Below are 112,489 nucleotides of genomic sequence, written 5' to 3' on the forward strand. Positions count from 1 at the left end.
CCCCGCTGGGCGGCGCGCCCCCAGTGAGCGCGCCGGCCGCGGCGCCCGCGCCGGCTCCCGCGCCCGCCACCACGGCGGCGGCCCAGGCGGTCAACGCCGATGCCGCCAACATCGTGTACGAGCGCTCGCGCCTGAACACCGACCTGACCTTCGAGAACTTCGTGACCGGCAAGGCGAACCAGCTGGCGCGCGCCGCCGCGCTGCAGGTCGCCGAGAATCCGGGCACCTCGTACAACCCGCTGTTCCTGTACGGCGGCGTGGGCCTGGGCAAGACCCACCTGATCCACGCCATCGGCAACGCGATGGTGGCGGCGGGCACCGGCGTGCGCGTGCGCTACGTGCATGCCGACCAGTACGTGTCCGACGTGGTCAAGGCCTACCAGCGCAAGGCGTTCGACGACTTCAAGCGCTACTACCATTCGCTGGACCTGCTGCTGATCGACGATATCCAGTTCTTCTCCGGCAAGAACCGCACGCAGGAAGAGTTCTTCTACGCGTTCGAGGCCATGGTGGCCCAGCGCAAGCAGATCATCATCACCAGCGATACGTATCCGAAGGAACTGTCGGGCATCGACAGCCGCCTGATCTCGCGCTTCGACTCGGGCCTGACGGTGGCCATCGAGCCGCCGGAACTGGAGATGCGCGTGGCGATCCTGCTGCGCAAGGCCGAATCCGAAGGCGTGCCCATGCCCGAGGAAGTGGCCTTCTTCATCGCCAAGCATCTGCGCAGCAACGTGCGCGAACTGGAAGGCGCGCTGCGCAAGGTCCTGGCCTACGCGCGCTTCCACGGCCGCGACGTCTTGACCGTGGACGTCTGCAAGGAGGCGCTGAAAGACCTGCTGTCAGTGTCCAACGGCCAGATCACCGTGGAAAACATCCAGAAGACGGTGGCGGACTTCTACAAGATCAAAGTGGCCGACATGTATTCGAAACGCCGGCCCGCCAATATCGCCTTGCCGCGCCAGGTCGCCATGTACCTGGCCAAGGAGCTGACCCAGAAAAGCCTGCCGGAAATCGGCGATCTGTTCGGTGGCCGTGATCACACCACCGTACTGCACGCGGTGCGCAAGATTTCCGACGCCCGCGCCAAGCAGGCGGAGCTCAACCATACCCTGCACGTGTTGGAACAAACTCTAAAAGGATGAACATGCAACTCGTACAAACCACACGCGATGCATTGCTGAAACCGCTGTCGACTGTGGCGGGCATCGTCGAAAGACGCCATACCCTGCCCATTCTGGCGAACATCCTGATGCGCAAGGAAGGCAACAAGGTCGCCTTCATTGCGACCGACCTGGAAGTACAGATCACCACGCACGCCGATTTCGGCGTGGGCCAGGAAAACGAGTCCACCACGGTCGCGGCGCGCAAGCTGCTGGACATCCTCAAGGCGCTGCCGGACACGGGCGACGTGCGCCTGGCGCTGGCCAGCAACAAGCTGTCGGTGCAGTCGGCCAAGAGCCGCTTCGCGCTGCAGACGCTGGCCGCCAGCGAATTCCCCACCGTGGCCCAGCCCGAGCAGTGGGACGTGTCGCTGACCATGCCGCAGCGCACGCTGCGCCACCTGTTCAACATGGTGCACTTCGCCATGGCGCAGCAGGACATCCGCTACTACCTGAACGGCATGCTGCTGGTGTTCGAGCCGGGCCGCGTGCGCGCCGTCGCCACCGACGGCCACCGCCTGGCGCACTGCTCCACCGAAGCCGACGGCATCAGCGAGCGCCACGAAGTGATCGTGCCGCGCAAGACCGTGCTGGAAATGCAGCGCCTGCTGGAAGACTCCGACGAGCCCGTCTCCATCGACGTGGCGCCGGGCCAGATCCGCTTCCGCTTCGGCGACGTGGAGCTGGTGTCCAAGCTGGTCGAAGGCAAGTTCCCCGACTTCACGCGCGTGATCCCCACCAACTACACGCGCCACTTCCTGGTCGGCCGTGAAGCGCTCCAGGGCAGCCTGCAGCGCGCCGCCATCCTGACCACCGACAAGTTCAAGGGCGTGCGCCTGCAACTGGCGCAGAACCAGATGAAGATCTCCTCGTCCAACGCCGAGCAGGAAGAGGCGCAGGAAGAGATCGACATCGACTACGGCCATGAAGCGCTGGACGTGGGTTTCAACGTCGGCTACCTGCTCGACGTGCTGTCGAACGTCAAGGTCGACAGCGTCCAGTGGTCGGTCATGCCCGACGCCAACGCGTCGGCGCTCATCACCTTGCCCGAAGACGACCAGTTCAAGTACGTCGTCATGCCCATGCGGATTTGATCCGCGCCCTATCGTGGGTTTGTGCCGCTGCGGGCCGGATGGCCCGCGGGCGGTCCGGCCGCCAGGCCGTTCTTTAAAGCGTTATCGATACACACATGTCAGATCAGCAGAACACCACTCCCGAGAACAGCGGCTACGGCGCTGACTCGATCAAGATGCTCAAAGGGCTGGAGGCCGTGCGCAAGCGCCCCGGCATGTACATCGGCGACACGTCCGACGGCACCGGCTTGCACCACATGGTGTTCGAAGTCGTCGACAACGCCATCGACGAAGCCCTGGCCGGCTATTGCGACGACATCGTCGTCACGATCCACACCGACAACTCCATCTCCGTGACCGACAACGGCCGCGGCATCCCGACGGCCATCCACAAGGACGACGAATTCCACCGCAGCGCGGCGGAAATCGTCATGACCGAGCTGCACGCCGGCGGCAAGTTCGACCAGAACTCGTACAAGGTCTCGGGCGGCCTGCACGGCGTGGGCGTGTCCTGCGTCAACGCGCTGTCCGAATGGCTGCGCCTGACCATCCGCCGCGACGGCCAGGTGCACCAGATGGAATTCCGCCAGGGCGAGCGCGTCGCGCCGCTGGCGGTGACGGGCACGACCGACAAGCGCGGCACCGAAGTGCGCTTCCTGGCCGACCCCATCATCTTCACCAACATCGAGTATCACTACGAGATCCTCTCCAAGCGCCTGCGCGAGCTGTCGTTCCTGAACAATGGCGTGAAGATCCGCCTGATCGACCAGCGCCAGGGCAAGGAAGAGAACTTCGCGTTCTCGGGCGGCGTGAAGGGCTTCGTCGAATACATCAACCGCAGCAAGACCGTGCTGCACCCCAACGTGTTCTCGGTTTCCACCGAGTCCTCGGCGGGCGGCGTGGCGGTCGGCGTGGAAGTGGCGATGCAGTGGAACGACAGCTACAGCGAAAGCGTGCTGTGCTTCACCAACAACATCCCGCAGCGCGACGGCGGCTCGCACCTGACCGGGCTGCGCGCGGCGATGACCCGCATCATCAACAAGTACATCACCGACAACGAACTGGCCAAGAAGGCCAAGGTCGAGACCTCCGGCGACGACATGCGCGAAGGCCTGGCCTGCGTGCTGTCGGTGAAGGTGCCCGAGCCCAAGTTCAGCAGCCAGACCAAGGACAAGCTGGTGTCCAGCGAAGTGCGTCCGGCCGTCGAAGAAGCCGTGGCCCGCACGCTGGAAACCTGGCTGCTGGAGCATCCCAACGACGCCAAGGCGCTGTGCGCCAAGATCGTCGAGGCCGCCCGCGCCCGCGAAGCCGCGCGCAAGGCGCGCGAAATGACCCGCAGGAAGAGCGTGCTGGAAGGCGCCGGCCTGCCCGGCAAGCTGGCCGACTGCCAGGAAAAGGATCCCGCGCTGTGCGAGCTGTACATCGTCGAGGGCGACTCCGCAGGCGGCTCGGCCAAGCAGGGCCGCGATCGCAAGTTCCAGGCCATCCTGCCGCTGCGCGGCAAGGTGCTGAACGTGGAAAAGGCCCGCTTCGACCGCCTCATCGCCAGCGAGCAGATCGCCACCCTGATCACCGCGCTGGGCACCAGCATCGGCCCGGACTTCAACATCGACAAGCTGCGCTACCACCGCCTCATCATCATGACCGACGCGGACGTCGACGGCGCGCACATCCGCACCCTGCTGCTGACGCTGCTGTACCGCCAGATGCCCGAGCTGGTGCAGCGCGGCTACGTCTACATCGCCCAGCCGCCGCTGTACAAGGTCAAGGTCGGCCGCGAAGAGCGCTATCTGAAGGACGACCAGGAAGAAGCGCAGTTCATGCTGTCGCTGGCCCTGAAGGACGCCGAAATCATCTCGGGCGGCGAGATCATCCGCGGCGAAGAGCTGAATGAACTGGCGCGCCAGTACGTCGCCGCCGACGGCGTGATCGCGCGCCTGTCGCGCGTGTTCGACACGGCCGCGCTGTCGGCCATGGCCGAAGGCGTGGAAATCAACCTGGAGACGGCCGAGTCCACCGCCGAATCCGCCCGCCGCCTGACCGAAGCCATGCGCGATCCGGTCAGCGGCAACGGCGTCGAAGTCGTGCCCCAGTTCGACGAGGCGACCGAACGCCACCGCCTGTCGGTGCAGCGCATGCATCACGGCAACGTGCGCGTCAGCATCATCGACGCCGACTTCGTCAACGGCACGGACTACGCCATCCTGTCCAAGGCCGCCAAGAGCTTCTCCGGCAAGGTCGGCCCGCGCTCGCTGGTCGCCCGCGGCGAAGGCGACAAGCGCAAGGAACAGCCCGTGTCCGACTTCCGCGAAGCCATGCAGTGGCTGCGCAGCGAAGCCGAACGCGGCATCTCCAAGCAGCGCTACAAGGGCCTGGGCGAAATGAACCCGGACCAGCTGTGGGAAACCACCATGGACCCGAAGGTGCGCCGCCTGCTGCGCGTGCAGATCGAGGACGCCATCGCGGCCGACGAAGTCTTCACCACGCTGATGGGCGACGATGTGGAACCGCGCCGGAACTTCATCGAAACGCATGCGCTGTCGGCGGCGAATATCGACGCCTGATCGCGAACGCCAAGCCATGTAAGGCCAGTCCCGAAAGGGCTGGCCTTTTTCTTTGCCGCCGCCTTTACCGCCCCGCCCGCGCCTTCAAATCCCCCATCTCCTGCTGCATCACCTCGCGCGCATAGCGCGAGAACACGCTGACCAGGCGCGTGCGGGTGTGGTACGGCGGGTAGAGCAGCGCGACCGTGACCGGCACGGCGGGGCTGAACGGGCGCACCTCGACGTTGGCGGTCGCCAGTTCTTCGCGCGCGGCCAGCGGGTTGATGAGGGCCACGCCCAGGCCGGCGCCGACCAGGGCGCAGATGGAGGAACCCAGGCCGGCCTCGGCCACGGTCTGGCGTTCGATGCGGGCGGCCTTGAAGACCTCGTCGATCATGGCGCGCAGCGGCGTGCCGCTGGTGAAGGCCACGAACGGCTCGCCGGCGAAGTCGGCGGGTTTGAGTTTCTTCAGCCTGGCCAGGCGGTGGCCCTTGGGCACCACGGCCACGCAGCTCATCGTCAGCACCGGCTCGACCTGGATGCCGGGCGAGTCGCCCGACAGCATCGCCAGGCCGGTGTCGCAAAAGCCCGAACTGATCCAGTTGTGCACCGTGCTGGCGTTGCCGGAATGGATCGACACCATGACGTCGGGGTACTCGGTCTTGAAGCCGGCGACGATGCGCGCCAGCAGGCCGCCGGCCAGCCGCGGCATGGCGGCCACGCTCAGGCGGCTGGCGCTGAACGAGCGGATGCTGGCCGCCGCCGACTCCAGGCCGGCCAGGCCGATGAAGGTTTTCTCGACTTCCTGGAAGAAGCGCGAGCCGTCCTGCGTGGGGGTCAGGCGGCTGCCGTTGCGGTCGAACAAGGGAAACTGGGTAATGGCTTCCAATTGCGCGATTAAGCGGCTAACGTGCGGCTGCGAGGTATGCACGCGCCGCGCCGCGGCGGTCATCGAACCGGTCATCATGACGGCCCGGAACGCCTCGATGTGCCGCAGGCTCATGCGTGGAATGGCCATATCAAATCCGTATGGAGGAATACTCGATTGGAACTGGATAAAACCATACCGCTAGTTGATACTTTTCGCCAATATGCGCCGCGCATCCGGCGCCAAAGGAAGCCGATGAAAGCATTCGCCGCAATCTCCGCCGCAGCGGTCCTGCTGGGCAGCGCCGCAACCGTGCACGCCGAAGGCGCCAGCCGCCTGGACAAGATCCGCGAAAGCGGCGTCATCACGCTGGGCCATCCCGAGACCTCGGTGCCGTTCGCCTATCTCGACGGCGACCAGAAGCCGATCGGCTACACGGTGGAGATCTGCCAGGAAGTCGCGCAGTACATCAAGGCCGCGCTCAAGCTGCCCAAGCTGGAGGTGCGCTACAACCCGACCACCTCGGCCACGCGCATCCCGCTGCTGGCCAACGGCACCATAGACCTGGAATGCGGCAACACCACCAACAACCTCGCGCGCCACAAGCTGGTGTCGTTCGCGCCCACGACCTTCGTGGCGCAGGTGGTGCTGGTGGCGCGCAAGGACGGCGGCGTCGATCCCAATAACCTGGCGTCCTTCCGCGGCAAATCCATCGCCGCGCAGGCGGGCGGCCAGACCTTCAAGCTGATCTCGCAGCTCAACGCCAAGCACGAACTGGGCATCACCATGACGCCCACCAAGGACACGGCCGAAACCATACTGATGGTGGAATCGGGCCGCGCCGCCGGCTCGGCCAACGACGACGGCATCGCCTATGGCGCGGTGGCCTCCTCGAAGAATCCCGACGCCTTCGTCATCGGCACCAAGGGCCTGGAGCTGGCGCCCTACGGCATCATGCAGCCCAAGGACGATCCGGCCTTCAAGCACGTGGTGGACGACGCCGTGCGCGACCTGATCAAGTCCGGCAAGGTCGCCGCGCTCTACGACAAATACTTCAATTCGCCCATCCCGCCCAGGCAGATCAACCTGAAGTACCCGATGAGCGACGCGCTCAAGCGCGCGCTGGCCAATCCCACCGATTCGGGCGATCCCAAGGCCTACGAGTAAAGCCCTCGGGCCGCGGGCATGAAATACGACTGGAGCTGGGACGTCTTCCTGGATACGGCGCCTGACGGCGTGCATACCTTCCTGGAGACGCTACTGATGGGCGTGGGCTGGACGCTGGCGCTGGCCCTGATCGCCTGGGTGTTCGCATTGCTGCTGGGCTCTTGCCTGGGGGTGATGCGGACCCAGCGGTCGCGCCCGATGAACGCGCTGGGCGCGGCCTACGTGGAGCTGTTTCGCAACGTGCCGCTGCTGGTGCAGATGTTCCTGTGGTACTTCGTGCTGCCCGAGCTGCTGCCGCTGGACTGGGGCCTGGCGATGAAGCGCATGCCGCAACCCTGGGGCCAGTTCGTGCCGGCCACGCTGTGCCTGGCCTGCTATGGCGCGGCGCGCGTGGCCGAGCAGCTGCGCGCGGGCATCCAGTCGCTGCCGCGCGGCCAGCTGCAGGCGGCCACCGCGCTGGGCCTGACCGAGGCGCAGGCCTACCGCTACGTGATCCTGCCCGAGGCCTTTCGCATCGTGCTGCCGCCGCTGACGTCCGAGTTCATGGGCATCATCAAGTATTCGTCGGTGGCGCTGACCATCGGCCTGCTGGAGCTGACCGGCCAGGCGCGCACGATGGCGGAGTTCAGCTTCCATATCTTCGAAGCCTTTTCCGCGGCCACGGTCATCTACCTGCTCATCAATGGCATCGTGGTCCTGGGCATGCGCTGGCTGGAACGCCGCACGTCGGTGCCCGGCCTGATCGGCGCCGCGGGCAAGGGACGCTAGCGCCATGGGCCAGTTCGACTTCGGCGTCATCGGCAACGCGCTGCCGTACCTGTTCCGCACCGGCATGGTCTTTACGCTGACGCTGACCGCGCTGGCGGCGGTGATGGGGCTGGCGCTGGGCACGGTGCTGGCCATGATGCGGCTGTCGCGCTTGCGGATACTGTCGGTGCCTGCCGGCATCTACGTGAACGTGATGCGCTCGGTCCCGCTGCTGCTGGTGATCTTCTGGTTCTACTTCCTGATGCCGTACATGGCCGCCTGGGCGGTGGGATCGTCCACGCCGCTGCGGGTCGGCGCGTTCAATTCGGCGGTGATCACGTTCACCCTGTTCGAGGCGGCGTACTTCTGCGAAATCATGCGCGCCGGCATCCAGTCGATCGCGCGCGGGCAGGTGTCGGCCAGCCTGGCGCTGGGGCTCACGCCGTGGCAGGGCATGCGCTACGTGGTGCTGCCGCAGGCGCTGCGCAACATGCTGCCGGCGCTGCTGACGCGCGTCATCATCCTGTTCCAGGACACCTCGCTGGTGTATGTGCTGTCGCTGACCGACTTCCTGGGCGCGGCCACCAAGATCGGCCAGCGCGACGGCCGCCTGGTGGAGCTGTATCTGTTCGTGGCGGTGGTGTACTTCATCATCTGCTTCACGGCGTCCCGTCTGGTCAAGCGGCTGGAACGGCGCACGCGCGTGCTGCGCTAGGCGGCCGCGGTCTTTCCTCTTTATCCACAGGTCCGACGATGATAGAGATCAAGCAGGTCAGCAAGTGGTACGGCGACTTCCAGGTGCTGGACGGCTGCTCCACCACGGTGGGCCGCGGCGAGGTCGTGGTGGTCTGCGGGCCGTCCGGCTCCGGCAAGTCCACGCTGCTCAAGACCGTCAACGCGCTCGAGCCCTTCCAGCAGGGCGAGGTGGTGGTCAACGGGATCTCGGTGGGCGATCCGCGCACCGACCTGCCCAGGCTGCGCGCGGTGGCCGGCATGGTGTTCCAGCATTTCGAGCTGTTCCCGCATCTGTCGGTGACCGAGAACCTGTGCCTGGGCCAGGTCAAGGTGCTCAAGCGCGGCAAGGAAGAGGCGCGCCGGCGCGCGCTGGCGCTGCTGGAGCGCGTGGGCCTGTCGGCCCACCAGGACAAGCATCCCGGCGAACTGTCGGGCGGCCAGCAGCAGCGCGTGGCGATCGCGCGCGCGCTGTCCATGGACCCGGCCGTGATGCTGTTCGACGAACCGACCTCGGCGCTGGACCCGGAGATGGTCAACGAGGTGCTGGACGTGATGACCGACCTGGCCGCCGACGGCATGACGATGATGGTGGTGACCCATGAAATGGGATTCGCGCGCCGTGTCGCCGACCGCGTCATCTTCATGGACTGCGGCCGCATCGTGGAGGACTGCGACAAGGAGCAGTTCTTCGGCAATGTCGAGCAGCGCAACCCGCGCACTCGCCAGTTTCTTTCCAAAATCCTGCAGCACTGAGCATCATGACTTCGCCCGATTCCGCCCCTGCCGTCGACTTGCGCAGCGACACCGTCACCCGTCCCACCGAGGCCATGTACGAGCGCATGCGTAGCGCGCCGATCGGCGACGACGGACTGGACGGCGACCCCAGCGTGCGCGAGCTGGAGGCGCACGTGGCGCAACGCCTGGGCAAGCAGGCCGGGCTGTTCGTGCCCAGCTGCACCATGGCGAACCTGCTGGCGGTGCTGGCGCAGGCCCAGCGCAACGAACAGGTGGCGCTGGAGGCCACGGCCCACATGTATACCTCGGAGCGCGGCGCCGCCACGTTCACGGGGCTTTTCTACCTGGGCGTGGCCGGCGCCGGCGGCGCGATGGACCTGGGCGCGCTGCAAGAGGCGCTGCAGGGCGGCGGACACCGGCTGAAGACGGCGCTGGTGGCGATGGAGACCTCGCACAATAACGCCGGCGGCGCGGTGCTGCCGCTGGACCATATGCAGGCCGTGCACGGCATGGCGCAGGCGGCCGGCGCCGCCGTGCACCTGGACGGCGCGCGCCTGTTCAACGCCGCCTCGGCGCTGGGCGTGGACCCCGGCGAGATCGCGCGCCACGCGGACACGGTGTCGCTGTGCCTGTCCAAGGGCCTGAGCGCGCCGGTGGGCGCTGTGCTGGCCGGCGCGCGGCCCGTCATGGAACGCGCGCGCGGCTTGCGGCGCATGCTGGGCGGCACCCAGCGCCAGGCCGGCATCATGGCGGCCGCCGGTCTGGAGGCGGTGCGCACGATGGGCGGTCGCCTGGCCGAGGACCACGCGCGCGCGCGCCGGCTGAGCGACGGGGTCAACCGGCTGGCGCCGGCGCTGTCGGCCAGCGTGCCGCAGACCAACATCGTGCAGGTCGAGACCGCCGCCAGCGGCATGGACAACGCGCAATGGACCGCCGCGCTGGCGGCGGCCGGTCTGCTGGTGCGCCCCTGGGGCCGCACGCGGCTGCGCTGCGTGACCCACCGCCACATCGGCGACGCCGACATCGACGCGGCGGTCGGGGCCTTTGCGGCCGTGCTGAAAGCGCACCGCCGATAACGCGCCGATCTGCTCCGTTCCGCGGCGCGCGCCGGTGCGATAATGCCGCATGTCCACGACCCACCTTTCCCGGAAAGACTATCTCTGTGCCTTGGCGGTCGTGCTCATATGGGGCTCGAACTTCGTCGTCATGAAGGTCGGCATGAAGGGCCTGTCGCCCATGATGCTGGGCGCGCTGCGCTTCGCCCTGGCGGCGTTTCCGCTGATTCTGTTCGTGCGCCCGCCGCGCCTGCCCTGGCGCTGGGTCGCGGCCTACGGGCTGGTGCAGGGCCTGGGCCAGTTCGGCCTGCTCTTTACCGCGCTGCAGTCCGGCATGCCCGCCGGCATGGCCTCGCTGGTCATCCAGACCCAGGCGTTTTTCACCTTGCTGCTGGCCGCGCCGTTGCTGCATGAACGCGCGCAGCGCCACCATTGGCTGGGCTTGTGCGTGGCCGCGGCCGGGCTGGCCATCATCGCCGGCGGCCGGGGCGCGGGGCCGGGCCAGATGACCATGACGGGCTTCGTGCTGACGCTGGGCGCCGCGTTCATGTGGGCCGTGTCCAACATCATCGTGCGCCTGGCCAGTCGCCGCTCGCCCGGCTACGATCCGTTCGCCTTCATCGCCTGGAGCAGCGCCGCGCCGGTGCTGCCTTTCCTGCTGCTGGCCGTGCTGATCGACGGCTGGGAACCGGCGCTGGCCATGGTGGCCGGCATGGGCTGGAGCGAGGCGCTGTCGGTGCTGTACCTGGCGGGGCTGGCGACCTTGCTGGCCTATACCCTGTGGACGCAGCTGCTGACGCGCCATGCCGCGGCCAAGGTCGCGCCGTTCTCGCTGCTGGTGCCGGTGGTGGGGCTTTGGGCGGCCTCGATGGCCTTCGACGAAAGCCTGCTGCCGCTGCAATGGCTGGGCGCGGCCTGCGTGCTGGCCGGACTGGTGCTCAACCAATTGGGCGGGCGCTGGTTGCGTACCCGCTGAGCCTTACGGCGCAATCGTCCGCCGTTTCTCCCCCTATCGGATTACTGCCTGCCGGTGCGCGCCATGGGCGGTTCTACAGCTGTTCAAAGCGGATGTAACGCTTGTCGGTGTACTCCTGGCGCGTGGTCAGTTCCTTCACGGCGGCGCCGGGCGGGCCGCGCCGCAGCCATTCCAGCATGTGGTCGACCTGGTCGGGCGTGCCTTGCACCACGGCCTCCACCGTGCCGTCCGGCAGGTTCTGGACCCAGCCGGTCGCGCCCAGCAGATGGGCGCGGCGCACCGTGGCGTGGCGGTAGCCCACGCCCTGCACGGTGCCGCTGATCGTGACGTGCACGGTTTCGATGTGAGGGGGGGAATGAGGGTCTTGCATGCGGTTTCCTTCGGATGATGCGCCGCCGTAGGCGGTATTGGCTACAGCGGATGGTCTATAGGCCCGATGGCCTTCGAAGCGATACGTTAGAGCTCATGTCAAAACGTGCCAACGGGAACACCCGCTACCAGAGCTTGGAGAAGCCATTATGGAAGAGACCAGTTTGTTGTCGGAAGTAGAGACAGCGCGCTACAGGGAACAAGGGTATCTGGCCCTGAAGGACATGTGCCCGCAGGATGAAGTGGGCTACATCCGCCGTACCCTGATGGATCTGTTCGCCAACAAGACCGGCTACAACGAGGGTGCGCAATACGACTTCGTGAGCCGCGACGATCCGTCCAAGCCCGCCAAGTTTCCCAGTCTGCACGATCCGCGCCATTATGCCCCGGGCCTGCTCAAGACCGTCTACCACGAGCGCACGCTGGAACTGGCCCGCCAGCTGCTGGGCGAGGACGCCGCGCTCTACGGCGAGCACGCCCTGCTCAAGCCCGGCCCCGACGGTCCCGAGACGCCCTGGCACCAGGACGAGGCCTTCCGTTCGCCGGATTTCGTCTACAACGAACTCAGCATCTGGCTGGCGCTGCAGCCGGCCACGGTCGAGAACGGCTGCATGCAGTTCATTCCCGGCTCGAACAAATGGGAGGTGCTGGAGCACCGTTCGCCGGGCGGCGACAAGAGCCTGCATCCGCTGGAGTGCTGCGGCGATTTCGCGCGCGAGCTGGCCGTGCCGGAGCCGCTGGAGCCGGGCGGGATCACCGTGCACGACGCCCGCACCCTGCATTTCACGGGGCCCAACACTTCGTCCGCGCCGCGCCTGGCTTACATCCTGATCTACAACACGCCGCCGGTCTACAAGCCGGGCCGCCGCGAGTTTCCGTGGCTGGAGGGCCGCTGGACCGACAGCCAGACGCGCAAGAAGCAATGGCACAAGCGCGGCGGGCTGGCCGTGGACGTGATGCGCCGCCTGCCGGCGGCGCGCCTGACCAGCCCGCGCTGGGTGGCCTGGGCCACGATACGCGCGGTCTCCAAGGTCTGGCCGCGATAGGGGACGCAGGGGCCGCGCAGGCCCTTGCGATTTTGGGGGGCGACCGGGGCCGGCAAGCGACGCTTGCCGGCCCCGGCGCGTATACTGGGCAGCGCCGCGGGGTTCGTGAGCCCCGCGGGACCGCCCAGGGCGCCAGCAGCCGCTGGTCCCGGGGACCAGAAAATCAATAACGAGTCCGGCCCGCGCCCCTCATCACTCCATAGACACCCATGACCGCTAACCTTTCTACGATCACCTGCATCGAAGATCTGCGCGTCGTCGCGCAGAAACGCGTGCCGCGCATGTTTTACGACTACGCGGATTCCGGCGCCTGGACCGAAGGCACTTACCGCGCCAACGAAAGCGACTTCCAGAAGATCAAGCTGCGCCAGCGCGTGGCGGTGAACATGGAAGGCCGGTCGCTGCGCACCACGCTGGCGGGCCAGGACGCGATCATGCCGCTGGCCATCGCGCCCACCGGCCTGACCGGCATGCAGCACGCCGACGGGGAGATCCTGGCGGCCAAGGCGGCGGCGGATTTCGGCGTGCCTTTCACGCTCTCGACCATGAGCATCTGCTCGCTGGAAGACGTGGCGGCGGCCACCGGCAAGCCGTTCTGGTTCCAGCTCTACGTGATGCGCGACCGCGAATTCGTCGGCAACCTGATCGACCGGGCCAAGGCGGCCGGCTGCTCGGCGCTGGTGCTGACGCTGGACCTGCAGATCCTGGGCCAGCGCCACAAGGACATCAAGAACGGCCTGTCCACGCCGCCCAAGCCCACCCTGCGCAACCTCATCAACCTGGCGACCAAGCCGCGCTGGTGCCTGGGCATGCTGGGCACCAAGCGCCGCACCTTCGGCAATATCGTCGGCCACGCCAAGGGCGTGAGCGACCTGTCCTCGCTGTCGTCGTGGACGGCCGAACAGTTCGACCCGCGCCTGAGCTGGGACGACGTCGAATGGATCAAGCAGCGCTGGGGCGGCAAGCTCATCATCAAGGGCATCCTGGACGTCGAGGACGCGCAGCTGGCCGCCAACAGCGGCGCCGACGCGCTGATCGTCAGCAACCATGGCGGACGCCAGCTCGACGGCGCCATGTCGTCCATCGCCGCCCTGCCCTCGATCGCCGATGCCGTAGGCTCGAAGATCGAGGTGTGGATGGACGGCGGCATCCGTTCGGGCCAGGACATCCTCAAGGCGGTGGCGCTGGGCGCGCGCGGCGCCATGATCGGCCGCGCCTTCCTGTACGGCCTGGGCGCCTACGGCCAGGCGGGCGTGACCCGCGCGCTGGAGATCCTGTACAAGGAAATGGACACCACCATGGCGCTCTGCGGCCGCCGCTCCATCGTGCCGGGCGACCGCAGCATCCTGCTGCCGGGCACCTATCCGACCTGAGCTGTCCGCCGCAGGAACGAGAACATGCCGGACGCCTGTGCGTCCGGCTTTTTTTTCGCAAGATCTGCAAACGCCGCTCTTTTCGCAAAATCTGCAAACGCCGCTCCACTACATTGCACTCCAAGGAGCTCGCATGAAGCCTGGAACCCTAACCCACTACGCCCGGCGCCTGGATCCGGTCCTGCGCTGGCTGGCAAGCCATCCCGACGCCGATCCGGACCTGCACCGGCTGGCCGACCTGGCCTGCCTGTCGCCGTACCACTTCCATCGCGTCTATCGCGCGATGATGGGGGAAACGGTGAACGCCACGGTGCAGCGCATCCGCATGCACCGCGCGGCGGCCGCGCTGGCGGGGTCCCAGGTTTCCTTGCGCGAGGTGGCGCAGCGCGCCGGCTACGAGTCGGACGCCGCGTTCAACCGGGCCTTCGGCGCGGTCTTCGGCATGGCGCCGGGACGCTATCGCGCCGCCCGCTCCCGTCCCTTCGACCCTCAGGAGCTAGGCATGTATCCCATCACCATCGAGAACTTTCCCGGCGTGATTCTGGCGGCCCTGCCGCACCGCGGCAGCTACCAGGACATCGGCCCCGTGTTCGACCGCGCCTTCATGCTGGCCGCCAGCCGCGGCCTGGCCGCGCGCGACGCCTGCGGCTACGGCGTGTATTTCGACGACCCCGAACAGGTGCCGGCGCGCGAGCTGCGTTCGCTGGCCGGCGTGCCCATCGCGGCCGACGTCGCGCCGGGCGAGGGTTTCGAGCGCTTCGAGATCCCGGCGGGCCGCTGCGCTGTGCTGGCGCACACCGGCCCCTACAACGAGATGGACAAAGCCTATAACTGGCTGTTCTCGCAATGGCTGCCGGGCAGCGGCATGGTGCCGGCCGACTTCCCCATGTTCGAGCAGTACATGAACGATCCGCGCAGCACGCCGCCGTCGCAGCTGCTGACCCGCATCCACCTGCCGCTGAAGTAGGCGGCGGGCCGCTTCAGCCGAGCACGCCTGCAAGGTACTGGCGCAGCCAGGCGTGCGCGGGATCGTCCTGGTAGCGCTCGTGCCAGTAGAGCGATACCGCGATGGGCGGCAGCGTCAGCGGGACCTTCTGCGTCACGATGCGCGCGCTGCCGGACATGGCGCGCGCGATGCTGACCGGCATGGTCGCGATCAGGTCGGAGCCCTCGACGATGAACGGGCACACCAGGTAGCTCGACAGGGTCGCCACGATCTTGCGGCTGCGGTTGTGCCCCATCAGGATGCGGTCGATCGCGGTGCTGAAATAGCGCGTGTGCGCGGCCAGGTCCAGATGCCCGTAGCTCAGGTAGGCGTCCAGGTTCCAGCGCTTGCGCAGGCAGGGATGGCCTTCGCGCACGATGCACACCGCCGGCTCCTGGTACAGGAAGCGCGTGCGCAGGTCGGGCGCCGGATCGGGGAAGTAGCCCGCGATCAGTTCCACGTGGTTGGTGTCCAGCATGCTCAGGCCGTGCTGCGGCCGGGCCGGCACGATCTGCAGCTGGAAGTGCGGCGCGTCCACCGCCAGCCGGGGTATCAACTTGGGCAGCAAGGTGTACTGCACGTAATCGGTGGCGTAGAACGACAGCGTGCGCGACGAGTGCGCGGGGTCGAACGCCTCGCGCGTGCGCGTGGCGCGATGCCAGCCTTCCAGCAGCGGCTTGAAGTTCTGGTGCAGTTCATGCGCCCGCGGCGTGGGCTGCCAGGCGCCGCCTTCGCGCACCAGCAGCGGGTCGCCGAACAGTTGGCGCAGCCGGTTCAGGGCCGCGCTCATGGCCGGCTGGCTGATGTCGAGCTGCTCGGCCGCGCGCGACACGTTGCGGCAGGCCATCAGCGCATCGAAATGCAAAAGCAGGTTCAGGTCCGGATTCTTCACGCTGCGGCCTCATAAATGGCGTTTATACAAATATAAACCTGCAGGACTGCTGTCATCGAATCGGCGGGCCTAGCATGACCCCGTTGTTGCAGCGAACGAGTACGCGCCGGACGCGCATGATCCGGCCACCAGGAAGTTCTATCAACAAGGGGAAAGCTAGCCATGAAGAAAGGGCTGTTACGCAATTGCTGTCGCATTGCCGCGGGCGCCGTGCTGGCCGCGGCGGCCGGTTCGGCCAGCGCCGCCTGGCCGGACAAGGTGATCCGCATCGTGGTGCCGTTCGCCGCGGGCGGCTCCACCGACCTGATCGCGCGCAAGATCGCCGAAGGGCTGGGCCAGCGCCTGTCCGCCAACGTCATCGTCGAGAACCGGCCGGGCGCCGGCGGCACCGTGGGCACGGAATACGTGGCGCGCCAGCCGGCCGACGGCTACACCATCCTGATGGGATCGGTCAGCACGCACGGCAGCGCGCCCTGCGTCTATTCCAAGCTGCCCTACGACGCCGTCAAGGACTTCACGCCGCTGGCCGTGGTGGCCACGATTCCCAACGTGATGTCGGTGAACCAGTCGGTGCCGGCCGGCAACCTGAAGGAGTTCGTGGCGCTGCTGAAGCAGGCGCCCGAGAAGTATTCCTTCGCCTCCAACGGCCAGGGCACGTCCAACCACCTGGCCGCCGAGCTGTTCAAGACCACCGCCGGCGTGTCCATCGTGCACGTGCCCTACCGCGGGTCCGGGCCGGCGCTGATCGACCTGGTCGGCGGACAGGTCAACATGATGATGGACGTGGTGATGACGTCCTACCCGTACATCAAGGACGGCAAGATCAAGGCGCTGGCGGTGACCTCGCCGCAGCGCTCGCCCATGCTGCCCGACGTGCCGACGGTCGCGGAATCCGGCTATCCCGGCTACGAGGCCATGGTGTGGTTCGGCATGCTGGCGCCGGCCAACATGCCGGAACCGTTGCGGCAGAAACTCACCGACGGCCTGGTGCAGACCCTGCATGCGCCGGCGATGAAAGCCTATCTGGAACAGCAGGGCGCGCAGGTGTCCGACGTGGCCGGGCCGGCGTTCGGCGCCATGATCAAGGACGAAATCAGCAAGTGGTGCAAGGTGGTGAAGCAGGCCGGCATCCGCCTGGACTGATTCCTAACCCCCGCGTTTCGCCGGGTCCCGGCCCGCAAGACTCAATCTGGAAGAGAACATGTATCGCATAGGGATAGACGTCGGAGGCACGTTCACCGACTTCACGATGATCGACGAGGACGCCGGCACGGTGCACTTCCACAAGGTGCCTTCCACGCCGCACGATCCCTCCGAGGCCATCGCCGCCGGCATCGGCCAGATGCTGGAGCAGCGCGGCGTCTCGCCGGCGCAGGTGTCGCACGTGGGCCACGGCACGACCGTGGCCACCAACCTCATCATCGAACGCAAGGGCGCGCGAGTCGGGCTGATCACCACGCACGGCTTTCGCGACGTGCTGGAGATCGGCCGCCAGACGCGCCCGCACCTGTACGACTACAGCGTGGGCAAGCCGCCGGTGGCGGTGCCGCGCGAATTCCGCATCGAAGTCGCCGAGCGCGTCAATGCGGCGGGCGAGGTGCTGACGCCGCTGGACGAAGCCGCGGTGCGCGCGGCCGCCGAGCGCTACGCGCAGGCCGGCATCGAGGCGGTGACCATCTGCTTCCTGCACGCCTACCGCAATCCCGCGCACGAGCGCCGCGCCGCGCAGATCGTGGCCGAGGTCATGCCGCAGGCCTACATCAGCCTGTCTTCCGACGTGCTGCCCGAATTCCGCGAGTACGAGCGCCTGTCGACCACCGTGCTGAACGCCGCGGTGGGGCCGAAGATGGCGCGCTACCTGGAACGCTTCCTGCAGCGGGTGCGCGAGCTGGACATCCGCCACGAACCGCACACCATCCACTCCAACGGCGGCCTGATGTCCATCGCCACGGTGCGCCAGTATCCGGTGCGCACCTGCCTGTCCGGCCCGGCCGCGGGCGTGGTGGGCGCGGCGGCGGTGGGCCGCGCCATCGGCAGCCCGGACCTGGTGACTTTCGACGTGGGCGGCACCAGCACCGACGTGTCGCTGGTATGCGATGGCCGTCCGCTGTTCACTTCGCACCGCCAGGTGGCCGGCTATCCGGTCAAGACGCCCATGGTCGACATCCACGTGATCGGCGCCGGCGGCGGCAGCATCGCCTGGCTGGACGACGCGGGCGCGCTGAAGGTCGGCCCGCACAGCGCCGGCGCGGTGCCGGGGCCGGTGGGCTACGGCCGCGGCGGCCAGGAGCCGACCATCACCGACGCCGAGATCGCGCTGCAGCGCCTGAATCCGGTGGCGCTGCTGAACGGCCGCATGCCGGTGCACGCGCAGGCCGCGCGCCAGGTGATCGAGCAGCGCGTGGCCGAGCCGCTGGGGCTGGGCATGGAGGCGGCGGCCGAAGGCATTCTGCGCATCGCGGCGGCCAACATGAGCCGGGCCATCCGCGCGGTGTCGACCGAGCGCGGCTACGACCTGTCGCGTTTCGCCCTGTACGCCTACGGCGGCGCGGGTCCCTTGCATGCGGCCGAGGTGGCCGAGGAATGCGGCATTCCGACGGTGATCGTGCCGCAGGAGCCCGGCACCATGTGCGCGCGCGGTATTCTGCTCAGCGACATCTCCTTCGACTTCGTGCGCAGCGAAATCTCGCTGGCCAGCCCCGACAACTGGAGCGCGATCTCGGCCATCTTCGAGGAGCTGCGCGCGCAGGCCCGGGACTGGCTGGCCGAAGAGCGCGTGGACCCGGCCTTGCGCGCCTGCCACAGCGCCATCGACGCGCGCTACGAGGGCCAGAACTTCGAGGTGCAGGTCGGCCTGGACGATACCGGTCCCGGCGGCTATGCCGAGTTCGCGCGCCGCTTCGCCGAGGCGCACGAGCGCGAATACGGCTACACGGTGGACGACCGCAAGGTGCAGATCATCAATTGCCGCATGCAGGCCGTGGGCCAGGTGGTCAAGGCGCCGCTGGCGCCGCGCCACGTGGGCGGCGCGCTCGACGACGCCCTGCTGGGCAGGCGCCAGGCCTATTTCGGCGCCGGCCACGGCTGGGTGGACACGCCGGTCTACGACCGCGACCGCGTGCCCACCGGCGCACGCTTCACCGGCCCCGCGCTGCTCGAGGAAATGAGCTCCACCACCGTGGTCGGCGTGGGCCACCAGGCCAGCGTCGACGAATACGGCAACCTGATCATCCGCCTGCAAGGAGGCACGCATGAGCAAGACCGATAAGGCCGGCGCCGCCGCGCTGGCGGACCCCATCGGCATGGAGGTGTTCTGCAACCGCCTGCTGTCCATCACCGAGGACATGAACAACACGCTGGTGCGCGCCTCGTTCTCGACCAACATCAAGGAGCGCAAGGACTGCTCCGTGGCGCTGTTCGACGCGCGCGGCCGGCTGGTGGCGCAGGGCACGCAGATTCCGCTGCACCTGGGTTCGCTGGACGGCGCGATGGGCGCGATTCTGCGCAGCTATCCGCTGGACCGGATCCGCGAAGGCGACGTCTTCATCTGCAACGATCCCTATCTGGCCGACGGCAGCCACCTGCCGGACATCAACGTCGTCACCCCGGTCTTCTGGGACGGCGCGCTGCGCTTCTTCGCGGCCAATATCGCGCACCATTCCGACGTGGGCGGCGCGGTGCCGGGATCGATCGCGGGCGGCCTGAAATCCATCTTCGAGGAAGGCATACGCATTCCCGCCTGCCGCATCGCCAGGCATGGCGAAACCGACGAGGACATGCTGCGCCTGATCTGCGCCAACACCCGCGACCCGGAGGAACGGGTGCTGGACCTGCGGGTGCAGATGGCCACCAACCGGCGCGGCGCGGCCGCCGTGCAGGGCCTGATCCGGCAGATGGGGCTGGACGCGGTGCTGCGTTCGGTGGACGACGTGATCGCCTATACGCGGCGCAGGCTGCTCAACCGCATCGCCGAACTGCGCCAGGGCAGCTACACCTTCCGCAGCGACCTGGACGACGATGGCATGGGCGGCGATCCCGTGCCCATCCAGGTGACGCTGACCGTCGGCCCGGACAACCTGCATTTCGATTTCGAGGGCTCCGGCGGGCAGGCGCGCGGCGCGATGAACCTGCCGTTCAACGCCCTGCGCGCCTGCGTGTACTACGCCGTCAAGGCGCTGCTGGACCCCGAACTGGCGCCCAACGCCGGCCTGTTCGATCCGATCACGCTGTCCGCCCCGGTGGGCACCATCACCAATCCCGAGCATCCGGCCGCCGTGGGCGCGCGCTCCATCACGGCGCAGAAGGTGGCGGGCGCGATCTTCGGCGCGTTCCGCGGCCTGCTGCCGCCGGACAAGATCATGGCGTCCAGCAACGACTGCTGCCCGGCGATCGTGTTCTCTGGCCGCTGGCGCGAGCGCGCCGGGCATTTCGTGTACCTGGAAACGCTGGGCGGCGGCGCCGGCGCGCGCCTGGACGCCGACGGCATGGACGCGGTGCACGTGCACATGACCAATACCTCCAACCTGCCGGTGGAAGCGCTGGAAAACGAGTATCCGCTGCTGATGGACGAGTACGCGCTGATCCCGGACTCGGGCGGCGCGGGCCGCACCCGCGGCGGCCTGGCCATCGCCAAGCAGATCCGCGCGGCCGGCCCGGGCATCGTGTTCTCGGCGCGCTCGGACAGCCACACCGTGGGCGTGGCGGCCGGCGTGGACGGCGGCGGCGACGGACGCCGTGCGCGCCTGATCCGCAATTTCGGCACGCCGCAGGAAGAAATGCTGTTTTCCAAGACCGCCAACATCGCGCTGGCGCCGGGCGAAAGCGTGCGCATCGAAACCCCCGGCGGCGGCGGCTACGGCCCGCCTTCGGAGCGGCCGCTGGCGCGCATCGAACGGGACCTGGCCGACGGCAAGGTCAGCGCCCAGGCCGCGCGCGCCGCCTACGGCGAGCGCGCGGCGTTCACGCCACGTTGAGCGTCATGGAGTATTTCATCCTGTCGTGGGGGAAGGTGGTGATGGTGGCCAGCAGCAGCACGCCGCCCTCGCCATAGTAGCGGCGCGTGATGACGAAGCCCGCCGTTTTCGGTTCGACCCGCAGCTGCCGCGCCATCGGCGCGCCGATGGGGGTGGCCGAGAACTCCTGGTTGACTTCGGTGATGCGCTCGCCGAAGTGGTCTTCGATCAGGCGCAGCAGCGAGATGCGCGACTTGACCTCGACCTGGACGCCCGAATGGGCCGGGTCGGCATAGATCAGCGTGCAGGCCGCGGGCGTGTCCTGGTCGTCCAGGGTCTTGATGGAGTTGATATGCAGCCAGGACAAGCCGGCTTCGCAGCCCAGCGTTTCGGCCAGCCGCTTGCCGAGCTTGACGGTGCGCACGTCGCGCACCAGCAGCGCGGCGTTGCGCGCGTACTGCAGCAGGTCGGGAAACTGCGAAATGCGCTGCGTGAAACGGGTGCTGGCGCGCGCGGTCTCGACCCGCGTGCCCACGCCGGGGCGGCGCGACACCATGCCGGCCACGGTCAGCATGCGCACGGCTTCGCGCACGGTATGGCGGCTGGCGTCGAACATTTCGCACAGCTCGTGTTCGGTGGGCAGCAGCGTCATGACGGGGTAGCGGCCGGTGCGGATGTCGTGCGAGAGCGTGCGGAAAATGCTCTTGTAGCGGGGGCCGTCGGACTCGCCGCCCGGCGCCGGAGATTCCGGTTTGCCGTGTGCTTGCCGCGCCCCGCCGGGGCCGGCCGCGCGCTCGGAGGATCGGGTCATGGGAAGGCTCCTGCAATCGTTATATGGGGTTTATACGGACAATAACCCATTGACAATGGCGTCTTGCGAGATCCATCATTTGTCCGGATGTTCATGTCCGGACAAATTGTACGCCGCTCCGGCCGGCATTCGGCGGTTCTTGCAGTTTTCTTCCAAATATTCGGGGGTTTTCATGGGCAAGGTACTTGCAGTGCTCGCGGCGGCGGCGATGGCCGCCGGACTCGGCGCCAACGCGCAGGCGCAGAAACTGGTGGTGGCCGGATACGGCGGCTCGTTCGAAGACATCATGCGCAAGGAGATCTTCCCGCCTTTCGCCAAGCAGCACGGCGTCGAGCTGAACTACGTGGCCGGCAACTCCACCAACACGGTGGCGCGCCTGCAGGCGCAGAAGAGCAACCAGCAGGTCGACGTGGCCATCATCGACGACGGCCCCATGTACCAGGCCATCGCGCTGGGCTTCTGCGCGCCCATCAAGGGCCTGCCCGCCGACGACCTGTACGGAACGGCCCGCTACAAGGACGACAAGGCGGTGGCCATCGGCATCGTGGCCACCGGCATCATGTACAACAAGAAGGCCTTCGAGGAAAAGAAATGGGCGCCGCCCGAGTCCTGGAAGGACCTGAAGGACCCCAAGTACAAAAAGCAGCTGGTGATCCCGCCGCTGAACAACACCTACGGCCTGCACGCGCTGGTGGAGTACGCGCGCGAAGGCGGCGGCGGCGAGAAGAAAATCGATCCGGGCTTCGCCACCTTCAAGAACGAGGTCGGCCCCAACGTGCTGGTCTATGAGCCCTCGCCCGGCAAGATGACGGAACTGTTTTCCAGCGGCCAGGCGGTGATCTCGGTCTGGGGCAGCGGCCGCGTCAAGGCGTTCGCCGATACCGGCTTCCCGGTGGGCTTCGTGTATCCCAAGGAAGGCGCCTACGCGCTGCTGTCGTCGGTCTGCCCGGTGGCCAAGCCCGACGCCAATCCGCTGGCCCAGACCTTCGTGCAATACCTGGTCTCGCCCGAGGTGCAGGAGAAGCTGGCCTCGGCCTACGGCTACGGCCCGGTCAACAAGAAGGCCAAGGTCACCGACGATCCCCGCGTGCCGCTGCCCATCGGCAAGCGCGCCGACGACCTGATCGTGATCGACTGGGACACCGTCAACCAGAACCGCGACGACTGGAACAAGCGCTGGACGCGGGAAATCGAGCGCTGAGACCGCGCAGCCCACGGGAGCATCCATGACTTATCTCGTTTTGAACGGCCTGAGCAAGCGCTATGGCGACACGGTGGCGGTGCAGGACCTGAGCCTGTCCGTGAACCGCGGCGAGTTCATATCGCTGCTGGGGCCGTCCGGCTGCGGCAAGACCACCACGCTGCAGATGATCGCGGGCTTCGTCGAGCCCACCGGCGGCAGCATCGTGCTCGACGGCAGGGACGTCAGCAAGGTGCCGGCCAACAAGCGCGGGCTGGGCATGGTGTTCCAGAACTACGCCCTGTTTCCGCACATGACGGCGGCCGAGAACGTGTCTTTCGGACTGGAGATGCAGCGGGTCCGCAAGGACGAGCGCGAGGCGCGCGTGGCCGAAGCGCTCAAGCTGGTGGGCCTGTCGCACCTGGCCGACCGTCATCCGGCGCGCATGTCGGGCGGGCAGCAGCAGCGCGTGGCGCTGGCGCGCGCGCTGGTCATCCGGCCCAGCGTGCTGCTGCTCGACGAGCCGCTGTCCAACCTGGACGCCAAGCTGCGCGAGGAAATGCAGCTTGAACTGCGCAGCATCCAGCGCACGGTGGGCACCACCACCATCCTGGTGACGCACGACCAGTCCGAGGCGCTGGCGCTGTCGGACCGGGTCGTGGTGATGAACCAGGGGCGCGTGGAACAGGTGGCCGAGCCGTTCCAGGCGTACGAAGGCCCGGCCAGCCAGTTCGTGGGCGGCTTCCTGGGCAAGGCGAACGTGTTCACGCCGCAGGCCGAAGACTATGGCGGCGAGACGCGCGCGCGCATCGGCGAGGCGCACCTGAGCATGGAAGGCGCGCCGGTGCCGCGCGGCGCCGTGATCGTGCGCCCCGAGAAAATCCTGTTTTCCGAGCCCGCCGCCTGTGCGCTGCCCGGGCGCATGAAGGCCCGCGTATTCCAGGGCAACCACTGGCTGTGCCAGGTCGAGACCTCGGTGGGCGACGTGCTGGTGATACGCCAGAACGACGGCGTGCCGGTGCCGGCCGAAGGCGAGGCCGTGCACCTGCGCTGGCGCGCGCAGGACATGTGCGCGGTGGACGCGGCGCCGCAAGGCCGGCCGTCATGAGCGCGCGCGCCAATCCCTGGCTGCTGAGCACGCCGGCGCTTGCGCTGTACGCCACCTTTCTGGTGGTGCCGATGGCGCTGGTGATCCTGATCAGCTTCTTCGACTTCCAGTTCTACGGCGGCATGCAGGCCGCGTTCACCTGGAAAAACTACGCCGAGATATTTTCCGACGGCTATTACTACGAGATCTACGCCCGCACCTTCGGCGTGGCCGCCGCGGTCACGCTGGCCTGTCTGGTGCTGGGTACGGCCGAGGCCTACGTGCTGTCGCGCATGGCCAATCCGTGGAAGGGCCTGTTCCTGATGGTGGTGCTGGGGCCGCTGCTGATATCGGTGGTGGTGCGCACGCTGGGCTGGGCGCTGCTGTTCGGCTCCACCGGCCTGATCAACCAGGCGCTGATGGGCATAGGGCTGATCTCCACGCCGATAGACCTGATGTACAGCAACCTGGGCGTGGCCATCGCGCTGACCCACGTGCTGGTGCCCTTCATGGTGATCTCGGTGTGGGCCTCGCTGCAGCGGATCAATCCGTCGACCGAAGCCGCGGCGCTGTCGCTGGGCGCGACGCAGTTCACCGTGATCTGGCGCGTGGTGATTCCGCAGGTCATGCCGGGCATTTTGTCGGGCGCGATCATGGTGTTCGCGATGGCGGCCAGCTCCTTCGCCACGCCGGCCATCATCGGCGGACGGCGCCTGAAGAACGTGGCCACGGCCGCCTACGACGAGTTCCTGAACACCTTGAACTGGCCGCTGGGCGCGGCGCTGGCGGTGGTGCTGCTGCTGGCCACCGTGGTGGTGCTGCTGTCGGCCAACCGCATCATCGAGCGCAAGTACGGCGCGGTCTTCAACCAGGCGGGAGGCTGAGATGCCATTCAAGAACGGTCCCATCGGCCTGCTGTTCCATACGCTCTTCATTCTTTTCATCCTGGCGCCCATCGTCATGGTGTGCGCGGTGGCGTTCACGTCCGAAGGCTTCATCTCCCTGCCTTCGGGCGGGCTGTCGCTGCGCTGGTTCCGCGCCATCCTGGACAACCCGCGCTTCGTCGACGCCTTCTGGTTCAGCCTGGGCCTGGGCGCGCTGTCGGCCAGCCTGGCCATCGTGCTGGCCGTGCCCAGCGCGCTGGCGCTGGCGCGCAACCGCTTTCGCGGACGCGAAGCGCTGGTGGCGTTTTTCCTGTCGCCGCTGATGATTCCGCACGTGGTGCTGGGCCTGGCCTTCCTGAAGTTCTTCACCACGGTGGACCTGGCGGGCACGTATTTCGGCCTGGTGGTGGCGCACGTGATTCTGATCATGCCTTATGCGCTGCGCCTGGTGCTGGCCTCGGCCACCGGCATAGACCCGGCGCTGGAGCGCGCGGCGCAATCGCTGGGCGCGTCCAACTGGACGGCGTTCCGGCGGGTGGTGCTGCCGCTGCTGCTGCCGGGCGTGGTCAGCGGCTGGGTGATCGCCTTCATCACCAGCTTCGACGAACTGACGATGTCCATCTTCATCGCCTCGCCGTCGACCACCACGCTGCCCGTGCGCATCTTCCTGCACATCGAAGACACGATCGACCCGCTGGTGACCGCGGTGTCGGCCGTGCTGATCTACGTGACCATCATCGCCATATTCATCCTGGACCGCGCGGTGGGCCTGGAGAAGCTGTTTGTAGGAAAGGGACGCTAATGACGGAAGAAACGGAACTGGCGCCGCGTGCGCCCGCGCATCGCGGGATCTACGACGCGGCGGTGATAGGCGGAGGACTGGTCGGTTCGGCCATCGCCTACGGCCTGCGGCGCGAACTGGACCACGTGGCCGTGCTGGACGAGGGCGACGTCGCCTACCGGGCCTCGCGCGGCAACTTCGGGCTGGTCTGGGTGCAGAGCAAGGGCATGGGCCTGCCGCGCTACGGCGTGTGGACCATGACCTCGGCCATGGGCTGGCCGCGGCTGGCGGCGCAGCTGCTGGAGGAAACCGGCGTGGACGTGCACCTGGAGCAGCGCGGCGGCCTGCATGCGCTGTTGAGCGAAGAGGAGCTGGAGGCCCGCGTCAAGTTCATGCAGACCCTGCTGGCGCAGCCCGGCATGGCGAGCTACGACTGGAAGCTGCTGGACCGCGCCGAGCTCGCGGACCTGGTGCCGGGCATCGGCCCGGAAGTGCGCGGCGCGACCTGGACGCCGGTCGACGGCATCGCCAACCCGCTCAAGCTGCTGCGCGCGCTGCACATGAGTTTTGCACAGCGGGTTGTGGACTACCTGCCGCGCCGTCCGGCGCAGCGCATCCGCCAGCGCGACGGCGTGTTCGAGATCGACACGCCGGCCGGCGCCGTGCGCGCGCGCAAGCTGGTGCTGGCCTCGGGCCTGTCCAACAAGGCGCTGGGCGCGCAACTGGGCCTGGACGTGCCGGTGCGCCCGCAGCGCGGCCAGATCGTGGTGCTGGAGCGCACGCGCCGCATGCTGGAGACGCCGCTGTCCACTCTGCGCCAGACCGACGAAGGCACCTGGCTGATCGGCGATTCGCAGGAAGAGGCGGGTTACGCCGACAACCAGGTGGGCCTGCCCATCCTGGGCACGCTGGCCGACCGCGCCGTGCGCACCCTGCCGGCGCTGCGCGACGTGCGCGTGGTGCGCAGCTGGGCGGCGCTGCGCGTGATGTCCAAGGACGGTTTCCCGATCTATCAGCAATCCGAAACGTGCCCGGGGGCGTTCGTCGCCACCTGCCACAGCGGCGTGACGCTGGCGGCCGCGCACGCGCTCAATCTGGCGCCCATGATCGCCGCCGGCTCGATGGCCGACGACATGGCGCCGTTCTCGACCCGGAGGTTCCATGTTCAAGAGGCTTGACGAGGCGCAGCGCCAGGCGCAGGACGCGCCGGTGCGTGTAACGGTCAACGGCGCCGAGCTGCGCTGCCGCCAGGGCGACAGCGTCGCCGCGGCGTTGTTCGCCGGCGGCGTGCAGGCCTGTCGCGACACGGCCGTCAACGAAGTGCCGCGCGGTCCCTATTGCATGATGGGCGTGTGCTACGACTGCCTGGTCACCATCGACGGCCAGGCCAACCAGCAGGGCTGCATGACGGCCGTGCGCGAAGGCATGAAAATCGAGCGCCAGCTGGGCGCGCGCAAGGTGCAGGCATGATCGATACGACGCAATGCGATTTGCTGGTGGTGGGCGCGGGGCCGGCCGGACTGGCGGCGGCCACGCTGGCCGCGAAGCTGGGCGTGGACACGGTGCTGCTGGACGAACAGCCGGCGCCGGGCGGGCAGATCTACCGCGCCATCACCACCACTCCGGTGACCGACCGCGGCATCCTGGGCGAGGACTACTGGCATGGCGCCTCGCTGGTGACGCCCTTCCAGCAGTCGGGCGCGCGCTACGTGCCGGGCGCCACCGTGTGGGCCGTGGCCGAGCACACCGCGCCGCAGCCCGAGAAAGGTTTCGAGGTGGCGTATTCGGTGGCGGGCGAGGCGCGCATCGTGCACGCGCGCCGGCTGCTGCTGGCCACCGGCGCGCAGGAGCGCCCTTTCCCCATTCCGGGCTGGACGCTGCCGGGCGTGATCACCGCCGGCGCGGCGCAGATCCTGCTGAAGTCCGCGGGCGTGGTGCCGGCCGACCGCACGGTGCTGGCCGGCTGCGGCCCGCTGCTGTACCTGGTGGCCTGGCAGTACCTGAACGCGGGCGTGAAGATCGACGCGCTGCTGGAGACCACGCCGCCGGGACGCATGGGCCAGGCGCTGCCGAAAGTCTGGGGCTTTCTGCGTTCGCCCTACCTGGGCAAGGGCCTGAAGCTGCTGCGCGCGGTCAAGGCGGCGGTGCCCATCGTCCGCGGCGTGACGGCGCTGGAGGCGCTGGGCGAGGGCAAGCTGCAAAGCGTGCGCTATACGGCCGGCGGCGTCACCAAGACCTTGCCCGCCGAGCAGCTGATGCTGCACCAGGGTGTGGTGCCCAACGTGAACCTGTCGCGCGCCGTGGGCGCGGAGCATCGCTGGAACGAGGCGCTGGACTGCTGGGAGCCCAAGGTCGACGAATGGGGCCTGACCTCGGTGGACGGCATCGGCATGGCCGGCGACGGCGCGGGTATCGCGGGCGCGCTGGCGGCCGAACACCGCGGCCGGCTGGCGGCCTTGCAGGCCGCCCACCTGCTGGGCCGCATCGACGCCGCCCGGCGCGACGGCGAAGCCGCGGCGCCACGCGCGGCCCTGGCCCGCGCGGTCCGCGGCCGCGAGTTCTTCGACGCGCTGTACAAGGCGCCCGAGGCCTTCCGGCGGCCCACCGGCGACACCATCGTGTGTCGCTGCGAGGAAGTCACCGCCGCCCAGGTGCGCGAGACCGTCAAGCTGGGATGTTCCGGACCGAACCAGATGAAGGCCTTTCTGCGCTGCGGCATGGGGCCGTGCCAGGGCCGCTTCTGCGGCCTGACGGTGTCCGAGATCATCGCCGAGGAGCGCGGCGTGCCGACGCCGGAAGTGGGCTATTACCGGCTGCGCTTCCCGACCAAGCCGCTGACGCTGGGAGAACTGGCGTCGCTGCCGCAGACGGACGAATCCCGGCAGGCCGTCGTCCGTTTAAAAAAGTAAACCGCTGCGCGCACTTGAATAGGAAACGGACATGACCGGCGCCACGCCGTCTGCGGAAGTCATCATCATCGGCGGCGGGCTGCACGGCAGCTCGGCGGCGCTGCATCTGGCGCGCGCGGGCGTGCGGGCCCTGGTGATCGAAAAGAACTATGCGGGCCGGCATGCCTCGGGCGTGAACGCCGGCGGCGTGCGCACCTTGTCGCGCCATCTGGCCGAGGTGCCGCTGGCGCTGGCCTCGCGCGAGCTCTGGTATCGCATCGGCGAACTGGTGGACGACGATTGCGGCTTCGAGCAGCACGGCCAGGTGCGCGTGGCCGAGAACGCCGAGGACGCCGCGCTGCTGCGCGCCCGGCTACAGACCATGACCGGGCACGGCTACACCCACGAACAGTGGATAAGTCCCGAAGCCCTGCGCGAGCTGATTCCGGCGCTGGCGCCCACGGTGCAGGGCGGGCTGATCGCGCGCGAGGACGCCGCCGCCGATCCGTACCGCACCACGCTGGCCTTCCGCATGAAGGCGGCCAGCCTGGGGGCGCGCTACCTGGAGGGCGTGCGCGTGCTCCGGGTGACGCGCGAGGCCGGCCAGTGGCGCGTGGACACGGATGCCAGCGTCTACACCGCGCCGAAGGTGCTGAACTGCGCCGGCGCCTGGGCCGACCGCATCGCCGAGCAATGGGGAGAACCGGTGCCGCTGACCGCGATCAGCCCCATGATGCTGGTGACGCTGCGCATGGACCATTTCCTGGACCCCGTGGTGCTGGGCACGGGCCGCGCCTTGTCGTTCAAGCAGCGCGCCAATGGCACGGTGCTGATCGGCGGCGGGCGGCGCGCCTGGGTGGACCGCGACGCGGAATGGACCGAACTGGATTTCCGCTCGCTGGCCGAGGGCGCGCGCACGGTCTGCGACCTGTTCCCGCACATGCGCGACGCGGTCGTGAACCGCGGCTGGGCCGGCATCGAGGCCGCCATGCCCGACGAGATCCCCGTGATCGGCCGCAGCAGCCGCCACGAGACCGCTTTCCACGCCTTCGGCTTTTCGGCCCACGGCTTCGAGCTGGGGCCCATCGTGGGCCGTATCATGGCCGACCTGATCACCACCGGCGCGACCGACATGCCGATCGCGCCGTTCAGTATCGAACGCTTTACCAACCCCGCATCGGGGGACCATTCATCCGCAAAGGAGCAAGCAGAATGACCGATATCGTGCGCAAGGATTCCAACCAGCGCCTGAGCCGCATCGTGATCCACGGCGAGACGGTGTACCTGGCGGGCGTGACCTCGTCGGCGGCCGGCGGCATCGCCGAGCAGACGCGCGACGTGCTGGCCAAGATAGACGGCTATCTGGCGCAGGCCGGCACGGACAAGTCGCGCCTGCTGTCCGTGCAGATCTGGCTGAAGGACATCGACCGCGATTTCGCCGGCATGAACGCGGTGTGGGCCGAATGGGCGCCGTCGCAGGCGATGCCGGCCCGCGCCACCTGCGAGGCCAAGCTGGCCGCGCCGGAGCTGCTGGTGGAGATCATCGTGACGGCGGCGCGGCGTCCGGGCTTCGTCAGCGGTCCGGTGTCTGAAAGCTGACCTGGGCGGGGCGGCCGGGCAGGTTGAGCGTGGCGGTGGCCGGCGGCGTGGTCGCGATGACCTCGCCGGCGCGCATCACCATCAGGCGGGTGGCGCGCAGGCGCAGCGCTTCGACGGGATCGCGCGCCTGTAGCAGCACCAGGTCGGCGCGCTTGCCGACCGCCAGCCCGGTGTCGTCCAGCCCCAGGATGGCGGCGGGCGTGCTCGTCACGGCCTGGAAACAGGCGCGCATCGCGTCCTGGCCCGTCATCTGGGCCACGTGCAGGCCCATGTGGGCGACCTCCAGCATGTCGCCCGAACCCAGGCTGTACCAGGGGTCCATCACGCAGTCGTGGCCGAAGGCCACCGGCACGCCGGCGGCCAGCAGTTCTGGCACGCGGGTCATGCCGCGGCGCTTCGGATAGGTGTCGTGGCGGCCCTGCAACGTGATGTTGATCAGCGGATTGGCGATCGCCGCCACGCCGGCTTCGCGCATCAGCGGGATCAGCTTGGAGACGTAATAGTTGTCCATGGAATGCATGGACGTCAGATGCGAACCCGTGACGCGGCCTTGCAGGCCGAGGCGCTGCGTGTGATAGGCCAGGGTTTCGATGTGGCGCGACAGGGGGTCGTCGCTTTCGTCGCAATGCATGTCCACGCGCAGGCCGCGTTCGGCGGCCAGTTCGCACAGGATGCGCACCGATTCGGCGCCGTCCTGCATGGTGCGTTCGAAATGGGGAATGCCGCCCACCACGTCCACGCCCATGTCCAGCGCCCGCTTCAGGTTGTCGAGCGCGCCGGGGGCGCGCAGCACGCCGTCCTGCGGGAACGCCACCAGCTGCAGGTCCAGGTAGGGCTTGACCCGTTCGCGCACGTGCAGCAGCGCCTCGACGGCCAGCAGGCGCGGGTCGCACACGTCCACGTGCGAACGGATGGCCAGCAGGCCGCGGGCCACGGCCCAATCGCAGTACGCCAGCGCGCGCTCCACCAGCGCTTCCTGCGTCAGCAGCGGTTTGAGTTCGCCCCACAGCGCGATGCCTTCGAGCAGCGTGCCCGACTGGTTCACGCGCGGCAGGCCGAATGACAGCGTGGAGTCCATATGGAAGTGCGCGTCCACGAAGGGCGACGTCACCAGCTGCCCCGCGGCGTCCACCGTGCGGGCCGCTGCGGCCTTCAGCGCCGGTTCCAGCGCCGCGATGCGGCCATCGGCGATGCCGATGTCGATGTCCCGGCGGCCGTCGGGCAGCGTGCAGTTCTTGATGATCAGGTCGAGCATGAGGTTCCTTGCTGAAGATTTCAGTCGGTCGCCGTGGCGCTGCCCCCGGGGGAAGCGCGTAGCGCTCGGGGGCTTATCTTTCGCCTTTTCGATAGGGCTTCATCAGCGCTTGCGGGTAGGCGGCGCGGCGCGCCATCACCACCAAGGCGAGTATGGAAAGAATATAGGGCAGCATCAGGTAGACCTGATACGGCAGTTCCGGCAGCCCGGGCAAAGCCGCGCCGCCCTGCTGCATGCGCAGCTGCAGCGCGTCGAAGAAGGCGAAGATCAGCGCGCCCAGCAGCGCCTTGCCGGGACGCCACGAGGCGAACACCACCAGCGCCACGCAGACCCAGCCGCGGCCGTTGACCATGTTGAAGAAGAAGGCGTTGAAGGCGGCCAGCGTCAGGAAGCTGCCGGCCACGCCCATCAGCGCGGAGCCGGCCACGATGGCGCCCATGCGCAGGTGCGTCACCGACAGGCCCTGGCCTTCGGCGGCGGCCGGGTTCTCGCCCACCATGCGGATCGCCAGGCCGACCGGGCTGCGGTTCAGCACCCAGGCCAGCAGCGGCACGGCGGCCAGCGCGATCAGCGTCATGGGCGTCTGCCCTGCCAGCACCGGCCCGATCAGCGGGATGCCGTCGAGGAACTTCATTTCCGCGAACGGGGTGATGGTGGGCGGCGTGTTCACGCTGGGAAAGGTGACGCGGTAGGCGAAGTAGCTGAGGCTGGTGGCCAGCAGCGTCACGCCCAGGCCCGAGACGTGCTGCGACAGCCCCAGCGGCACGGTCAGCACCGCGTGCAGCAGGCCGAACGCGGCGCCGGCCAGCCCCGCGGCCAGCACCCCCACGTAGAGCGGCGCGCCCAGGTACACGGCCAGCCAGCCGGTGAAGGCCCCGGCCACCATGATGCCTTCGATGCCCAGGTTCAGCACGCCGGCGCGTTCGCACAGCAGCACGCCCAGCGTGCCCAGTATCAGCGGCGTGGCCAGGCGCAGCACGGCGACCCAGAAGGCCGCGGAACTCATCAGATCCATCCATTCCATGATGCGTTTCTCAGGCGGGGTTGCGGCGCAGGCGGTACTGCGCGAACAGGGTCGCGACCAGCATGGCCAGCAGCGACGTGGCGACGATGACGTCGGCGATGTAGTTGGGCACGGCGATGGCGCGGCTCATGCTGTCGGCGCCCACCAGCATGCCGGCCACGAACAGACTGGCCAGGATCACGCCCAGCGGGTGCAGCCCCGCCAGCATGGCGACCACCACGCCGGTGTAGCCGTAGCCCGGCGACATGTCCAGCGTGACGTAGCCGGTGCGGCCCGCCACCTCGATGGCGCCAGCCAGGCCGGCCAGCGCGCCGGACAGCATGGCGGTGCCGAGCATGACGCGGTTGACCGGCAGGCCCAGAAAGCGCGAGGCGTGGGCGTTGGCGCCCACCGCGCGCATCTGGAAGCCGAACACGGTGTAGCGGTTCAGGAGCCACAGCCCGAGCGCCAGCCCGGCGGCCCACAGCAGGCCGGTGTGGGCGCGCGTGCGCTCGATCAGCTTGCCCAGCTCCAGATCGCCGTTGAGCGCCACGGATTGCGGCCAGCCCATGGCCATGGGGTCTTTCATGGGGCCGTCCAGCATCATGGACACGAACAGCAGCACGATGAAATTGCCCAGCAGGGTCGTGACCACTTCGTCCACGCCCAGCCGGGTCTTGAGCAGCGCCGGTATCAGCAGCAGCAAGGCGCCGGCCAGCGCGGCGGCCAGCATCATGCCGCCGAACAGCACGGGCGCCGGCAGGTCGAAGCCGGTGCCGTCATGCAGCCCGCCGACGGCGACCGCGGCCAGCGCGCCCAGGTACAGCTGGCCTTCGGCGCCGATGTTGTAGAAGCGGGCGCGAAAGGCCACGGCGCAGGCCAGGCCGGTCAGCATCAGCGGCGTGGCGCGCGTGAGCGTTTCCGACAGCGCGAAGCGCGAGCCGAAGGCGCCGTCGAACAGCAGCGCGTAGGTGCGGCCCACGGGCGCGCCGGCCCAGGCCACCAGCACCGTACAGACGGCCAGCGTAAAGAGGATGGCCGCGACGGGGGCCAGCGCCAGCGCCAGGCGGCTGGGCTCGGGGCGGCGTTCCAGGATCAGTTTCATGCGAAAGATGCTCAGTAGTAAGGACGCCGGCGCCGTCAGGCGCGGGTGCCCGTCATGGCCAGGCCCACCGTGGCGGGCGTCCATTCGGCCACCGGCTTGACGGCGACCAGCTTGCCGCCGCACAGCACCGCGATGCGGTCGGCCAGCGCGAAGATCTCTTCCAGGTCCTCGGACACCAGCAGCACGCCCGCGCCGCGCTTGCGGGCCGCCAGCAGCTGCTCGCGCACATAGGCCACGGCGCCGATGTCCAGGCCCCAGGTGGGCTGGTCGGCGACGATGAAGCGCGGCTCGCGCGCCAGGGTGCGGCCCAGGATCAGCTTCTGCATATTGCCGCCGGACAGGCTGCGCGTGCGCACGTCCAGCGAGGCCGCGCGCACGTCGAACTGCCGGGCCAGCGAGGCGGCATAGGCCTTGCCCGCGCGCGCGCGGATCAGGCCGTAGCGCGCGAAGCGCCTGTCCTTCAGGTCTTCGACGATGGCGTTTTCCCACAAGGGGCTGTCGCCTATCATGCCCTCGCCGTGGCGGTCTTCCGGGATGCGGCCGACGCGCGCGGCGGTCCAGCCGGCCGGTGTGGTGGGCGCGGCGGCATGTTCGGGGCCCAGGCGTATCGCGCCATCGGAAGGCTGGCGCAGCCCGGTCAGCACCGACACCAGCGCCTGCTGGCCGTTGCCGGCCACGCCGGCGATGGCCACGATCTCGTGCCGGTGCACCACCAGGTCCAGGCTGTCCAGGCGCAGCGCGCCGTCGCGGCCGTCGCGCACGCTGACCTGCGACAGCGTGACGACGGGGGCGGCCTGCTCGGCGGGCGCCACGGCCTCGGCGTGCGGCATGACGACCTTGCGGCCCACCATCAGCTCGGCCAGCTCGGCGGGGCTGGTGCCGGCGGTATCGCGTTCGGCCACCAGCCTGCCCTGGCGCAGCACGGCCACGCGGCGCGACACCGCCATGACCTCTTCCAGCTTGTGCGAGATGAAGATCACCGCCAGGCCTTCGTCGACGAAGCCGCGCAAGGTGGCGAACAGGTCCTGCACCTCCTGCGGCGTGAGCACGGCCGTGGGTTCGTCCAGGATCAGCACGCGCGCGCCGCGGTACAGCGCCTTGAGGATCTCGACCCGCTGCTNCAAGGTGGCGAACAGGTCCTGCACCTCCTGCGGCGTGAGCACGGCCGTGGGTTCGTCCAGGATCAGCACGCGCGCGCCGCGGTACAGCGCCTTGAGGATCTCGACCCGCTGCTTCTCGCCCACCGACAGCGCGCCGACGCGCGCATCGGGGTCCACGCCCAGGCCGAAGCGCCGGCCCAGCTCCAGCAGGCGCTTGCGCGCCTTGCCGCGGCCCGAGGCCAGCTTCCACAGCGACTCGGTGCCGACCATGATGTTGTCCAGCACGGTCAGGTTGTCGGCCAGCGTGAAGTGCTGGTGCACCATGCCCACGCCGGCCGCGAGCGCGGCGTCGGGGCGGCCGGCCGGCAGCGGCTGGCCGAAGACTTCGATGCTGCCGGCGTCGGCGACGTAATGGCCGAACAGAATGGACACCAGCGTCGACTTGCCGGCGCCGTTCTCGCCCAGCAGGGCCAGCACTTCGCCCTGGGCCAGCGTGAGCGATACGTCGTCGTTGGCCGTCAGGCTGCCGAAGCGTTTGGTGATCCCCGTCAGGCGCAGGGCGAGAGGCGCAGGTTTCATCGTGCCGAGGACTTGGGTTCTTTGTCGTTGACCTTGACGCTGAAGCTGCCGTCCAGGATGGCCTGCTGCCTGGCCTGCACGCGCGCGATCAGCTCGGCCGGGATCTTGCTTTCGAAGGTGCCCAGCGGCGCCAGCGACGAACCCTTGTGCTTCATCAGCGAATACTGGCCGTAGTCCTCGGCCTTGAAGGCGCCGGCCTTGACCTGCTTGAGCGCGGCGTCGATGGTGGGCTCCATGCTCCACAGGGCCGAGGCCACCACGGTCTCGGGGTATTGCGGCTGCGTGTCGATCACGTTGCCGATGGCCAGCTTGCCGCGTTCTTTGGCGGCGTCGGACACGCCGAAGCGCTCGGCATACAGCACGTCCGTGCCCTTGTCGATCATGGCGAAGGCGGCTTCCTTGGCCTTCGGAGGATCGAACCAGGAGCCGATGAAGGTCACGGTGAACTCGGCCTGCGGGTTCACTTCCTTGGCGCCCTCGATGAAGGCCTGCATCAGGCGGTTGACCTCGGGGATGGGATAGCCGCCCACCAGGCCGATCTTGCCGGTCTTGCTCATGCCGGCGGCGATCATGCCGGTCAGGTAGGCGGGTTCCTGGATGTAGTTGTCGAAGACCGAGAAGTTGGGCTGCTGCGGCTTGCCCGAGGAGCCCATCAGGAAGGCGGTCTGCGGATAGTCCTTGGCCACCTTGCGGGCGGCGGCCTCGACCGCGAAGGCCTCGCCCACCACCAGCTGGTTGCCCTGCTCGGCGTACTGACGCATCACGCGCTCGTAGTCGGCGTTGGTGACGTTTTCCGAGAAGGTGTAGTCGATCTCGCCGCGGTCGCGGGCGGCCGTCAGCGCCTTGTGGATGCGCGAAACCCATTGCTGCTCGACCGGCACCGTGTAGATGGCGGCGACCTTGGTCTTGGCGGGCGCCTGGGCTTGGGCGGCGCCGCCCAGCAGCAGCGCGCCGGCGGCGGCGGCGGCCAGCTTGAGCAGGCCGCGGCGGGCGACGCCGCCGGACAGGGAAAACAGGGCTTTCATGCAGGAAACTCCTAGGCGGGGAGAAGGCCAGACGCGATCGCGCGCGAAACGGCGGCCGCCGGCGGGCATGCCGGTGCGAGCGGTCGGAATCGAGGGCGTGGGATCGGTCATGGGGTGGGAGCGCGGGCCGGCGCGTCATTGCGCGGCCAGTCCGGGCGAAGCAAGTTGTATGCCATGCGGCGTCCCCGCGGCAAGTCGGGGAAACCTGATGGCCGGGCAGGATTATAGGCACCCTGGCGGGGATAGGCGGCACCGGCGTGGTGCGCGTTGTCCCACGGGGTGGACGGCATCTGTCTGGGACAGGCCGTTGCGCCGCCGGGGGGCAGTCGCGGATCGGCCCGCGCGCCTAAAATCGGGGCAATGAGCCGCGCGCAGCGCGGCGAGCAGGAACCACCCCATGCAAGATATCCAACTATTGCTCGAACAGTACGGCGGCTGGCTGGTGTTCGCCAACGTGCTGGTCGAGCAGGCCGGCCTGCCGGTGCCCGCCTATCCCATGCTGATCGCCGCCGGCGCCCTGGGCGGGGCGGGCGGCTGGGCCGTGCCCTGGCTGGCCGCCACCTTCGCCTGCCTGCTGGCCGACAGCCTCTGGTATCTGGCCGGCCGGCGCTACGGCTCGCGCCTGCTGGGCGTGATCTGCAAGATGTCGCTGTCGCAGGACTCCTGCATCCGCCAGACCCAGCGCCTGTACCTGCGCATCGGCGTGCGCGCGCTGCTGGTGTGCAAGTTCCTGCCGGGCGCGGGGGCGCTGTCGACGGTTATGGCCGGCCTGACGGGCACGGACTACCGGCGCTTCCTGGCCTACGACCTGGCGGGCTCGCTGATCTGGGTCGGCTCGGCCCTGCTGCTGGGCGGCCTGTTCCACGGCATCGTCAACGACGTGCTGGAAATCCTCGGCACCTATGGCGCGATGGGCCTGGGCGTGCTGGCGGCGGTGCTGGCGCTGTACATCCTGGCGCGCTTTCTGCGGCGCAAGATCCTGCTGCGCAGCCTGCGCGTGATTCCGCGCCTTTCGGTGGACGAACTGGTGCAGCGGCTGGAGGCCGGCCGCAGCACGATGCTGATCGACGTGCGCTCCGAGTCGTTGCCCGAAGACCAGCGCATCCCGGGCGCGATCGCCGTGGACCTGAAGGCGCCGCTGCCGCAGCTTTCCGCCGAGGCGCTGGATTCCGACATCGTGGTCTATTGCGCCTGCCCCAACGAAGTCTCGGCCGCGCTGCTGGCCTCGCGGCTGCGCGCGGCCGGCTATCCCAAGACCTGGGCTTTGCGCGGCGGCTACGAGGCCTGGGCCGAGCGCCACCGTCCCGCGCCGCCGCAAGGCGCATAATTCCGCCATCGGCCCGCCGCGCAGGCGGGCTCACTGACAGGAGACGGATATGCGCTTGTTGTTCTTGGGCGCCGGCGGCACCGGCGGGTATTTCGGAGGGCGCGCGGCCCAGGCGGGCGCGGACGTGACGTTCCTGGTGCGCGAGCCGCGCGCGGCCAGGCTGCGCGAACAAGGCCTGCGCATCCAGAGCCCGCTGGGCGACGCCACGCTGCATCCCAAGCTGGCGACCCGCGACACCCTCGAAGGCGCCTATGACGTGGTGGTGCTGAGCTGCAAGGCCTATGACCTGGCCAGCGCCATCGAGGCCATCCGCCCGGCGGTCGGGCCGGACACGGCGGTGCTGCCCATCATGAACGGCGTGCTGCAGTACGAGGTGCTGGACCAGGCGTTCGAACCGCACCGCGTGCTGGGCGGGCTGTGCCAGATCAACGCCACGCTGGGCCCGGAAGGCGAGGTGGTGCACCTGGGCAAGCATGCCGCCATCGTCTTCGGCGAACGCGCCGGTCCGGCCCGCAGCGCGCGCTGCGAGGCGCTGGAGCAGGCGTTGGCCGGCGGCGAATACACCAGCCGCCTGAGCACCGCGATCTACCAGGACATCTGGGAAAAATACGTGTTCCTGACCACGCTGGCGGCCGCCACCTGCATGATGCGCGGCTCGGTCGGGCAGATCGCCTCCACCGACGACGGCGTCGACATCCTGACCACGCTGCTGCAGGAGTCGCAGGCCGTGGCCGCCGCTTCCGGCCACGCCGTGCGGCCCGAGGCCGACGCCTCGGCGCGCAAGATCCTGACCGACCCGGCCCAGGCCATGACGGCCTCGATGTTCCGCGACCTGCGCCAGGGCCTGCCGGTCGAGGCCGACCACATCGTGGGCGACATGGTGCGCCGCGCCCGCACGCTGGGCGTGGACGCGACCTACCTGCGCGCCGCCTACACCCACCTGCAGGTCTACCAGGCGCAGCGCGCCGCCGGCTGACCGGCCGCGCCGCCGGCGGCCCCTGTTCAAGCGGGGCCGCGCGGCGCACACTGGCAGACGTGGCGCCAGCGCGATCTGCGCGCAATTGGTGCATATTCTGCAAAAAACTCTTTTCCCTTTCGGGGTTTTTCGACGGAATCCGAACGAATAGTATGGCTTTGCCTGAGCCGGACGCGCAGCGCCGCATGGGGCGGCGCCGACCGGCTCCCCTACCAAGGAGCAAGACCATGAAAGTCGCATTGATCGGAATTACCGGCCGCGTGGGTTCGCGCGTGGCCGATGAATTGCTCAAGCGCGGCCATCAGGTCACGGGCATCGCCCGCAACCTGTCCGACGTGAACCCCCAGCCCGGCCTGACCATCAAGCAGGGCGACGCCACCGATCCGGAGGCGCTGACCTCCATCCTGGCCGGCCACGACGCCGTGATCAGCGCCTCGCGCTTCGTGTCCTCGGACGCCAAGCCGCTGCTGCACGCGGTGAAGGACGCCGGCGTGCCGCGACTGCTGGTGGTGGGCGGCGCGGGCAGCCTGCAGGTCGCGCCCGGCAAGATGCTGATCGACACGCCCGAATTCCCGGACGCCTACCGCCCCGAAGCGCGCGCCGGCGTGGTGTTCCTGGACGTGCTGCGCCAGGAAAAAGTGCTGAACTGGACCTTCCTGTCGCCGTCGGCCCTGTTCGAGCCGGGCGAGCGCACCGGCAAGTTCCGGCTGGGCGACGACGCGCTGCTGGCCGACGACGAGGGCAAGAGCTGGATCTCGATGGAAGACTACGCCATCGCGCTGGTCGACGAGCTGGAGACGCCCAAGCATTCGCGCCGCCGCTACACCGTCGGTTACTGAGCCGGCGGCCTTCGCGGCCGATGGGGGCAAGGCGCCGGTATTCGCAGTTTTGTTTGTAAACTGGCGAACCGCGCCTGCCGGCGTCACGACCTGGGTTGCCCCGTATGCGTATGAAGTTGAAATCGTTGGTCTTTTGCGTGCTGGCCGCCGCCGTCCTGGCGGGGGCGCCGGCGGGCGCGGCCGGCCCGCAGTCCAACAAGGACATCGTGGTGGGATTTTTCCGCATGATGTTCCAGGACCGCAATTTCGACGAGGCCGTGCGCCAGTACATCGGCCCGGGGTACCGCCAGCACAACCCGTACATGCGCGACGGCGTCGAGCCCGTGGTGGATTTCTTCCCGGCCTATTTCGAGCAGCACCCGCAATCCGTGGTCGAGATCAAGCGCGTCATCGCCGAGGGCGACCTGGTGATGATCCACAACTGGTGGCGCGATTCTCCCGAAGACCGCGGCCAGGCCGTGGTGGATATTTTCCGCGTGGAAAACGGCAAGATCGTCGAGCACTGGGACGTGAGCCAGGAGATCCCCGAGAATCCGGCCAACAAGAACGGCATGTTCTGAAATGACGCCGCGCAGCATCTATCTCGCCGGTTTCGACGTCTTCCTGCCCGACGCCCGCGCGCATGGCGAGCGTCTGAAGGCGCTGTGCGCGGCCCACGGCTTCGAGGGGCTGTTCCCGTTGGACAACCAGGCGCCCGCGGACCTTTCCGGCCAGGCGCTGGCGCAATGGATCTACCGTGAAAACGTGGCGCTGATCCGCCGCGCCGACCTGGTGATGGCGAACCTGAATCCGTTTCGCGGCGCCGAGCCCGATTCCGGCACGGCCTTCGAGGTCGGCTACGCCATCGCCCTCGGCAAGCCGGTATGGGGCTATACCGGGCAGGCCGGATCGCTGATCGAGCAGGTGGCCGTCGGCGCGGCGGCCGACTACGGCGCCTCGCGCATGGTCGACGCGCAGGGCTATACGGTCGAGGACTTCGGCCTGAGCCTGAACCTGATGCTGGCCTGCAGCGCCCGCATCGTCCACGGCGACGCCGCCGACTGCCTGGCGCGCATGGCCGCGGCCGCCTAGCGGCGCGCGGTTTTCCTGGCAGCCGCCGTCTTGCGCGGCGCGCGCGCCGGCGTGCCCAGGTAGCCCATCACCGCATCGACCACCGCCTGTTCCAGCTGCTGCGGCGAGAAGCCGGCCGGCGGTTCCAGCGCGGCCGCGTGCACCAGCGATTCCATGATGCGCAGCACCACGTAGGTGGCCAGGTCGCGGTCCTGCTGCGCGATTTCGCTGCGATGGAATTCCAGCAGATGGCGCATGCGGCGATGGATGTCCTGGTCGGCGCGGCTGTGTTCGTGCGGCTGGTCGAACAGCGGGAATTCCCTTTCCAGCACGCGGTGCAGCGCCGGTTCGAGCAGGTGCGCGTGCAGCATCGCCTGCACGATGGCCGCGACGCGCTCGCGCAGCGTGGCGGCGGGATTGCTGTCCAGGACCTGGTCGATCACGTCCAGCATCTGGTTGTCGTGGCGGTCGTGCAGCGCCGCGATCAGCGCGTTCTTGTTGGGAAAGTACTGGTACAGCGAGCCGACGCTGACGCCGGCGGTCTGGGCGATCAGGTTGGTGTTGGTGCCGGCATAGCCATGCGTGGCCAGAACGCGAGCCGTCGCTTGCAGAATCGTGTCCACGGTGTGCTGCGACCGGAGTTGGCGCGGCGATTTCCGGGGCTGGGGGATGGCGGTCATGGGTGCGGAGAAAGGCGAGTATCAAACATGAGCAATCGCTCATGGAATTTCCGGCGGGCGACTCGATGGCGCCGCCCGCATGGGCGGATTATGCCATCGCCGGCCCGCCCGCCGTGTACCCGCCTCCCCGGGGATCAGACCGTGGCGGCCATCTCCAGCACTTCGTCGTCGATGGCTTGCGCCTGGCCGTCGCGCTGCTGCTGCAGGTGGTCGGCCAGTTCGGCGATGGTCAGCGCGACCAGGCCGTGCTGGGCGGCATAGCGCTCCAGCGCCGCGCCGCGCATCATGGTGCCGTCCGCGTTCATCAGCTCGCACAGCACGCCGGCCGGGCGCAGGCCCGCCAGCACCGCCAGGTCCACCGAGCCTTCGGTGTGGCCGCGGCGGGTCAGCACGCCGCCCGGCTGGGCGCGCAGCGGAAACACGTGGCCCGGGCTGACGATGTCCTCGCTTTGCGCCGCCGGCGAGATGGCCGCGCGGATGGTGGTGACGCGGTCCACGGCCGACACGCCGGTGGAGACGCCTTCGCGCGCCTCGATCGACACGGTGAAGGCGGTGGCGTAGCGGCTCTGGTTGCGCTGGACCATGGGCGGCAGGCCCAGTCGGTCCAGGGTTTCGCCGGGCAGGCACAGGCACACGATGCCGCTGCCGTCGCGGATCAGCTGGGCCATGACCGGCACGGTGAGCTTGTCGGCGGCGACGATCAGGTCGGCCTCGTTCTCGCGGTCGAAGTCGTCCATGAGAATGACCGGACGGCCCAGGCGCAGATGATGCAGGGCGCGCTGCAGGCGGGCGGCGAAAGGCTGCGAAGCCAGGCTGGGGAGGGGGGACTGCTGGGCAGGAATGACGTTGGACATTGGAAACGCTCTCGCAAGTTGAAAAGGGGCGAAAAACGTTCCAGGGCTGCTCTAGACAGCCGGACGCAATACCGTCGTCCGGGCGCGGGCGCGCCGGGATGGGCGGAGTTGTGCCGGCACATCTTCTCTCATCCGGACTGTGACCGTCGGCCCTGGCATCTCACCAGATCTGCTGACCCCGCCGTCCGTGTCGGACGCCGGGCGCTCGCGGGCTCGCCACATTGCATGGCATACCGCCGGTGGGGAATTTCACCCCGCCCTGAAGACGTACTGCATGTCGTGTTAACGACCTGGCCGATTGTACGCCTGTCCGGGGCCGGGCGTCATGAGGGGGACGGATCGGTGTTCAGGTTGCGGCGGCGTCGGCCTGCGGCTTGGCGGCTTTCTTCTTCTTTTTCTCGGGCAGGGCCAGCATCGTGCCGCGGCACGGCGGCGTGCCGCAAAGGCAGCGGTAGCCTTCCTTGAGCTTCTTGGTGATGCGGCCGTCGAGCACCAGGCCGTAGTCGTAGGACAGTTCGGTGCCGCGCGGGATGTCGCGCAGCGCCACGATATAGACGCGCTTGCCGTGCTTGCCTTCCTGGGCTTCGCAGTTGGGCTCGCAGGAATGGTTGATCCAGCGGGCGTCGTTGCCTTCGTCGCCGCCGTCGATCACGCGGCCGGAACTGAGCGCGAAGAAAAACGTGTGGAAGGGATCGTCCGGATTGGTCGGATGGCGGCGGTCCGCCTCTTTGGCGCTGATGCGCTTGCCGCCGTACTCGATGATGCGCGTGCCCGCGGGGATCTTGCGCGCGGCGAAGACGCCGTTGCCGTGCAGCTTGGAGCGGCGCACGACATGCCAGGGCTTGATCGGGGTGTCTTCGGTGGTCATGGAGCGGCGGAAGTGGCGGTGAGACGAAACAGGATTATATAGACGCCCATGCGCCGCGAGGACGGGCGTATAGTGGGCGCCGCTCCCTTTCCGACCGAACACGCACCATCATGATCGTTCGTCCGCGTCCTTCCGCGCTGGCCCTGTTCTTCGTCCTGCGCGGCTCCATCGTTCCGCGCATCTTCAGCCGCATCCTGGTCATCACGCTGCTTTCGTGCCTGGTGGTGTGGATGTACCACCAGCGCTGGTTTTCGCCGGCGCATCTGTCGGCGGTGCCGTTTTCGCTGTTCGGCCTGGCCCTGTCCGTCTTCATGGGCTTTCGCAACAACGTCTGCTACGACCGCTGGTGGGAAGCCCGCAAGCAGTGGGGCGAGCTGATCGTGCAGGCGCGCAGCCTGGCGCGCGAAAGCGCGGTGCTGCTGGCGGCCAGCACCGCCAATCCGGTGCAGGAGCGCATCGTGCGGCGGGTCGTCGGCTTCGGCTATGCGCTGGCCGCGCGCCTGCGCGAGGAGGACATGGCCGCCGCCGCTCGCCCCTGGGTGCCGCAGGACGAGGCCGAGGCCCTGGCGGCGTGCCGCAACGTGCCGGACGCGCTGCTGCTGGCCATCAACCGCGACCTGGCCGGCTGCCTGCGGCGCGGCGAGCTGAGCGACATCGTGTACCAGGGGCTGACCGGGCGCGTGGCCGCCTGCGCCGCAATCCAGGCGTCCTGCGAGCGCATCAAGTTCACACCCTCGCCCTACGCCTATTCCCTGCTGCTGCACCGGACCGCCTGGCTGTTCTGCCTGCTGCTGCCGTTCGGGCTGGTGGGTGCGCTGGAATTCCTGACGCCGGTGGCGGTCTCCATCGTCGCCTACACCTTCTTCGGCCTGGACGCGCTGGGCGACGAACTGGAAGACCCCTTCGGCAAGGACGAGAACGACCTGCCGCTGTCGGCGCTGGCGCGCACGATAGAGATCGACCTGCTCGAAGGCCTGGGCGTGCGGCCCCTGCCCGAGGCGCCGCGGCCGGTGGACTTCGTGCTGCACTAGGCCCCGGTTCAGTTCGCCAGCCCGGTCAGCGGCAGCTGGGTCTCCTTGAGCCGGCGCAGCACGAAACACGATTTGCTGTGCCGGATGCCCGGAATCCGGTAGAGCTGTTCGCGCAGCAGGCGCTCGTAGTCGCGCGTGTCGCGCACGGCGATGCGGATGTAGTAGTCGTAGTCGCCCGAGACCAGAAAGGCCTCCAGCACCTCGGGGATCTGCGCCAGCGCCCGGCCGAACTCGTACAGGGTCTCCTCGCTGTGGCTCTCCAGCGTGACGTGGACGATCACCGTGTCCATGAAGCCCAGGCTGGCCGGGTCGATGTCGACGGTGTAGCCGCGGATCACGCCGGCGCTTTCCATGCGCTTGATGCGGTTCCAGCAGGGCGTGGACGACAGTCCCACGGCCGCGCCGATGTCGTTCAGGCTGGCGCGCGCATTCTCCTGCAGCACCTTGAGAATGGCGAGGTCAAACTTGTCCAGGTTCATTTTCTTTGATTCCTCCAAATCAAAGATAAATTTACTGCGTCTACCGGTTATTGGTGGAAAAGAAGATAAATATTCTTCGGATCTACGAATAAGATAGATACCATGAACGATCGCCTGCACCCCACCGCCGCCGCCGCGCTTGCCGCCTCTGATCGCCCCGCTGACAACGGGGCGAAAATTCTGCTCGATACCCTGATCGCCCACGGCGTGGATACGGTGTTCGGCTATCCCGGGGGCGCCGTGCTGCCCCTGTACGACGCGCTCTACGCCGAGCCGCGCCTCAAGCACGTGCTGGTGCGCCACGAGCAGGCGGCCGTGCACGCCGCCGAGGGCTACGCCCGCAGCACCGGCCGCACCGGCGTGGTCTTCGTCACTTCGGGCCCGGGCATGGCCAACACCACCTCGGGGCTGCTGGACGCCATGTGCGACTCGATCCCGGTGCTGTGCATCAGCGGCCAGGTGGCCACGGCCGCCATCGGCACCGACGCCTTCCAGGAGTGCGACGCCATCGGCATCTCGCGCTCGGTGACCAAGTGGAACACCCAGATCCGCGCGGTGGACGACGTCGCCGGCGTGGTGGGGCGCGCCTTCGAGCTGACGCGCCAGGGCCGTCCCGGCCCGGTGCTGGTGGACTTCCCCAAGGACGTGCAGCTGGCCGTGCCGCGCGACGCCGACGACGGCATCCCGGCCGCGCCCACGCAGCAGAAGCTGGCCGCGCTGCGCGCGCGGCGCCAGGCCGGCAAGCTCGCGCCCAAACTGCCGCAATCGGCCGTGCGCCGCGCCGCCGCGCTCATCGCGCAGGCCAGACGGCCCATCTTCTACGGCGGCGGCGGACTGGTGAACGCCGGCCCCGAAGCCTGCGCCGCCTTCGCCGACCTGGTGCGCCATACCGGCGCGCCCTGCACGCTGACGCTGATGGGCCTGGGCGCCTTCCCCGCGTCCAGCCCGCAATTCGTGGGCATGCTGGGCATGCACGGTACGGTCGAGGCCAACCTGGCCATGCACCACGCCGACCTGGTGGTCTGTATCGGCGCGCGCTTCGATGACCGCATCACCGGCAAGCTGTCGGAATTCTGTCCCTACGCCCGCAAGATCCATATCGACATCGATCCCGCCTCGATCAACAAGGTGGTGCGCGTGGACGTCGCGCTGGTGGGCGACTGCCTGCCGCTGGTGAGCGCGCTGCGCGCCGAGCTGGGCGATGCGCCGCTGCCTGCCGCGCGGCTGGCGCCCTGGTGGGACCGCATCGCGGGCTGGCGCGCCCAGGACTGCCTGGGCTATACGCCGGCCGCCGACGCCATCCTGCCGCAGCACCTGATGTCGCGCCTGAACGCGGCGCTGGCCGGCCGCGACGCCATCGTCTCCACCGACGTGGGCCAGCACCAGATGTGGGCGGCGCAATACCTGCGCTTCGACGCGCCCAACCGCTGGCTGACCTCGGGCGGGGCCGGCACCATGGGCTACGGCGTGCCCGCCGCGATCGGCGCGCAGGTCGGCCATCCCGACAAGACGGTGGTCTGCGTCAGCGGCGACGCTTCGGTGCTGATGAACATCCAGGAGCTGTCCACCGCCATGCAGCACCGGACGCCGGTCAAGGTCGTGCTGTGCAACAACGGCTACATGGGCATGGTGCGCCAGTGGCAGGAACTGATCCACGGCGGGCGCTACAGCCACAGCTACAACGCGTCGCTGCCCGATTTCGTGGCCCTGGCGCGCGCCTTCGGCTGGGGCGCGGCCCGCGTCGACGATCCGGCGCAGCTGGACGCGGCGCTGGCCGAATGCCTGGCGCACGACGGCCCGTACTTCCTGGACGTGGCGGTCGCGGCGCAGGAGAACTGCTTCCCGATGATGCCGGCCGGCCACGGCCATCAGCGGATGATGCTGGCCGAAGGCGTGTGGTACCAGGACGAGTCGTAACCGGCCCGGCCGTCCCGTCAGAACTGGATCGACAAGCCCCCGTCCACCACCAGCACGTGGCCGTTGACGTATGACGCCGCCGGCGAGGCCAGGAACACGGCCGCGCCGGCGATCTCTTCCGGTTCGCCCCAGCGGCCCGTCGGATTGCGCGCGGCGACGCGCGGGCCGACGTCGGGGTCGGCGATCATTTCCGCATTGGTCTCGGTGGCGAAGGTGCCTGGCGCGATCGCGTTGCTGGTGATGCCGCGCCCGCCGAATTCGGCCGCCAGCGCGCGCACCATGCCGGTCAGGCCCTGCTTGGCCGCCGGATAGACGGCATCGCCCGAGCGGGCCAGCTCGCCCACCACGGAGGTGATGGCGATCAGGCGTCCGCTGCCCTGGCGCGCCATGCGTTCGGCGGCGAGCTTGGCCAGCAGGATGCCGGCCACCAGGTCGGTGTCGATCAGCGCGCGGATCTCGGCCACGCTGGTGTCGGCCAGCGTCTTGCGGTTGCGCGCCCCGACGTTGTTCACCAGGATGTCCAGCCGGCCATGTTCGCGGTCGATGCGTTCGAAGGCCTGCGCCATGGCGTCATCGTCGCTCACGTCGAACGGCAGCGCATGCGCGTCCAGGCCGGCGGCGGCCAGTTCGCCCGCGGCGGCTGCGGCGGCCTGCGCGTTGCGGCCGTTGATCAGCACGCGCGCGCCGCAGCCGGCCAGCGCCCGCGCGATACAGAAGCCCAGCCCGCGGGCCGAGCCGGTCACCAGGGCCACCTGGCCCGTGAGATCGAAGTTGCGCAGATACGGTAGTGTGGTCATCGGTCCTGCTCCGCTGATAGGCAAAACGCCGGCGGCCGCAATGGCCGCCGGCGTCTAGGCCAGGTCATACGATACGCCGGCGCGCCTGCGCGCCGGCGCGGGACGTCCATCAGGCGGCCGTCTTTTTCGCGGCCTTCTTGGCCGCCGTCTTCTTCACCGCGGCCTTCTTGGCGGGGGCTTTCTTGGCCGCGGTCTTGGCGGCCGTCTTGCTGGCCGTCTTGGCCGGGGCGCGGCCGGGCTTCTCGGGACGCGGCTCGAACTCGAAGCCGATCTTGCCGTCCGGCTGGCGCACCAGGAACGCCTTGAACTTGCGGTTGGTGCGGCTGGAGACGAAGCCGTCGAGCAGGTCGGTGCGGCCGTCGGTCAGCAGCTTCTCCATCTGCGCGCGCGAGATTTCCTGCTGCAGGATGACCTTGCCGGAGCGGAAATCGCAGGTCTTGGCGGGGCCCACGGATTTCTCGCAGACGTAGCTCATGCCGTGCTCGAACACGCGCGCATGGCACTTGGGGCAGGCGCCCACCGGCGTGTGGCCGGAGAAGTCCACCGCTTCGTTGTCGTCCTCGTCGTTCTGGCCGAAGTCGAATTCCAGCTTGTACTCGTCGCTGATGCGCAGGATGGCGGCGAACGGCCGGCCCATCTTGCTGATGAAGCCCTGCAGCGGCCCGATCTCGCGCTTGGCCAGCAGCTCTTCGACTTCCGGCAGTTCGAAGGTGCGCCCGCCGGGATGCTTGCCGATGGAGAAGTCGCAGTTGGTGCAGGCGTAGCGGCGGTAGTTTTCCTTCACGACGCCGCCGCACTTGGGGCAGGGCGTCTGCAGCGTGGCGTAGTCGCCGGGCACCGTGTCGCGCTCGTATTCCTTGGCGCGCTTGACGATGACCTGCGTCATCTGGGCGATCTCGCGCATGAAGGCGGCGCGGTCCAGGCCGCCCTGCTCGATCTGCTTGAGCTTGTGCTCCCATTCGCCGGTCAGTTCGGGCGAGGTGAGTTCGGAGACGTCCAGGCCCGAGAGCAGCGTCATCAGCTGGCGCGCCTTGGCGGTGGGCACCAGGTCGCGGCCCTCGCGGCGCAGATAGGCTTCGTTGAGCAGGCCTTCGATGATGGCCGCGCGCGTGGCCGGCGTGCCCAGGCCGCGCTCGGACATGGCTTCGCGCAGTTCTTCGTCATCGACCAGCTTGCCGGCGCCTTCCATGGCCGACAGCAGCGTGGCTTCGTTGAAGCGCGCCGGCGGCTTGGTCGACAGGCCCACGGCTTCCACGTCCTCGGTGCGCACGGTTTCGCCGTCGGCCACCGGCACCAGGTTGGCGTCCTCGCCCTGCGCTTCCTTGCCGTAGACGGTCAGCCAGCCCGGGTTGACCAGCACCTTGCCGTCGGTGCGGAAGCGGTGCCCCTGCACTTCGGTCATGCGCGTGGTGACGCGGTATTCCGCGGCGGGGAAGAACACCGCCAGGAAGCGCTTGAGCACCAAGTCGTACAGCTTGCCCTCGGCCTCGCTGAGGTCGTGCGGGATCTGCAGCGTGGGAATGATGGCGAAGTGGTCCGACACCTTCTTGTTGTCGAAGATGCGGCGGTTCGGCTTGACCCATTGCTGGCCGACCACCGTCTCGGCGTGGCGCGACAGGCTGCCGACCGCGTTGGAGCCGCCCTTGGCCAGCGCGCGCATGGTTTCCTGCACCGTGCCGATGTAGTCCTCGGGCAGGTAGCGCGAATCGGTACGCGGGTAGGTCAGGGCCTTGTGGCGTTCGTACAGGGTCTGGGCCAGCGCCAGCGTGGTCTTGGCCGAAAAGCCGAAGCGGCCGTTGGCCTCGCGCTGCAGCGACGTCAGGTCGTACAGGGCCGGCGACATCTGGGTCGACGGCTTGGATTCCTCGGTGACGCTGCCGGGCTGGTCGCGGCAGGCGGCCACCACGCTTTGCGCGGCGGCCTGCGACCACAGGCGCGATTCGCGCTTTTCCGGGTCGCGCTCGTCTTTCTTGAAGTCGGGGTCGATCCAGCGGCCTTCGTACAGGCCGGCGGCCGCCACGAACTGCGCGCGCACTTCCCAGTAGTCGCGCGGCACGAAGCGGCGGATGCGTTCCTCGCGCTCGGCCACGATGGCCAGCGTGGGCGTCTGGACCCGCCCGACCGGCGTCTTGAAGAAGCCGCCGTCCTTGCTGTTGAAGGCGGTCATGGCGCGCGTGCCGTTGATGCCGACCAGCCAGTCGGCCTCGGCGCGCGAGCGGGCGGCCGCTTCCAGCGGCTTGAGCTGCACGTCGTCGCGCAGGTTGGCGAAGGCTTCGCGGATGGCGGCCTGGGTCATCGACTGCAGCCAGAGGCGCTGGATCGGCTTTTTCACGCCCGCGTACTGAATGATGTAGCGGAAGATCAGCTCGCCCTCGCGCCCGGCGTCACAGGCGTTGATGATGGCGTCCACGTCCTTGCGCTTGGCCAGGCGGACCAGCAGTTTCAGGCGTTCCGCTGATTTCTTGTCGGTGGGCCCCAGTTCGAATTCAGGCGGGATCACGGGCAGGTGCGTGAAGCTCCACTTCCCCTTGACCGGATCGTTGGGCGCGACCAAGCTGAGCAAATGGCCTATGCTCGAAGCGAGGACGTAACGTTCGCTTTCAAAATAGTCGCCCTCGCGCGCAAAGCCTCCCAAGGCGCGTGATATATCGAGGGCTACCGAGGGCTTCTCGGCAATAATCAGCGTTTTATTCATGTGTATCCAGTGGCGGCAGTCCCGCCTTAGTAGCGCGGATAATAAGATCGGAGATTCGCCAGATGCAAGTCGGCACTGAAAGACAAGCGGGATCCGAACTACACGCATGGCGCCAATTTCTGGCGCGCAGCACCCTCTGGCTGGGCGTTTTACTGCTGGGCAGCGCCGCAGTTTGCTGGGTCGCCGCCAACTGGCAGGACATGACCAAAATACAGCGCTTCGCCGGCGTGCAGGCGCTGCTGGCGGCCTGCGCGCTGGCCGCCGCTTGGGCCGGGCTGCGCCTGCGCGCCAGCCCCGGCGTGCGCCGCAGCATACCCGGCGCGCTGCTGGCGCTGGCCGGCATTCTGCTGGGCGCCCTGCTCGCCCTGCTGGGTCAAACTTACCAGACCGGGGCCGACACCTGGGAACTGTTCGCCTGGTGGGCGGCGCTGCTGCTGCCGTGGGCGCTGGCGGCGGCCAGCCAGGCGGTCTGGCTGCTATGGGTGCTGGTGCTGAACATTGCCACCGCGCTATGGCTGGGCGAGCGCGCCTTCGAGTGGTGGATGGTGTTCGGCGGCCCCGGCGCCGCCAGCCTCATCATCGCGGGCCTGAACCTGGTGCTGCTGTTCGCCTGGGAGATGGCCGCGCGCCGCTGGCGCGCCAGCACGCTGTTCGGGCCGCGCATCCTGGCCGCGCTGACCATCAGCGCGCTGGTGGTGTCGCTGATGTTCGGCGACTACATCCTGCGCGGGCTGGGCACCGCCAACGGCGTGGCCTGGCTGGCCGTCACGCTGGGCCTGGGCCTTTATTATCAGCGCGGCCGGCGCGACCTGGTCATACTGGCCATGCTGGCCGCGGGCGTGATCTGCGTGTCGCTGCGCGTGGTGGGCGAATGGCTGCTGCGCCTGGAACCCGGCGTCTGGGCCGCATTGCCGCTGGCCGCGCTGCTGATGGCCGAAGCCGTCTGGGCTGCCCGCTGGCTGCGCCGGCTGGGCGCCGAACCCGCCGCGCCGGTCGCCGCGGCCGACGCCGAGCCGTCGGCCGCCTCGGCCGGCAATGCGGTCGATCCGGCCGACGCGGGCGCGCCGGTGGCGCAGCTGGCGCCGGCCGCGGCCCAGGCCGATCCGCCCTGGTACGTGCAATGCCTGCTGGGCCTGAGCGCCTGGCTGGGCACGCTGCTGCTGCTGGTGTTCGTGGCCTTCTCCGGCGTGGTCACCACCGAGGAAGGCGCGCTGGTGACCGGCCTGGTGCTGTGCGCCGCCGGCGTGGCGGTGCTGCGCAGCGACGCCGGCCCCTTCTGGCGCCAATGCGGCACGGCCATGGCCTTCACCGGCCAGATCCTGATCATCTACGGCCTGTCCAGCTCCACCTCGTTCACCAACGCCTGCCTGTTCGTGCTGCTGATGGCCACGGCCGTCTACGCGCTGGGGCCGGACGCCATCCTGCGGTTCCTGAGCGGCCTGCTGATCGCGCTGGCCTCGGCCGGGCTGATCTGGCGCGGCCTGGTGCCGGAGCTGATGCGCGAAGACCTGCTGGAGGCCTGGCTGGATTTCGACGTGGCGCAGGCCACCTTCGTGTGGCTGCCCATCGCGGTGACCGGCGCCTGGGCCACGGCGGTGCTGTTCAGCCTAGGCCGGCGCCTGGGCGGGCGGCGCGCCCACGCGCTGCAGCCGCTGGCCTGGGCCTTCCTGCTGTCGGTCCAGGGCATGGTGTGGCTGGCCAGCGGCATATCGGCCCTGCAACTGCCGGCGATGTGGCAGCTCAATCCGCGCACGGCGGTGCTGGTGACGGCCGGCGCGCTGCTGCCGGCGGCGGCGGCCCTGGCGGTGCTGTGGCCGCGGCGCCGCGTGCTGACCGCGGGCGTGACCTGGGGCGTGCCGCTGGCGCTGCTGGTGCTGGCGCTGTTCTGGCTGCCCAGCCCGGGCGTGGGCTTCGCGCTGGCCTGGCTGCTGCTGGGCTTCGGCCTGAACCAGCCGCGCCTGGCCATCTTCGGCGTGCTCAGCCTGCTGGCCTATCTGGGCGTCTATTACTACCAGCTCGACGTGCCGCTGCTGCAGAAGGCGCTGTGGCTGGGCGGCGCGGCGGTGCTGCTGTTCATGCTGCGGGCCCTGGTGTGGCTGGTGCCGCGCCTGATGCGCACTCAGGCGCCGTCCGCGCGCGGGCCGCTGCCGCCGGTGTCGGGCGCGCTGCGCTGGCGCACGCTGGGCATCCTGGGCGGCCTGGCGCTGGTGCTGGCGGTGGCCAACGGCGGCATCTGGCAGCGCGAAAAACTGCTGGCTTCCGGCAAGGTGGTCATCCTGGAACTGGCGCCGGTGGACCCGCGTTCGCTGATGCAGGGCGACTACATGGCGCTGAATTTCGCCGCCAGCCGCGAGGTCACGCGGCTGCGCCTGGGCGGCGAGAACCGGCCCGAACCCGATTCGCTGCTGGGCTACGAGCCCGACGGCTACGTGATGCTGGCGCGCGACGAGCGCGGCGTGTCGCAGCCGCTGCGCATCCAGCCCGAGGTGCATCCGCATACCGACGCCGAGGTGCCGCTGCGCTACCGGGTGCGCAACAACGGCGTGCGCATCGTGACCAACGCCTATTTCTTCCCCGAAGGCCAGGCCAAGCGCTACGAGGTCGCCCGCTACGGCGAACTGCGCGTGGCCGACAACGGCGAGGCGCTATTGGTGCGGATGCTGGGCGAGGACCTGCAGCCGCTCTAGGATATTCAGGGAAAGCGCCGCGCCCAGCGCGCGGCGGCCTCGCGCAGGAATGCGTCGCGGTCCTGCGCCGGGAAATCGGCGAAGCCCAGCGCCGACCAGGCGGCCCGCAGCGCCGCCAGCGGCGCGTCGGTATCGATGGGCGGGGCGCCATTCTGCTTGGACAGCTTCAGTCCGCTGGCGGGGTCCAGGATCAGCGGCACATGCAGATAGCGCAGCGCCGGCAGGCCCAGCAGGCGGCCCAGCACGCGCTGGCGCGCCGTGGAACCCAGCAGGTCGGCGCCGCGCACCACGTCCGTGACGCCCTGCGCCGCATCGTCGACCACCACGGCCAGCTGATAGGCCCACAGGCCGTCGGCGCGGCGCAGCGCCATGTCGCCCACGGCGCGGGCCACGTCCTGCTCCTGCGGTCCCAGCCAGCGGTCCTCGAAATGTTCCACGCCCGGCGGCACCCGCAGGCGCCATGCGCGCGCCTGGCGGCCCGGCGGCAGGCCGTTGCGGCAGGTGCCGGGGTAAGGCCGTTCGCCGTCGGCGCCCGGCTGGGTCTGGCCGCGCAGGGCCGAGTCGGCGATTTCGCGGCGGGTGCAGCCGCAGCCGTAGATCAGGCCGCGCGCGGCCAGCGCGTCGAAAGCCGCCTGGTAGGCCGCGCCGCGCTGCGACTGCCACATGATGTCGCCGTCCCAGGCCAGGCCCAGCGCCTGCAGCTGCGCCATGATGCGCTCGGCAGCGCCGGGCACGGTGCGCGGCGTGTCCACGTCCTCGATGCGCAGCAGCCAGCGCCCTTCATGGGCGCGCGCGTCCAGCCAGCTGGCCAGGGCGGCCACGAGCGAGCCCGCGTGCAGCGGGCCGCTGGGGCTGGGGGCGAAACGGCCTACGTAGTTCACAGGACGAAGCCCGCGCGTCGGTGCGCGCGGGACGATGGAGACAAGGAGGTGCCGCGGCGGCGCGCCGCGTTCAATGCAGGCGGCGCGCGCCGTCGTCGTCGAGGAGCTCTTCCAGGACCAGATTGTCGATCTCGGCCTCCTGGCTCCAGAGGACCATGAGGGCGATGATCTTGATCTTCGACAGCGGCACGGGGGATTCGGGCGCGGCCAGCCCGCGGTCGATCACGATTTCGCGCAGGGGCGCGGGCAGCACGCCGGCCGATTCCAGGAAGGCGATGAAGCCGATGGACTCGGTGCCGAGCTGCTGATACTCGTTATCGGTGTAGATGCGGGTGCCGGTGGTGGGCGCCTGGGCGAGATCGACGCACCGTTCGGTGGTCTCGGCGAGGCCGTAGAGCCATCCGAGCGCATCGTCGATGTCTTCGTGCTCGAACCCCGCGGCGGCAAGCCGCTTGGCCAGCACGTCAGCCGCAGGACAGGCTTGCGGCGTGTAGTAATTCTCGTACAGATAAACCAGGATATCGAACATATGGCGCAGTCTTGTGCCTGTTTGCACAGTCGGCCCGCATATCGGCAGACCAGCAAACATGAATTTTACTGTACGCCGATTTGTAGGGCCGGGCAACCAACCCGATGGCGAGTGTTGTATGCCGTCACCCCGGGTCCAAAAAGCGGCGTTTTTCGGCCAAATACTGCCAAACTGCATGATTCGACGAAAAGGGGCGGACCCCGAAAAGGCCGCCCCTTTATTCCGTCCCTTTTTTCGCCTCAGGTGGTCCTGGGGGCGTTCTCCAGCTTGAGCTGCGCCAGCTGGCGCATGAACACCGGAATGCACACCGCCAGCCCGATCAGGCCGCTGGTCAGGCCCGGCAGGATCGTCAGCAGGGCGCCCACGACGCACAGCCAGCGCTCCCAGCTCTTCATGCCGACCAGCATGTAGCGCGAGAACGCGGCCGACAGCAGCACCAGGCCGATCATGCAGCCGACCAGCGTCACGGCGAAGTCGTACCAGGTGAAGCCCTGCACCGAAATCAGCAGCGACGGCGAGAACACGAACACGAAGGGCACGATGAGCTTGGTGATGCCCAGCCGGAACGCCGTGTTGCCGGTCTTGAACGGGTCGCTGCCCGCCATGCCCGCGGCCGCGTAGGCGGCCAGCGCCACCGGCGGCGTGATGTCGGCCAGGATGCCGAAATAGAACACGAAGAAGTGCGCCGCGATCGGCTGCACGCCCAGCTGCACCAGCGTGGGGGCGGCCACCGCCACCATGATCAGGTAGTTGGCCGTGGTCGGAATGCCGCAGCCCATCAGGATGCAGACGATGCCGGTCATGACCAGCGCCGCGATCAGGGTCAGCGTCTGGGTGTTGGCGATGGCCTCCGGAATCACCGTGGCCGCGCCGCCGGCGATGGCCTGCGCCGCCGAGATCACGATGTACGAGATCTTGAAGCCCACGCCGGTCAGCGTGACCACGCCGATCACGATGCCCACCGTGCCCGCCGCCGCGCCCACCGCCAGCGCGTACTTGGCGCCGGTTTCGAAGGCTTCGTACAGATCGCGCAGGCGCAGCCGCTGGAACGGATTGAGCAGGCCCACCACGATGCAGCCCGTGATCCCGGCGAATGCCGCCAGGTAGGGCGTGCGGCCGCTGGCCAGCACGCCGATCAGCAGCGCCAGCGGAATCAGGGTCGGCCAGCGCATCTTGAACGACTGCTTGAGCTTGGGCATTTCTTCGTTGGTCAGCCCGCGCAGCCCTTCGCGCTTGGCCTCGAAGTGCACCTGCATGAACATGCCGAAGAAATACAGGAACGCCGGGAAAATCCCCGCGATCGCGATCTGCTGGTACGGAATGCCCAGGAACTCGATCATCAGGAACGCGGCCGCGCCCATGATGGGCGGCGTGATCTGGCCGCCGGTGCTGCTGGCGGCTTCGACGCCCGCGGCGAAGTGCCGCGGGTAGCCGATGCGGATCATGGCGGGAATGGTGAGCGAGCCCACCGTCACCGCGTTGGCCACCGAGGAGCCCGACAGCATGCCGAACATGGCCGAGCCGAACACCGACACCTTGGCCGGCCCGCCGGCGTAGCGGCCGGCGACGGTGGAGGCCACGTCCAGGAACAGCTGGCCCAGGCCGATGCGGGTGGCCAGCACCCCGAACAGCACGAAGTGGAACACATAGGTGGCCACCACGCCCACGGCCACGCCGTACACGCCCTGGCTGGTCAGGTACATGTGGTTGACGACCTGGGACCAGGTATTGCCGGCGTGCTGCAGCAGCCCGGGGAAATACGGGCCGAACATGGCGTAGGCCATGAACACCAGCGCGATGATGGGCAGCGGCCAGCCCATGGCGCGGCGCGTGGCCTCCAGCAGGCCGATCAGCAGGATGGACCCCATGAACACGTCGATCGGCAGCGGATTGCCGACGCGGAACGCCAGGTCCTCGAAAATGTAGGGGATGTACAGCACCGACAGGGCCAGCGCGATCGCGATGATCCAGTCATACAGCGGAATGCCGCCGGGCGCATACCAGGTGGACTTCGGCTCGCGCGTGTAGTGCGCCTTCGAAAAGCCGAACACCAGGAAGATGAGGCTCAGCACGAACGCCAGGTGCACGCCGCGGTGCGTGGCCTCGCGCAGCAGGCCGAAGCCGGCCGTGTAGTAATGAAAGATCGAGAGTGCAACCAGCAGGCCGGACACGATCCATGTGGCCGCCTTGTCCAGCGGCCGGAAGCGGATTTCCGAGTCGTACTTCTCCGCCAGCTGCTGGGTTTTTTCGTGGTCTATTTCCATCGCCGTGATTCTCAGGGTGATTCAGCAAACAGGGCCGCTCGTGGCGGCCCCGCGCAGGTAATACATACTTTCCCGACCGTGCGCCGCCAAGCAGCACCCGCTCCGCATAAAACTACTGCCCCACAATCGGGGCCGCGTGGATCCGGCTCCGCCGGTCCACAGCGGCGCCCCCCTGGGGGGGAAGCGCCGCAGGCGCTCCGGGGGGGGTCACTTCAACAGCCCGATTTCCTTGTAAAACTTCTCGGCGCCCGGGTGGAACGGAATGCCCGCGCCCTTGACCGCGTTTTCGCGCGTGATCAGCTTGCCCTTGGCGTGGCCGTTGTCCAGCGTCTTGCGGGTGGCGTCGCTGTACAGCGCCTTGGTGACGTCATAGACCACCTGCTCGGACAGCTTGGCCGAGGAGACCATCTGCGCGTTGACCGAGATGGTCTTGACCTCGCCCACGTTCTGGTAGGTGTTGGCGGCGATGGTGTCGGGCGTGAAGAACTGCTGCTTGGCGCGCAGCGCGTCGATTTCCGGGCCGACCAGCGGCACGATCTCGATGCCGGCGCCGCTGGAAGCCAGTTCCGCGATGGCGCCGGCCGGGGCGCCGCCCACGAAGAAGAAGGCGTCCAGGCCGCCGTCCTTGAGCTTGTCGCCCGCCTGGTTCGGCTTGAGGTATTCGGCCTTGATGTCCTTGTCGGTCATGCCGTAGGCGCCCAGGATCAGGCGCACGTCGACCAGCGTGCCCGAGCCCGGCTCGTCCATGGAGACGCGCTTGCCCTTCAGGTCGGCCACGCTCTTGATGCCGGCGCCCTTGCGCGCGACCAGGTGGATGCTTTCCGGGTACAGCGTGGCGATCAGGCGCAGATCCTGCGCCTTGGGCTTGCCTTCGAACGTGCCGGTGCCGCTATAGGCCCAGTAGGCCACGTCGGATTGCGTGAAGCCGGCCTCGAACGAACCGCCCAGGATGCCGTTGATGTTGGCCACCGACCCGTTGGACGCGACCGCCGTGGCGATCAGCTTGCCGGGCTGGGACACCGCGTTGGCGATGATGCCGCCGATCGGGTAGTAGGTGCCGGCCGTGCCGCCGGTGCCGATGCGGAAGAATTGCTGCGCTTGCGCGCTGCCGACGGCGCCGACCGCGGCGACGGCCAGGGTCAGGGTGGTGATCCAGTGCTTCAGTTTCATGCGGGCTTCTCCGTGATTTCGCGATGATTGAATATCGTCGTTTCGTGCCGCCGGATCTTGCGCCCGGCGGCAAAAAACGCGCCCTCCCCTGGGGGCGTTCTTTATGATGAAATTCTGTCATGCCGACACCTTGTAGCCAATGCTTACGGAGCTATCGTTTACCAGGGGGTCGCATGGCATTTTGGTTATGACCGGCCCATATTTGGTTATGGTGTGAGGTTGCCTGCGACGCGGGTGCAGATAACGGAGCGTTCACCGATGTCCCTGGAAGTCATACGCGGCATAGCGCTGCCCCCCGCCGCCCAGCCGGGCGATCCCCTGGCCCGTATCGATACGCCCAGCCTGGTGCTGGACCTGGCGCCCTTCGAAGCCAACCTGCGCGCCATGCAGGCCTGGGCCGACCGCCACCAGGTGGCCCTGCGGCCGCACGCCAAGGCGCACAAATGCCCCGAGATCGCGCTGCGCCAGCTGGCCCTGGGCGCGCGCGGCATCTGTTGCCAGAAAGTCAGCGAAGCCCTGCCTTTCGTGGCCGCCGGCATCCGCGACATCCATATCAGCAACGAGGTGGTCGGGCCGGCCAAGCTGGCGCTGCTGGGCCAGCTGGCGCGCGCCGCCAAGATGAGCGTGTGCGTGGACAACGCGGAAAACCTGGCGCAGCTGTCGGCCGCCATGACGCAGGCCGGCGCCGAAATCGACGTGCTGGTGGAGGTGGACGTGGGCCAGGGCCGCTGCGGCGCGTCCGACGATGCCGCGGTGCTGGCGCTGGCGCAGCAGGCGCGCGCCCTGCCGGGCCTGAATTTCGTCGGGCTGCAGGCCTACCACGGCTCGGTGCAGCATCTGCGCACGCGCGAAGAGCGCGCCGCGGTCTGCCGCCAGGCCGCGGGCATCGCCGCCTCGTACGCGCAGCTGCTGCGCGAAAGCGGCATCGCCTGCGACACCATCACGGGCGGCGGCACCGGCAGCGCGGAATTCGACGCGGCCAGCGGCGTCTACACCGAGCTGCAGGCCGGCTCCTACGCCTTCATGGACGGCGACTACGGCGCCAACGAATGGAACGGTCCGCTCACCTTCCAGAACAGTCTGTTCGTGCTGTCCACCGTCATGAGCGCGCCGGCTCCCGACCGCGTCATCCTGGACGCCGGCCTGAAGTCCACCACCGCCGAATGCGGCCCGCCAGCGCTGTATGGCGAACCGGGGCTGAGCTACGCCGCCATCAACGACGAACACGGCGTGGTGCGCGTGGCGCCGGGCGCTCAGGCGCCGGCGCTGGGCGCGGTGCTGCGCCTGGTGCCTTCGCACGTCGATCCCACTTTCAACCTGCACGACGGCCTGGTGGTGGTGAAGGACGGCGTGGTGCAGGACATCTGGGAAATCGCGGCGCGCGGATTCTCGCGCTGACCGGGCGCGGCACGCCAAAAAGCCGGCGCGCCATCGACGCGCCGGCCCTGATGCGGGGATGTCCGTGGCCCTATTGGGCCTTCTGCTGGATCTTTTCCCCGCCGCGTTCAATATCCTTGCCGGCGCCTTCCATCGTGTTGCAGCCCGCCGTGACGGCGGCGGCTGCCAGCACCAGCGCAAGCCAGATTCGATGCGTCATGTTTTTCTCCTTTCGGCACACGGCCGCGACTATTTCTTGTCCAGCAAGTCGCGTGCCTGATCCTTGGCCTCGCCCACGTTGCGCTGCACCTTGCCGACGGTCTTCTCCGCCTTGCCCTCGGCTTCGGTCTGGCGGTTGCCGGTCACCTTGCCGGCGGTTTCCTTGATGGCGCCCTTGACTTCCTTGGCGGCGCCCTTGATGCGGTCGTTGTCCATGTCGTCTCTCCTTTTCAGGTTGCATGAACCGCAGGCCCGGGAGCCGCGCGAGGCCGGCTCCGGCTGCGGACGGACCCACTATAGGAATCGCGCGGCGCATGCGTAAGACGTGAGCGCACCAGGTTGACTAGTGTTTTTGCACCTGCCGAGCGGCCTCCAGGCGCGTTGCGGCGCGCTAGGGAAAAAAACACTAGATGAATTCGTTCACCGTGATCTGTGCAGGCTGGATGGCCGCGCCTATCGTGGACTTGCACGGGCGGCCCGCGTTGCGGCGCTGCCCCCGGTGCAGCCAGCCTTGAACCTTTCAGGAGAAAAGCCATGCAAGCACATCAGCAACCCAATGACCCGTCCGATCCCACCCAGCCTCCCGGCCAGCGGCCCGGCGACGCGCCGGACAAGCAGGCGCCGGGTCAGCGCCCCACGCCGCGGCCCGGACAGGATGACACCGTACCCGGCCGTCCCGGCGACCCCGGACAGCCCGGCGATCCGGCCAAGCCCGTGGTGACCCAGCCGCTTTGAGGCAGGACGGCCCGGCGCAGACCGCCGGGCCGACAGCGGGCGCTCAGTCCACCTGGGCGCCCGACTGCTTGACGGCCTTGCCCCACTTCTGCACTTCGCCGGCGATGAACGCGCCGGTGTCCTGCGGCGTCATCGGCATGGGTTCGGCGCCGCGGTCGCGGAAGAATTTCTGCATCTCCGGCGCCTTCAGCACCTGGCCGATCTGCTGGCTCAGATAGCCCGTCACCGCCGGCGGCGTGTCGCGCGGCGCCAGCACCGCGGCCCAGCCGATGGCTTCGAAGCCCGGATAACCCGATTCCGCCACCGTCGGCACGTCGGGCAGCTGCGGCAGCCGCTTGGCGGTGGTCACCGCCAGCGCCACCGCTTTCTTGCTCTGCACGTGCGGCAGGCCGGCGGTCACGGAATCCACCATCAGCGGCACCTGATGGCCCAGGAAATCCGCCTGCGCCGGGCCGCTGCCCTTGTACGGAATGTGGCGGATGTCCACATCGGCGGCCGCCTTGAACATCTCGGCCGACAGATGCTGCGTGCCGCCGATGCCGGCGCTGGCGTAGGCCAGCTCGCCCGGATTGGCGCGCGCCTGCTCGACCAGCTGCTTGAGCGAGGTGATGCCCGAGGCCGGCGTGGCCAGGAACATCAGCGGCACCGAAAACACGCCCGACACCGGCGCGAAATCCTTGGTCAGGCTGTAGTTGATGGTCTTGTACAGCGTCTGGTTCACGGCCGCGGCGCTGCCCGCGATCACCAGCGTGTAGCCGTCGGCCGCGGCGCGCGCCGCCTGCTCCATGCCGATATTGCTGCCGGCGCCGGCGCGGTTCTCGACCACGATGGGCTGCTTGACCGCCGCGCCCAGCTTTTCGGCCAGCGCGCGCGCGAAGATGTCGGTGGCCTGGCCCGGCGGGAACGGCACGATCAGGCGGATGGGGCGTTCGGGATACTGCGCCTGCGCCGGGGCGGCGGCCGCCGCCAGCATCAGACAGGCCGCGAGACTGGAAAGAGTACGTTTCATGATTGGTCAGTAAAAAGCGACAAAGGGCTGCGCGCGGGGTCTGCGCCTGTTGCATAAAATAGAGCGCCCGCGCTGGCGGCCCTCTTGAGGCGGCCCTGGGGCGGATCGGCAGGGGTTCGTCACGATAGCATTCCCCCGCCGGTGCTACATTTCCCTTGTTTCCCCACCCCTGTTCTCTCATTCCGCAGGAACCGCCATGGAATTCAGCCAGTTCAACGTCAACACCCTCATGGAGATCACCGCCCGCCCGGACCTCGTGTTCGTGCGAGGCCAGGGGTCCTGGCTGGAGGATCACGCGGGCAAGCGATACCTGGACTTCGTCCAGGGCTGGGCCGTCAACACCCTGGGCCACTGCGCCCCGGAAATGCAGAAGGCCCTGCTGGACCAGTCCAAGCTGCTGATGAACCCCTCGCCGGCCTTCTACAACGAGCCGTCCATCGCCCTGGCCCAGCGCCTGACCGGCGCCTCGGTGTTCGACCGCGTGTTCTTCGCCAACAGCGGCGGCGAGGCCAATGAAGGCGCCATCAAGCTCGCGCGCAAGTGGGGCCAGGTCAACAAGAACGGCGCGTACAAGATCATCACCATGAATCACGGCTTCCACGGCCGCACGCTGGCGACCATGTCCGCGTCGGGCAAGCCGGGCTGGGACAAGATGTTCGCCCCGCAGGTCGAAGGCTTCCCCAAGGCCGAAATCAACGACCTGGAATCCGTGCGCAAGCTGATCGACGACCAGACCGTCGCCATCATGCTCGAACCGGTCCAGGGCGAAGCCGGCGTCATCCCGGCCACCAAGGAATTCATGCAGGGCCTGCGCAAGCTCGCCGACGAGCACAAGCTGCTCTTCATCGTCGACGAAGTCCAGACCGGCATGGGCCGCACCGGCACGATGTTCGCCTACCAGCAATCCGACGTGGTGCCCGACATCATGACGCTGGCCAAGGGCATCGGCGGCGGCGTGCCGCTGGCCGCGCTGCTGGCGCGCCAGGAAGTCTGCGTCTTCGCCCACGGCGACCAGGGCGGCACCTACAACGGCAACCCCCTCATGGCCGCCGTCGGCGTGGCCGTGTTCGACGCGCTGGCCGCCCCGGGCTTCATGGAATCCGTCAATGCCCGCGCCAAGCAGCTGTCCGAAGGCCTGCTGGCCCTGTCGGCCAAGTACGGCATGAAGGGCGAGCGCGGCCTGGGCCTCTTGCGCGCCCTGGTCATGGACCGCGACGACGGCCCCGCCATCGTCGAAGCCGCCCGCAACCTGGCGCCCAACGGCCTGCTGCTGAACGCCCCGCGCGGCAACCTGCTGCGCTTCATGCCCGCGCTGAACGTCACGGCCGAAGAAATCGACACCATGCTCAAGCAGCTGGATGGCTTGATTGCGCAGGTGCGCAAGGCGTGATTCAAACCTGCAGGCAGTAAACAGCAAGGGCCGCGATCATCGCGGCCCTTGTGCTTTGCGCGATGGGCGTTATTGCGGCCGTCCCGCGTCGATCCATCGCTGCACCTGCGCCATCGGCAGCCGATAACGCGCGCAGTTGTGCAGATCCAGTATGCGCAGCTCTCGGGCCAGCATCGGGCGCAATAGCCGGACCTCCTCTTCAGGCAGCGCCAGCGCGGCCACCGCGGCATCCGCCGTCCACCGTTCGCGCACCACCTGGCCGATCACGTCGTTCAACTTTTCCCGGAATCGCAGCCGCACGGGATCGGGCACGCCCGCCGCATCGAGCAGTATTGCGTACTTGCGGATCGAGCGGCGATAGGCCCAGGTGAACAGTTCCACCGCCAGCGTTACGTCGCAGTGTTCGTAAACGCCCATCATGGCGTGGGCGTAGTCGTGGGGCTCCACGTCAAGAAAGGACAGCGGCGCGTTGTTGTAAAGCATCAGCGGGATGTTCGACGACAAACGGCTGGTGCGTTTGTTGCCATCTTCGAAAGGCTGCAGATAGGCCAGGTTCACCCACAGGAAGAAAGCGGCTTCCACCGGGTTCTTGGTAAGCCGCGCCTTCTCCAGGATGTGGTCGAACATCTCCTGTAGCAGTGACGGCGCCTGCACCGGCATGTAGGTGCTTCCGCCGATATTGACCACGGCCTGCCGGATACGGCCCAGGCCCTGGGCGTCGGCCAGCAGGTCCTGCATCAGAATCGCATGCAGGTTGCTGATCACGGCCGACGTCAAGCCATGCGCGGGCACAGCATCGATCATGAACTCGATGGCGGCCTTGTGGTTGAGCAGCATTACCGCGTCCAGGTCCGCTCCCGCCGCGCCGAGCCTGAAGAGTTCCTGCGTGGCCAACAAGGAGTAGCGGTTGCCTTCCAGGCGCGAGGATGACCAGGACAGGTCCAGCAACAATGGCTCCAGGACACGGCGCGCGTAAGTGCCGGCCGGAAACTGGCCTTGCATGCCCCCTTCGTCGGCCAAGGCCTGGGCCAGCGATGTCGGCAACAGGGAACTCCGGTTCGGTACGTAGTCGTCGACGAATGCGCGTCGGTATTCCTTGGAGGTTCGAAGAATATTTTCGCGGATGGTCATGATGTGAGCCAGGGGGATCGAATCGACTCAATTTAGCGGCAATCGGCTCATGCAATGAGCGGAATTGAGCTGATTCGAATAAACCCCAACCTACGCCGCCACCGTCACAGCCGTCGTCCCCGACGCCACCGTCAGCACCGTCTGCGACGCGACGGCGGGCAAGGCCGGCGCCTGCGTGCCGTCCAGCGGCTTGAGCTTGTGGAACACGCAGCGCAGTTCCGTCTCGGTCAGCGTCACCACCGCGAACCCTTGCGCGTCGGTGTCGATGTAGCGCAGCCAGTCGGCGTTGAACTGCTTCAAGGTGTCGTTGAACGTGTTTCTGATTTCGCCCGCCGCCTCGCCGTAGATCAGCGGCCTGGCCGGCGCGAAGGCGGGATCGGTGTCGACCACGTTCTTGAAATAGCTGAAGAAGGAATTGCTGGAGATGCCGGCCGTCACCAGGTCCACCATCACGGGCCTGGGCGTCGCGGCGTCGTAGTCGTCCATGACGGGGCCGGCGAAGAAGGCGTGGATGTCGCCCGTCAGCGCCACCAGGTTGCGCACGCCCTTGTCGCGCACGAAGGCCATCATGTCCTTGCGCTCGGCGTTGTAGCCATCCCACTGGTCCGCGTTCAGCAGGTATTCGTCCAGCAGCAGCGAAGGCGGCAGCTGCGCGTCCAGCAGGGGCTTGATCTGCGCGGCGAAGGCCGCAAGCGGAATGCCCGCCTGCGCGTCCAGCAGCGCGGACAAGGCGGGATACGCGGTGACGGGGCTGCCGCTGGCGTGGTCGGCATCCTTCAAATCCTGCGCCAGCGCGGCCGCCATGAACGGCGCCAGCGGCGCCAGCGCCGGTTGCGCCGCCGCCAGGCCCTGCGCCAGCAGGCCGGCCACGGCCTGCGCGCCGTTGAACTGCATGCGCAGCAGCGAGACTTCGTTGCCCCACAGATTCCAGGACGTGGTGCTGGCGGCCAGCTGCGCCTTCCACCAGTTGCGCTGCGTGTCGCCCAGGATGGACACCGGCGTCAGCTGGCCGCCGGCGCTCGCCAGCTTCATCGCCTCGACCTGCGACAGCAGGCGCTTGGGCACGAAGTAGCGGCTGCCGATCTCGCTGCCTGCCTGCTGCTCGGGGATCACGTGGTCGGCGCGGTACAGGCGTTCGTCCGTCATCAGCAGCGTGGCCAGGCTGCCGAAGCGGAATGCGCGATAGATCTGGATGTTCTGGAACGACGGATTGGCCGGGTCCAGCGACACGTCGGCCGGCATGAACTCGAACCAGGCCTGGCTGGCGCCGCGGCGGCGCGCCGTGCCGGGCGTTTCGTCGTCCACGGTTTCGTAGGTCTGGCGGTCCTGCCAGCAGTCATCCGAGAATTCGTGATCGTCCCAGATGGCGATGACCGGAAAGCGCGCGTGCAGGGCCTGCAGGCGCGGGTCCGAACGGTAGCTGCGGTACAGGCTGCGATAGTCGGCCAGCGTCGTCGCGTAGAACGCGCCATCGGCCCGCGCCGTGCCGTCGGGCAGCGACAGCGGCGCATGCGCGTTTTCCACGCCGCCGGCCTGGAAGCCCGCCTTCACGGTTTCGTAGACGTAGTCGCCCAGGTGCACCACGAAGTCCAGGTCCTGCGCGGCCAGCTCGTCGAAGGCGGCCCAATGGTTCACGCTCCAGTCCTGACACGAAATGAAGGCGAACTTCAGTTGCGCCACCGCGGCGTTTTCCGCCGGCGCGGTGCGCGTGCGGCCGACGGGGCTGGTGCTGGCGCCCGCCACGAAGCGGTAGTAGTAGTTGCTGCCGGCGTCCAGGCCCGTGACCTTGTGGCGCACGGTGTGGTCCCAGTCGGGCTCGGCGCTGACGGCGGCATCGACCAGCAGCTGGGTGAAGGTCTCGTCGCGGGCCAGCTGCACGCGCACGGCGACGGCCGCGCCGTCATCGCCGATCACGCGGGTCCACAGGACGATGCTGTCGGGCCGCGGATCGCCCGAGGCGACGCCTTGCGGGTACTGGAAGCGCCGCGCCGGCGGCTCGCCGCCGCCGCCGTTGCCGTTGTCTACGTTGCTGTCGTCGCCGTCATCGTCATCGCTGTTGCAGCCGGCCAGGCCGGCGGTGGCGGCGGAGACGGTCAGGAAGCTGCCCCATTTAAGGAATTTTCTACGGTCCATGTCGAGCAATGCCCAAGGTAAGGCGGCGCCGGCGCGCGGCGCCGGGTTGGCGGAGGTGGCGCCGGTATTAGCGCACCAGGGCGTTGCATGGCGGTGACAGGACGGCGTGGCCGGCTACTTGCGGGTCCAGCGCCCGAAGCCGTTGTCGTCGTAGAACTTGATCTGAAAGCCTGGGGCCTGGCCGGCAACGAGCTTGAACTCGATGGACGCCAGCGAGTCGACCAGCTCGGCCTCGCCGGCGGGGGCGAAGGCGAAAGTGTCGCCGTTCCAGTGCCGCAGCGGGAAACGCATGTCCTTTGGTCCCAGCGTCAGGGTCAGGGCGCCATCGGCCTCCTGGATCTCGGCGGGGCCGTAGTAGGCGTTGTCGTAGCGGCCCGTGTACTGGCGCAGCGGCTGGGGCGGCGCAGGCGGCACGGGCCTGGCCTGCCTCGACAGGTCGGCCTGCGGCTCGAAAAAGCCGAGCATGGCGCCATGATAGGCCGCGTACCAGTCGCGCGTGGACCGGCCGTACAAGGCTGTATCGATGAATGTGGCGGCGACGGACTCGGCCGCGCCCACCGGCGCGCCATTGGTCAACACCACGATGCCGATCCCGGCCGAGGGCACGATTCTGAACGAGGTTCCCGTGCCCATCAGGAATGCGCCCGAATGCCCCATGGAAGGACGCCCGCCCGGCTCGGTATTGACGTTGAAGCCATAGCCATAAAAGCCCGATCGCGCATCCAGGTCGTGGGCGGGCGCGCTCACTGCCTGGGTGGACAGCGCGGGAAGCAGCGCGCCCGCAGCGATCATCGGCTTGCCCTGATAAACGCCATCGGCCAGCAGCAGTTTCAGCCACTGCGCCAGATCGACGACCGTGGACGATACGCCGCCGGCGGGCGCCTGCTGGTCGGCGTCGCGCTGGCCCGCTGGAACGAAGACGCCTTTCTGGTAGGCGTGCAGCACGGCGCGATTGGCGCGTGCTTGGAAATCGCCATAGCGGTAGCTGGTGGCATGCATGCCCAAGGGCTTGAACAGCGTGTCCTCGGCCAGCGCTTCCCATGGGCGGCCCGCCGCCCTGGCCACCGCCTGCGCGCCTATCGTGGTGCTGAAGTTGGCGTAGTGATAGGACGCACGGAAGGCGTCCAGCGGCAACAGGCGCAGCCGGGCCAGGACCTCGCTGCGTTTGAATCCCAGGTCTTCCAGGTCGTCGCCTGCCGTGCCGGGCAGCCCGGAGCGGTGCGCATAGAAATCGCCTATCGTGGCGTGCTCGGACACATAGGCGTCGCTCAGGCGGAAGTCCGGCAGATGCCGCAGGACCGGATCGTCCCACGCGACCGTGCCCCTGGAGACTTCGATCGCCGCCACCGTCGCCGACAAGGACTTCGAGATCGAGGCGATCTGGAACACCGTCTGCGCGTCCACGGGCGCGTTCCTGCCCGACTCGCGCGTGCCGTAGCCTTGCGCGAACACCGTCTCGCCGTCGATCACCACGGCCACCGCCATGCCCGGCACGCGGCTGCGCGTCATGATGTCCTGAACGATCTTCGGCAGCTCCCGGACGGCGCGCTCCCTGCTGCCGTCCGGGATGGCGACGGCGTCTGCCGGCGGGCTGGACGCTCGGTCGATGGCCACCGTCTGCGACCATGCGGCCGTGGCGCCGCCCAGCGCAAGCATGCATGCGGCGGCGATGAGTGCTTTTCCGTTCATGGTGATGTCCTCGGGATCGGGATTCCGCTGGATGGGCGATGCGGGAAACGCCGCGCGTCCTGACCGTGCGAACGCGCCGTCGCTTGAGAAATCATCCCAAGAATCCGTCGAGCCACCACCGGCGCAAGGACGAACCAACATGCCGGCATGACGAACCGCATGGACACGCAGACGTGCGGACACGAATCGCCGCGTTCAGATCCCCATGCGCTCACGCAGCTGCTTGCGGTAGGCGCGCGACACCGGCCATGCGCCGCCCACGGCGCGCATCCGGATCAGCCACTTGTCCACGCTGCGGCGATCCACGTCCATGACGTGCAACGCATTCGCAATGGCGGTGCGGTGGACCCGGAAAAACCGCTGTTGCGGCAACAGGCTGGACCATACGCCCAGCGCCCGTGAATCGAGCACCATCGACCCGTCCTCCAGCCAGATCTCGCTGTAGTTTCCCGCGGACCGCACTCCCACGATCGCGTCGGGCCGCACGCCCCGCACCACGCCGCGCATGCGCAGATACACCACCGGCGCGGCGCCCTCGTGCAACGCCGCCCCTTTGGAAGCGCGCGCGTTCGAGTATCTGGCTTGTCCGATCAGGTTGGCGCACTGGAACGTCGCCCCGATTTCCGCCGCGGACCAGGTCCGGTGCCTGACCGTCGTATCGAAACCGATGATCCCGTGGAGCTTCCCGTCGTGGAAAACCGGCACGCTGAGCACGCTCTTGTTCCCCTGGCGCTGAAACTCCAGCTGGATGGTCCGCGCCGTGCGCGGCATATCGTTTACGTCATGGATGGCCACGGCCTGGCCTTGCACCATGAACCGATGCAGCCACGCGATCAGCGTGGTCGGCACATCCTGCAGCTCGGCCACATACGGCTGCGTCCGGCATCGGCACCATTCATGCGTATTGCGCAGCCGCAGCAGGTCGGGACGGTATTCGATCATCCATGCCCGGTCCGCGCCCGAAGACTCGCCCATATACGCCAGATGTTCCGAAATCGCATCGTCGACGGGATGCCGAAGCAGGCTCATCGCGCAGCGATAAGGCCAGTCCGATGGCGGACTGGTTTGCAGCACGGTCACCGCGTGCGTCGTGTACTGGCCAGCATCCTTCACTTGCGATTCCCCCGGCGGCCGGATCGAGCATCGTCCGTGCGCGGGAATTTTCGCCGTGGTGATCAGGAATGACAAGGTTTCGAGGCGGGAACGGATGACGCTTGCTTGCCTCCGCAAAACCAGCCACGTATACTTGTATTAACATCAATACAACATACCAGGAGACAACCCATGCGCCGCTTCATATCCGGCTGCGTGCTCGCAGCTGTTTTCGCGTTCCCCGCCATGTCGCAGGAAGCCCCGATCCGCCTGATCGTCGGCGCGCCGCCCGGCGGGACGACCGATACCGTCGCGCGCAACATCGGGCAGCGCATGGCGCAGGAGCTGAAGCGGACGGTGCTGGTCGAGAATCGTCCCGGCGCCGGCGGCAACATCGCGGCCGACTACGTGGCCAAGTCCAAGGCCGACGGCAGCACGCTGCTGGTCACGTTCACGAGTTTCTCGATCAACGCCTCCCTGTATCGCAATTTGCCGTTCGATCCGGTCAAGGATTTCAAGGCCATCAGCATGCTGGCCAACGTGCCCAGCGTGCTGGTGACGCGCAAGGACTTTCCCGCCAACGACATGCCCGCGTTCGTCAAGGAAGTGAAGGCGCATCCCGGCAAATACACGATGGCGATCGGCGCGCTCGGTTCGTCGCTGCACATGGCCGGCGAACGCATGAAGATGATGTCGGGCCTGGACATCCTGAACGTGCCGTACAAGGGCACCGCGCCGGCCATCACGGACCTGCTCGGCGGCCAGGTGGACATGATGGTCGCGAGTTCGCTGAACGCGTTGCCGCACATGAAGTCCGGCGCGCTCAAGGCGCTGGGCGTCACCAGCCCCAAGCCGCTGCCGCAGTTCCCCGACGTGCCGCCCATCGGCGACACGATCAAGGGCTTCGAATCCAATGCGTGGTTTGCGATGTTCGGCCCGGCCGGGCTGTCGCCCGAAGTTGTAAAGTCGCTGAACGCCGCCGCGCGCAAGGCAGTGGATACGCCGGAGTTCCGGCGCCTGCTGGAGGGCGAAGCCGCCACGGCCGTGAGCAGCACGCCCGAGGAGCTCGACGCCTTCGTGCGCGAGGACATCGCGCGTTACGCTGAAATCGTCAAATTCACCGGCGCGACCATCGACTGAGCGTCGCCTGGTCCGCCTTTTCCGGAGCATGTCCGTGTCCAAGAATCCGCTTCCTCTGTATCACCAGGTCTATCTGTTGCTCAAGCAACGATTGGCGGGCGGCGGTTTTGCGGGAGGCGCGCCGATGCCGGGCGAGAATGCCCTGGCCGAGGAATACGGGGTCTCGCGCCTGACGATCCGGCGCTCGCTGGAGGCGCTGGAGGCCGACGGCCTGATCGAGCGCCGCCAGGGCCGCGGCACCTTCGCCGCCGACAGCAAGGGCTGGGTGGACGCGCCGCAGGCCGGGGCGGGCATGGAAGCGCTGATGCGGCATTTGTCGAACATGGGCATGCAGACACAGGTGCGGGTCGTGTCGCTTGCCGTCATGCCCGCGCCGGCGGCGGTGGCGGCGGCCATGGAACTCCCGTCCGGCGCTGCCGTGCAGCACGCGGTGCGCGTGCGTAGCTACGAGGACGCGCCGTTCTCGCACCTGGAGAGCTATGTGCCCGGCGACATCGGCGCGCGCATCCGCAAGGCCGATCTGAACAGCCGGCCGCTGCTGGCGATATTCCGGGAGCTGGGCGTGCGCGTGGCGCGGGCGCAGCAATCCATTTCGGCCGAACTGGCGAATCCGCAGATCGCCGCGGCGCTGGAAGTGCCGGTGGGTTCGGCGCTGCTGACGCTGCGCCGGCTGGTGCGCGACGACGCCGGCCGGCCGGTGGAATGGCTGCTGGCGCGCTACCGCCCGGATCGCTACGAATACCGCATGGACATGCAGGCCCACGAGACCAAGGGCGAGCCGAACTGGCTGCCGGCCGGCGTGGGCGCGCCCGGCCCCGCGCCCCTGCCGGCGCGGCCGCGCGCGTCCAAGGCCGGGGCGCGGACGGCGCGGATCTGACGCAGACACCAGGAAGCAATCATGCCTGAGCAAACCCTGGCCCAGAAGCTGCTGGCGGCAGCCAGCGGCCGCGACACGGTCGCGGTGGGCGAAATCGTCACCTGCCGGGTCGACCTGGCGATGTTCCATGATTCCAGCGGTCCGCGCCGCCTCAAACCCATGCTCGAATCGCTGGGCACGGGGCTGTGGGATCGCGACAAGGTGGTGCTGGTGATGGACCACTACGTGCCGGAGTCGGACGACGAGTCGCGCCGCATCGTGCGCATCGCGCGCGACTGGGCGCGCGAACAGGCGCTGCCGCACGTCTACGATTCCATCGGCATCTGCCACGTGGTGGTGCCCGCGCACGGCCACATCCGCCCCGGCATGTTCTGTGTGGGAGGCGACTCGCACTCGCCCACCGGCGGCGCGTTCGGCGCATACATGTTCGGCGTGGGCAGCACCGAGATGCTGGGCGTGGTGGCCAGCGGCGAGATCTGGGTGCAGGTGCCGCAGACGATCGCCATGCAATGGGACGGGCGGCTCGCCAGGGGCGTCACGGCCAAGGACATGGCGCTTGCCATGATCGGCCGTTTCGGCATGAACGGCGGACGCTACCAGGCGGTCGAGTTCTGCGGCGAGGCCGTGCGCGCGCTGTCGATGCAGGAGCGCATGACGCTGTCGAACATGTCGGCCGAGCTGGGCTCGCAGGTGGGGCTGATCGCGCCCGACCGGGTCACGCTGGATTATCTGCACGCCGCCGGCGTGCCGCGCGCGCACGACATCGACTTGGCGCGCTGGCGCACCGATGCGGGCGCGGAAGTGGAAACGCACCGGTTCGACGCCGATGCGCTGGCGCCGCAGGTGGCGGCGCCGCACAGCCCCGCCAACGCCGCGCCGGCGGGCGATTATCCCGCCACGCCGATACAGGCGGCCTATATCGGCGCCTGTACCGGCGCCAAGCTCGAGGACCTGCGCGCCGCCGCCGAGGTGCTGCGCGGCCGCCGCCTGGCCGCCGGCGTGACGCTGATGGTGGCGCCCGCCAGCGCGCGCGACCAGCAGCGCGCGCAGGAAGAAGGCGTCATGGACGCGCTGCGGGACGCGGGGGCGCAAGTGCTGCCGAATTCCTGCGGCGCCTGCTCCGGCTATGGCGGGTCGATACCTGAAGGCGTCAACGTCATCTCGACCACGGCGCGCAATTTCAAGGGGCGCATGGGCGCCGAAACCGCCCGGGTGTTTCTCGCTTCGCCCTATTCCGTGGCGGCCGCCGCGCTTGCCGGCCGCATCATCGATCCCAGGGAGGTGCTGGCATGACGACGCCCGCTACCCGTCATCGCGTCTGGCGCGTGGGCGACGACGTCGACACCGACCAGCTCGCGCCCGGCGCCTACATGAAATTCGGCATCGAGGAGATCGCGCGCCACTGCCTGCAGGGCGTGCGGCCCGAGTTCGCATCGAGCGTCAGGCCGGGCGACGTGCTGGTGGCCGGCAGCCATTTCGGCATCGGCTCCTCGCGCGAGCAGGCGGCGGCCGCGCTCGTGCATCTGGGCGTGGCCGCGGTGATCGCGCCGAACTTCAACGGCCTGTATTTCCGCAATGCGTTCAACGTGGGCCTGATGCTCGTGACCTGCGAGCGCGCCGCCGAATTGCAGGAAGGCGAGTCCGTCACGCTCGATCTGCCGGGCCGGCGCGTGCTGCGAGCCGACGGCGATGCGCTGCCGTGCGCCGAAGTGCCGGGCTTTCTGCTCGACATGGTGCGCGCCGGCGGCTTGATGAATCTACTGAAGCGCCGGCTCGCCGATGGCAGCCTGGCGCGCCATCCCCTGAGGGCATGATGACCGTATCCGTGTTGAAGTCCCGGCTCGACGCCGGACATGCCGTGCTGGCGCCGGGAATCTACGATGCGCTTACGGCGCTGATCGCGGAGCAGGCCGGCTTCGAGGCGCTTTACCTGTCGGGCGCGTCCATCGCCTATGCGCGGCTGGGACGATCCGACGTCGGACTCACCACCTATACCGAGGTGGCCGACACGCTTGCCCGCATTACCGAACGCGTGGACACGCCGGTGATCGTGGACGGCGATACCGGTTTCGGCAACGCGCTCAACGTGCAGCGCACGGTGCGCGGCTTCGAACGGGCCGGCGCGGCCATGATCCAGATCGAGGACCAGAGTTTTCCGAAGCGCTGCGGCCACCTCGCCGGCAAGAGCGTGGTGCCCGTGGCCGAGATGTGCGGCAAGCTGCGCGCCGCCATGGACGCCCGCGACCGCACGCTGATCCTCGCCCGCACCGACGCGCTCGCCGTCGAAGGGCTGGACGCCGCGCTCGAACGCGCCGAACGCTATCTCGAATGCGGGGTCGACGCCATCTTCGTGGAGGCCCTGCGCACGGAAGCGCAGCTCGACGCCGCGTGCGCGCGTTTCGCGCACCGCGTGCCGCTGCTGGCGAACATGGTCGAGGGCGGCCAGACGCCCGTGGAAAGCGCCCAGGCGCTGGCCAGGCGCGGTTTTCGCATCGTGATCTTCCCTGGCGGCGCCTCGCGCGCGGTCGCGCACATGCTGAAGGGCTACTACGGCAGCTTGCGCGAGCACGGCAGCACCGCGCCATGGCGCGATCGCATGATGGACTTCGACGGCCTGAACGAGACCATCGGCACGCCCGAGTTGCTGGCGCTGGCGAAGTCGTACGAATGAGGCACGGCGCCGCCGCCGCGCGCCGGTCAGGATAGCGGCAGCTTCATACGGCGGCGCCGGCGGTGGGCCTGACCTCGTCGACGAAGCGCCGCAGCAGGGGCGACGCGTCATCGCGCCGGTACGCCAGAAGCAGGCTGCTGGTCGCGTCGGGCGTATCCAGCTCGCGGTACACCACGCCCGGAATGCCGGTGCGCGCGTAGGTGTCCGGCAGCACGGAGATTCCCATGCCCGCGGCCACCAGCCCGACGATGGTCGCGCCTTCGCGCGCTTCCTGCATCAGACGCGGCGCGAAGCCCGCTCGGCTGGCCAGCACCGTCACGTGCTCGAACAGCCCGCAGCCCAGCCCCCGGGGAAACAGGATGAAGGCCTCGTCGGCCAGCGCCGCCATCGGCAAGGGGGCCGGCCGCGCCGCCAGCGCATGCCAGGCCGGCAGCACCGCGACCAGGCGGTCGGTCCACAGATTCAGGGTCTGGATATTGGGAGGCGGGCAGAACAGCAGCGACGGGCGCAGGAAGCCGACGTCGACGCTCTTGTCGGCCAGCGCCTGCAATTGCTGTCCGGTGGACATGTGAATCAGGTCTGCGCGCGCCGCGGGATGATTGTCGCGGAACGAGCGCACCACGCGGGGGAACGCCTCGGCCATGGGCACCGAGGCCGTGAACGCGATCCGGATCTCGCCCGCTTCGCCCTTGGACGCCAGGCGCACGACTTCGGCGGCCCGGTCCAGATTGCCGAGGGCCCGCCGCGCCTGGTCGAGAAACAGGGCGCCCGCCTCGGTCAGTGCGACGTTGCGCTTGTTGCGATCCAGCAGCACCGCGCCAAGCTCCGTCTCCAGGGCCTTGATCTGCAGACTCAGCGGCGGCTGGCTGACGTGCAGGCGCCGGGCGGCGGCGCTGAAGCTCAGTTCCTCGGCGACGGCAACGAAGTAACGCAGTTGGCGGAAATCCACGGTTATTTGAAAACCAAATAAATCGGCTATCGCAAAAGTATTGGACGATATTAGTCTGACCCGCGCACCATGTCGACACTAGAACAACGACACAGGAGACAGCAATGCAGGTCTATTCCCGACAACTGGGCCGGCTCGGCGCCGTCCTGGGGCTGGCCGCCGCGATGATGGCGCCATTCGGCGTCCGCGCGGCCGACGGCTTTCCGGACAAGCCGGTGCGTATCGTGGTGCCGTATGCCGCCGGCGGCGGCGTGGACATCGTGACCCGGTTGATCACGCAAAAGATGTCCGATGAACTGAAGCAGCCGGTCATCGTCGACAACCGCCCGGGAGCGGCCACCAATATCGGCATGGAGCACGTCGCGCGCTCTGCTCCCGACGGCTACACCCTGCTGACCGCCTCGAACACGCTGGCCAGCAACGCCGCCCTGTTCCCGAAGCTGAGTTTCGATCCCGCCAAGGATTTCGCGCCGATCGGCGCCATCGGCTACGCGCCGCTGGTCGTGGTGGTGCGCAGCGACGCCTCCGCCAAAAGCCTGAAGGACCTGGTGGCCGAAGGCCGCGCGCAGCCCGACAGGCTCAGCTATGGCTCGGCCGGGAACGGGAGTTCGGGCCACCTGGGCAGTGAACTGCTGAAGGCCGAGGGCGGCTTCAAGGCGCTGCACATTCCGTACAAGGGCGGCTCGCCCGCCGTCACGGATCTGCTCGGCGGACGGCTGTCGTTCATGTCGATCAATCCGCTCGAAGTTGTCTCGCACATCAAGTCCGACAAGTTGCGCGCGCTCGCCGTGCTCAATCCGCATCCGTCCAAACTGTTGCCCGACGTGCCGACCGCGGCTGCCCAAGGGCTGCCGGGCGCCGACGCCACGGTGTGGTGGGGACTGGTCGGCCCCGCGGGCATGCCGCCGGCCGTGGTGCAGCGCTTGAACCAGGCCCTGCAGGCCGCGCTGGCCGATCCCGCCATCAAGCAACGCATGGGCGAGATGGGCGCCGAGATCACGCCGGGCAGCGCCGAGGACTTCGGCCGCTTCGTTGCCGAAGAAACGGTGAAGTGGGGCAAGGTGATCCGCGCGGCGGGCATCAGCGCGGATTGAGCCCGCATGGGCGGGACCCCGGCGGCAAGGCCGGTTTACTTTTTCCTGGGATGAAAGCATGAGCAGCACAACGCAACACGGCCTGGTCGTCAGCGCCCATTCGGCCGACTTCGTCTGGCGCGCCGGCGGCGCCATCGCGCTCTATGCGCGGCGCGGCTGGAACATGACGGTCGTGTGCCTGTCTTTCGGCGAACGCGGCGAATCCGCCAAACTCTGGCGCGAGCCGGGCATGACCCTGGACCGCGTCAAGGCGGCGCGCCGCGACGAGGCCACGCGCGCGGCCGGCATACTCGGCGCCTCGGTGCGCTTTCTGGATTGCGGCGACTATCCGCTGCGGGTGAGCGACGACGCCCTGTTCCAGCTGGCCGACATCTATCGCGAATTGCGGCCGGCCTTCGTGCTCACGCATTCGCTCAAGGACCCGTACAACTTCGACCATCCGCTGGCGACCCACGTGGCGCAGGAGGCGCGCATCATCGCCCAGGCGCACGGGCATCGGCCGGACCAGCCCGTGCTGGGCGCGCCGCCGGTGTTCCTGTTCGAACCGCACCAGCCCGAACAGTGCGAATGGAAGCCGGAAGTCCTGCTGGACATCTCCGAAGTCTGGGACGTCAAGCGCCGCGCCTTCGAAACCATGGCGGCGCAGGAACACCTGTGGGAGTACTACACCCGCGTGGCGCTGCAGCGCGGCGTGCAGGCCTCGCGCAATTCCGATCTGAAGATCACGCATGCCGAGGGATACCAGCGCATCTTCCCGCAGGTCACGGGAGCGTTCGCATGAGCACGCAGGCAATCGCCGTCCGGAACATCGCCCGCGCGGACGCCGCAATCATCGCGCGCCTGCAGGCGGCGGGCGTCGCCACCGTCCATGAGGCCCAGGGCCGCAGCGGCCTGCTGCGCCCCAGCCTGCGTCCGGTCTGGCGCGGCGCGGCCGTCGCCGGCAGCGCGGTCACCGTGCTGGCGCAGCCGGGGGACAACTGGATGCTGCACGTCGCGGCCGAGCTATGCCAGCCCGGCGACGTGCTGGTCGTGGCCTGCACCACCGACAACCATGACGGCATGTTCGGCGAACTGCTCGCGACCTCGTTTGCCGCGCGCGGCGTTCGCGGCCTGGTCATCGACGCGGGCTGCCGCGACGTGCTTGCGCTCGAGGCCATGCGTTTCCCGGTCTGGGCGCGCGCGATCTGCGCCAAGGGAACGGTCAAGGCCACGCCGGGCAGCGTCAACATCCCAGTGGTGTGCGCGGGCGCGCTGGTGCGTCCGGGTGACGTCGTCGTGGCCGACGAGGACGGCGTGGTCGTGGTAGAACGCGAGCGCGCCGCCGATGTGGCCGAAGCGAGCGAGGCGCGCCTGCATAAGGAAAACCTCACGCGGGCGCGCCTGGCGGCCGGCGAACTGGGACTGGACATCTACGGCATGCGCGACAAACTGCGCGAGGCCGGCCTGGTGTACGTCGACTCGGCGGAACCGCTCGGATAGTTCTCAGGCGACCAGCCGCAGATGGCGCTTGACGACCGGAACGGTGGGTTGCTGCTTGACCAGGCTGACGGGCACGAACTCCAGCGGCTTGCGCCCCGCCGCGGCGTCGCTCAGGCTGGCGGTGAGCAGCATTGCCCGGGATGCGCCGGCCGCGGCGCGAAGGCTGCGCGCCAGTTCCATCGCCTGATGTTCGGCCATGTCGCGCGATGGCCAGACCGTGCCGCAGAAGTGCGTCTTGCACATGGGTATCTGCCGAGCATGGTCGATGACGTCCACATAACCACGAAATGCGCCGTATTCGACCTCCATGACGTTGGGACGGACCGACGTGAAGGCTTGCGGCGTTTGCGAGCTGGTAGCCATGATGGGTTTCCTTTGAGAGGAACACGAAACCATCCTAGCGCATAACTGTTGCGGATTTTGTGGCGCTTTGCAGTTGTTTAGATAGCTGTCTGGAGGTGGCGAGGTGAAATAAAAGGTTGCGAAAGTGAATTATTGGCTGTTTTAACGCCAGACCCGCGCACTATTTCAGATAATGCCGTGCTGCCTGAGCACGGCCTGCTCATCGCCCGAGATCCAGCCGAAAACCTTCGCTTCGCCGCCCAGTACCTGGACCAGATAATGGACATCGAAATCGATGGTCGTGTCCGCCTGGCCCTTGCGGCCGTAGGTCGCCGTCCAGGCGACGTGGGCCACGCAATGCAGCTCGTCTATCGGGGAGATTCGGACATTGCGGACGCGCATTCCTTTGGTCCCTATGGTTCGATAGTACGCATACCCTTGCGCCATGACTTCCTTGAGCCGGTCGTCGTTCTGCCCGGCCATGACCCCGGCAGGAGAAGCGGCGATGAAAGCCGAGGCATACAGCGACACAATCTCCGCCATGTCCGCATTTCCGTGCAGGGATTGGTTGAAAAAGCGCTCGTATCGCGTGAATAGCTCGGTGACGGTCGCTTCCATCGATTTTCTTCCTGGACCGGATGCGGGGTCTGTATGTCCAGATCTCCTGGCGTGCATTATGATCTGCCGGCGTTCAAGTGTGCGCATCGCGGTATTTTCCAGTTCCTAGACCAAGCCAGATATTGGAGATTTCTATGAGCGGTTACTACGATTTGAAGCGCAGCGGCGATCAGTACATGTTCAATCTGAAAGCCGGCAACAACGAAGTCATTCTGACGAGCGAACGGTACACCACCAAGGCCAGCGCTCAGGATGGCATCGCATCGGTCCGCCAGAATTCGCAGACCGATGCGCGATATCAATTGAAGACGGCCACCGACGGTTCGCCCTATTTCACCTTGACCGGGGCAAACGGCCAGACAATCGGGCGCAGCGAGATGTATTCCTCCACGGCCGCGCGGGATAAAGGCGTTGCGTCCGTCAAGGCAAATGGCGCCACGCCTACCGTGAAAGACAACACCTGAGCGTTACGCCATCGCCTGGGCGATGGCGTCCTCCTCAATACGTTGCCACCACGTTCGACATCACGTTGCACGGTTCGCCGTAGTCATTCGAGCCGTAGGCCGTCCCTGCGCGCGGACGGTAGCTCTTGACGAACAAGTTACTCACATTGAGTACAAGGATAACGCCGGAGCGTCGGTTCAGACGTCAGGATCGGCCTCCTGGACGCGGGCTTGTCTTGTATTCATATGACATTATTGGAAGATATTGGATACAATTGTCCGTTCCCCTCGGAGGATAGGAAGGGGCATATACGTAAGCCGATAAAGATGAATCGAATGAATAAGAAGATGTTGAAGTTGGCGGCCTCTGCCGCTTGCGTAATGGTGGTAGCGGGCTGCGCCAAAGTTCCAATGGCGCCAGCCGAGCAAAACAAGCTGGCCAAATCGTTCCCGGCACCGGATGAAGGAAAGTCGGGCCTGTATGTCTACCGAGACAGCTTTGCTGGCAAAGCCCTGAAGAAAGACGTCTACGTCAACGGCGAGTGTCTGGGCGAGACGGCAGACCGCGTGTTCTTCTATACGCAGGTTGCCGGCAATGAGCAGCACAAGGTCTCCACCGAATCGGAGTTCTCGCCAAATGATCTGATGGTGATGGTGGAGGCGGGCAAGAACTATTTTGTGCGCCAGTTCATCAAGATAGGCGTATTTGTGGGTGGTGCTGGCCTAGAGCAGGTTTCAGAAGAGGAAGGGCAACGCGTGATCTCCAAACCTGAAGTCAACCTGGCGGTCGAAGGCCGTTGCGACAGCTGATCGCAATCTGCTTCCGCCGCTTATCCCGCTTGTTTGCAAAATGGGTATGACGATGCGTCTTGGTCTATTGCTGCTGGCCGTGTTGTTTGCCGCGTCAGCCCATTCGGCGAATTATCCTTGTTCTGGAAAAAAGGGCGGCGTAGATCGTTGCGTCGGAACTCAGTTTCTTTGTCGTGACGGTTCGATCAGTGCGTCGAAACGCGTTTGCTCCAATCCGGATGCTGGCGTGTCGCCACTCACATCAAAACCTTCGCCGTCTGGGGCGAACGGCGCTTGCAGCTGCGGCGCCGGCCAATATTGCACGGGGCCACGTGGCGGCACTTTCTGCTACACCCATAGCGGAAAGAAGTCCTACCTCCGAAAATGAGCGCCGCGAGGCGTTGTCTCAATAACTGCCCGCAGGCAGCACATCACCAGGCCGGCAAGGACAAGGCCTGATCCGGCGGGCTCCCGTGCAAGAGGCTCTTCAATGTCCAATCCCCAGTATTCGCGTCCCGTCGCGCTCGTCACGGGTTCGACTTCCGGCATAGGCGAGGCCATCGCCCGCCGTCTGTCGCGGGACGGCTACTCCGTGGTCGTGCATTCGCGGCGTTCGGTCGAGGCCGGCCATGCCCTGGCGCGCGAGCTGGGCGAGGCGGTCTATGTGCAGGCGGATCTGGCGGTCGATGGCGACAGGGTCCGGCTGGTCCGCGAGGCCGTCGCGGCATGGGGGCGGCTGGACGTGCTGGTCAATAACGCGGGCATCAGCCGGGTCATTCCTCACGCTGATCTGGCCGCCGCCACGCCCGACATCTGGCATGAACTGCATGAGGTCAATGTGGTTGCGCCGTTCCGCCTGGTGGCCGAGGCGCAGGCCGCGTTGCAGGAGGCGGCGGCGCAGGGCAGGCCCGCTTGCGTGGTCAACGTGAGCTCGCACGCCGGAATCAGGCCCAAAGGCGCATCCATTCCTTATGCGGCGACCAAGGCGGCGCTCAATCACGTGACGCGCCTGCTCGCGCTTTCGCTCGCTCCGGACATCCGGGTCAATGCGGTCGCGCCCGGCCTGGTGGATACGCCGCTGACGGCCGATTGGACCCAGGCCCAGGCGTTGTGGCGCGACAAGGCGCCGATGCGCCGCGCGGCCGGTCCGCAGGATATCGCCCAGGCGGTCTCCCTGCTTGTGGCGTCGGACTATCTGACCGGCGAGGTGCTGCTTTCCGACGGCGGTTTGAACCTGACGTAGGCGCGGGGCGCGTAGGCCCCGCCCGTACCGTCAGTATTTCGCGTCAGTACTTCGCCCGCAGATTCAGCATCACGCTGCGCGGCTCGCCATAGTAGTTCGACCCATACGCCGCCCACACGCGCTGGTAATAGACCTTGTCGAACAGGTTGTTCACGGTCAGCGTGGCGTCCAGGTGCTTGTTGAAGCGGTAGCCGGCTTGCGCGGACACGGTGGTGTACGGGCGCTGCTCGAACTTCACCGGACCGTTCATGCGGTACATGCTGCTGACGCTGCGCAGGCCCGCGCCCAGCGACAGGCCTTCGAGCGCGCCGGTGGCGAAGGTGTACTTGGTCCACAGGTTGAAGGTGTGGCGCGGCGTGATGAAGGCGTATTGCTGCGACTTCTGTTCCTCGGTGCCCTTCAAGGTCTTGGTGGCGGTGTAGGCGTAGCCGGCGGTGATGTCCCAGCCCGGCGCGGGGCTGCCGCTGATTTCGGCTTCGAAGCCCTGGCTGCGCATTTTGCCGGCCGCCATCGAGAACAGCGGATTGTCGGGGTCGGTCATGGCGCGGTTTTCGTCTTCCATGCGAAACAGCGCTGCATGCGCGTTCAGGCGCTTGTCCAGGAATTCGCCCTTGAGGCCGATCTCGACCTGTTTGCCGGTGCGCGGGTCCAGCAGCTGGCCGTTGACGTCGGTGACGGTCTGCGGCGTGAAGATGCTGGTGTAGCTGGCGTACGCCGACACCTGCTCGTTGAGGTCGACGACCAGCCCCAGGTAGGGCGTGAATTTGCCGTCGATGTCGCTCTTGGTGTTGGTGAACTGGTTGAAGTAGGCGTTGCGGTTCTGGGTGCGGTTCTGCCACCAGGTCAGGCGCCCGCCGGCGATGAGGGTGGCGGCGTCGGCCACGCGCAGGTTGGTGCGCGCATACAGGCCGTACTGCTCGGTCTTGCCGTCGTTGCCGTTGGTGAACTGGTAGTCCGGCTTGGGGATGTCGTTGTCGGGATGGTAGAGATTGATGTCGGCGTTGTCGCCGCCGCCATAGCGGAAGTTCTTGTGGATGTTGCGGTAGTCGGCGCCCACGATCAGTTCGTGTTCGCGGCCGAAGGCCTGGAACGGCGTGGCCACGAAGGCGTCCAGGCCGTAGGTCTTCCAGTGGCTGCGGTACTTCCACGAGACCAGGCAGGTGTCGCCGGTGACCGGATCGACCGCGCAGTCGGACCAGCCGAATTCGCGGCTGGGTTCGTCCTGTTCGCGGTAGACGCCGCTGACCTTGATGCGTCCGCCATTGGACAGGCGGTGTTCCACGTCGGCGAAGTATTCGGTGATTTCTTCGGTGATGTGGTTCCAGCTGGGGTCCAGGTTGGTCGAGCGGCGCACGTCGAGCAGGCTGCCGTCGGTGTAGCCGGGCAGGCCGAAGAACGGGCGGCCCTTGTATTGCTGGTAGGTGGCGCCGGCGCTGAGCACGGTGTCCGGCGTGAGGTCGAAGCTCAGCGTGCCGTAGAACAGGGGCTTTTCGGTGTAGACGCCGTCGACGAAGGAGCGCCGGTCGTCATAGGAGGCGACCACGCGGCCGCGCAGCCGGCCGTCGCTGTCGAGCGGGCCGGTGAGGTCGGCTTCGGCGTAATAGCGGTCCCACGAGCCGGTCATGAGCTGGCCGCCGAAGGCGAATTCCTTTTGCGCGCGCTTGCGCACCAGGTTGACGGTGCCGCCGGGGTCGCCCGCGCCCTGGAACAGGCCGGACGGGCCGCGCAGCACTTCGATGTGGTCGTAGATGGCCAGGCCGAAGCCCGAGCTCAGGTCGTTGCCGGTGCTCGCCGGGGTGTTGACGCCGTCGACCTGGATGGTGTCGAGCGCGTAGCCGCGCGAGTAGAAATTGCCGTGGTTGCCGCCGATGCTGCCGGCCTCGACGGTGATGCCGGTGACCGTGCGCATGGCGTCGTCCAGGTTCACCAGGTTCTGGTCGTCCAGCAGCTGGCGCGTGACGACGGAGACCGATTGCGGGATCTGGCGCAGGCTTTGTTCGTTCTTGCCCAGGGCGACGGCGGGCGTCGTGTAGGAGCCCGTGCCTTCGGTGGTGGCGGGATCGTGGCCGGTGACGGTGACGGGCGCCATGGTGGCGGCGTCGGCGTCCGGGGACCCGGCCGGCGTGCGCACCACGAAGCCCGTGGCCGTGGGTACGGCGACCAGGCCGCTGCGCATCAGCAGGCGGTTCAGCGCGGCCTGCGCGCTCAGGTTGCCCGAGACGGCGGGCGCCTGCAGGCCGGCGACGGCGTCGGGACTGAACAGCACCTGCACCTGCGCCTGGCGGCCCAGCGCCACCAGCGCGTCGGCCAGGCTGCCGGCGGGCAGGTCGAAAGCGTGCGTCGGCGCGCTCTGCGCGTGGGCGACGGACGGCGCGAAGGCCTGGACCGCCAGCGCGGCATGCATGGACAGCGCGCACAGCAGCGCGTAACGGCCGGCGGCGAGCCGGCGGAGATGGCGTTGCGCCATGGACTTTCCCCAAGTCAAAAAAGCCGATCCAGTAGCGGATCTACACCGGGGAAGACGCGCCAGCCGTCGAAACCCGTACCTGCCGGAAGAAAAATAATTCTCAATTATCCGGACGCGGGTTTCAGCGGCTGGCGATGACCGCCGAGCCGTCGGGCCGGCGGTCGAGCGTGACGGGCAACAGGCCGGGCAGCGTGTCCAGCAAGGCGTCGGGCTGGCGCAGGTCCAGCGTGCCGGACAGGCGCAGGCCGCGCGCGCGCTCGTCGGCGAAGCGCACCGGGGCGCCGCGGTACAGCGCCAGGTAGCCGGCCAGCTGCTGCAGGGTCGCGTCATGCACCACCGCCACGCCGTTCTGCCAGGCGCCGATTTCGCCGGCGGCCACGCGCTGGCGGTCCAGCAGCCGGCCGTCGGCGCGCGCCAGCAGCACGCTGTCGCCGGCCCGCAGCGTGTGCTGCCTGTGCTCGTCCGCGCCCTCGGCGGCCAGCATTACCTGGCCGCTGCGCACGCCCACCTGCAGCATGTCGGGCAGCAGCAGCACGTTGAATTCGGTGCCGATGTCGCGCAGTTCGGCGCCGCCCGCCTGGACCACCAGCGGGCGCCGGTCGGGCGCGGCGTCGATGTAGACCTCGCCGCCTTCGATGTCGATGCGGCGCTGCGCCAGCGTGTAGCGCACGCTGACGCGGGTGCCCACGTTGGCATGGACGCGGGTGCCGTCGGCCAGCACCAGGCTGCGGGTCCGGGTGGACGCATTGGCCACCGATTCATAGTTCACGGGCAGGTACTGGTAGGCTAGGCCCGCCGCCAGCAGCAGGGCGGCCAGCGCCCCGCTCCAGCGCAGCAGCGCGGGCCGGCGGGCCGGCCGCGACATGCCGGCCCGCGCGGCGGCCGGGCGCGGCAAGGCCGCCATGTCTTCCCAGACCTGCGCCAGGCGGTCGTATTCGCGGCGGTGTTGCGGCGATTCGGCCAGCCAGGCCTGAAACGACTGTTCGGCCTGCGGATCGGACGCGCGTTCGCGGCGGCGCATGAACCATGCGCTCGCGGCCTCTTCGACAGCGGACAGGGAACGGGACCGGATCATGATGCTTCGCCGTGGACGTGGCGCTTGCAGTGCGCCAACGCCAGTTGCAGGTGCTTTTCCACCGCCCGCACCGAAATGCCCATGCGGCGGGCGATCTCCTCGCAACGCAATTCATCATACCGATAAAGCAGGAAGGCCTCGCGCTGGCGCGCGGGCATGGCGTCGATGGCGGCCTGCAGGCGGCGCAGGCGCTGGTTCACGTCGGCACGCNTTGCCCGAGACGGCGGGCGCCTGCAGGCCGGCGACGGCGTCGGGACTGAACAGCACCTGCACCTGCGCCTGGCGGCCCAGCGCCACCAGCGCGTCGGCCAGGCTGCCGGCGGGCAGGTCGAAAGCGTGCGTCGGCGCGCTCTGCGCGTGGGCGACGGACGGCGCGAAGGCCTGGACCGCCAGCGCGGCATGCATGGACAGCGCGCACAGCAGCGCGTAACGGCCGGCGGCGAGCCGGCGGAGATGGCGTTGCGCCATGGACTTTCCCCAAGTCAAAAAAGCCGATCCAGTAGCGGATCTACACCGGGGAAGACGCGCCAGCCGTCGAAACCCGTACCTGCCGGAAGAAAAATAATTCTCAATTATCCGGACGCGGGTTTCAGCGGCTGGCGATGACCGCCGAGCCGTCGGGCCGGCGGTCGAGCGTGACGGGCAACAGGCCGGGCAGCGTGTCCAGCAAGGCGTCGGGCTGGCGCAGGTCCAGCGTGCCGGACAGGCGCAGGCCGCGCGCGCGCTCGTCGGCGAAGCGCACCGGGGCGCCGCGGTACAGCGCCAGGTAGCCGGCCAGCTGCTGCAGGGTCGCGTCATGCACCACCGCCACGCCGTTCTGCCAGGCGCCGATTTCGCCGGCGGCCACGCGCTGGCGGTCCAGCAGCCGGCCGTCGGCGCGCGCCAGCAGCACGCTGTCGCCGGCCCGCAGCGTGTGCTGCCTGTGCTCGTCCGCGCCCTCGGCGGCCAGCATTACCTGGCCGCTGCGCACGCCCACCTGCAGCATGTCGGGCAGCAGCAGCACGTTGAATTCGGTGCCGATGTCGCGCAGTTCGGCGCCGCCCGCCTGGACCACCAGCGGGCGCCGGTCGGGCGCGGCGTCGATGTAGACCTCGCCGCCTTCGATGTCGATGCGGCGCTGCGCCAGCGTGTAGCGCACGCTGACGCGGGTGCCCACGTTGGCATGGACGCGGGTGCCGTCGGCCAGCACCAGGCTGCGGGTCCGGGTGGACGCATTGGCCACCGATTCATAGTTCACGGGCAGGTACTGGTAGGCTAGGCCCGCCGCCAGCAGCAGGGCGGCCAGCGCCCCGCTCCAGCGCAGCAGCGCGGGCCGGCGGGCCGGCCGCGACATGCCGGCCCGCGCGGCGGCCGGGCGCGGCAAGGCCGCCATGTCTTCCCAGACCTGCGCCAGGCGGTCGTATTCGCGGCGGTGTTGCGGCGATTCGGCCAGCCAGGCCTGAAACGACTGTTCGGCCTGCGGATCGGACGCGCGTTCGCGGCGGCGCATGAACCATGCGCTCGCGGCCTCTTCGACAGCGGACAGGGAACGGGACCGGATCATGATGCTTCGCCGTGGACGTGGCGCTTGCAGTGCGCCAACGCCAGTTGCAGGTGCTTTTCCACCGCCCGCACCGAAATGCCCATGCGGCGGGCGATCTCCTCGCAACGCAATTCATCATACCGATAAAGCAGGAAGGCCTCGCGCTGGCGCGCGGGCATGGCGTCGATGGCGGCCTGCAGGCGGCGCAGGCGCTGGTTCACGTCGGCACGCGCCTCGGGCTGGCTGGCGGGATCGGCGGCGAGGCTGTCCGCGCCGGGCTCGAACTCGCGATCGTCCAGGCTGGCCGCCAGGTGCGCGCCGCGCACGTTCTCGCGGCGCCAGTGGTCGCGCAGCAGGTTGCGGGCGATTTCGTACAGGTAGGCGCGGGGCTGGGCCGGCGGTTCGGCGCCGTTGCCGGCGGCCAGCCATTTGGCAAAGGTTTCCTGCGCCAGGTCCTGGGCGGCTTCGGGCGAGCGCTTGAGCTGGCGGTTCAGGAAACCGACCAGCTCCGCGTTCCAGGCCTTGTACGCCTCGGCGATGACGCCGAAGAAACGCTCCCCCATGATGCCCCTGAGTCCCCGTCCGCCGTGCGGCCGGCGGTCCGGGCGCATCGCCATGAGTTGAATGGAATGATAATGATTCCTATTGTATCAACTTTGCGCAATGCGGGGCGGCGGATGGCGGGCGCTTGCCGCGCCCGCCGTCATGCGGCGGCGATGCTTTCCAGCGAACGCGCGCGCGCCATCGCGAACTGGGCGTCGTCGCCCATGGCCGCGGCGACGTTGGCGATGGCCTGGTAGGCCAGCAGGTCGAACGCCAGCCTGGCGGGGTCGGTGGCGGCCGGCAGTTCTTGCGCGGCGACGGCTTCGCGCGCCAGGGTCTCGAAGCGCTGCCGCGCCTCGTCCCGGTGCTGGCGCACGCGGTCGCGGATCGCGCCGGGCCGGCCGCGGTATTCGCTGCTGGCCGCGGTAAGAAAGCAGCCGCCGGGCAGGCTGCGGTCTTGCACGAACTGGAACCAGCCCGTGACCAGCGCGCGCAGCCGTTCGCCGGGACTGGCCAGCGCCATGGCCGGCGCCACCACGGCGTCGCGGTACAGGTCCACCGCGCTTTCCAGCGTGGCGAGCTGCAGCGCTTCCTTGTCGCCGAACAGCACCTGGATGTTGCCCTTGGCCACGCCGGCCTCCGTGGCCAGGCGGCCGAAAGTCAGGCCTTCCAGCCCTTCGACCGAGGCGATGCGCGCCGAATGGGCCAGCACGCCGGCGCGCGCTTTTTCGCCCCGGATGCGGCGGCGATCCGTTTCAACCATGAGTCCGTCCTCGCTTGTCACCATGCGATGCTTCAATTTAATATACGGTCGTAAGTATATTAATACTTCATCCTTTTCGGGCCAACGACATGACCGATACTCCGACACCCGGCGCGAACCGCTGGTTCGCCCTGGCCGCCCTGCTTTCGGCGAATTTCCTCATCATTCTCGACCTCTTCATCGTCAATGTATCGCTGCCCAGCCTGCAGACGCGGCTGGGCGCGAGTTTCTCGCAGGTGCACCTGGTCATCGTCGCGTACGACGCCGCGCTGGCCGTGCTGCTGGTGATCGGCGCGCGGCTGGGCGACCTGTACGGCCGGCGCCGCATTTTCCTGTGGGGGATGGGCCTGTTCACGGCCTCGTCGCTGATCTGCGGACTGGCCCCCGGTCCCGGGATTCTAATTGGCGCGCGCGTGGTCCAGGGCGCCGCGGCCGCCCTGCTGATGCCGCAGGTGCTGGCTTCCATCCGCGTCATGTTCGACGGCGCCAGCCGCGCACGGGCCTTCGGCGCGATGGGCGCGGTGCAGGGCGTGGCGGCGACCATCTCGCAACTGGCGGGGGGCTTCCTGATCGAGCAGGACTATGCCGGCCTGGGCTGGCGCACCATCTTCCTCATCAATCTGCCCATCGGGCTGGCCGCGATGCTGGCCGCCCGCCTCTGCATCCGCGAGACGCGCGCGCCCGTCTCGAACCGGCTGGACGTGGCCGGCGCGCTGCTGGCGGCGCTGGGCCTGTTCCTGCTGCTGGTGCCCATCATGCTGGGCCACGAGCACGGCTGGCCGTGGTGGTCCTACGCCGGTCCGGCGGCCGCCGCGCCGGTGCTGGCGGTTTTCGTGCGCCATGAGCTGGCCTTGTCCGGCCGCGGCGGCGTGCCGCTGATCGAGATGGCCCTGTTCGCCAACCGCCGCTTCGTGGCCGGCGTGAGCGCCGTGTTCCTGTTCTTTTCCGCGATCAGTTCGTTCTTCCTGTCGCTGACCATGCTGCTGCAGTTCGGGCTGGAACTGAGCCCGCTGGCCGCGGGCGCGGTGTTCACGCCGTCGGCGATGGCGTTCTTCGCCGCCTCGGTCAGCGGCCCGCGGCTTGCGCGCTGGCTGGGCCGCCGCGCGCTGTTGCTGGGCGTGCTGGTGTTCGGCGCCGGCATCGCGCTTTCGGCGGCCGGTGCGATCCTGGACGTGGCCAACATGAGGCTGATCGTGGCGGCGCTGGTGTTGAACGGCGCCGGCCAGGGCATCGTGATCCCGCTGGCGCTCAACGCCGTGCTGGGCACGGTGCGCACGGAAGACGCGGGCATGGGCTCGGGCATTTCGTCGACCATGCAGCTGACCGGCACCACCGTGGGCGTGGCGGTGGTCGGCGTGCTGCTGTACGCCGCGCTGGGGGCGGCCGACCTGTCGGAGGCGGCGCGCGCGCAGCGCTACGGCCATGCGCTGGCCTGGGCCACGCTCTACAACCTGGCGGCGGTGGCGCTCAGCTTCGTGCTGTTCGCGCGCCTGACCGCGCAGGCCCCCGCGCCCGCCGCGGCGCCGGCGCAGGCGGGCGGCGATTGAACCGGCGGCGGCGTCATGCCGGCGCCAGCGAGCGCAGCTTGCGCAGTTCCGGGAACCACCACATCCACAGCCCCGCCACCGCCACGGTGCCGACGCCGCCGATCACCACGGCCGGCACGGCGCCGACCAGTGCGGCCAGCATGCCGGACTCGAATTCGCCGAGCTGGTTGGAGGCGCTGACGAACAGCGTGTTCACCGCGCTGACCCGGCCCAGCATGTGGTCGGGCGTGTTGAGCTGCACCAGCGAGGAGCGCACCACCACGCTGATGGCGTCGGCCGCGCCCAGCACCGCCAGCGCGCCCACCGACAGCGGGATCGAAGTGGATAGCCCGAAGACGGTGGTGGCCAGGCCGAACAGGATGAGCGCGCCGAACAGCAGGCGGCCCACGTGCTCGCCCAGGCTCAGCCGCGCCAGCGTCAGGGACATGAGCATGGCGCCGCAGGCCGGCGCGGCGCGCAGCGCGCCCAGCGCCCAGGGACCGGCCTGCAGGATGTCCTTGGCGAAGATGGGAAGCAGCGCGGTGGCCCCGCCCAGCAGCACGGCGAAGAGGTCCAGCGACAAGGTGCCCAGCAGCAGCCGGCGCTGGAAGATGAAGGTGATGCCGGCGAACAGGGTGCGCCAGGTGGTCGGTTCCTTGCGCGGCGGCGCGCGGTCCACGGCCATGCTGGCGATGGAGGCGAAGGCCGCCAGGTACAGCGCGGCGGCCACGCAATAGATCCAGCCCGCGCCCAGGCCGTAGCCCACGCCGCCCAGCGCCGGCCCGGCGATCTGCGCGATCTGTCCGCCCGAGGACGACAGCGCGGTGGCGCGCGGCAGCCACTGGCGCGGCACGATGGCGGGAATCAGCGTGGTGAGCGTGGGCGCCTCGAAGGCGCGCGCCGAGCTCATGACGATGAGGGTCGCGTAGATCAGCGGCCGCCCGCCCAGGCCGTGCAGCGCGGCCGCGGCCAGGGTCAGCGTGGCCAGCGCCTCGACCGCCATGCAGATCGCCACGATCTTGCGCCGGTCGTAGCGGTCGGCCACGTGGCCGACCACCAGCGTCAGCGCGGCCATGGGCAGGAACTGCGCCAGCCCGATCAGCCCCAGGTCCAGCGCGCTGCCGGACAGTTCATAGACCTGCCAGCCCACCGCCACGGATACGATCTGGAAGGCCAGCGAGGCGCCCACGCGGGCGCACAGGAAATGCAGGAACGCGGGGCGGGACAAGGGGCTGGGGGCGTCGGGAGCGGGCATCGGGAAGCGGACGGGGCGCACGGGGAAACAGGCATTCTAGGGACAAGTCGCTGACGGGAAACTAATAGCAGAGGCGTCGTCCGTTGCGTAAACGGATCGGGGCGGCCCGTGGGCCGCCCCGATCCATTTCCCGCGATGGCGCCGGACTATTCCCCGATCGCCACCAGTTCCGCGCCTTCGGCCACCTGGTCGCCGACCGCGTAGAACACTTCCGCGACCTTGCCATTGGCCGGGGCGGAGATGGTGTGTTCCATCTTCATGGCTTCCATGACCAGCAGGGGCTGGCCCTTCTCGACGGTGTCGCCGGCCTGCACCGAGATCGAGATGATCTTGCCCGGCATGGGCGCGGTCAGGCCGCCGCCGTGTTCGCCCTGGGTATCCTGCGAATGCGCCAGCGGATCGTAGCGTTCCAGCGCGTGCGAGCCGGCGTCGGTGAAAACGTGGGCGCGGTCGGCGTGCAGGACCACGGTGCCGGCGCTTTCATGGCCGCCCAGCGTGATGCGCAGGCCATAGGCCAGGTTGGGATTGGCGCTGGCGTGGGCGCGCCACTGGAAGGCCTGCGGGCCGTCGCCGCAGTCCAGCGTCCAGGCCGCGCCGTCGCGCGCGATGAGCGCCTTGCGCGTTTCGCCGTTGTCCACCCATTGCAGCTCGCGGTGGTAGCGCCCGCCCAGTCGCCAGCCGTCGCGCGCGTCCCAGGGATCGGTGGCGGTCCTGGCCGGCGCGCCCAGTCCCTGGCGCACCAGCAGCGCGGCGCTGGCCAGGGCCAGCACGGCCGGGCCGGCCGGTTGCGGTTCGGGCAGCAGCGTGGCGCGCTGGCGTTCGATGAGGCCGGTGTCCAGGTCGGCGGCGGCGAAGGCGCTGTCCTGCATCAGCCGCGACAGGAACGCCACGTTGGTCTGCACGCCCACGGCCTGGGTCTGCGCCAGGGCCTGCAGCATGCGGGCGCGGGCCTGGTCGCGGTCGGCGCCGTGCACGATGAGCTTGGCGATCATCGGGTCGTAGTAAGGCGTGATCGTGTCGCCCATGCGCACGCCGCCGTCGACGCGGATGTCGCCGTTGGCGAATGCGGTGTGGGCCGGCAGGCCCAGGTAGGCCAGCGTGCCGATGGAAGGCAGGAAGCCCTTCTCGGGGTTCTCGGCGTAGATGCGGGCCTCGATGGCGTGGCCGTCGATGCGCAGGTCTTCCTGGCGCGCCGGCAGCGGCTGGCCGGCGGCCACGCGCAGCTGCCACTCCACCAGGTCGTGGCCCGTGATCATTTCGGTGACCGGGTGCTCGACCTGCAGGCGCGTGTTCATTTCCATGAAGTAGAAGCGGCCGTCCGGTTCGGCGATGAATTCCACCGTGCCGGCGCCGACGTAGCCCACGGCGCGCGCGGCGGCCACGGCGGCGTCGCCCATGGCGCGGCGGCGTTCTTCGGTCATGCCGGGCGCCGGGGCTTCCTCGATGACTTTCTGGTGGCGGCGCTGCACCGAACAGTCGCGCTCGAACAGGTAGACGCAGTTGCCGTGCGTGTCGGCGAAGACCTGGATTTCGATGTGGCGCGGCTTTTGCAGGTAGCGCTCGATCAGCACGCGGTCGTCGCCGAAGCTGGAGGCGGCTTCGCGCTGGCACGAGGCGAGCGCGTCGAGGAAGGCGCCGGAGGATTCGACCACGCGCATGCCCTTGCCGCCGCCGCCGGCGCTGGCCTTGATCAGCACCGGATAGCCGATGGCGTCGGCCTGCGTCTTGAGGAACTGCGGGTCCTGGTTCTCGCCGTGGTAGCCCGGCACCAGCGGCACGCCGGCCTTTTCCATCAGGGCCTTGGCGGCCGATTTGCTGCCCATGGCGGCGATGGCGGAGGCGGGCGGACCGACGAAGGCGATGCCGGCCGCGGCGGCGGCCTGCGCGAAGTCTTCGTTTTCGGAGAGAAAGCCGTAGCCGGGGTGGATGGCCTGGGCGCCGGTGTCGCGCGCGGCCTGCAGGATGGCGTCGGCGCGCAGGTAGCTGGCGCGCGGCTCGGCGCCGCCGATATGCACGGCCCGGTCGCAGGCGGCGACGTGGCGCGCGCTGGCGTCGGCGTCGGAATACACGGCGACCGTGCGGATGCCCATGCGGCGGGCGGTGGCGGCCACGCGGCAGGCGATTTCGCCGCGGTTGGCAATCAGCAGAGTATCGAACATGGATGTGATCCGGGCTGAAGTGTTCTTGGAGTGCGGCAGCGCCGACCTACATGCGGAATACGCCGAACCGGGTGTCTTCGATGGGCGCGTTCAGCGCCGCCGACAAGGCCAGGCCCAGCACGCGGCGGGTGTCGGCGGGCGCGATGATGCCGTCGTCCCACAGGCGCGCGGTGGCGTAGTACGGATGCCCTTCATGCTCGTATTGTTCGCGGATGGGGGCCTTGAAGGCGGCCTCTTCCTCGGCGGACCATTGCCCGCCGCGGGCTTCGATGCCGTCGCGCTTGACCGTGGCCAGCACGCTGGCGGCCTGCTCGCCGCCCATGACGGAGATGCGGGCGTTGGGCCACATGAACAGCATGCGCGGCGAATAGGCGCGGCCGCACATGCCGTAGTTGCCGGCGCCGAAANAGATGCGGGCGTTGGGCCACATGAACAGCATGCGCGGCGAATAGGCGCGGCCGCACATGCCGTAGTTGCCGGCGCCGAAAGAGCCGCCGATCAGCACGGTGAACTTGGGCACGGCGGCGGTGGCCACCGCGGTCACCATCTTGGCGCCGTGGCGGGCGATGCCTTCGTTCTCATACTTGCGGCCCACCATGAAGCCGGTGATGTTCTGCAGGAACACCAGCGGAATCTTGCGCTGCGCGCACAGCTCGATGAAGTGCGCGCCCTTCTGCGCGGACTCCGAGAACAGGATGCCGTTGTTGGCGACGATGCCCACCGGCATGCCGTGGATGTGGGCGAAGCCGGTGACCAGCGTGGGGCCGAAGCGCGCCTTGAATTCGTCGAATTCGGAGCCGTCGACGATACGCGCGATGACTTCGCGCACGTCGTAGGGCTTGCGCGTGTCGGCCGGAATGATGCCGTTGAGCTCGCTCGGGTCGTAGCGCGGCTCGCGCACCGGCGCGGTGGCCAGCGGCTGGGGTTTCTTGCGGTTCAGGCGCGCCACGGCGTTGCGCGCCAGCTGCAGCGCGTGCATGTCGTTGGCGGCCAGGTGGTCGGCCACGCCGGACAGGCGCGTATGCACGTCGCCGCCGCCCAGATCCTCGGCGCTGACTTCCTCGCCGGTGGCGGCCTTCACCAGCGGCGGGCCGCCCAGGAAGATGGTGCCCTGGTTCTTGACGATGATGGACTCGTCGCTCATGGCGGGCACGTAGGCGCCGCCGGCGGTGCAGGAGCCCATCACCACGGCGATCTGCGCGATGCCTTGCGAGGACATCTGCGCCTGGTTGTAGAAGATGCGGCCGAAGTGCTCGCGGTCGGGGAAGACCTCGTCCTGCTGCGGCAGGTTGGCGCCGCCCGAATCCACCAGGTAGACGCAGGGCAGGTGGTTCTGCGCGGCGATTTCCTGCGCCCGCAGGTGCTTCTTGACCGTCATGGGGTAGTAGGTGCCGCCCTTGACCGTGGCGTCGTTGCACACGATCACGCATTCCGTGCCCGCCACGCGGCCGATGCCGGTGATGACGCCGGCGCCCGGCGCGTCGCCGCCGTACATGCCGTGGGCCGCCATCGGCGACAGTTCCAGGAACGGAGCGCCCGGATCGATCAGGTGCTCGACGCGCTCGCGCGGCAACAGCTTGCCGCGCGCCACGTGCTTGGCGCGCGCGGCTTCGCTGCCGCCCAGCGCGGTCTGCGCGAGTTTCTGGTTCAGGTCGTCCAGCTGCGCCTGCATGGCGCGCGCATTATCGGTGTATTCCTGCGACCGCGTATTGATGCGGGATTCGATGATGGGCATGAGGGGGGCTACCCGGTTGGTTTGGCGGATGAGGGGTACGGTCCGAAGCGCGGCGCGCTCCGGACCGTAGCGGTGCTTCAGACCATCTCGATGGCCATGGCCACGGCTTCGCCGCCGCCGATGCACAGCGTGGCCACGCCGCGCTTGCCGCCGGTCTTGCGCAGCGCGCCGATCAGCGTGGCCATCAGGCGCGCGCCCGAGGCGCCGATGGGGTGGCCCAGGGCGGTCGCGCCGCCGTGGACGTTGACCTTTTCATGCGGCAGCTTGAAGTCGGCCATGGCGGCCATGGTCACCACGGCGAAGGCTTCGTTGATCTCGTACAGGTCCACGTCCTCGGCCTTCCAGCCGGTCTTGGCGAACAGGTTCTTCAGCGCGCCGACCGGGGCGGTGGTGAACCAGTTGGGTTCCTGCGAGTGCTGGCTGTGGGCCACGATGCGGGCCAGCGGCTTGACGCCGAGCTTCTCGGCGGTGGAGGCGCGCATCAGCACCATGGCGGCCGCGCCGTCGGAGATCGAGGACGAGTTGGCGGCGGTGACGGTGCCGTCCTTCTTGAAGGCGGGCTTGAGCGTGGGGATTTTCTCCGGCATGGCCTTGGCGGGCGCCTCGTCGGTGTCGATGACGGTGTCGCCCTTGCGGCCGGCGACGGTGACGGGGGCGATTTCCCACTTGAAGCTGCCGTCCTCGGACGCGGCGCGGGCGCGGCGCAGCGATTCCAGCGAGAAGGCGTCCTGCTGCTCGCGGGTGAAGGAATACTTGGCCGCGCAGTCTTCGGCGAACACGCCCATGGCCTTGCCCTTGTCATAGGCGTCTTCCAGGCCGTCCAGGGCCATGTGGTCGTAGACGGTGCTGTGGCCGTAGCGATAGCCCTGGCGGCCCTTGAGCAGCAGGTACGGCGCGTTGCTCATGCTTTCCTGGCCGCCGGCGACGACCACGTTGGCGGTGCCCGCGGCCAGCAGGTCGTGGCCGAACATGGCGGCCTTCAGGCCCGAACCGCACACCTTGTGGATGGTGGTGCAAGACACGCCCAGGGGCAGGCCCGCGCCCAGCGCGGCCTGGCGCGCCGGCGCCTGGCCCTGGCCGGCCTGCAGCACGTTGCCCATGATGACTTCTTCGACCTGTTCGGGCTTGATGCCCGCGCGTTCGACGGCGGCCTTGATGGCGACCGAACCCAGTTCGTGCGCGGCCAGGCCGGACAAGGCGCCCAGCATGCCGCCCATGGGGGTGCGGGCGACGGAAACGATGACGATGGGATCTGACATGACTAGCTCCTGTGAGGGTCGGGACAGCTCGGGTTACGAGGCCGCGTCGGCGCCCTGAAGGCGGGCGGGACGCAGGCGTCTGTCCGTATCGTAAGGGAAAAATTCTTCAATCCGGCCCTGCGCGACATGGGCCCGGCAGGCCTGCCACCATTCCGGTTCCAGCAGGTCGGCATGGTGACGCATGAACGCGCCGCGCACGCGCGCATCGCCCAGCAGGAAGCGTCCGAATTCTTCCGGAAAAACGTCGTTCGGGCCGATGGCGTACCAGGGTTCCGAGGCCATTTCCGCCTCTTCGTTGGGCGCGGGCGGGATGCGTCGGAAATTCATTTCGGTCATGCGCTGGATTTCGTCGTAGTCATAGAAGACCACGCGGCCCAGGCGCGTGACGCCGAAGTTCTTGTACAGCATGTCGCCGGGGAAGATATTGGCCGCGGCCAGCTGCCGGATCGCGTCGCCGTACTCGCGCACCGCCGGTTCCAGCAGCGCGTCGCCGGCCTGCTGCAGGTACAGGTTCAGCGGCGTCATCCGCCGTTCGATGTAGACGTGGCGGATGACCACGGTGTCGCCCGATTCCTCGATCAGGCTGGGAACCAGCCGGCGCAGTTCCTCCAGCAGCGCCGGGGCGAAGCGGCTGCGCGGCAGCGCCACCTGCGAATACTCCCAGGTGTCGGCCATGCGGCCCACGCGGTCGTGCAGCTTGACCATCTGGTACTTGCGCCGCACGGTGGCGTGGTCCATGCCGTCCTTGTCGATGCGGTCCTTGATGAGCTTGAACACGTAGGGATAGGACGGCAGCGTGAACACGCACATCACCATGCCCTTGATGCCGGGCGCGATGTCGAACGCATCGTGCGAGTGGGCCAGGTGGTGCAGGAAATCGCGGTAGAACAGCGTCTTGCCCTGCTTCTGCAGGCCGATCATGGTGTAGAGCTCGGCCTTGGGCTTGCGCGGCAGCAGGCTGGACAGGAAATCCACCACCGCGGCCGGCGTTTCCATGTCGACCAGGAAGTAGGCGCGGGTGAAGCTGAACAGCGTGCTGAGATCGTCGGCGCCCAGCAGCAGCGCATCGAGCCGGACCTGGCCGGCGGGATTGCGCATCAGCGCCACGGCGAACGGATAGACCGTTGACTGGTTGATCAGGCGTCCGACGATATAGGCGCCCTTGTTGCGGAAGAACAGCGAACCCAGCGCATGGACCTGGCAGTCGCTGGCGATGCGCCGGCCCACGTGGCGCGGCAGCTGGGCGCGCAGCTGCCTGACGGCCGCGCGCGCCAGCAGGCGCGTGTCGCGCGGCAGGTCTTCGAAGGGCAGCGCCAGCCCGAAGTCCGCCACCATGCGGATCAGGCTGGCCTGCAGGCCTTCGGCCACGGGGTAGTACACCCGGTACGAAGGCTTGCGGCTGTCCAGGTAGTCGGTGGCCACGGCCGGGCGCACGAACAGGAAATTGTTGTGGAAATAGTCGCGGTGCAGGATGCGGCACGAGACCGAGTTGAAGAAGGTCTCGGCGCATTCGGGCTGGCGGTGGTCGCCCAGCAGGCTCACGTATTCGTGCTTGACCTGCTGCCAGAACGCGGTCTGCGCCGGCGCCAGCGGCGCGGGAGCGTCCGCCCCGTTGGCGCCATTGGAGCCATTGGACGCATGGGCGCCGCCCGGACGGCCGCGCAGCGCGCCTTCGAGCTGCGCGGCGCATTCGCGCACCCGCATGTCGTAGTACTCGATGCGCTCGCGCGACAGGTGCTGGATGCCGTGCCAGTCGCCGGATTCGAACAGCGCCTTGGCGCGCTGGGCGCTGTAGCGGAACAGCGCGTAATGGCGGTCGAAGCCCGCCAGGATCAGCTGCGCGACCTCCAGCGGCGAGGGCCCCGGCGCGGGAGCCTGCTCGATGTGCTGGACGTCGGACATGCGGATCATGGCGGGGCGCTCAGGCGGTTTCGTTGAACAGCTCGCGGCCGATCAGCATGCGGCGGATCTCGCTGGTGCCGGCGCCGATCTCGTACAGCTTGGCGTCGCGCCACAGGCGTCCCACCGGATACTCGTTGATGTAGCCGTTGCCGCCCAGGATCTGCACGCCTTCGCCGGCCATCCAGGTGGCTTTCTCGGCCGTGTACAGGATCAGCGCGGCGCAGTCCTTGCGCACCTGGCGCACGTGTTCCGAACCCAGCTTGTCCAGGTTCTTGCCGACCTGGTAGCAGAAGGCGCGGCTGGCCTGCAGCGTGGTGTAGAGATCGGCGACCTTGCCCTGGATCAGCTGGAATTCGCCGATGGCCTGGCCGAACTGCTTGCGGTCGTGGATGTAGGGCACGACCACGTCCATCACGGCCTGCATGATGCCCAGCGGGCCGCCGGACAGGACGGCGCGCTCGTAGTCCAGGCCGCTCATCAGCACCTTGACGCCGCCGTTGACCTGGCCCAGCACGTTTTCCTCGGGGATTTCGCAGTCCTGGAACACCAGTTCGCCGGTGTGGCTGCCGCGCATGCCCAGCTTGTCCAGCTTCTGCGCCACGGAAAAGCCCTTGAAACCCTTTTCCACCAGGAAGGCGGTGATGCCGCGCTGGTGCGCCTCGGGATCGGTCTTGGCGTAGACCACCAGGGTGTCGGCGTCGGGGCCGTTGGTGATCCACATCTTGCTGCCGTTGAGCACGTAGCGGTCGCCCTTCTTGTCGGCGCGCAGTTTCATGCTGACCACGTCGGAGCCGGCGCCCGGCTCGCTCATGGCCAGCGCGCCCACGTGTTCGCCGGAGATCAGCTTGGGCAGGTACTTGGCCTTCTGGGCCGGCGTGCCGTTGCGGTTGATCTGGTTGACGCACAGGTTGGAGTGCGCGCCGTAGGACAGGCCGACCGAGGCGCTGGCGCGGGAGATCTCCTCCATCACGACCATGTGGGCCAGGTAGCCCAGGTTGGCGCCGCCGTATTCCTCGTCGGCCGTCATGCCCAGCACGCCGAGATCGCCGAACTTGCGCCAGAGGTCCATGGGGAACTGGTCGTTGCGGTCGATTTCTGCAGCGCGCGGCGCGATCTCGGCCTGCGCGAAAGTGCGCACCGCGTCGCGCAGCATGTCCAGATCTTCGCCCAGGTCGAAGTTCAGGCCGGGAAGATTCATCGCGTTCTCCGTGATAGTAGGTGCTTACTTTTATATGGGCGCTCCGGTGGCGCCGCCGAATTGTCCGAGAGGCTCATCATGCGCCGATCGGCCGTCGCCAGGCAATGATGCAGTGCAAATATTACGTTTACGTAAACGTAAATTGGATACGGGTTATCCCTAGGGAAACGGATTCTTGCCGGCGGGCGCCCCTCTGTACCATTCCAGAGGTCTTTCAAACCTAAATGACTGTGACGGAGTTGCTGTGCTGGAACTATCCCATCTGGACGAAATCGTGGCGCTGCGGCGCGATCTGCATGCCCATCCGGAGCTCTGTTACGAAGAGCACCGCACGGCCCAGGTGGTGGCGGACACGCTGCGCGGCTGGGGCATCGAGGTGCATACCGGCATCGCCAAGACCGGCGTGGTCGGCGTGATCCGGCGCGGCGCGTCGGCGCGCGCCATTATGCTGCGCGCCGACATGGACGCGCTGCCCATGCAGGAAGAAAACCAGTTCGAGCACCGCTCGCGCCATGACGGCAAGATGCACGGCTGCGGCCACGACGGCCACACCGCCATGCTGCTGGCCGCGGCGCGCCACCTGNGTTCGAGCACCGCTCGCGCCATGACGGCAAGATGCACGGCTGCGGCCACGACGGCCACACCGCCATGCTGCTGGCCGCGGCGCGCCACCTGCAGACGGCAGGCGGTTTCGACGGCACGGTGTACCTGTGCTTCCAGCCGGCCGAGGAAGGCGGCGCGGGCGGGCGCGCCATGATCCAGGACGGCCTGTTCGAGCGCTTCCCCTGCGAGGCGGTGTTCGGCATGCACAACTGGCCGGGCCTGCCGGCGGGCACCTTCGGCGTCTGCGCCGGCCCCATGATGGCGGCCGCCAACGGCTTCAGGATCACGGTGCGCGGCAAGGGCGGCCACGCCGCCGCGCCGCAGGACTGCAGCGATCCGGTGCCGGCGCTGTTCGCCATCGGCCAGTCGCTGCAGACCATCCTGACGCGCAGCAAGCGGCCGCTGGACGCCGCGGTGCTGTCGATCACGCAGGTGCAGGCCGGCGGCAGCGTCATCAACGTGATTCCGGATTCGGCCTGGCTGGGCGGCTCGGTGCGCGCCTACAGCACCGGCGTGGTCGACCTGATCGAGCGGCGCATGAACGAGATCGCGGGCAGTATCGCGGCGGCCCACGGCTGCGAGGCCGAGGTGTTCTTCGAGCGCCGCTACCCGGCCCTGGTCAATACGGCGGCCGAGACCGAGTTCTGCATGGAAGTCATGCGCGAGGTCGCGGGCGAGGACCATGCGCGCGTGATCGAGCCGGCCATGGCGTCCGAGGACTTCGCCTTCCTGCTGCAGGAGAAACCCGGCTGCTACGTGTTCCTGGGCAACGGCGACGGCGAGCATCGCATGGCCGGCCACGGCCTGGGCCCGTGCATGCTGCACAACGCCAGCTACGACTTCAACGACGCCCTGATTCCGGCCGGCGCCTCCTACTGGATCCGCCTGGCCCAGCGCTACCTGGCCTGAGCGCATCCCTTCCACGCAACATCCACGACAGGACGATATGAAAAAGAAGACTCTGCTGATGAGGGCCGCGGGGGCGGCCCTGGCGATCATGGCCGGCGGCGCGCTGGCGCAGGACTGGCCGGCCAGGCCGGTGACGCTGGTGGTGCCCTACACCGCCGGCGGCAGCGCCGACGCGATCGGGCGCCGCCTGGGCGAGGTGCTGCGCAAAGAGGCCAACGCCACCGTCATCGTCGAGAACAAGCCGGGCGCCGGCGCGTCGCTGGGCACCGACTTCGTGGCGCGCGCGCAGCCCGACGGCGCCACGCTGCTGCTGGCCTCCACCAGCCCGCTGACCATCTATCCGCACCTGTCCAAGACCAACTACGACCCGATGAAGGACCTGACGCCGCTGGCCAGCGTGGCGGTCGCGCCCGTGGCCATCGTCGCGACCAAGGCGCTGCCGGTGCGGGACTTCGCCGGCCTGGTCGAATACGCCAGGGCGCACCCCGATGGCGTGCGCTACGGCACGCCGGGCCAGGGCACCGTGGCCCACATCGGCATGGCGGCGGTCACGGCCGGGACCGGCGCCAGAATGCTGCACGTGCCCTACCGCGGCAACAGCCAGGCGCTGACCGACGGCCTGGGCGGCGTGGTGGAGCTGCTGGTGGTCAATAGCGACGTGGTGCTGCCGCACGTCGCCAGCGGCGCGCTCAAGCCGCTGGCCGTGATGGCGCCGCAGCGCCTGGCGGCCTGGCCCGAGGTGCCGACCATGGCCGAGCTCAAGCTGCCGCAGGCGCAGTACTACTCCAACTTCGGCGTGTTCGCCCCGGCGAACCTGCCGCCCGCCGTGGCGCAGCCGCTGCAGGCGGCGCTGGCCAGGGCCGTGGCCAGCGCGGAATTCAAGGACCTGCTGGCCAAGTCCTACCTGCAGCCGGGCACCGCCGCCGGCGCGGCCTTCGCCAAACAGGTGCAGGAGGAATACGCCAACAACGCCCGCGTCATCGAGGCTGGCGGCATCAAGGCGCAGTGATCGCGCGGCCGCGGCGTCTCAGGGTTTCTGCGCCAGCAGCTCGCGGCATTGCCGTTCCTGCTGCGCGATTTCCCGCAGGGTGTCCTCGATGTCGCGGCGCTGCTGCTCCAGCGTGGCGCGATGCTGTTGGAGTACGCTGAGGTACTGGCGCAGCTGGACCTCGGTGTCGCCGGGCCCGTCGTACATGTCGATCAGGGTCAGGATCTCCGACAGCTGCAGGCCCAGCCGCTTGCCGCGCAGGGCCAGCTTCAGCCGCGTGCGGTCGCGCGGGCCGAAGATGCGGTTGCGCCCCTCGCGCGCCGGGCTGACGATCCCCTGGTCTTCATAGAAGCGGATCGTGCGGGGCGTGACGTCGAATTCGCGTGCGAGTTCGGAGATGGTCCAGGTTGACGAGGACATGCGAGCTGTGGCAGTTTACGTAAACGTAAATTATGATGACTTGACCGGAACGTCAAGCGTGGAGCGAGAGAGGCGATGAACCCCAACGAGCAGAAACTGCAGTACCCCTGGGCCGACTTCCAGCCGGAAGCGGGCCGCGCGCATGTGGTGGCCGATGGCGTCAAGTGGATCCGCATGCCTTTGCCGTTCGCGCTGGATCATATCAATCTCTGGCTGTTGCGCGACAACATCGACGGCCGCGAGGGCTGGACCATCGTCGATTGCGGCATCGCGCGCGACGAGGTCAAGACCCTGTGGGAGCAGGTCTTCGAGAACGAACTCGACGGCCTGCCCGTGCTGCGGGTGCTGGTCACCCACATGCACCCCGACCACGTCGGCCTGGCCGACTGGCTGTGCGAGCGCTGGAACGCGCGCCTGTGGATGACCATGACCGACTTCATGGTGGCCTCGCTGTGGTCCTCGCGCCGCACGGACGCGGGCGCCGGCCCCGGCGGCCAGGCGGCGGTCGATCACTTCGCGCGCCACGGACTGACCGATCCCGGCGCGCAGGAACAGATCCGCCAGCGCGCCAATTACTACCCCAACCTGGTGCCGTCGGTGCCCGCGCGCTACACCCGCCTCATGCACGGCGACCAGGTCCGCATTGGCGGGCGCGACTGGCGCGTGATCGTCGGCTACGGCCATGCGCCGGAACACGCCTCGCTGTTCTCGCCGGACCTGGCGGTGCTGATTTCCGGCGACATGGTGCTGCCGCGCATTTCCACCAACGTCAGCGTGTTCGACTACGAGCCCGACGCCAACCCGCTGCCGCTGTACCTGCGCTCGCTGGACCGCTACGCCGACCTGCCGCGCGACACGCTGGTGCTGCCGGCGCACGGCCGCCCTTTCAAGGGCCTGCACGAACGCATCGCCCAGCAGCACGAGCACCATCGCGACCGCCTGGCGGAAGTGCTGGAGGCCTGTGCCGGCCAGCCCCAGTCCACCTCGGACATCGTGCCCGTGCTGTTCAAGCGCAAGCTCGACCTGCACCAGCTGACCTTCGCCATGGGCGAGGCGCTGGCGCACCTGCATGCGCTGTACTTCGAGGGCAGGCTCGAGCGCGAACTGGGAACCGACGGCATCGTCCGCTTTTCGGCCGCCTGAACGCAGGCGTCGCGCGCCTCAGCGCGACGCCGTCGCCAGCCGCAGCGCCAGGCCCACGAACACCAGCGCGGCGATGCGGTTGAGCCAGCGCTTGGCGCGGACCGAGCGCTGCAGCAGTTCGCCGAACGCGCCCGAGAAAAACGCGATCGCGCCGAACACCAGCAGCGTGGACAGCATGAACACGGCGCCCAGCTGCATGGTCTGCGCGCCCACCGGTCCCTGCGCCGGCGAGGTGAACTGCGGCAGGAACGCGAAGAAGAACAGCAGCACCTTGGGGTTGGTCAGGTTCATCACGATGCCGCGGCGGTACAGCGCGCCCGGCTTCATGGGCGCCGGGGCGGCGCCCGTCTCGCCGTCGACCGGCGCGCGCAGGATCTGCCACGCCAGATAGGCCAGGTAGGCGGCGCCGGCCAGCTTGAGCACGGTGAAGGCCACGGGCGATGCCGCGAACACGGCGGCCAGCCCCACGGCCACGGCGGCCGTATGGACCAGCAGCCCGGTGCACAGCCCGAACACCACCAGCATGCCCGCCTTGCGGCCCCAGATGGCCGATTGCATCAGCACGAACAGGTTGTCCGGCCCCGGGGTCAGGGCCAGCAGGACGGCGATGCCGAAGAATGCGATCAGGGTGTCTAGGGGCAGCATGGAGATGTCCGCAAGCGAGGGGCCGCTACGGGGCGGGCCGGAAATGGCATGATAAAGGCAAAGACGAACCACCAGACCCGAACCAGGAGACCCCGACCCATGCCCGCCGCCGCCACGTCCCGCCCGCAAGACGCCCAAGATCCGCGCCCCGACGCCGCGCTCGAAGCCTGGCTGCACGCCCGCCACAGCTGCCGCGCGTTCCTGCCCGAAGCGGTGGAGCGCGCCACCATCGAACGCATCCTGGCGCTGGCGCAGCGCACGGCTTCGTGGTGCAACTGCCAGCCCTGGCAGGTGGCGGTCACCGAGGGCGCGGGCACCGAGCGCCTGCGCCAGGCCTTGCAGCGCCGCGCGCAGCAGGCCGGCTTCACGCCGGACTTTCCGTTCCCGCGCGAGTACCAGGGCGCCTATCTGGCGCGGCGGCGCGAGGCCGGCTTCCAGCTCTACGAGGCCGTCGGCGTGGCGCGCGGCGACCGCGAGGCCTACCGCCGCCAGGAAATGCGCAATTTCCAGCTGTTCGACGCGCCGCACGTGGCCATCGTCACCACCGACGAGGCGCTGGGCGAGTACGGCGCGATGGACTGCGGCGGGTATGTGGCCAATTTCCTGCTGGCGGCCCAGGCCAACGGCGTGGCGACCGTGCCGCAGGCCTCGCTGGCCATGTATCCGGAAGTGCTGCGCGAGGTGCTGGGCCTGCCCGCCGACCGCCGCGTGGTGTGCGGCATTTCGTTCGGCTACGCCGATACCGCGCATCCCGCCAACAGCTACCGCACCCGCCGCGCGCCGCAGTCCGAAACCGTCACCTGGGTCGGCTGATCCGGGACAGGCCGCGCGCCGCCTGATAAGGTTCACCCTATCCGTTTTCCTCCGTCCACCCGCCAGCCGTTCTTACGAACATGCCTACCAAACACATCGATACGCTCTTGCAGCATGCGGGCACCGCCCCGTTTAACCCCGAAACCGGCAACGCGCCGGTGCCGCTGCCGCCGATGCGGGCCAGCACGGTGCGCTTCGCGAACATGGCGGCGCTGGAGCAGGCGCAGCGCAGCAAGGCCGCCGGCGGCCGCGCGGCCACCTACGGCCGCATGGGCATGGACACGCACGCCGCGCTCGAACAGGTCTTCACCCAGCTCGAAGGCGGCACGCACTGCTACCTGGCGCCCTCGGGCCTGTCGGCCATGACGCTGGTGATGCTGGCGCTGTGCTCGGCCGGCGACCACGCCCTGATCTCGGACTGCGTGTACGGGCCCATGCGCGAACTGGACGATGCCGTGCTCAAGCGCATGAACATCGACATCACCTATTTCGCGGCCGGCGAAGACCTGGACGAACTGGTCCGTCCCAACACCCGCCTGCTGTACGTGGAGTCGCCGGGCTCGCTGCTGTTCGAGATGCTGGACATGGGCGCGCTGGCCGCCGTGGCGCAGCGCCACGGCCTGGTGCTGGCCACCGACAACACCTGGGGCTCGGGCTATATCTACCGTCCGCTGACCCTGGGGGCGCAGGTCTCGGTCATCGCCGGCACCAAGTACGTGGGCGGGCACTCCGACCTGATGCTGGGCGCGGTGGTCACCAACGACGAACAGATCGCCCGCAAGCTCAACCGCACGCAGTACGCGATGGGCTATTCCATCAGCGCCGACGACGCCTGGCTGGCGCTGCGCGGCGTGCGCACCATGCCCATCCGCATGGCCCAGCACGCGCGCCACGCGCTGCAGGTGTGCGAGTTCTTCAAAAGCCGCCCCGAGACCGTGCGCCTGTTCCATCCGGCCTGGCCGCAGGACCCGGGCCATGCGCTGTGGCAGCGCGACTGCACCGGCTCCAACGGCATGCTGTCGGTCGAGCTGCGCCTGTCGCCGGCGGCGGCGCGCGTGTTCGTCGATTCGCTGACGCTCTTCGGCATCGGCTTTTCCTGGGGCGGCTACGAAAGCCTGGTGCAGCTGGTGTCGGGCAAGGACCTGGCCAAGCACCGCTACTGGGGCGACGGCGACAACGCGCTGGTGCGCCTGCACATCGGCCTGGAATCGCCCGAGGACATCATCGCCGACCTGACCCAGGCGCTGGAAAAGGCCGCCGCCGTGCGCGAGTAAGGCGGCGCGGCGCGCTCAGGCGGCCGCGCCGCGTATCCAGGCGCCGATGCGCGCGGCGATATCGTCGCTGTTGTCGTCCATCATGGGCATGTGCGAATTGCCGGCCACGCCCATGTCGGCCAGGCGCCAGGTCTGCACGCGCGCGCCCTGCCGCGCCAGTTCGCCGGCATAGGCCTCGCCGGCGGCGCACAGCTTTTCCCACAGCGGCGTCGCGTCCAGGTAGTCGCCATAGACGAACAGAAAGGGCTTGTCCGCCACGGCCGCGGCCGCCACCTCCGGCGAGAAGCCCGAGGGCTCGATGCCGATGACGCCGCGCACCAGGTCCGGGCGCGCATGCAGCGCGCGGTAGGCGACCTCGCCGCCGTGGCTGTGCGCCATCACCAGGCACGGCCCCACGCGCTCCAGCACCGCGCAGAATCCCCGCAGCGCCGCATCGTTGTTGCCCAGCCAGCGCGGCACCGCGTGGCGGATGAAGGCGTCGAACGCCGCCACCGGAAAGCGCTGTCCCGCGAATGGCCGGCGCGCCGCGTAGTCCTCGGCGCGGCCGAAGCGAAACAGCGTCCAGCTTTCCTCGGCGTTGCGGATGATGGGCGGCTCCGGCCAGACTTCCTGGAACGGCGCCCAGCCCGCGCGGCCGCGCTCGACGTTGTCCACCACATACACCGCATGGCCCTGGCGCAGGAAATGCTGCATCCAGCCGGGCCGCCCGTCCGGCGTCTGCTCCCACATCGCGCCGGTCATGCCGCCGCCGTGCAGCATCACGATGGGCAGCGGATGCGCCAGCGCGGCCGGAATGAAGTACTGCACGTAGGCCTGCTCGAAGTGGTAGAGGCCGTTGGGGTCATAGGCCAGCGAGGCGCTTTGCGTGAATGCGATGTCGCGTCGCGGCAGGCCGTCGATGCGCACCTGCCGTCCGCCCGCGTAGAAGCTGCCGACATCGGCCAGCGCCAGCGTCCGCGTCATGGCTTGACCAGCGGGCACTGGCTGTCCGACAGGGGCCAGGCCAGCGTGGCGCCCGGGATGGTGCGCACGATGTTGTAGTAGTCCCACGGCGCCTTGGACTGCGCCGGGGTCTTGACCTGCGCCAGCATCATGTCGCGCACCACCAGCCCGTCTTCGCGGATGCGCGCGTTCAGGCTGAAGGGATCGTCGATGGGCAGCGATTTCATCTTCGCCATGACGGCGTCGGCCTCGACCGTGCCGGCGGCCTTCACGGCCTGCAGGTAATGGCGCACCGAGCCGTAGACGCCGGCCTGCAGGAAGGTGGGCGGACGTCCCACGCGGGCTTCGAATTTCTTGGCGAAGGCGCGCGTGCCGTCGTTCATGTCCCAGTAGGACGGCACGGTCAGGTAGGTTTTCTGCGCTGCCTGCAGCCCCAGGCTGTGGACGTCGGTAATCAGCAGCAGCATGGCGGCCAGTTGCTGCGCGCCGCCGATGCCGAATTCCGCCGCCTGCTTGATGGCCGATATGGTGTCGCCGCCCGCGTTGGCGATGGCGATGATCTGCGCCTTGGAGGCCTGCGCCTGCAGCAGGAAGGAGGCGAAATCCGATGCATTCAGCGGGTGGTAAACGGTGCCGGCCACCTCGCCGCCGTTGGCCTTGACCACGGCTTCCGTGTCCGCCGCCAGCTGCTTGCCGAAGGCGTAGTCCGACGCCAGGATGAACCAGCGCTTGTTGCCCTCGTTGACCACCGCGGTGGCCGTGCCGCGCGACAGCGCATAGGTGGTGTAGGTCCATTGCACGCCGTAGGGCGAGCACTGCGCCTGCGACAGCGCGGTGGTGCCGGGGCTGGAGAACAGCACCAGTTTCTTCTTCTCGCGCGCGATGCCCTGCACCGCCAGCGCCACCGAGGAGTTGGGCACGTCCACCACCACGTCCACGTCATCGGTGTCGTACCACTTGCGCACCATGCTGCTGCCGATATCGGGGCGGTGCTGGTGGTCGCCCGACACCAGCGAGATGGGCTTGCCCAGCACGCTGCCGCCGATTTCCTCGATGGCCAGCCGGGCCGCCTCGACCGAGCCCTTGCCGGTGGCGTCGGCGGTCACGCCCGCCATGTCGGTGAGCACGCCGATCTTCACGCCGCCGGCGTCGCTGGCATGCGCCAGGCCCGCGGCCAGCGCCAGGCACAGGCCGGCTGCACGGCCGCGCAGGATTTGCTGTTTCATGTCTTCCTCCCCTTGATATGCCGCCGCCGCGGCGATTTATTGTGGGAAAAGTGTAGCGTGGCCGCGGCGGCCCGGCGATAAAAAAGACCCCCACGCGGCGCACGCTACGCGTGCTTGCTGCCCCCCGAGGGGGCGTTTTTGTCTTGGGGCGGCCCGGCGACAAAAAACGCNGCTGGCATGCGCCAGGCCCGCGGCCAGCGCCAGGCACAGGCCGGCTGCACGGCCGCGCAGGATTTGCTGTTTCATGTCTTCCTCCCCTTGATATGCCGCCGCCGCGGCGATTTATTGTGGGAAAAGTGTAGCGTGGCCGCGGCGGCCCGGCGATAAAAAAGACCCCCACGCGGCGCACGCTACGCGTGCTTGCTGCCCCCCGAGGGGGCGTTTTTGTCTTGGGGCGGCCCGGCGACAAAAAACGCCCCGGCCAGTGAAGGCTCGGGGCGTTGCGGAGCGGGGTCCGGGCGCGTCAGTTGCGCGCCATCGGGATCAGGCGGTCGACTTCCTTGAGCGCGCCTTCGTAGCTGTTGCCGGCCATGACGGGCGAGGTCATGAACTTGCCGCCGACGGCGAAGGACGGCGTGCCTTCGATGCGGTAGGCCTCGGCCAGCTGGGTGGCGCGCTGCACCTGCGTCTGCACGCTGAACGAATCGAATACCGAGTCGAACTTGGCGCGGTCCACGCCTTGCGCGGCGACCCATTCGCCCATGGCCTTCTTGTCGAACAGGCGCTTGTGTTCGCCGTGGATGGCGGTGAAGACCTTGGGATGCAGGTCGGCGCGGTCCAGGGCCAGCAGCGTGTAGTACAGCTGCTGCAGCGGCTTCATGCCGGCGTTGAAGGCGATGGGAACCTGCTTGAGCACCACATCCTCGGGCTTGGTCTTGGCCCAGTCCTCGACCAGCGGTTCGATCGCCGCGCAGTGCGGGCAGGTGTAGGCGAAGAACTCCAGCACTTCCACCTTGCCCGGGGTGTCCGACGGCAGCGGCGGATTGATGGGCACGTATTGCTGCGTGCCCTGGGCGTGGCTCGCCGGGCTGAGGAACGTGGTGGCGGTCAACGCGGCCGCGGCCAGGATGCGAATAATCTTGGGGGACAGCATGGATGAGAGGTTCCTGAGCAAAAAAGTTACAGACAGGGGCGGGGCCGCATAAGTTCCGTCCGCCTCCGCGGACGGCCGCTTACTGGCGCACCACCGCGGTTTCGATCTTGTTCTCGCCCAGCCGGCCGCGGGCGCGGTTCATGTCGTCCAGGCGGGCGAACGGCCCCACCCTGACGCGGTTGATGGGCTTGCCGCCGACCTCGGCCTTCTGCACCGCGACCGGCAGGCCCAGCAGGATGATGCGGGCCTTGAGGGACTCCGCATCGCTTTCGCCGCGGAATGCGCCGGCCTGCAGGTAGTAAGTGCCGGTGGCCGCGGGAGCCGGCTTGGCGGCCGGCGCCGGGGCCTTGGAGATCGGCGTGGGCGGCGCGGCGCTGGGCGCGGGCGCGGCCGGGGCGGCCTGGCGGGTGGACGGCAGCGTGGCGATCAGCGCACCCAGGTCGTCCATCTTGGAGGGCGGCTCATCGGTCTTGGGGGCGGCGGTGCCTGCGCCGGGCAGCGGCGCGGGGGCCGTCGCGGTCGGGCCGGTCGGGGCCGGGCCCGCGCCGCCGTCGCGCCCGTACAGGCCGGCGTTGGGGTCGGGCGCCAGGCGGGGATCGGGCAGCTTGCCGGTGTCGCCCTGGCGGCTGGCCCGGTCCACAAAGGGCACGGGCGCCTTGGTGACGTAGAAGGCGACGACGGCGGCCACGATCAGGCCGAGGAGCAGGCCGGCCAGCGCCCCGTACAGGGTGCTGCCGCTTTCGCCGGAGGAACGGCGGGAGGTTTTGCGCTTGGTTGCCATGAACCGATGTTACATCCGCTCGGGCGCCGAGACGCCCAACAGCGCCAGCCCGTTGGCCAGCACCTGGCGCGTGGTCGAGGCCAGGCGCAGGCGCGCCAGCTTCAGCGCGGTATCGTCGACCAGCACGCGCTCGGCGTTGTACCAGGCGTGGAAGTCCGAGGCGCAGTCGCGCAGCCAGAAGGCGATGTGGTGCGGCGACAGCTCCTGCGCGGCCAGCGCGATCACGTTGGGGAATTCGGCCAGGCGCTGCATCAGCGCGAATTCGGTCGGGGCGGTCAGCAGCGCGGCGTCGGCCTGGGCCACGTCGGCGGCCGGCATGGCGGCGTTGGCGATCACCGAGCAGATGCGGGCGTGCGCGTACTGGATGTAGTAGACCGGGTTCTCGTCGCTCTTGGACAGCGCCAGGTCCACGTCGAACACGAACTCGGTATCGGCGCGGCGCTGGATCAGGAAGTAGCGCACCGCGTCGCGGCCGACCCAGTCGATCAGGTCGCGCATGGTCACGTAGCTGCCGGCGCGCTTGGAGATCTTGACCTCTTCGCCGCCGCGCATCACCTTGACCATCTTGTGCAGCACGTAGGACGGGTAGTCCTTGGGGATGCCCTCTTCCAGCGCCTGCAGGCCGGCGCGCACGCGCGCCACGGTGCCGTGGTGGTCGCTGCCCTGGATATTCACGGCGCGGTGGAAGCCGCGCTCCCATTTGGCCTTGTGGTAGGCCACGTCGGGCACGAAGTAGGTGTAGCCGCCCTCGCTCTTGCGCATGACGCGGTCTTTGTCGTCGCCCGTGCCCAGCTCGGTGGTGCGCAGCCACAGCGCGCCGCCTTCTTCGTAGGTGTGGCCGCCGGCGATCAGCGCCTGCACGGTGGCCTCGACCCGCCCGGAGGTGTAGAGCGAGCTTTCCAGGTAGTAGTTGTCGAACGCCAGGCCGAAGGCCTGCAGGTCGAGGTCCTGCTCGCGGCGCAGGTAGGCCACGGCGAAGACGCGGATGTCGTCCAGGTTGTCGACGTCGCCCGAGGCGGTGACGTCCACGCCGTCGGAGTGCACGGTGGCGCGGGCCTGGAAGTCGCGCGCGATGTCGGCGATGTAGTCGCCCTTGTAGCCGTCGGCCGGCCATTCGGGGGAATCGGTGCTCAGGCCGCGGGCGCGCGCCTGCACGCTGATGGCCAGGTTGTTGATCTGGTTGCCGGCGTCGTTGTAGTAGAACTCGCGGGTCACGTCCCAGCCGCTGGCGTCGTACAGGCGGCAGATGGCGTCGCCCAGCGCGGCCTGGCGGGCATGGCCCACGTGTAGCGGGCCGGTGGGGTTGGCCGACACGAATTCGACCAGGATCTTCTCGCCGCTGCGGGGCGCGCGGCCGAAGTCGGCGCCCTGTTCGGCCACGGCGGCGATGACGGCCTGGCGGGCCGCGGCGGTGACGCGCAGGTTGATGAAGCCGGGGCCGGCGACCTCGGCGCTTTCGACCAGGCCGGCCGCGCCGGGCTGCGCCGTCAGCGCGTCCACGATGGCCTGGGCCAGTTCGCGCGGATTGCGGCGGGCCGGCTTGGCCAGCTGCATGGCCACGTTGGTGGCGACGTCGCCGTGGGCGGCGACCTTGGGGCGCTCCAGCAGCACGTTGGCCCGGGCCGCATCGGCGGCGGCGTCGGGCAGGCTTTGCGCGACGGCGGCCTGGATCAGGGAGATAAGCTGTTTCTGTTGCTCGAGGAGCATGGGCGTCTGGAGAGTTCTGAGTTGGTGACGGACGCGCCCGCGCGGGGCGGAGCGGACAGGATGGGGCGCTCTGCCTGCCGGTGGGCCGGCGGCCGCGCGCATGCCCGGTTTCGGGGCGGCGCAGACCCTCCTGTCACGGGAATCCCCTGAATCATAGCTTGATTTGGCGGGCGGCCCGGCGCGCGCGGGGTCCGCGGGGGACGGATGGCCCGCGGGCGTATCCGCGGGGCAGGACCCTAGTTGGCATCCCCCGGGCGTTGCGGTAGTGTATGTAAGTAATCATTGTGGAGACCGGAATATGTTGATCACCTTTCACTCCAAGGTCGTGGCCGAGGTCCTGATGCTGACCGACCATGCCGGCGCGCTGTTGCACGCCGCCGGCAAGTCCTTCGGAGACAAGATTCCGGAGCGCGGCGTTTTCACCGTGGAACAGCTGCAGCCCGCCATCGACGGCATCGAGCGCGCGATCGAGGACTACCAGCGCGCCCACGAAGGCGCCGAGGACGAGGACGAAGACAAGCCGCCGGTGTCCCCGATGGCCCGCATGGTGGGCATGAAGGAGCGCGCCTTCCCGCTGCTGGACATGATGCGCCAGTCGCTGGCGGCCGGCGCGGAAGTCACCTGGGAAGTGTCGCGCGGCTGGTAACCCGCGGGCCAATGTCGCCGGACCGACAATCTGGCGGCGTTTTTTTCCCTACGCTTCTGGGCTGACGCCTTTTGAAGGAACCCCCATGCGCAGCGACATCACCATCGTTTTCGATCCCCGCCGTTCCGTGGACCTCGCGGCCGACGTCGAGCCGTCTCCCGAGCGCCAGAATCAGGCCCGCGACTGGTTCGACGGCGCCTGGGAAACGCTGGGCTGCGAGCCCCTGCGTCCCAGCGGCAAGGTGCTGCTGCTGGACAAGGTGCTGGGCGTGGCGGACGCGCTCGGCTACGACACCCTGTCCACCGACGAAAAAGAAGCCCGCGAATTCGCCGAGAACCTGGCGCTGGCGCTGGAACGGCCGCGCATCACGGTGGACCTGCCGGGGCTGACGGTGGGGTATTAGAAGGGGTTCGCCCCGATGGGTTTCGCGCGTTCTGCGCCGGGGCCCTTGTCCCGACAGTTGTCGCGCTGCACCCATCGGCCTCCGCTACCTGATCCCCGCCCGCATGAACGACTGCACGAACTGGCGCTGGAACAGCAGGAACGCGATCAGCAGCGGCGCGGCCGACATCAGCGTGGCGGCGGTGATGACCGACCAGTCGATGCCCTGATCGGTGGACGAGAACACCTGCAGCCCCACCGTCAGCGGGCGCGACTCCACCGAGTTGGTGATGATCAGCGGCCACAGGAAGTTGTTCCAGTGGTGGCTGACCGACACCAGCCCGTAGGCCACGTAGATCGGCTTGGCCAGCGGCACGTACACCTTCCACAGGATCTGCAGCGCGTTGGCGCCCTCCATGCGAGCAGCCTCTTCGAGTTCGCGCGGCACGGTCTTGAAGGTCTGGCGCAACAGGAAGATGCCGAAGGCCGAGGCGAAGTACGGCAGGCCGATGGCGAACACCGTGTCGCGGATGCCGAGCTGGCTCATGGAGCGGTAGTTCTCCACCAGCAGCACGTCGGGCATGATCATCAGCTGCAGCAGCACCAGCATGAAGACGAAGTCGCGGCCGCGGAATTCCAGGCGCGCGAACGCATAGCCCGCCAGGGTGGACAGCACCAGCTGCGCGGCCAGCACCATCGTGACGAGCAGGAAGGTGTTGAGGAAGTAGCGCGGGAACGGCGCGGCATGCCAGGCCCGCACGAAGTTGTCCAGCGTCAGCGGCGCGAACAGGTCGAAGCGGGTGGCGTAGGCGGGCGGGTGGAACGCCGCCCACATGGCGTACGCCAGGGGCAGGATCCACAGCAGGCCGAGCGCCCAGGCGCCCAGGGTATCGAGCTTGTCTTTCATTGATAGTGCGTCCTGCGGTCCAGCCAGCGGAACTTGACCAGCGCGGTCAGCGCCAGCACCACCAGCAACACGACGGTCAGCGTGGCGGCGTAAGCCGTGTCCCAGAAACTGAAACCCACCTGGTAGATGTAGTACAGCAGCAGCGTGCTGGCGTTGTCCGGCCCGCCGCGCGTCATGACCACGACGTGGTCCACCAGCCGGAAGGCGTTGATCAGCGCGTTGATGAGCACGAACAGCGTGGTCGGCATCAAGAGCGGCCAGAGGATGCGGCGGAAGTACTGCCAGCGCGAGGCGCCTTCGAGCATGGCGGCTTCGCGCAGCGACGGCGAGACGGTCTGCAAGGCGGCCAGGTAGAAGATCATGAAAAAGCCCGCTTCCTTCCACACGGTCACCAGCATCAGCGCCGGCAGCGCGGTTTCGCGCGAGCCCAGCCAGTTCGGCCCGGGCGTGCCGAAAAGCTGCATCACCTGCGCGATCAGGCCGTACTGCGGGGTGTAGAAGAACAGCCAGATATTGGCCACCGCCACCATCGGCAGCACCGTGGGCGTGAAGTAGGCCATGCGCAGGAACCCGCGCCCGCGCAGGTTGCGGTTGACCCAGAGCGCCATGATCAGCGCGATGCCGATGGAGGTGGGAATGGTGCCCAGCGCGAACCACAGGTTGTTCCACAGGGACTGCCAGAACACCGGATCGTCGCGCATGAGCGCGTAGTTCTCCAGCCCCACGTAGCGCGCCGGACGCGCGCCCTTGGGGGTGGAGAAAAAGCTGTGCCATAGCGTCGCCAGCGCCGGGTAGTGCGTGAACGCGGCGAGCAGCACGATGGCTGGCAGCAGAAGCAGCCAGCCATAAAGCGCATTCAAAGAGCGGCTCATCGTGCTTGTCGGTTTACTTGTAGGAACGCAGTATGCGGTCGGCCTCGCGCTGGGCGTCGGTCAGCGCCTGCTGGGGCGTCTTGGAGCCCGTCAACGCGGCCTGCAGCGCATCGTTGAGCGTCTTGGTGACGCGCTGGTTTTCATGCGTGGAGAACTCGGCCACGCTGACTTCCAGCTGGTCGCGCGCGACCGTGGCGGCCGGCACTTCCTGCGCGTACTTCTTCATCTTCTCGGTTTCCCAGGCGGCCGGGGTCACCGCGACGTAGCCGGTCGCGATGCTCCAGTCGGCGGCGCG

General features: G+C 68.4%; 104 protein-coding genes, 1 pseudogene and 1 riboswitch (1 of these 106 cut by a window edge). Of the genes and pseudogenes, 54 read left to right on the plus strand and 51 right to left on the minus strand.

Annotated elements, in window-relative coordinates; all coding sequences use genetic code 11:
• The 3 genes from dnaA to gyrB form a co-directional block, all read left to right on the plus strand.
• A partial coding sequence (dnaA, locus tag C1I89_RS11260; protein ID WP_102772879.1) for a chromosomal replication initiator protein DnaA occupies positions 1-1,145 on the plus strand: 1,145 nt, incomplete at its 5' end.
• A gap of 2 nt (positions 1,146-1,147) precedes the next feature.
• The gene (gene dnaN / locus C1I89_RS11265) at positions 1,148-2,257 is read left to right on the plus strand and encodes a DNA polymerase III subunit beta (protein ID WP_168202202.1); all 1,110 of its coding nucleotides are present in this window, start codon (positions 1,148-1,150) and stop codon (positions 2,255-2,257) included.
• Positions 2,258-2,352: 95 nt separating this feature from the next.
• Complete coding sequence (gene gyrB, locus C1I89_RS11270) at positions 2,353-4,800, plus strand: DNA topoisomerase (ATP-hydrolyzing) subunit B (protein WP_102772881.1); 2,448 nt, start codon at positions 2,353-2,355, stop codon at positions 4,798-4,800.
• Between the two features lie 64 nt (positions 4,801-4,864).
• Here gyrB and C1I89_RS11275 read toward each other — a convergent pair whose 3' ends face one another.
• Positions 4,865-5,797 carry a LysR substrate-binding domain-containing protein gene (locus tag C1I89_RS11275; RefSeq protein WP_102772882.1) on the minus strand — a complete coding sequence of 311 codons (933 nt, stop codon included), beginning with the start codon at positions 5,795-5,797 and terminating at the stop codon, positions 4,865-4,867.
• 105 nt (positions 5,798-5,902) lie between these two features.
• On the opposite strand from C1I89_RS11275, the gene C1I89_RS11280 reads away from it, so the two are divergent.
• The 6 genes from C1I89_RS11280 to C1I89_RS11305 are packed head-to-tail and all read left to right on the plus strand — an operon-like array spanning position 5,903 to position 11,062.
• Positions 5,903-6,814, plus strand: a complete 912-nt coding sequence (locus tag C1I89_RS11280) for an amino acid ABC transporter substrate-binding protein (protein ID WP_102772883.1) — start codon at positions 5,903-5,905, stop codon at positions 6,812-6,814.
• A gap of 18 nt (positions 6,815-6,832) precedes the next feature.
• Positions 6,833-7,582 carry an amino acid ABC transporter permease gene (locus C1I89_RS11285; protein WP_102772884.1) on the plus strand — a complete coding sequence of 250 codons (750 nt, stop codon included), beginning with the start codon at positions 6,833-6,835 and terminating at the stop codon, positions 7,580-7,582.
• 4 nt (positions 7,583-7,586) lie between these two features.
• Positions 7,587-8,276 carry an amino acid ABC transporter permease gene (locus C1I89_RS11290; RefSeq protein ID WP_102772885.1) on the plus strand — a complete coding sequence of 230 codons (690 nt, stop codon included), beginning with the start codon at positions 7,587-7,589 and terminating at the stop codon, positions 8,274-8,276.
• Positions 8,277-8,314: 38 nt separating this feature from the next.
• Positions 8,315-9,049 (plus strand): amino acid ABC transporter ATP-binding protein, encoded by a 735-nt coding sequence (locus C1I89_RS11295; RefSeq protein WP_102772886.1) that lies wholly within the window; start codon positions 8,315-8,317, stop codon positions 9,047-9,049.
• Positions 9,050-9,054: 5 nt separating this feature from the next.
• A complete protein-coding gene (locus C1I89_RS11300; RefSeq protein WP_102772887.1) occupies positions 9,055-10,107 on the plus strand; it encodes a threonine aldolase family protein in 1,053 nt (350 codons plus the stop codon).
• Positions 10,108-10,156: 49 nt separating this feature from the next.
• Positions 10,157-11,062, plus strand: coding sequence for an EamA family transporter (locus C1I89_RS11305; protein ID WP_102772888.1), 906 nt, complete (start codon positions 10,157-10,159; stop codon positions 11,060-11,062).
• A gap of 73 nt (positions 11,063-11,135) precedes the next feature.
• On the opposite strand, the gene C1I89_RS11310 is transcribed toward C1I89_RS11305, so the two are convergent.
• Positions 11,136-11,432: an acylphosphatase gene (locus C1I89_RS11310; RefSeq protein ID WP_102772889.1), complete on the minus strand. Its 297-nt coding sequence runs from the start codon at positions 11,430-11,432 to the stop codon at positions 11,136-11,138.
• Between the two features lie 148 nt (positions 11,433-11,580).
• Between C1I89_RS11310 and C1I89_RS11315 the strand changes: the two genes are divergently transcribed.
• From C1I89_RS11315 to C1I89_RS11325, 3 genes are all read left to right on the plus strand, one after another.
• The gene (locus C1I89_RS11315) at positions 11,581-12,477 is read left to right on the plus strand and encodes a phytanoyl-CoA dioxygenase family protein (RefSeq protein ID WP_102772890.1); all 897 of its coding nucleotides are present in this window, start codon (positions 11,581-11,583) and stop codon (positions 12,475-12,477) included.
• Between the two features lie 209 nt (positions 12,478-12,686).
• Entirely contained in the window at positions 12,687-13,850 is a 1,164-nt protein-coding gene (locus C1I89_RS11320) for an alpha-hydroxy acid oxidase (RefSeq protein ID WP_102772891.1), read from the plus strand.
• Positions 13,851-13,983: 133 nt separating this feature from the next.
• A complete protein-coding gene (locus C1I89_RS11325; protein WP_102772892.1) occupies positions 13,984-14,817 on the plus strand; it encodes an AraC family transcriptional regulator in 834 nt (277 codons plus the stop codon).
• A gap of 13 nt (positions 14,818-14,830) precedes the next feature.
• Here the strand turns inward: C1I89_RS11325 and C1I89_RS11330 are convergent, their stop codons facing one another.
• A complete protein-coding gene (locus C1I89_RS11330; protein WP_246842480.1) occupies positions 14,831-15,727 on the minus strand; it encodes a LysR family transcriptional regulator in 897 nt (298 codons plus the stop codon).
• A gap of 162 nt (positions 15,728-15,889) precedes the next feature.
• Between C1I89_RS11330 and C1I89_RS11335 the strand changes: the two genes are divergently transcribed.
• The 3 genes from C1I89_RS11335 to C1I89_RS11345 are packed head-to-tail and all read left to right on the plus strand — an operon-like array spanning position 15,890 to position 20,700.
• Complete coding sequence (locus tag C1I89_RS11335; protein ID WP_102772893.1) at positions 15,890-16,870, plus strand: Bug family tripartite tricarboxylate transporter substrate binding protein; 981 nt, start codon at positions 15,890-15,892, stop codon at positions 16,868-16,870.
• Positions 16,871-16,928: 58 nt separating this feature from the next.
• On the plus strand, positions 16,929-18,995 hold the full coding sequence (locus C1I89_RS11340; RefSeq protein ID WP_102772894.1) for a hydantoinase/oxoprolinase family protein: 2,067 nt from the start codon (positions 16,929-16,931) through the stop codon (positions 18,993-18,995).
• On the plus strand, positions 18,979-20,700 hold the full coding sequence (locus C1I89_RS11345; protein ID WP_102772895.1) for a hydantoinase B/oxoprolinase family protein: 1,722 nt from the start codon (positions 18,979-18,981) through the stop codon (positions 20,698-20,700). The genes C1I89_RS11340 and C1I89_RS11345 overlap by 17 nt, the downstream gene beginning before the upstream one ends.
• Here the strand turns inward: C1I89_RS11345 and C1I89_RS11350 are convergent.
• Positions 20,687-21,490, minus strand: coding sequence for a GntR family transcriptional regulator (locus C1I89_RS11350; RefSeq protein ID WP_102772896.1), 804 nt, complete (start codon positions 21,488-21,490; stop codon positions 20,687-20,689). The two genes, C1I89_RS11345 and C1I89_RS11350, sit on opposite strands and share 14 nt — an antisense overlap.
• A gap of 172 nt (positions 21,491-21,662) precedes the next feature.
• Here C1I89_RS11350 and C1I89_RS11355 point away from each other — a divergent pair, with 172 nt between their 5' ends.
• Genes C1I89_RS11355 through C1I89_RS11395 form a run of 9 tightly spaced genes read left to right on the plus strand, consistent with a single transcriptional unit; the run spans position 21,663 to position 29,909 of the window.
• Positions 21,663-22,691 (plus strand): ABC transporter substrate-binding protein, encoded by a 1,029-nt coding sequence (locus C1I89_RS11355; protein ID WP_102772897.1) that lies wholly within the window; start codon positions 21,663-21,665, stop codon positions 22,689-22,691.
• Positions 22,692-22,716: 25 nt separating this feature from the next.
• On the plus strand, positions 22,717-23,778 hold the full coding sequence (locus C1I89_RS11360) for an ABC transporter ATP-binding protein (protein ID WP_102772898.1): 1,062 nt from the start codon (positions 22,717-22,719) through the stop codon (positions 23,776-23,778).
• Positions 23,775-24,641 (plus strand): ABC transporter permease, encoded by an 867-nt coding sequence (locus C1I89_RS11365; protein ID WP_102772899.1) that lies wholly within the window; start codon positions 23,775-23,777, stop codon positions 24,639-24,641. The genes C1I89_RS11360 and C1I89_RS11365 overlap by 4 nt, the downstream gene beginning before the upstream one ends.
• A 1-nt stretch (position 24,642) precedes the next feature.
• Entirely contained in the window at positions 24,643-25,443 is an 801-nt protein-coding gene (locus C1I89_RS11370; protein ID WP_102772900.1) for an ABC transporter permease, read from the plus strand.
• The gene (locus C1I89_RS11375) at positions 25,443-26,600 is read left to right on the plus strand and encodes an NAD(P)/FAD-dependent oxidoreductase (RefSeq protein WP_181390934.1); all 1,158 of its coding nucleotides are present in this window, start codon (positions 25,443-25,445) and stop codon (positions 26,598-26,600) included. The genes C1I89_RS11370 and C1I89_RS11375 overlap by 1 nt, the downstream gene beginning before the upstream one ends.
• On the plus strand, positions 26,584-26,892 hold the full coding sequence (locus C1I89_RS11380; protein ID WP_102772901.1) for a (2Fe-2S)-binding protein: 309 nt from the start codon (positions 26,584-26,586) through the stop codon (positions 26,890-26,892). The genes C1I89_RS11375 and C1I89_RS11380 overlap by 17 nt, the downstream gene beginning before the upstream one ends.
• A complete protein-coding gene (locus C1I89_RS11385; protein ID WP_102772902.1) occupies positions 26,889-28,331 on the plus strand; it encodes an NAD(P)/FAD-dependent oxidoreductase in 1,443 nt (480 codons plus the stop codon). The genes C1I89_RS11380 and C1I89_RS11385 overlap by 4 nt, the downstream gene beginning before the upstream one ends.
• Positions 28,332-28,362: 31 nt before the next feature.
• On the plus strand, positions 28,363-29,526 hold the full coding sequence (locus C1I89_RS11390; protein WP_102772903.1) for an NAD(P)/FAD-dependent oxidoreductase: 1,164 nt from the start codon (positions 28,363-28,365) through the stop codon (positions 29,524-29,526).
• Positions 29,523-29,909 carry a RidA family protein gene (locus C1I89_RS11395; RefSeq protein ID WP_102772904.1) on the plus strand — a complete coding sequence of 129 codons (387 nt, stop codon included), beginning with the start codon at positions 29,523-29,525 and terminating at the stop codon, positions 29,907-29,909. The genes C1I89_RS11390 and C1I89_RS11395 overlap by 4 nt, the downstream gene beginning before the upstream one ends.
• On the opposite strand, the gene C1I89_RS11400 is transcribed toward C1I89_RS11395, so the two are convergent.
• The 5 genes from C1I89_RS11400 to C1I89_RS11420 form a co-directional block, all read right to left on the minus strand.
• Positions 29,884-31,164, minus strand: a complete 1,281-nt coding sequence (locus C1I89_RS11400) for an amidohydrolase family protein (protein WP_102772905.1) — start codon at positions 31,162-31,164, stop codon at positions 29,884-29,886. The two genes, C1I89_RS11395 and C1I89_RS11400, sit on opposite strands and share 26 nt — an antisense overlap.
• A 73-nt stretch (positions 31,165-31,237) precedes the next feature.
• A complete protein-coding gene (locus tag C1I89_RS11405; protein WP_181390935.1) occupies positions 31,238-32,188 on the minus strand; it encodes an ABC transporter permease in 951 nt (316 codons plus the stop codon).
• Between the two features lie 10 nt (positions 32,189-32,198).
• Positions 32,199-33,272: an ABC transporter permease gene (locus C1I89_RS11410; protein ID WP_102772907.1), complete on the minus strand. Its 1,074-nt coding sequence runs from the start codon at positions 33,270-33,272 to the stop codon at positions 32,199-32,201.
• A 35-nt stretch (positions 33,273-33,307) separates the two neighbouring features.
• The gene (locus C1I89_RS11415) at positions 33,308-34,951 is read right to left on the minus strand and encodes an ABC transporter ATP-binding protein (protein ID WP_102772908.1); all 1,644 of its coding nucleotides are present in this window, start codon (positions 34,949-34,951) and stop codon (positions 33,308-33,310) included.
• Entirely contained in the window at positions 34,948-35,976 is a 1,029-nt protein-coding gene (locus C1I89_RS11420; RefSeq protein WP_102772909.1) for a BMP family protein, read from the minus strand. Before C1I89_RS11420 ends, C1I89_RS11415 begins: the two co-directional genes overlap by 4 nt.
• Positions 35,977-36,373: 397 nt before the next feature.
• Here C1I89_RS11420 and C1I89_RS11425 point away from each other — a divergent pair, with 397 nt between their 5' ends.
• From C1I89_RS11425 to C1I89_RS11445, 5 genes are all read left to right on the plus strand, one after another.
• Entirely contained in the window at positions 36,374-37,303 is a 930-nt protein-coding gene (locus C1I89_RS11425; RefSeq protein WP_102772910.1) for a DedA family protein/thiosulfate sulfurtransferase GlpE, read from the plus strand.
• A gap of 49 nt (positions 37,304-37,352) precedes the next feature.
• Positions 37,353-38,279 (plus strand): 2-dehydropantoate 2-reductase, encoded by a 927-nt coding sequence (panE, locus tag C1I89_RS11430; RefSeq protein WP_102772911.1) that lies wholly within the window; start codon positions 37,353-37,355, stop codon positions 38,277-38,279.
• A gap of 227 nt (positions 38,280-38,506) precedes the next feature.
• A complete protein-coding gene (locus tag C1I89_RS11435) occupies positions 38,507-39,118 on the plus strand; it encodes an NAD(P)-dependent oxidoreductase (protein WP_102772912.1) in 612 nt (203 codons plus the stop codon).
• A 110-nt stretch (positions 39,119-39,228) separates the two neighbouring features.
• Positions 39,229-39,678 carry a nuclear transport factor 2 family protein gene (locus C1I89_RS11440; RefSeq protein ID WP_247747802.1) on the plus strand — a complete coding sequence of 150 codons (450 nt, stop codon included), beginning with the start codon at positions 39,229-39,231 and terminating at the stop codon, positions 39,676-39,678.
• Between the two features lies 1 nt (position 39,679).
• Entirely contained in the window at positions 39,680-40,189 is a 510-nt protein-coding gene (locus C1I89_RS11445; protein ID WP_102772914.1) for a nucleoside 2-deoxyribosyltransferase, read from the plus strand.
• Here the strand turns inward: C1I89_RS11445 and C1I89_RS11450 are convergent.
• The 3 genes from C1I89_RS11450 to C1I89_RS11460 all read right to left on the minus strand — a co-directional run bounded on the left by C1I89_RS11450 (position 40,186) and on the right by C1I89_RS11460 (position 42,570).
• Complete coding sequence (locus tag C1I89_RS11450; RefSeq protein WP_102772915.1) at positions 40,186-40,848, minus strand: TetR/AcrR family transcriptional regulator; 663 nt, start codon at positions 40,846-40,848, stop codon at positions 40,186-40,188. The genes C1I89_RS11445 and C1I89_RS11450 overlap by 4 nt on opposite strands.
• Positions 40,849-40,982: 134 nt before the next feature.
• Positions 40,983-41,702: a 3,4-dihydroxy-2-butanone-4-phosphate synthase gene (gene ribB / locus C1I89_RS11455; RefSeq protein WP_102772916.1), complete on the minus strand. Its 720-nt coding sequence runs from the start codon at positions 41,700-41,702 to the stop codon at positions 40,983-40,985.
• Between the two features lie 116 nt (positions 41,703-41,818).
• Positions 41,819-41,973: riboswitch (FMN riboswitch) on the minus strand.
• Positions 41,974-42,048: 75 nt separating this feature from the next.
• Entirely contained in the window at positions 42,049-42,570 is a 522-nt protein-coding gene (locus tag C1I89_RS11460) for an SET domain-containing protein (protein WP_102772917.1), read from the minus strand.
• A gap of 110 nt (positions 42,571-42,680) precedes the next feature.
• Here C1I89_RS11460 and C1I89_RS11465 point away from each other — a divergent pair, with 110 nt between their 5' ends.
• Entirely contained in the window at positions 42,681-43,601 is a 921-nt protein-coding gene (locus C1I89_RS11465) for a bestrophin family protein (RefSeq protein WP_102772918.1), read from the plus strand.
• 8 nt (positions 43,602-43,609) lie between these two features.
• On the opposite strand, the gene C1I89_RS11470 is transcribed toward C1I89_RS11465, so the two are convergent.
• Positions 43,610-44,080, minus strand: a complete 471-nt coding sequence (locus C1I89_RS11470; protein ID WP_102772919.1) for an Lrp/AsnC family transcriptional regulator — start codon at positions 44,078-44,080, stop codon at positions 43,610-43,612.
• A gap of 93 nt (positions 44,081-44,173) precedes the next feature.
• Between C1I89_RS11470 and ilvB the strand changes: the two genes are divergently transcribed.
• Positions 44,174-45,997, plus strand: coding sequence for a biosynthetic-type acetolactate synthase large subunit (gene ilvB, locus C1I89_RS11475; RefSeq protein WP_102772920.1), 1,824 nt, complete (start codon positions 44,174-44,176; stop codon positions 45,995-45,997).
• Between the two features lie 17 nt (positions 45,998-46,014).
• Here the strand turns inward: ilvB and C1I89_RS11480 are convergent, their stop codons facing one another.
• Both C1I89_RS11480 and C1I89_RS11485 read right to left on the minus strand, forming a co-directional pair.
• Positions 46,015-46,794: an SDR family oxidoreductase gene (locus C1I89_RS11480; protein ID WP_102772921.1), complete on the minus strand. Its 780-nt coding sequence runs from the start codon at positions 46,792-46,794 to the stop codon at positions 46,015-46,017.
• Between the two features lie 109 nt (positions 46,795-46,903).
• Positions 46,904-49,489 (minus strand): DNA topoisomerase III, encoded by a 2,586-nt coding sequence (locus C1I89_RS11485; protein ID WP_102772922.1) that lies wholly within the window; start codon positions 49,487-49,489, stop codon positions 46,904-46,906.
• Positions 49,490-49,551: 62 nt separating this feature from the next.
• Between C1I89_RS11485 and C1I89_RS11490 the strand changes: the two genes are divergently transcribed.
• On the plus strand, positions 49,552-52,176 hold the full coding sequence (locus C1I89_RS11490; protein ID WP_102772923.1) for a GDYXXLXY domain-containing protein: 2,625 nt from the start codon (positions 49,552-49,554) through the stop codon (positions 52,174-52,176).
• A 5-nt stretch (positions 52,177-52,181) separates the two neighbouring features.
• Here C1I89_RS11490 and gluQRS read toward each other — a convergent pair whose 3' ends face one another.
• The 4 genes from gluQRS to C1I89_RS11510 all read right to left on the minus strand — a co-directional run bounded on the left by gluQRS (position 52,182) and on the right by C1I89_RS11510 (position 57,020).
• Positions 52,182-53,057, minus strand: a complete 876-nt coding sequence (gluQRS, locus tag C1I89_RS11495; RefSeq protein ID WP_168202199.1) for a tRNA glutamyl-Q(34) synthetase GluQRS — start codon at positions 53,055-53,057, stop codon at positions 52,182-52,184.
• 70 nt (positions 53,058-53,127) lie between these two features.
• Complete coding sequence (locus C1I89_RS11500) at positions 53,128-53,586, minus strand: DUF494 family protein (RefSeq protein WP_102772925.1); 459 nt, start codon at positions 53,584-53,586, stop codon at positions 53,128-53,130.
• A gap of 239 nt (positions 53,587-53,825) precedes the next feature.
• Positions 53,826-55,850, minus strand: a complete 2,025-nt coding sequence (locus C1I89_RS11505; RefSeq protein ID WP_102772926.1) for a TRAP transporter permease — start codon at positions 55,848-55,850, stop codon at positions 53,826-53,828.
• Between the two features lie 207 nt (positions 55,851-56,057).
• Positions 56,058-57,020 (minus strand): TAXI family TRAP transporter solute-binding subunit, encoded by a 963-nt coding sequence (locus tag C1I89_RS11510; RefSeq protein WP_102772927.1) that lies wholly within the window; start codon positions 57,018-57,020, stop codon positions 56,058-56,060.
• Between the two features lie 258 nt (positions 57,021-57,278).
• Here C1I89_RS11510 and C1I89_RS11515 point away from each other — a divergent pair, with 258 nt between their 5' ends.
• Complete coding sequence (locus C1I89_RS11515) at positions 57,279-58,418, plus strand: DSD1 family PLP-dependent enzyme (RefSeq protein ID WP_102772928.1); 1,140 nt, start codon at positions 57,279-57,281, stop codon at positions 58,416-58,418.
• 70 nt (positions 58,419-58,488) lie between these two features.
• On the opposite strand, the gene C1I89_RS11520 is transcribed toward C1I89_RS11515, so the two are convergent.
• Entirely contained in the window at positions 58,489-58,617 is a 129-nt protein-coding gene (locus C1I89_RS11520) for an entericidin A/B family lipoprotein (protein WP_102772929.1), read from the minus strand.
• A 29-nt stretch (positions 58,618-58,646) separates the two neighbouring features.
• On the minus strand, positions 58,647-58,832 hold the full coding sequence (locus C1I89_RS11525) for a CsbD family protein (RefSeq protein ID WP_102772930.1): 186 nt from the start codon (positions 58,830-58,832) through the stop codon (positions 58,647-58,649).
• Between the two features lie 318 nt (positions 58,833-59,150).
• Here C1I89_RS11525 and C1I89_RS11530 point away from each other — a divergent pair, with 318 nt between their 5' ends.
• Positions 59,151-59,351, plus strand: coding sequence for a hypothetical protein (locus tag C1I89_RS11530; protein WP_102772931.1), 201 nt, complete (start codon positions 59,151-59,153; stop codon positions 59,349-59,351).
• Between the two features lie 43 nt (positions 59,352-59,394).
• Here C1I89_RS11530 and C1I89_RS11535 read toward each other — a convergent pair whose 3' ends face one another.
• Positions 59,395-60,360, minus strand: coding sequence for a Bug family tripartite tricarboxylate transporter substrate binding protein (locus tag C1I89_RS11535; RefSeq protein ID WP_102772932.1), 966 nt, complete (start codon positions 60,358-60,360; stop codon positions 59,395-59,397).
• 196 nt (positions 60,361-60,556) lie between these two features.
• Between C1I89_RS11535 and C1I89_RS11540 the strand changes: the two genes are divergently transcribed.
• Entirely contained in the window at positions 60,557-61,750 is a 1,194-nt protein-coding gene (locus C1I89_RS11540; protein WP_102772933.1) for an acetylornithine transaminase, read from the plus strand.
• A gap of 69 nt (positions 61,751-61,819) precedes the next feature.
• On the opposite strand, the gene C1I89_RS11545 is transcribed toward C1I89_RS11540, so the two are convergent.
• From C1I89_RS11545 to C1I89_RS11560, 4 genes are all read right to left on the minus strand, one after another.
• Positions 61,820-62,881, minus strand: coding sequence for a Fic family protein (locus tag C1I89_RS11545; protein ID WP_102772934.1), 1,062 nt, complete (start codon positions 62,879-62,881; stop codon positions 61,820-61,822).
• Positions 62,882-62,971: 90 nt separating this feature from the next.
• Complete coding sequence (locus tag C1I89_RS11550) at positions 62,972-65,014, minus strand: alkaline phosphatase D family protein (protein WP_102772935.1); 2,043 nt, start codon at positions 65,012-65,014, stop codon at positions 62,972-62,974.
• Between the two features lie 114 nt (positions 65,015-65,128).
• The gene (locus C1I89_RS11555) at positions 65,129-66,703 is read right to left on the minus strand and encodes a serine hydrolase (RefSeq protein ID WP_102772936.1); all 1,575 of its coding nucleotides are present in this window, start codon (positions 66,701-66,703) and stop codon (positions 65,129-65,131) included.
• A 195-nt stretch (positions 66,704-66,898) separates the two neighbouring features.
• On the minus strand, positions 66,899-67,891 hold the full coding sequence (locus C1I89_RS11560) for a GAF domain-containing DNA-binding protein (RefSeq protein WP_258231399.1): 993 nt from the start codon (positions 67,889-67,891) through the stop codon (positions 66,899-66,901).
• Positions 67,892-67,987: 96 nt separating this feature from the next.
• Between C1I89_RS11560 and C1I89_RS11565 the strand changes: the two genes are divergently transcribed.
• The 5 genes from C1I89_RS11565 to C1I89_RS11585 are packed head-to-tail and all read left to right on the plus strand — an operon-like array spanning position 67,988 to position 72,483.
• Positions 67,988-68,935 carry a Bug family tripartite tricarboxylate transporter substrate binding protein gene (locus C1I89_RS11565; protein ID WP_102772937.1) on the plus strand — a complete coding sequence of 316 codons (948 nt, stop codon included), beginning with the start codon at positions 67,988-67,990 and terminating at the stop codon, positions 68,933-68,935.
• 34 nt (positions 68,936-68,969) lie between these two features.
• Positions 68,970-69,812, plus strand: a complete 843-nt coding sequence (locus C1I89_RS11570) for a GntR family transcriptional regulator (protein ID WP_102773508.1) — start codon at positions 68,970-68,972, stop codon at positions 69,810-69,812.
• 21 nt (positions 69,813-69,833) lie between these two features.
• On the plus strand, positions 69,834-71,105 hold the full coding sequence (locus tag C1I89_RS11575) for a 3-isopropylmalate dehydratase large subunit (protein ID WP_102772938.1): 1,272 nt from the start codon (positions 69,834-69,836) through the stop codon (positions 71,103-71,105).
• Positions 71,102-71,626 carry a LeuD/DmdB family oxidoreductase small subunit gene (locus tag C1I89_RS11580; RefSeq protein WP_102772939.1) on the plus strand — a complete coding sequence of 175 codons (525 nt, stop codon included), beginning with the start codon at positions 71,102-71,104 and terminating at the stop codon, positions 71,624-71,626. Before C1I89_RS11575 ends, C1I89_RS11580 begins: the two co-directional genes overlap by 4 nt.
• Positions 71,626-72,483: an isocitrate lyase/PEP mutase family protein gene (locus tag C1I89_RS11585; protein ID WP_102772940.1), complete on the plus strand. Its 858-nt coding sequence runs from the start codon at positions 71,626-71,628 to the stop codon at positions 72,481-72,483. Before C1I89_RS11580 ends, C1I89_RS11585 begins: the two co-directional genes overlap by 1 nt.
• Positions 72,484-72,526: 43 nt before the next feature.
• Here C1I89_RS11585 and C1I89_RS11590 read toward each other — a convergent pair whose 3' ends face one another.
• On the minus strand, positions 72,527-73,432 hold the full coding sequence (locus C1I89_RS11590; protein WP_102772941.1) for a LysR substrate-binding domain-containing protein: 906 nt from the start codon (positions 73,430-73,432) through the stop codon (positions 72,527-72,529).
• A gap of 104 nt (positions 73,433-73,536) precedes the next feature.
• On the opposite strand from C1I89_RS11590, the gene C1I89_RS11595 reads away from it, so the two are divergent.
• The 3 genes from C1I89_RS11595 to C1I89_RS11605 are packed head-to-tail and all read left to right on the plus strand — an operon-like array spanning position 73,537 to position 76,005.
• Positions 73,537-74,526 (plus strand): Bug family tripartite tricarboxylate transporter substrate binding protein, encoded by a 990-nt coding sequence (locus tag C1I89_RS11595; RefSeq protein WP_102772942.1) that lies wholly within the window; start codon positions 73,537-73,539, stop codon positions 74,524-74,526.
• 58 nt (positions 74,527-74,584) lie between these two features.
• Positions 74,585-75,307, plus strand: coding sequence for a PIG-L deacetylase family protein (locus C1I89_RS11600; RefSeq protein ID WP_102772943.1), 723 nt, complete (start codon positions 74,585-74,587; stop codon positions 75,305-75,307).
• A complete protein-coding gene (locus C1I89_RS11605) occupies positions 75,304-76,005 on the plus strand; it encodes a 4-carboxy-4-hydroxy-2-oxoadipate aldolase/oxaloacetate decarboxylase (protein ID WP_102772944.1) in 702 nt (233 codons plus the stop codon). The genes C1I89_RS11600 and C1I89_RS11605 overlap by 4 nt, the downstream gene beginning before the upstream one ends.
• A gap of 3 nt (positions 76,006-76,008) precedes the next feature.
• Here the strand turns inward: C1I89_RS11605 and C1I89_RS11610 are convergent, their stop codons facing one another.
• The gene (locus C1I89_RS11610; protein WP_102772945.1) at positions 76,009-76,368 is read right to left on the minus strand and encodes a hypothetical protein; all 360 of its coding nucleotides are present in this window, start codon (positions 76,366-76,368) and stop codon (positions 76,009-76,011) included.
• A gap of 165 nt (positions 76,369-76,533) precedes the next feature.
• Complete coding sequence (locus C1I89_RS11615) at positions 76,534-76,965, minus strand: hypothetical protein (protein WP_102772946.1); 432 nt, start codon at positions 76,963-76,965, stop codon at positions 76,534-76,536.
• A gap of 134 nt (positions 76,966-77,099) precedes the next feature.
• Between C1I89_RS11615 and C1I89_RS11620 the strand changes: the two genes are divergently transcribed.
• The 3 genes from C1I89_RS11620 (at position 77,100) to C1I89_RS11635 (ending at position 79,440) form a co-directional block, all read left to right on the plus strand.
• Positions 77,100-77,429, plus strand: coding sequence for a YegP family protein (locus C1I89_RS11620; RefSeq protein WP_102772947.1), 330 nt, complete (start codon positions 77,100-77,102; stop codon positions 77,427-77,429).
• A 315-nt stretch (positions 77,430-77,744) separates the two neighbouring features.
• Positions 77,745-78,218, plus strand: coding sequence for a DUF2846 domain-containing protein (locus tag C1I89_RS11625; protein ID WP_102772948.1), 474 nt, complete (start codon positions 77,745-77,747; stop codon positions 78,216-78,218).
• A 469-nt stretch (positions 78,219-78,687) separates the two neighbouring features.
• A complete protein-coding gene (locus tag C1I89_RS11635) occupies positions 78,688-79,440 on the plus strand; it encodes an SDR family NAD(P)-dependent oxidoreductase (protein WP_102772950.1) in 753 nt (250 codons plus the stop codon).
• Positions 79,441-79,483: 43 nt separating this feature from the next.
• On the opposite strand, the gene C1I89_RS11640 is transcribed toward C1I89_RS11635, so the two are convergent.
• From C1I89_RS11640 to C1I89_RS11670, 6 genes are all read right to left on the minus strand, one after another.
• Positions 79,484-81,907 carry a TonB-dependent siderophore receptor gene (locus C1I89_RS11640; RefSeq protein WP_258231400.1) on the minus strand — a complete coding sequence of 808 codons (2,424 nt, stop codon included), beginning with the start codon at positions 81,905-81,907 and terminating at the stop codon, positions 79,484-79,486.
• Positions 81,908-82,028: 121 nt separating this feature from the next.
• Complete coding sequence (locus tag C1I89_RS11645) at positions 82,029-82,982, minus strand: FecR family protein (RefSeq protein ID WP_102772951.1); 954 nt, start codon at positions 82,980-82,982, stop codon at positions 82,029-82,031.
• Positions 82,979-83,383: a sigma-70 family RNA polymerase sigma factor gene (locus tag C1I89_RS35865; RefSeq protein ID WP_440130632.1), complete on the minus strand. Its 405-nt coding sequence runs from the start codon at positions 83,381-83,383 to the stop codon at positions 82,979-82,981. The genes C1I89_RS11645 and C1I89_RS35865 overlap by 4 nt, the downstream gene beginning before the upstream one ends.
• A gap of 188 nt (positions 83,384-83,571) precedes the next feature.
• Positions 83,572-84,525: a FecR family protein gene (locus C1I89_RS11660; RefSeq protein ID WP_102772951.1), complete on the minus strand. Its 954-nt coding sequence runs from the start codon at positions 84,523-84,525 to the stop codon at positions 83,572-83,574.
• On the minus strand, positions 84,522-85,067 hold the full coding sequence (locus tag C1I89_RS11665; RefSeq protein ID WP_102773510.1) for an RNA polymerase sigma factor: 546 nt from the start codon (positions 85,065-85,067) through the stop codon (positions 84,522-84,524). Before C1I89_RS11665 ends, C1I89_RS11660 begins: the two co-directional genes overlap by 4 nt.
• Positions 85,068-85,207: 140 nt before the next feature.
• Complete coding sequence (locus C1I89_RS11670) at positions 85,208-85,810, minus strand: TetR/AcrR family transcriptional regulator (RefSeq protein ID WP_102773511.1); 603 nt, start codon at positions 85,808-85,810, stop codon at positions 85,208-85,210.
• 89 nt (positions 85,811-85,899) lie between these two features.
• Here C1I89_RS11670 and C1I89_RS11675 point away from each other — a divergent pair, with 89 nt between their 5' ends.
• Positions 85,900-87,357, plus strand: a complete 1,458-nt coding sequence (locus C1I89_RS11675; RefSeq protein ID WP_102772952.1) for an MFS transporter — start codon at positions 85,900-85,902, stop codon at positions 87,355-87,357.
• A gap of 13 nt (positions 87,358-87,370) precedes the next feature.
• Here the strand turns inward: C1I89_RS11675 and C1I89_RS11680 are convergent, their stop codons facing one another.
• The 6 genes from C1I89_RS11680 to C1I89_RS11705 all read right to left on the minus strand — a co-directional run bounded on the left by C1I89_RS11680 (position 87,371) and on the right by C1I89_RS11705 (position 96,844).
• Positions 87,371-88,591 (minus strand): MFS transporter, encoded by a 1,221-nt coding sequence (locus tag C1I89_RS11680; protein WP_102772953.1) that lies wholly within the window; start codon positions 88,589-88,591, stop codon positions 87,371-87,373.
• Between the two features lie 146 nt (positions 88,592-88,737).
• Positions 88,738-90,750: an acetyl/propionyl/methylcrotonyl-CoA carboxylase subunit alpha gene (locus C1I89_RS35580; protein WP_102772954.1), complete on the minus strand. Its 2,013-nt coding sequence runs from the start codon at positions 90,748-90,750 to the stop codon at positions 88,738-88,740.
• A 46-nt stretch (positions 90,751-90,796) separates the two neighbouring features.
• On the minus strand, positions 90,797-92,485 hold the full coding sequence (locus C1I89_RS11690; protein WP_102772955.1) for a carboxyl transferase domain-containing protein: 1,689 nt from the start codon (positions 92,483-92,485) through the stop codon (positions 90,797-90,799).
• Between the two features lie 77 nt (positions 92,486-92,562).
• Complete coding sequence (locus C1I89_RS11695; RefSeq protein WP_102772956.1) at positions 92,563-93,744, minus strand: acetyl-CoA C-acetyltransferase; 1,182 nt, start codon at positions 93,742-93,744, stop codon at positions 92,563-92,565.
• A gap of 33 nt (positions 93,745-93,777) precedes the next feature.
• Positions 93,778-95,655, minus strand: coding sequence for a bifunctional isocitrate dehydrogenase kinase/phosphatase (gene aceK, locus C1I89_RS11700; RefSeq protein WP_102772957.1), 1,878 nt, complete (start codon positions 95,653-95,655; stop codon positions 93,778-93,780).
• A gap of 10 nt (positions 95,656-95,665) precedes the next feature.
• A complete protein-coding gene (locus C1I89_RS11705; RefSeq protein ID WP_102772958.1) occupies positions 95,666-96,844 on the minus strand; it encodes an isovaleryl-CoA dehydrogenase in 1,179 nt (392 codons plus the stop codon).
• Between the two features lie 244 nt (positions 96,845-97,088).
• Here C1I89_RS11705 and C1I89_RS11710 point away from each other — a divergent pair.
• Both C1I89_RS11710 and C1I89_RS11715 read left to right on the plus strand, forming a co-directional pair.
• Positions 97,089-98,356, plus strand: a pseudogene (locus C1I89_RS11710) (M20 aminoacylase family protein).
• Between the two features lie 37 nt (positions 98,357-98,393).
• On the plus strand, positions 98,394-99,365 hold the full coding sequence (locus C1I89_RS11715) for a Bug family tripartite tricarboxylate transporter substrate binding protein (RefSeq protein ID WP_102772959.1): 972 nt from the start codon (positions 98,394-98,396) through the stop codon (positions 99,363-99,365).
• 18 nt (positions 99,366-99,383) lie between these two features.
• Here the strand turns inward: C1I89_RS11715 and C1I89_RS11720 are convergent, their stop codons facing one another.
• A complete protein-coding gene (locus C1I89_RS11720; RefSeq protein ID WP_102772960.1) occupies positions 99,384-99,764 on the minus strand; it encodes a MerR family transcriptional regulator in 381 nt (126 codons plus the stop codon).
• A 75-nt stretch (positions 99,765-99,839) separates the two neighbouring features.
• Here C1I89_RS11720 and C1I89_RS11725 point away from each other — a divergent pair, with 75 nt between their 5' ends.
• Complete coding sequence (locus C1I89_RS11725) at positions 99,840-100,907, plus strand: MBL fold metallo-hydrolase (protein WP_102772961.1); 1,068 nt, start codon at positions 99,840-99,842, stop codon at positions 100,905-100,907.
• A gap of 18 nt (positions 100,908-100,925) precedes the next feature.
• Here the strand turns inward: C1I89_RS11725 and C1I89_RS11730 are convergent, their stop codons facing one another.
• On the minus strand, positions 100,926-101,552 hold the full coding sequence (locus C1I89_RS11730) for a LysE family translocator (protein WP_181390936.1): 627 nt from the start codon (positions 101,550-101,552) through the stop codon (positions 100,926-100,928).
• Positions 101,553-101,651: 99 nt separating this feature from the next.
• On the opposite strand from C1I89_RS11730, the gene C1I89_RS11735 reads away from it, so the two are divergent.
• Positions 101,652-102,365, plus strand: a complete 714-nt coding sequence (locus C1I89_RS11735) for a nitroreductase (RefSeq protein ID WP_102772962.1) — start codon at positions 101,652-101,654, stop codon at positions 102,363-102,365.
• Between the two features lie 80 nt (positions 102,366-102,445).
• Complete coding sequence (metC, locus tag C1I89_RS11740; RefSeq protein ID WP_102772963.1) at positions 102,446-103,639, plus strand: cystathionine beta-lyase; 1,194 nt, start codon at positions 102,446-102,448, stop codon at positions 103,637-103,639.
• Between the two features lie 15 nt (positions 103,640-103,654).
• On the opposite strand, the gene C1I89_RS11745 is transcribed toward metC, so the two are convergent.
• The 5 genes from C1I89_RS11745 to argS form a co-directional block, all read right to left on the minus strand.
• On the minus strand, positions 103,655-104,602 hold the full coding sequence (locus C1I89_RS11745) for a hypothetical protein (protein ID WP_181390937.1): 948 nt from the start codon (positions 104,600-104,602) through the stop codon (positions 103,655-103,657).
• Entirely contained in the window at positions 104,599-105,807 is a 1,209-nt protein-coding gene (locus C1I89_RS11750; RefSeq protein WP_102772965.1) for an ABC transporter substrate-binding protein, read from the minus strand. Before C1I89_RS11750 ends, C1I89_RS11745 begins: the two co-directional genes overlap by 4 nt.
• A gap of 463 nt (positions 105,808-106,270) precedes the next feature.
• Complete coding sequence (locus tag C1I89_RS11755) at positions 106,271-106,900, minus strand: thiol:disulfide interchange protein DsbA/DsbL (RefSeq protein WP_102772966.1); 630 nt, start codon at positions 106,898-106,900, stop codon at positions 106,271-106,273.
• 79 nt (positions 106,901-106,979) lie between these two features.
• On the minus strand, positions 106,980-107,681 hold the full coding sequence (locus tag C1I89_RS11760) for an SPOR domain-containing protein (RefSeq protein ID WP_102772967.1): 702 nt from the start codon (positions 107,679-107,681) through the stop codon (positions 106,980-106,982).
• A 9-nt stretch (positions 107,682-107,690) separates the two neighbouring features.
• Positions 107,691-109,388 (minus strand): arginine--tRNA ligase, encoded by a 1,698-nt coding sequence (gene argS / locus C1I89_RS11765; protein ID WP_102772968.1) that lies wholly within the window; start codon positions 109,386-109,388, stop codon positions 107,691-107,693.
• A gap of 298 nt (positions 109,389-109,686) precedes the next feature.
• Here argS and C1I89_RS11770 point away from each other — a divergent pair, with 298 nt between their 5' ends.
• Both C1I89_RS11770 and C1I89_RS11775 read left to right on the plus strand, forming a co-directional pair.
• Positions 109,687-110,034 (plus strand): DUF1840 domain-containing protein, encoded by a 348-nt coding sequence (locus C1I89_RS11770; RefSeq protein WP_102772969.1) that lies wholly within the window; start codon positions 109,687-109,689, stop codon positions 110,032-110,034.
• 85 nt (positions 110,035-110,119) lie between these two features.
• Positions 110,120-110,437 carry a hypothetical protein gene (locus tag C1I89_RS11775; protein WP_102772970.1) on the plus strand — a complete coding sequence of 106 codons (318 nt, stop codon included), beginning with the start codon at positions 110,120-110,122 and terminating at the stop codon, positions 110,435-110,437.
• 84 nt (positions 110,438-110,521) lie between these two features.
• Here the strand turns inward: C1I89_RS11775 and C1I89_RS11780 are convergent, their stop codons facing one another.
• The 3 genes in view from C1I89_RS11780 to C1I89_RS11790 are tightly spaced (at most 13 nt apart) and all read right to left on the minus strand, a layout consistent with a single transcriptional unit that may run on beyond the window.
• Entirely contained in the window at positions 110,522-111,322 is an 801-nt protein-coding gene (locus tag C1I89_RS11780) for a carbohydrate ABC transporter permease (RefSeq protein ID WP_102772971.1), read from the minus strand.
• Positions 111,319-112,194 (minus strand): carbohydrate ABC transporter permease, encoded by an 876-nt coding sequence (locus C1I89_RS11785; RefSeq protein ID WP_102772972.1) that lies wholly within the window; start codon positions 112,192-112,194, stop codon positions 111,319-111,321. Before C1I89_RS11785 ends, C1I89_RS11780 begins: the two co-directional genes overlap by 4 nt.
• 13 nt (positions 112,195-112,207) lie before the next feature.
• Positions 112,208-112,489, minus strand: partial view of an ABC transporter substrate-binding protein gene (locus C1I89_RS11790; RefSeq protein ID WP_102772973.1) — the end only. Its footprint extends 1,014 nt past the window's final position; 282 of the gene's 1,296 nt are visible here — the last part of the coding sequence; the start codon falls outside the window, past its right edge; the stop codon is at positions 112,208-112,210.

The sequence above is a fragment of the Achromobacter pulmonis genome (genome assembly GCF_002885955.2).
Lineage (GTDB): Bacteria > Pseudomonadota > Gammaproteobacteria > Burkholderiales > Burkholderiaceae_B > Achromobacter > Achromobacter pulmonis_A.

Coding starts and splice junctions, on each gene's coding strand:
- C1I89_RS11625 (WP_102772948.1), top strand. CDS start 77,745: ATGAATAAGAAGATGTTGAAGTTGGCGGCCTCTGCCGCTTGCGTAATG.
- C1I89_RS11315 (WP_102772890.1), top strand. CDS start 11,581: ATGGAAGAGACCAGTTTGTTGTCGGAAGTAGAGACAGCGCGCTACAGG.
- C1I89_RS11405 (WP_181390935.1), bottom strand. CDS start 32,188: ATGGAATGGATGGATCTGATGAGTTCCGCGGCCTTCTGGGTCGCCGTG.
- C1I89_RS11635 (WP_102772950.1), top strand. CDS start 78,688: ATGTCCAATCCCCAGTATTCGCGTCCCGTCGCGCTCGTCACGGGTTCG.
- C1I89_RS11490 (WP_102772923.1), top strand. CDS start 49,552: ATGCAAGTCGGCACTGAAAGACAAGCGGGATCCGAACTACACGCATGG.
- C1I89_RS11600 (WP_102772943.1), top strand. CDS start 74,585: ATGAGCAGCACAACGCAACACGGCCTGGTCGTCAGCGCCCATTCGGCC.
- C1I89_RS11730 (WP_181390936.1), bottom strand. CDS start 101,552: ATGCTGCCCCTAGACACCCTGATCGCATTCTTCGGCATCGCCGTCCTG.
- C1I89_RS11550 (WP_102772935.1), bottom strand. CDS start 65,014: ATGGACCGTAGAAAATTCCTTAAATGGGGCAGCTTCCTGACCGTCTCC.
- C1I89_RS11465 (WP_102772918.1), top strand. CDS start 42,681: ATGATCGTTCGTCCGCGTCCTTCCGCGCTGGCCCTGTTCTTCGTCCTG.
- C1I89_RS11695 (WP_102772956.1), bottom strand. CDS start 93,744: ATGTCAGATCCCATCGTCATCGTTTCCGTCGCCCGCACCCCCATGGGC.
- C1I89_RS11380 (WP_102772901.1), top strand. CDS start 26,584: ATGTTCAAGAGGCTTGACGAGGCGCAGCGCCAGGCGCAGGACGCGCCG.
- C1I89_RS11510 (WP_102772927.1), bottom strand. CDS start 57,020: ATGAAACTGAAGCACTGGATCACCACCCTGACCCTGGCCGTCGCCGCG.
- C1I89_RS11305 (WP_102772888.1), top strand. CDS start 10,157: ATGTCCACGACCCACCTTTCCCGGAAAGACTATCTCTGTGCCTTGGCG.
- C1I89_RS11515 (WP_102772928.1), top strand. CDS start 57,279: ATGTCCCTGGAAGTCATACGCGGCATAGCGCTGCCCCCCGCCGCCCAG.
- C1I89_RS11385 (WP_102772902.1), top strand. CDS start 26,889: ATGATCGATACGACGCAATGCGATTTGCTGGTGGTGGGCGCGGGGCCG.
- C1I89_RS11325 (WP_102772892.1), top strand. CDS start 13,984: ATGAAGCCTGGAACCCTAACCCACTACGCCCGGCGCCTGGATCCGGTC.
- C1I89_RS11345 (WP_102772895.1), top strand. CDS start 18,979: ATGAGCAAGACCGATAAGGCCGGCGCCGCCGCGCTGGCGGACCCCATC.
- aceK (WP_102772957.1), bottom strand. CDS start 95,655: ATGATCCGCATGTCCGACGTCCAGCACATCGAGCAGGCTCCCGCGCCG.
- ribB (WP_102772916.1), bottom strand. CDS start 41,702: ATGTCCAACGTCATTCCTGCCCAGCAGTCCCCCCTCCCCAGCCTGGCT.
- panE (WP_102772911.1), top strand. CDS start 37,353: ATGCGCTTGTTGTTCTTGGGCGCCGGCGGCACCGGCGGGTATTTCGGA.
- C1I89_RS11310 (WP_102772889.1), bottom strand. CDS start 11,432: ATGCAAGACCCTCATTCCCCCCCTCACATCGAAACCGTGCACGTCACG.
- C1I89_RS11435 (WP_102772912.1), top strand. CDS start 38,507: ATGAAAGTCGCATTGATCGGAATTACCGGCCGCGTGGGTTCGCGCGTG.
- dnaN (WP_168202202.1), top strand. CDS start 1,148: ATGCAACTCGTACAAACCACACGCGATGCATTGCTGAAACCGCTGTCG.
- C1I89_RS11715 (WP_102772959.1), top strand. CDS start 98,394: ATGAAAAAGAAGACTCTGCTGATGAGGGCCGCGGGGGCGGCCCTGGCG.
- C1I89_RS11525 (WP_102772930.1), bottom strand. CDS start 58,832: ATGGACAACGACCGCATCAAGGGCGCCGCCAAGGAAGTCAAGGGCGCC.
- C1I89_RS11360 (WP_102772898.1), top strand. CDS start 22,717: ATGACTTATCTCGTTTTGAACGGCCTGAGCAAGCGCTATGGCGACACG.
- C1I89_RS11390 (WP_102772903.1), top strand. CDS start 28,363: ATGACCGGCGCCACGCCGTCTGCGGAAGTCATCATCATCGGCGGCGGG.
- C1I89_RS11725 (WP_102772961.1), top strand. CDS start 99,840: ATGAACCCCAACGAGCAGAAACTGCAGTACCCCTGGGCCGACTTCCAG.
- C1I89_RS11615 (WP_102772946.1), bottom strand. CDS start 76,965: ATGGAAGCGACCGTCACCGAGCTATTCACGCGATACGAGCGCTTTTTC.
- C1I89_RS11545 (WP_102772934.1), bottom strand. CDS start 62,881: ATGACCATCCGCGAAAATATTCTTCGAACCTCCAAGGAATACCGACGC.
- argS (WP_102772968.1), bottom strand. CDS start 109,388: ATGCTCCTCGAGCAACAGAAACAGCTTATCTCCCTGATCCAGGCCGCC.
- C1I89_RS11535 (WP_102772932.1), bottom strand. CDS start 60,360: ATGAAACGTACTCTTTCCAGTCTCGCGGCCTGTCTGATGCTGGCGGCG.
- C1I89_RS11480 (WP_102772921.1), bottom strand. CDS start 46,794: ATGACCACACTACCGTATCTGCGCAACTTCGATCTCACGGGCCAGGTG.
- C1I89_RS11745 (WP_181390937.1), bottom strand. CDS start 104,602: ATGACGCGGACGCTGGCGCTGGCCGATGTCGGCAGCTTCTACGCGGGC.
- C1I89_RS11665 (WP_102773510.1), bottom strand. CDS start 85,067: ATGGGGGAGCGTTTCTTCGGCGTCATCGCCGAGGCGTACAAGGCCTGG.
- C1I89_RS11410 (WP_102772907.1), bottom strand. CDS start 33,272: ATGAAACTGATCCTGGAACGCCGCCCCGAGCCCAGCCGCCTGGCGCTG.
- C1I89_RS11335 (WP_102772893.1), top strand. CDS start 15,890: ATGAAGAAAGGGCTGTTACGCAATTGCTGTCGCATTGCCGCGGGCGCC.
- C1I89_RS11290 (WP_102772885.1), top strand. CDS start 7,587: ATGGGCCAGTTCGACTTCGGCGTCATCGGCAACGCGCTGCCGTACCTG.
- C1I89_RS11585 (WP_102772940.1), top strand. CDS start 71,626: ATGACCGTATCCGTGTTGAAGTCCCGGCTCGACGCCGGACATGCCGTG.
- C1I89_RS11320 (WP_102772891.1), top strand. CDS start 12,687: ATGACCGCTAACCTTTCTACGATCACCTGCATCGAAGATCTGCGCGTC.
- C1I89_RS11370 (WP_102772900.1), top strand. CDS start 24,643: ATGCCATTCAAGAACGGTCCCATCGGCCTGCTGTTCCATACGCTCTTC.
- C1I89_RS11760 (WP_102772967.1), bottom strand. CDS start 107,681: ATGGCAACCAAGCGCAAAACCTCCCGCCGTTCCTCCGGCGAAAGCGGC.
- C1I89_RS11620 (WP_102772947.1), top strand. CDS start 77,100: ATGAGCGGTTACTACGATTTGAAGCGCAGCGGCGATCAGTACATGTTC.
- C1I89_RS11520 (WP_102772929.1), bottom strand. CDS start 58,617: ATGACGCATCGAATCTGGCTTGCGCTGGTGCTGGCAGCCGCCGCCGTC.
- C1I89_RS35580 (WP_102772954.1), bottom strand. CDS start 90,750: ATGTTCGATACTCTGCTGATTGCCAACCGCGGCGAAATCGCCTGCCGC.
- C1I89_RS11395 (WP_102772904.1), top strand. CDS start 29,523: ATGACCGATATCGTGCGCAAGGATTCCAACCAGCGCCTGAGCCGCATC.
- metC (WP_102772963.1), top strand. CDS start 102,446: ATGCCTACCAAACACATCGATACGCTCTTGCAGCATGCGGGCACCGCC.
- C1I89_RS11445 (WP_102772914.1), top strand. CDS start 39,680: ATGACGCCGCGCAGCATCTATCTCGCCGGTTTCGACGTCTTCCTGCCC.
- C1I89_RS11425 (WP_102772910.1), top strand. CDS start 36,374: ATGCAAGATATCCAACTATTGCTCGAACAGTACGGCGGCTGGCTGGTG.
- C1I89_RS11275 (WP_102772882.1), bottom strand. CDS start 5,797: ATGGCCATTCCACGCATGAGCCTGCGGCACATCGAGGCGTTCCGGGCC.
- C1I89_RS11530 (WP_102772931.1), top strand. CDS start 59,151: ATGCAAGCACATCAGCAACCCAATGACCCGTCCGATCCCACCCAGCCT.
- C1I89_RS11640 (WP_258231400.1), bottom strand. CDS start 81,907: ATGGCGCAACGCCATCTCCGCCGGCTCGCCGCCGGCCGTTACGCGCTG.
- C1I89_RS11660 (WP_102772951.1), bottom strand. CDS start 84,525: ATGATCCGGTCCCGTTCCCTGTCCGCTGTCGAAGAGGCCGCGAGCGCA.
- C1I89_RS11775 (WP_102772970.1), top strand. CDS start 110,120: ATGCGCAGCGACATCACCATCGTTTTCGATCCCCGCCGTTCCGTGGAC.
- C1I89_RS11595 (WP_102772942.1), top strand. CDS start 73,537: ATGCAGGTCTATTCCCGACAACTGGGCCGGCTCGGCGCCGTCCTGGGG.
- C1I89_RS11580 (WP_102772939.1), top strand. CDS start 71,102: ATGACGACGCCCGCTACCCGTCATCGCGTCTGGCGCGTGGGCGACGAC.
- C1I89_RS11285 (WP_102772884.1), top strand. CDS start 6,833: ATGAAATACGACTGGAGCTGGGACGTCTTCCTGGATACGGCGCCTGAC.
- C1I89_RS11575 (WP_102772938.1), top strand. CDS start 69,834: ATGCCTGAGCAAACCCTGGCCCAGAAGCTGCTGGCGGCAGCCAGCGGC.
- C1I89_RS11505 (WP_102772926.1), bottom strand. CDS start 55,850: ATGGAAATAGACCACGAAAAAACCCAGCAGCTGGCGGAGAAGTACGAC.
- C1I89_RS11705 (WP_102772958.1), bottom strand. CDS start 96,844: ATGAATCTTCCCGGCCTGAACTTCGACCTGGGCGAAGATCTGGACATG.
- C1I89_RS11720 (WP_102772960.1), bottom strand. CDS start 99,764: ATGTCCTCGTCAACCTGGACCATCTCCGAACTCGCACGCGAATTCGAC.
- C1I89_RS11750 (WP_102772965.1), bottom strand. CDS start 105,807: ATGAAACAGCAAATCCTGCGCGGCCGTGCAGCCGGCCTGTGCCTGGCG.
- C1I89_RS11400 (WP_102772905.1), bottom strand. CDS start 31,164: ATGCTCGACCTGATCATCAAGAACTGCACGCTGCCCGACGGCCGCCGG.
- C1I89_RS11540 (WP_102772933.1), top strand. CDS start 60,557: ATGGAATTCAGCCAGTTCAACGTCAACACCCTCATGGAGATCACCGCC.
- C1I89_RS11605 (WP_102772944.1), top strand. CDS start 75,304: ATGAGCACGCAGGCAATCGCCGTCCGGAACATCGCCCGCGCGGACGCC.
- C1I89_RS11340 (WP_102772894.1), top strand. CDS start 16,929: ATGTATCGCATAGGGATAGACGTCGGAGGCACGTTCACCGACTTCACG.
- C1I89_RS11785 (WP_102772972.1), bottom strand. CDS start 112,194: ATGAGCCGCTCTTTGAATGCGCTTTATGGCTGGCTGCTTCTGCTGCCA.
- C1I89_RS11500 (WP_102772925.1), bottom strand. CDS start 53,586: ATGTTCGATATCCTGGTTTATCTGTACGAGAATTACTACACGCCGCAA.
- C1I89_RS11300 (WP_102772887.1), top strand. CDS start 9,055: ATGACTTCGCCCGATTCCGCCCCTGCCGTCGACTTGCGCAGCGACACC.
- C1I89_RS11375 (WP_181390934.1), top strand. CDS start 25,443: ATGACGGAAGAAACGGAACTGGCGCCGCGTGCGCCCGCGCATCGCGGG.
- C1I89_RS11355 (WP_102772897.1), top strand. CDS start 21,663: ATGGGCAAGGTACTTGCAGTGCTCGCGGCGGCGGCGATGGCCGCCGGA.
- C1I89_RS11460 (WP_102772917.1), bottom strand. CDS start 42,570: ATGACCACCGAAGACACCCCGATCAAGCCCTGGCATGTCGTGCGCCGC.
- C1I89_RS11295 (WP_102772886.1), top strand. CDS start 8,315: ATGATAGAGATCAAGCAGGTCAGCAAGTGGTACGGCGACTTCCAGGTG.
- C1I89_RS11610 (WP_102772945.1), bottom strand. CDS start 76,368: ATGGCTACCAGCTCGCAAACGCCGCAAGCCTTCACGTCGGTCCGTCCC.
- C1I89_RS11735 (WP_102772962.1), top strand. CDS start 101,652: ATGCCCGCCGCCGCCACGTCCCGCCCGCAAGACGCCCAAGATCCGCGC.
- C1I89_RS11755 (WP_102772966.1), bottom strand. CDS start 106,900: ATGCTGTCCCCCAAGATTATTCGCATCCTGGCCGCGGCCGCGTTGACC.
- C1I89_RS11675 (WP_102772952.1), top strand. CDS start 85,900: ATGACCGATACTCCGACACCCGGCGCGAACCGCTGGTTCGCCCTGGCC.
- C1I89_RS11420 (WP_102772909.1), bottom strand. CDS start 35,976: ATGAAAGCCCTGTTTTCCCTGTCCGGCGGCGTCGCCCGCCGCGGCCTG.
- C1I89_RS11485 (WP_102772922.1), bottom strand. CDS start 49,489: ATGAATAAAACGCTGATTATTGCCGAGAAGCCCTCGGTAGCCCTCGAT.
- C1I89_RS11645 (WP_102772951.1), bottom strand. CDS start 82,982: ATGATCCGGTCCCGTTCCCTGTCCGCTGTCGAAGAGGCCGCGAGCGCA.
- C1I89_RS11450 (WP_102772915.1), bottom strand. CDS start 40,848: ATGACCGCCATCCCCCAGCCCCGGAAATCGCCGCGCCAACTCCGGTCG.
- C1I89_RS11680 (WP_102772953.1), bottom strand. CDS start 88,591: ATGCCCGCTCCCGACGCCCCCAGCCCCTTGTCCCGCCCCGCGTTCCTG.
- C1I89_RS11780 (WP_102772971.1), bottom strand. CDS start 111,322: ATGAAAGACAAGCTCGATACCCTGGGCGCCTGGGCGCTCGGCCTGCTG.
- C1I89_RS11280 (WP_102772883.1), top strand. CDS start 5,903: ATGAAAGCATTCGCCGCAATCTCCGCCGCAGCGGTCCTGCTGGGCAGC.
- gyrB (WP_102772881.1), top strand. CDS start 2,353: ATGTCAGATCAGCAGAACACCACTCCCGAGAACAGCGGCTACGGCGCT.
- C1I89_RS11365 (WP_102772899.1), top strand. CDS start 23,775: ATGAGCGCGCGCGCCAATCCCTGGCTGCTGAGCACGCCGGCGCTTGCG.
- C1I89_RS11565 (WP_102772937.1), top strand. CDS start 67,988: ATGCGCCGCTTCATATCCGGCTGCGTGCTCGCAGCTGTTTTCGCGTTC.
- C1I89_RS11555 (WP_102772936.1), bottom strand. CDS start 66,703: ATGAACGGAAAAGCACTCATCGCCGCCGCATGCATGCTTGCGCTGGGC.
- C1I89_RS11440 (WP_247747802.1), top strand. CDS start 39,229: ATGAAGTTGAAATCGTTGGTCTTTTGCGTGCTGGCCGCCGCCGTCCTG.
- C1I89_RS11470 (WP_102772919.1), bottom strand. CDS start 44,080: ATGAACCTGGACAAGTTTGACCTCGCCATTCTCAAGGTGCTGCAGGAG.
- C1I89_RS11350 (WP_102772896.1), bottom strand. CDS start 21,490: ATGACCCGATCCTCCGAGCGCGCGGCCGGCCCCGGCGGGGCGCGGCAA.
- C1I89_RS11770 (WP_102772969.1), top strand. CDS start 109,687: ATGTTGATCACCTTTCACTCCAAGGTCGTGGCCGAGGTCCTGATGCTG.
- C1I89_RS11670 (WP_102773511.1), bottom strand. CDS start 85,810: ATGGTTGAAACGGATCGCCGCCGCATCCGGGGCGAAAAAGCGCGCGCC.